This is a genomic window from Aequorivita xiaoshiensis (genome assembly GCF_022008395.1).
Classification (GTDB): Bacteria; Bacteroidota; Bacteroidia; order Flavobacteriales; family Flavobacteriaceae; genus Aequorivita; species Aequorivita xiaoshiensis.
In genome coordinates, this window is sequence record NZ_JAIRBB010000006.1 from 57,672 (window position 1) to 153,479 (window position 95,808).

At 35.6% G+C, this 95,808-nt stretch carries 94 protein-coding genes and 1 tRNA gene (1 of these 95 cut by a window edge); 32 read left to right on the forward strand and 63 right to left on the reverse strand.

Annotated features, from left to right (window positions below):
- On the reverse strand, positions 1-4,832 hold the 5' portion of the coding sequence (locus K8344_RS08530) for a T9SS type B sorting domain-containing protein (RefSeq protein WP_237608310.1). 985 nt of this gene lie to the left of the window's left edge; the window shows 4,832 of its 5,817 coding nt (coding positions 1-4,832); the start codon lies at positions 4,830-4,832; its stop codon lies off the left edge, out of view.
- 148 nt (positions 4,833-4,980) lie between these two features.
- Between K8344_RS08530 and folE the strand changes: the two genes are divergently transcribed.
- From folE to K8344_RS08555, 5 genes are all read left to right on the forward strand, one after another.
- Positions 4,981-5,658, forward strand: coding sequence for a GTP cyclohydrolase I FolE (gene folE, locus K8344_RS08535; RefSeq protein WP_139855308.1), 678 nt, complete (start codon positions 4,981-4,983; stop codon positions 5,656-5,658).
- Between the two features lie 284 nt (positions 5,659-5,942).
- Positions 5,943-7,415, forward strand: a complete 1,473-nt coding sequence (cysS, locus tag K8344_RS08540; RefSeq protein WP_237608311.1) for a cysteine--tRNA ligase — start codon at positions 5,943-5,945, stop codon at positions 7,413-7,415.
- A 25-nt stretch (positions 7,416-7,440) separates the two neighbouring features.
- Complete coding sequence (gene yidD, locus K8344_RS08545) at positions 7,441-7,674, forward strand: membrane protein insertion efficiency factor YidD (protein WP_237608312.1); 234 nt, start codon at positions 7,441-7,443, stop codon at positions 7,672-7,674.
- Positions 7,675-7,735: 61 nt separating this feature from the next.
- On the forward strand, positions 7,736-8,665 hold the full coding sequence (lgt, locus tag K8344_RS08550; protein ID WP_237608313.1) for a prolipoprotein diacylglyceryl transferase: 930 nt from the start codon (positions 7,736-7,738) through the stop codon (positions 8,663-8,665).
- Between the two features lie 114 nt (positions 8,666-8,779).
- Entirely contained in the window at positions 8,780-9,274 is a 495-nt protein-coding gene (locus tag K8344_RS08555; protein ID WP_237608314.1) for a DUF192 domain-containing protein, read from the forward strand.
- Between the two features lie 147 nt (positions 9,275-9,421).
- On the opposite strand, the gene secDF is transcribed toward K8344_RS08555, so the two are convergent.
- The 5 genes from secDF to K8344_RS08580 all read right to left on the reverse strand — a co-directional run bounded on the left by secDF (position 9,422) and on the right by K8344_RS08580 (position 16,754).
- The gene (secDF, locus tag K8344_RS08560; protein WP_237608315.1) at positions 9,422-12,460 is read right to left on the reverse strand and encodes a protein translocase subunit SecDF; all 3,039 of its coding nucleotides are present in this window, start codon (positions 12,458-12,460) and stop codon (positions 9,422-9,424) included.
- A 195-nt stretch (positions 12,461-12,655) separates the two neighbouring features.
- Positions 12,656-13,270, reverse strand: a complete 615-nt coding sequence (locus tag K8344_RS08565; RefSeq protein ID WP_237608316.1) for a hypothetical protein — start codon at positions 13,268-13,270, stop codon at positions 12,656-12,658.
- A gap of 95 nt (positions 13,271-13,365) precedes the next feature.
- Positions 13,366-14,220: a hypothetical protein gene (locus tag K8344_RS08570; RefSeq protein ID WP_237608317.1), complete on the reverse strand. Its 855-nt coding sequence runs from the start codon at positions 14,218-14,220 to the stop codon at positions 13,366-13,368.
- A gap of 21 nt (positions 14,221-14,241) precedes the next feature.
- A complete protein-coding gene (locus K8344_RS08575; protein ID WP_237608318.1) occupies positions 14,242-16,278 on the reverse strand; it encodes a TonB-dependent receptor in 2,037 nt (678 codons plus the stop codon).
- Positions 16,279-16,358: 80 nt separating this feature from the next.
- Positions 16,359-16,754: a hypothetical protein gene (locus K8344_RS08580; RefSeq protein WP_237608319.1), complete on the reverse strand. Its 396-nt coding sequence runs from the start codon at positions 16,752-16,754 to the stop codon at positions 16,359-16,361.
- A 269-nt stretch (positions 16,755-17,023) separates the two neighbouring features.
- Between K8344_RS08580 and K8344_RS08585 the strand changes: the two genes are divergently transcribed.
- Positions 17,024-19,579 (forward strand): adenosylcobalamin-dependent ribonucleoside-diphosphate reductase, encoded by a 2,556-nt coding sequence (locus K8344_RS08585; protein ID WP_237608320.1) that lies wholly within the window; start codon positions 17,024-17,026, stop codon positions 19,577-19,579.
- 167 nt (positions 19,580-19,746) lie between these two features.
- Here the strand turns inward: K8344_RS08585 and mdh are convergent, their stop codons facing one another.
- Together mdh and gyrB are read right to left on the reverse strand one after the other, a co-directional pair.
- Positions 19,747-20,673 (reverse strand): malate dehydrogenase, encoded by a 927-nt coding sequence (mdh, locus tag K8344_RS08590; protein WP_237608321.1) that lies wholly within the window; start codon positions 20,671-20,673, stop codon positions 19,747-19,749.
- Positions 20,674-20,894: 221 nt separating this feature from the next.
- Positions 20,895-22,835, reverse strand: coding sequence for a DNA topoisomerase (ATP-hydrolyzing) subunit B (gene gyrB, locus K8344_RS08595; RefSeq protein ID WP_237608322.1), 1,941 nt, complete (start codon positions 22,833-22,835; stop codon positions 20,895-20,897).
- A gap of 310 nt (positions 22,836-23,145) precedes the next feature.
- Here gyrB and K8344_RS08600 point away from each other — a divergent pair, with 310 nt between their 5' ends.
- Positions 23,146-23,688, forward strand: coding sequence for a DUF2911 domain-containing protein (locus K8344_RS08600; protein WP_237608323.1), 543 nt, complete (start codon positions 23,146-23,148; stop codon positions 23,686-23,688).
- 82 nt (positions 23,689-23,770) lie between these two features.
- On the opposite strand, the gene K8344_RS08605 is transcribed toward K8344_RS08600, so the two are convergent.
- Positions 23,771-24,400: a 7-carboxy-7-deazaguanine synthase QueE gene (locus K8344_RS08605; protein WP_237608324.1), complete on the reverse strand. Its 630-nt coding sequence runs from the start codon at positions 24,398-24,400 to the stop codon at positions 23,771-23,773.
- A gap of 172 nt (positions 24,401-24,572) precedes the next feature.
- On the opposite strand from K8344_RS08605, the gene K8344_RS08610 reads away from it, so the two are divergent.
- The 4 genes from K8344_RS08610 (at position 24,573) to K8344_RS08625 (ending at position 28,580) form a co-directional block, all read left to right on the forward strand.
- Positions 24,573-26,102: a helicase HerA-like domain-containing protein gene (locus K8344_RS08610; RefSeq protein ID WP_237608325.1), complete on the forward strand. Its 1,530-nt coding sequence runs from the start codon at positions 24,573-24,575 to the stop codon at positions 26,100-26,102.
- Between the two features lie 58 nt (positions 26,103-26,160).
- Entirely contained in the window at positions 26,161-26,727 is a 567-nt protein-coding gene (locus K8344_RS08615) for a hypothetical protein (RefSeq protein WP_165146770.1), read from the forward strand.
- Between the two features lie 271 nt (positions 26,728-26,998).
- Entirely contained in the window at positions 26,999-28,048 is a 1,050-nt protein-coding gene (locus K8344_RS08620; protein WP_237608326.1) for an AI-2E family transporter, read from the forward strand.
- Positions 28,049-28,139: 91 nt separating this feature from the next.
- Complete coding sequence (locus tag K8344_RS08625; RefSeq protein ID WP_237608327.1) at positions 28,140-28,580, forward strand: YkvA family protein; 441 nt, start codon at positions 28,140-28,142, stop codon at positions 28,578-28,580.
- Between the two features lie 3 nt (positions 28,581-28,583).
- Here K8344_RS08625 and K8344_RS08630 read toward each other — a convergent pair whose 3' ends face one another.
- Positions 28,584-29,465, reverse strand: a complete 882-nt coding sequence (locus K8344_RS08630) for a bifunctional 5,10-methylenetetrahydrofolate dehydrogenase/5,10-methenyltetrahydrofolate cyclohydrolase (RefSeq protein WP_237608328.1) — start codon at positions 29,463-29,465, stop codon at positions 28,584-28,586.
- A 259-nt stretch (positions 29,466-29,724) separates the two neighbouring features.
- Entirely contained in the window at positions 29,725-31,053 is a 1,329-nt protein-coding gene (gene ffh / locus K8344_RS08635; protein WP_237608329.1) for a signal recognition particle protein, read from the reverse strand.
- Positions 31,054-31,320: 267 nt separating this feature from the next.
- On the opposite strand from ffh, the gene nhaA reads away from it, so the two are divergent.
- The 6 genes from nhaA (at position 31,321) to K8344_RS08660 (ending at position 37,252) form a co-directional block, all read left to right on the forward strand.
- Positions 31,321-32,655, forward strand: coding sequence for a Na+/H+ antiporter NhaA (gene nhaA, locus K8344_RS08640; protein ID WP_237608330.1), 1,335 nt, complete (start codon positions 31,321-31,323; stop codon positions 32,653-32,655).
- Positions 32,656-32,668: 13 nt separating this feature from the next.
- The gene (locus tag K8344_RS14300) at positions 32,669-32,821 is read left to right on the forward strand and encodes a T9SS type A sorting domain-containing protein (RefSeq protein ID WP_420908352.1); all 153 of its coding nucleotides are present in this window, start codon (positions 32,669-32,671) and stop codon (positions 32,819-32,821) included.
- Positions 32,822-33,000: 179 nt separating this feature from the next.
- The gene (locus tag K8344_RS08645; RefSeq protein WP_237608331.1) at positions 33,001-33,330 is read left to right on the forward strand and encodes an ArsR/SmtB family transcription factor; all 330 of its coding nucleotides are present in this window, start codon (positions 33,001-33,003) and stop codon (positions 33,328-33,330) included.
- 34 nt (positions 33,331-33,364) lie between these two features.
- Positions 33,365-34,255 (forward strand): arsenite methyltransferase, encoded by an 891-nt coding sequence (locus tag K8344_RS08650; RefSeq protein WP_237608332.1) that lies wholly within the window; start codon positions 33,365-33,367, stop codon positions 34,253-34,255.
- Positions 34,256-34,441: 186 nt separating this feature from the next.
- Entirely contained in the window at positions 34,442-35,230 is a 789-nt protein-coding gene (locus K8344_RS08655; RefSeq protein ID WP_237608333.1) for a carboxypeptidase-like regulatory domain-containing protein, read from the forward strand.
- Between the two features lie 180 nt (positions 35,231-35,410).
- Positions 35,411-37,252 (forward strand): PLP-dependent aminotransferase family protein, encoded by a 1,842-nt coding sequence (locus tag K8344_RS08660; protein ID WP_237608334.1) that lies wholly within the window; start codon positions 35,411-35,413, stop codon positions 37,250-37,252.
- 73 nt (positions 37,253-37,325) lie between these two features.
- Here the strand turns inward: K8344_RS08660 and K8344_RS08665 are convergent, their stop codons facing one another.
- The 3 genes from K8344_RS08665 to K8344_RS08675 form a co-directional block, all read right to left on the reverse strand.
- Positions 37,326-37,796: a GtrA family protein gene (locus K8344_RS08665; protein ID WP_237608335.1), complete on the reverse strand. Its 471-nt coding sequence runs from the start codon at positions 37,794-37,796 to the stop codon at positions 37,326-37,328.
- 97 nt (positions 37,797-37,893) lie between these two features.
- Positions 37,894-39,162, reverse strand: a complete 1,269-nt coding sequence (locus tag K8344_RS08670; protein ID WP_237608336.1) for a DEAD/DEAH box helicase — start codon at positions 39,160-39,162, stop codon at positions 37,894-37,896.
- A gap of 244 nt (positions 39,163-39,406) precedes the next feature.
- Positions 39,407-40,084 carry an RNA polymerase sigma factor gene (locus K8344_RS08675; RefSeq protein WP_237608337.1) on the reverse strand — a complete coding sequence of 226 codons (678 nt, stop codon included), beginning with the start codon at positions 40,082-40,084 and terminating at the stop codon, positions 39,407-39,409.
- Positions 40,085-40,187: 103 nt separating this feature from the next.
- Here K8344_RS08675 and K8344_RS08680 point away from each other — a divergent pair, with 103 nt between their 5' ends.
- From K8344_RS08680 to K8344_RS08695, 4 genes are all read left to right on the forward strand, one after another.
- Positions 40,188-40,571, forward strand: a complete 384-nt coding sequence (locus K8344_RS08680; RefSeq protein WP_237608338.1) for a hypothetical protein — start codon at positions 40,188-40,190, stop codon at positions 40,569-40,571.
- Positions 40,572-40,783: 212 nt separating this feature from the next.
- Complete coding sequence (locus tag K8344_RS08685) at positions 40,784-40,990, forward strand: tetratricopeptide repeat protein (protein ID WP_338144598.1); 207 nt, start codon at positions 40,784-40,786, stop codon at positions 40,988-40,990.
- A gap of 51 nt (positions 40,991-41,041) precedes the next feature.
- The gene (locus K8344_RS08690; protein ID WP_237608340.1) at positions 41,042-41,179 is read left to right on the forward strand and encodes a hypothetical protein; all 138 of its coding nucleotides are present in this window, start codon (positions 41,042-41,044) and stop codon (positions 41,177-41,179) included.
- A gap of 254 nt (positions 41,180-41,433) precedes the next feature.
- Positions 41,434-43,458, forward strand: a complete 2,025-nt coding sequence (locus K8344_RS08695) for a ComEC/Rec2 family competence protein (protein ID WP_237608341.1) — start codon at positions 41,434-41,436, stop codon at positions 43,456-43,458.
- 26 nt (positions 43,459-43,484) lie between these two features.
- On the opposite strand, the gene K8344_RS08700 is transcribed toward K8344_RS08695, so the two are convergent.
- From K8344_RS08700 to K8344_RS08720, 5 genes are all read right to left on the reverse strand, one after another.
- Complete coding sequence (locus K8344_RS08700) at positions 43,485-44,018, reverse strand: thioredoxin family protein (RefSeq protein WP_237608342.1); 534 nt, start codon at positions 44,016-44,018, stop codon at positions 43,485-43,487.
- An 85-nt stretch (positions 44,019-44,103) separates the two neighbouring features.
- Positions 44,104-45,888: a peptide MFS transporter gene (locus K8344_RS08705; protein WP_237608343.1), complete on the reverse strand. Its 1,785-nt coding sequence runs from the start codon at positions 45,886-45,888 to the stop codon at positions 44,104-44,106.
- 35 nt (positions 45,889-45,923) lie between these two features.
- The gene (locus K8344_RS08710) at positions 45,924-47,495 is read right to left on the reverse strand and encodes a peptide MFS transporter (RefSeq protein WP_237608344.1); all 1,572 of its coding nucleotides are present in this window, start codon (positions 47,493-47,495) and stop codon (positions 45,924-45,926) included.
- A gap of 88 nt (positions 47,496-47,583) precedes the next feature.
- Complete coding sequence (locus tag K8344_RS08715; RefSeq protein ID WP_237608345.1) at positions 47,584-49,173, reverse strand: peptide MFS transporter; 1,590 nt, start codon at positions 49,171-49,173, stop codon at positions 47,584-47,586.
- Between the two features lie 21 nt (positions 49,174-49,194).
- The gene (locus tag K8344_RS08720; RefSeq protein WP_237608374.1) at positions 49,195-51,345 is read right to left on the reverse strand and encodes a S9 family peptidase; all 2,151 of its coding nucleotides are present in this window, start codon (positions 51,343-51,345) and stop codon (positions 49,195-49,197) included.
- Positions 51,346-51,729: 384 nt separating this feature from the next.
- Here K8344_RS08720 and mgtE point away from each other — a divergent pair, with 384 nt between their 5' ends.
- Positions 51,730-53,046 carry a magnesium transporter gene (gene mgtE, locus K8344_RS08725; protein WP_237608346.1) on the forward strand — a complete coding sequence of 439 codons (1,317 nt, stop codon included), beginning with the start codon at positions 51,730-51,732 and terminating at the stop codon, positions 53,044-53,046.
- Between the two features lie 85 nt (positions 53,047-53,131).
- Here the strand turns inward: mgtE and K8344_RS08730 are convergent, their stop codons facing one another.
- The 36 genes from K8344_RS08730 to rpsL all read right to left on the reverse strand — a co-directional run bounded on the left by K8344_RS08730 (position 53,132) and on the right by rpsL (position 75,619).
- On the reverse strand, positions 53,132-54,046 hold the full coding sequence (locus K8344_RS08730; protein ID WP_237608347.1) for a dimethylarginine dimethylaminohydrolase family protein: 915 nt from the start codon (positions 54,044-54,046) through the stop codon (positions 53,132-53,134).
- 63 nt (positions 54,047-54,109) lie between these two features.
- Entirely contained in the window at positions 54,110-55,396 is a 1,287-nt protein-coding gene (locus tag K8344_RS08735) for a citrate synthase (protein WP_237608348.1), read from the reverse strand.
- Between the two features lie 180 nt (positions 55,397-55,576).
- Complete coding sequence (gene eno, locus K8344_RS08740) at positions 55,577-56,863, reverse strand: phosphopyruvate hydratase (RefSeq protein WP_237608349.1); 1,287 nt, start codon at positions 56,861-56,863, stop codon at positions 55,577-55,579.
- Positions 56,864-56,906: 43 nt separating this feature from the next.
- Positions 56,907-58,016: a glutamine-hydrolyzing carbamoyl-phosphate synthase small subunit gene (gene carA, locus K8344_RS08745; RefSeq protein WP_237608350.1), complete on the reverse strand. Its 1,110-nt coding sequence runs from the start codon at positions 58,014-58,016 to the stop codon at positions 56,907-56,909.
- Positions 58,017-58,154: 138 nt separating this feature from the next.
- Complete coding sequence (gene rplQ / locus K8344_RS08750; RefSeq protein ID WP_237608351.1) at positions 58,155-58,631, reverse strand: 50S ribosomal protein L17; 477 nt, start codon at positions 58,629-58,631, stop codon at positions 58,155-58,157.
- 143 nt (positions 58,632-58,774) lie between these two features.
- A complete protein-coding gene (locus K8344_RS08755; RefSeq protein WP_139855386.1) occupies positions 58,775-59,767 on the reverse strand; it encodes a DNA-directed RNA polymerase subunit alpha in 993 nt (330 codons plus the stop codon).
- A 22-nt stretch (positions 59,768-59,789) separates the two neighbouring features.
- The gene (gene rpsD / locus K8344_RS08760) at positions 59,790-60,395 is read right to left on the reverse strand and encodes a 30S ribosomal protein S4 (protein ID WP_237608352.1); all 606 of its coding nucleotides are present in this window, start codon (positions 60,393-60,395) and stop codon (positions 59,790-59,792) included.
- A gap of 133 nt (positions 60,396-60,528) precedes the next feature.
- On the reverse strand, positions 60,529-60,930 hold the full coding sequence (gene rpsK / locus K8344_RS08765) for a 30S ribosomal protein S11 (protein ID WP_139855388.1): 402 nt from the start codon (positions 60,928-60,930) through the stop codon (positions 60,529-60,531).
- An 11-nt stretch (positions 60,931-60,941) separates the two neighbouring features.
- On the reverse strand, positions 60,942-61,316 hold the full coding sequence (gene rpsM, locus K8344_RS08770; RefSeq protein WP_139855389.1) for a 30S ribosomal protein S13: 375 nt from the start codon (positions 61,314-61,316) through the stop codon (positions 60,942-60,944).
- A 3-nt stretch (positions 61,317-61,319) separates the two neighbouring features.
- Positions 61,320-61,436 (reverse strand): type B 50S ribosomal protein L36, encoded by a 117-nt coding sequence (ykgO, locus tag K8344_RS08775; protein WP_009779203.1) that lies wholly within the window; start codon positions 61,434-61,436, stop codon positions 61,320-61,322.
- Positions 61,437-61,484: 48 nt separating this feature from the next.
- Entirely contained in the window at positions 61,485-61,700 is a 216-nt protein-coding gene (gene infA / locus K8344_RS08780) for a translation initiation factor IF-1 (protein ID WP_139855390.1), read from the reverse strand.
- Positions 61,701-61,804: 104 nt separating this feature from the next.
- Complete coding sequence (gene secY / locus K8344_RS08785) at positions 61,805-63,148, reverse strand: preprotein translocase subunit SecY (protein WP_237608353.1); 1,344 nt, start codon at positions 63,146-63,148, stop codon at positions 61,805-61,807.
- Between the two features lie 12 nt (positions 63,149-63,160).
- On the reverse strand, positions 63,161-63,613 hold the full coding sequence (gene rplO, locus K8344_RS08790) for a 50S ribosomal protein L15 (protein ID WP_139855392.1): 453 nt from the start codon (positions 63,611-63,613) through the stop codon (positions 63,161-63,163).
- 14 nt (positions 63,614-63,627) lie between these two features.
- A complete protein-coding gene (gene rpmD / locus K8344_RS08795; RefSeq protein WP_139855393.1) occupies positions 63,628-63,807 on the reverse strand; it encodes a 50S ribosomal protein L30 in 180 nt (59 codons plus the stop codon).
- A gap of 11 nt (positions 63,808-63,818) precedes the next feature.
- Positions 63,819-64,343: a 30S ribosomal protein S5 gene (gene rpsE, locus K8344_RS08800; protein WP_139855394.1), complete on the reverse strand. Its 525-nt coding sequence runs from the start codon at positions 64,341-64,343 to the stop codon at positions 63,819-63,821.
- Positions 64,344-64,351: 8 nt separating this feature from the next.
- On the reverse strand, positions 64,352-64,708 hold the full coding sequence (gene rplR / locus K8344_RS08805; RefSeq protein ID WP_237608354.1) for a 50S ribosomal protein L18: 357 nt from the start codon (positions 64,706-64,708) through the stop codon (positions 64,352-64,354).
- Between the two features lie 11 nt (positions 64,709-64,719).
- Entirely contained in the window at positions 64,720-65,262 is a 543-nt protein-coding gene (gene rplF / locus K8344_RS08810) for a 50S ribosomal protein L6 (protein ID WP_237608355.1), read from the reverse strand.
- A 15-nt stretch (positions 65,263-65,277) separates the two neighbouring features.
- A complete protein-coding gene (gene rpsH / locus K8344_RS08815) occupies positions 65,278-65,679 on the reverse strand; it encodes a 30S ribosomal protein S8 (RefSeq protein ID WP_139855397.1) in 402 nt (133 codons plus the stop codon).
- An 89-nt stretch (positions 65,680-65,768) separates the two neighbouring features.
- On the reverse strand, positions 65,769-66,038 hold the full coding sequence (gene rpsN / locus K8344_RS08820; protein WP_237608356.1) for a 30S ribosomal protein S14: 270 nt from the start codon (positions 66,036-66,038) through the stop codon (positions 65,769-65,771).
- Positions 66,039-66,041: 3 nt separating this feature from the next.
- The gene (gene rplE, locus K8344_RS08825; RefSeq protein WP_139855399.1) at positions 66,042-66,593 is read right to left on the reverse strand and encodes a 50S ribosomal protein L5; all 552 of its coding nucleotides are present in this window, start codon (positions 66,591-66,593) and stop codon (positions 66,042-66,044) included.
- A 2-nt stretch (positions 66,594-66,595) separates the two neighbouring features.
- Positions 66,596-66,910, reverse strand: a complete 315-nt coding sequence (gene rplX, locus K8344_RS08830; RefSeq protein WP_237608357.1) for a 50S ribosomal protein L24 — start codon at positions 66,908-66,910, stop codon at positions 66,596-66,598.
- A gap of 13 nt (positions 66,911-66,923) precedes the next feature.
- On the reverse strand, positions 66,924-67,292 hold the full coding sequence (rplN, locus tag K8344_RS08835; protein WP_045079247.1) for a 50S ribosomal protein L14: 369 nt from the start codon (positions 67,290-67,292) through the stop codon (positions 66,924-66,926).
- A gap of 2 nt (positions 67,293-67,294) precedes the next feature.
- On the reverse strand, positions 67,295-67,558 hold the full coding sequence (gene rpsQ / locus K8344_RS08840; protein WP_139855401.1) for a 30S ribosomal protein S17: 264 nt from the start codon (positions 67,556-67,558) through the stop codon (positions 67,295-67,297).
- A gap of 15 nt (positions 67,559-67,573) precedes the next feature.
- The gene (rpmC, locus tag K8344_RS08845) at positions 67,574-67,765 is read right to left on the reverse strand and encodes a 50S ribosomal protein L29 (protein ID WP_237608358.1); all 192 of its coding nucleotides are present in this window, start codon (positions 67,763-67,765) and stop codon (positions 67,574-67,576) included.
- 11 nt (positions 67,766-67,776) lie between these two features.
- The gene (gene rplP, locus K8344_RS08850) at positions 67,777-68,196 is read right to left on the reverse strand and encodes a 50S ribosomal protein L16 (RefSeq protein WP_237608359.1); all 420 of its coding nucleotides are present in this window, start codon (positions 68,194-68,196) and stop codon (positions 67,777-67,779) included.
- 18 nt (positions 68,197-68,214) lie between these two features.
- Positions 68,215-68,937 carry a 30S ribosomal protein S3 gene (gene rpsC, locus K8344_RS08855; RefSeq protein ID WP_139855403.1) on the reverse strand — a complete coding sequence of 241 codons (723 nt, stop codon included), beginning with the start codon at positions 68,935-68,937 and terminating at the stop codon, positions 68,215-68,217.
- Between the two features lie 4 nt (positions 68,938-68,941).
- A complete protein-coding gene (gene rplV, locus K8344_RS08860; RefSeq protein ID WP_139855404.1) occupies positions 68,942-69,352 on the reverse strand; it encodes a 50S ribosomal protein L22 in 411 nt (136 codons plus the stop codon).
- 6 nt (positions 69,353-69,358) lie between these two features.
- Positions 69,359-69,637, reverse strand: a complete 279-nt coding sequence (gene rpsS, locus K8344_RS08865; RefSeq protein WP_139855405.1) for a 30S ribosomal protein S19 — start codon at positions 69,635-69,637, stop codon at positions 69,359-69,361.
- Between the two features lie 3 nt (positions 69,638-69,640).
- Complete coding sequence (gene rplB, locus K8344_RS08870; protein WP_139855406.1) at positions 69,641-70,465, reverse strand: 50S ribosomal protein L2; 825 nt, start codon at positions 70,463-70,465, stop codon at positions 69,641-69,643.
- Positions 70,466-70,491: 26 nt separating this feature from the next.
- Positions 70,492-70,782, reverse strand: coding sequence for a 50S ribosomal protein L23 (rplW, locus tag K8344_RS08875; RefSeq protein ID WP_139855407.1), 291 nt, complete (start codon positions 70,780-70,782; stop codon positions 70,492-70,494).
- 7 nt (positions 70,783-70,789) lie between these two features.
- Entirely contained in the window at positions 70,790-71,419 is a 630-nt protein-coding gene (gene rplD, locus K8344_RS08880) for a 50S ribosomal protein L4 (protein WP_139855408.1), read from the reverse strand.
- A complete protein-coding gene (gene rplC / locus K8344_RS08885; RefSeq protein ID WP_139855409.1) occupies positions 71,419-72,030 on the reverse strand; it encodes a 50S ribosomal protein L3 in 612 nt (203 codons plus the stop codon). Before rplC ends, rplD begins: the two co-directional genes overlap by 1 nt.
- Before the next feature lie 206 nt (positions 72,031-72,236).
- Positions 72,237-72,542 (reverse strand): 30S ribosomal protein S10, encoded by a 306-nt coding sequence (gene rpsJ, locus K8344_RS08890; protein WP_010181931.1) that lies wholly within the window; start codon positions 72,540-72,542, stop codon positions 72,237-72,239.
- 11 nt (positions 72,543-72,553) lie between these two features.
- Positions 72,554-74,683, reverse strand: a complete 2,130-nt coding sequence (gene fusA / locus K8344_RS08895; protein ID WP_237608360.1) for an elongation factor G — start codon at positions 74,681-74,683, stop codon at positions 72,554-72,556.
- A 3-nt stretch (positions 74,684-74,686) separates the two neighbouring features.
- On the reverse strand, positions 74,687-75,163 hold the full coding sequence (gene rpsG / locus K8344_RS08900; RefSeq protein ID WP_139855411.1) for a 30S ribosomal protein S7: 477 nt from the start codon (positions 75,161-75,163) through the stop codon (positions 74,687-74,689).
- 81 nt (positions 75,164-75,244) lie between these two features.
- Complete coding sequence (gene rpsL / locus K8344_RS08905) at positions 75,245-75,619, reverse strand: 30S ribosomal protein S12 (RefSeq protein WP_073215344.1); 375 nt, start codon at positions 75,617-75,619, stop codon at positions 75,245-75,247.
- Positions 75,620-76,042: 423 nt separating this feature from the next.
- On the opposite strand from rpsL, the gene K8344_RS08910 reads away from it, so the two are divergent.
- From K8344_RS08910 to rlmB, 5 genes are all read left to right on the forward strand, one after another.
- Positions 76,043-77,740, forward strand: a complete 1,698-nt coding sequence (locus tag K8344_RS08910; protein ID WP_237608361.1) for a POTRA domain-containing protein — start codon at positions 76,043-76,045, stop codon at positions 77,738-77,740.
- 121 nt (positions 77,741-77,861) lie between these two features.
- Positions 77,862-80,930: a SusC/RagA family TonB-linked outer membrane protein gene (locus K8344_RS08915; RefSeq protein WP_237608362.1), complete on the forward strand. Its 3,069-nt coding sequence runs from the start codon at positions 77,862-77,864 to the stop codon at positions 80,928-80,930.
- A gap of 22 nt (positions 80,931-80,952) precedes the next feature.
- Positions 80,953-82,383, forward strand: coding sequence for a RagB/SusD family nutrient uptake outer membrane protein (locus K8344_RS08920; RefSeq protein WP_237608363.1), 1,431 nt, complete (start codon positions 80,953-80,955; stop codon positions 82,381-82,383).
- A 19-nt stretch (positions 82,384-82,402) separates the two neighbouring features.
- Entirely contained in the window at positions 82,403-82,831 is a 429-nt protein-coding gene (locus tag K8344_RS08925) for a hypothetical protein (protein ID WP_185098334.1), read from the forward strand.
- Positions 82,832-83,033: 202 nt separating this feature from the next.
- The gene (rlmB, locus tag K8344_RS08930; protein ID WP_139855416.1) at positions 83,034-83,771 is read left to right on the forward strand and encodes a 23S rRNA (guanosine(2251)-2'-O)-methyltransferase RlmB; all 738 of its coding nucleotides are present in this window, start codon (positions 83,034-83,036) and stop codon (positions 83,769-83,771) included.
- 138 nt (positions 83,772-83,909) lie between these two features.
- On the opposite strand, the gene K8344_RS08935 is transcribed toward rlmB, so the two are convergent.
- A complete protein-coding gene (locus K8344_RS08935) occupies positions 83,910-84,689 on the reverse strand; it encodes a rhomboid family intramembrane serine protease (RefSeq protein ID WP_237608364.1) in 780 nt (259 codons plus the stop codon).
- A 93-nt stretch (positions 84,690-84,782) separates the two neighbouring features.
- Between K8344_RS08935 and K8344_RS08940 the strand changes: the two genes are divergently transcribed.
- On the forward strand, positions 84,783-86,060 hold the full coding sequence (locus tag K8344_RS08940; RefSeq protein WP_237608365.1) for a replication-associated recombination protein A: 1,278 nt from the start codon (positions 84,783-84,785) through the stop codon (positions 86,058-86,060).
- Here the strand turns inward: K8344_RS08940 and K8344_RS08945 are convergent.
- From K8344_RS08945 to radC, 6 genes are read right to left on the reverse strand one after another with little or no spacing between them, the layout of a single operon-like run.
- Positions 86,057-86,863 (reverse strand): hypothetical protein, encoded by an 807-nt coding sequence (locus tag K8344_RS08945; protein ID WP_237608366.1) that lies wholly within the window; start codon positions 86,861-86,863, stop codon positions 86,057-86,059. The genes K8344_RS08940 and K8344_RS08945 overlap by 4 nt on opposite strands.
- Positions 86,863-88,275: a DUF5723 family protein gene (locus K8344_RS08950; protein WP_237608367.1), complete on the reverse strand. Its 1,413-nt coding sequence runs from the start codon at positions 88,273-88,275 to the stop codon at positions 86,863-86,865. The genes K8344_RS08945 and K8344_RS08950 overlap by 1 nt, the downstream gene beginning before the upstream one ends.
- Positions 88,276-88,279: 4 nt before the next feature.
- Positions 88,280-88,825 carry a hypothetical protein gene (locus tag K8344_RS08955; RefSeq protein ID WP_139855421.1) on the reverse strand — a complete coding sequence of 182 codons (546 nt, stop codon included), beginning with the start codon at positions 88,823-88,825 and terminating at the stop codon, positions 88,280-88,282.
- Positions 88,826-88,874: 49 nt separating this feature from the next.
- Positions 88,875-89,564, reverse strand: coding sequence for a YjjG family noncanonical pyrimidine nucleotidase (locus K8344_RS08960; protein WP_237608368.1), 690 nt, complete (start codon positions 89,562-89,564; stop codon positions 88,875-88,877).
- Entirely contained in the window at positions 89,554-90,849 is a 1,296-nt protein-coding gene (locus tag K8344_RS08965) for a DUF7033 domain-containing protein (protein ID WP_237608369.1), read from the reverse strand. Before K8344_RS08965 ends, K8344_RS08960 begins: the two co-directional genes overlap by 11 nt.
- Before the next feature lie 6 nt (positions 90,850-90,855).
- The gene (gene radC, locus K8344_RS08970; RefSeq protein ID WP_237608370.1) at positions 90,856-91,551 is read right to left on the reverse strand and encodes a RadC family protein; all 696 of its coding nucleotides are present in this window, start codon (positions 91,549-91,551) and stop codon (positions 90,856-90,858) included.
- Positions 91,552-91,904: 353 nt separating this feature from the next.
- Here radC and K8344_RS08975 point away from each other — a divergent pair, with 353 nt between their 5' ends.
- The 4 genes from K8344_RS08975 to K8344_RS08990 all read left to right on the forward strand — a co-directional run bounded on the left by K8344_RS08975 (position 91,905) and on the right by K8344_RS08990 (position 95,489).
- The gene (locus K8344_RS08975) at positions 91,905-92,417 is read left to right on the forward strand and encodes a YceI family protein (RefSeq protein ID WP_237608375.1); all 513 of its coding nucleotides are present in this window, start codon (positions 91,905-91,907) and stop codon (positions 92,415-92,417) included.
- Positions 92,418-92,530: 113 nt separating this feature from the next.
- Positions 92,531-93,409, forward strand: coding sequence for a pirin family protein (locus K8344_RS08980; RefSeq protein ID WP_237608371.1), 879 nt, complete (start codon positions 92,531-92,533; stop codon positions 93,407-93,409).
- 55 nt (positions 93,410-93,464) lie between these two features.
- The gene (locus K8344_RS08985; protein WP_237608372.1) at positions 93,465-94,439 is read left to right on the forward strand and encodes a quinone oxidoreductase family protein; all 975 of its coding nucleotides are present in this window, start codon (positions 93,465-93,467) and stop codon (positions 94,437-94,439) included.
- Positions 94,440-94,595: 156 nt separating this feature from the next.
- Positions 94,596-95,489, forward strand: a complete 894-nt coding sequence (locus tag K8344_RS08990) for a pirin family protein (RefSeq protein WP_237608373.1) — start codon at positions 94,596-94,598, stop codon at positions 95,487-95,489.
- A 94-nt stretch (positions 95,490-95,583) separates the two neighbouring features.
- Here K8344_RS08990 and K8344_RS08995 read toward each other — a convergent pair.
- A tRNA-Arg gene (locus K8344_RS08995) sits at positions 95,584-95,657 on the reverse strand.
- Positions 95,658-95,808 lie beyond the last annotated feature (151 nt).

The following is a 95,808-nucleotide window of genomic DNA, read 5'->3' on the forward strand; positions in this document are numbered from 1 at the left end:
ACATCAGGATTCGTTAAGTCTTCTAAATCAAATTCGGCGATGCCATCGTTTGCCTCAAAGTTGTCGCAAACCATAAGTGGATTTGGGGTATTTGCAATAGCGCCTTCTTGAACAATTAGTTCAAAACTTTGATTTCCACCTATAAAACAACCCGTTAGTGAATTTTCAATTCGCGTATAAATAGTTTGTGGAGATTCTGGGTTTCCTGCTAAATCTCTGTTTTGATGTGCAGTCGTATTTACAATTTGATTAATTCCGTTGGCAGCATCAGTAGCATCCAAATAAAAACTTACCATTAAATTAAAAGTTGATTGCTCTCCTAATATTTCTGGAATCTTAGTGGTTAGATCGAATTCTGCTACACCATCTGTATTAATTTCACAAATCATATAAGGTGATACTATAGCACTATCATCCGGTACAGGATCCACAATTAATTCAAGTTTCACAATTTCAAAACAAGAACTATCTGGATTACTCCCTTTAACATATACAGTCTGTGGGTTGCTAATATTTTGATAGCTTTCTGGGTTTGGAATTTGGTCTACTCCGTTAAATGCATTGTCGTAACTTTCGTAATACGTTAAATCCCATGCACCACCGTTAAGAATCACCTCTTCTCTAATTGTTAAATCAAATATTTCAACTTCATCGTCAGGTCCAGGACCAACCACAATATTCTCATCACACAATCTTATAGGTTGTGGCTCTACTAAGTCTGGATTAGGTAACACTCGTAACAATAATGTTGTGAACGCAACACAGTCTGTTGAGCCGTCTTCCACTCTTACATAAAGAGTTTGTGGATTTACAGTGTTAACGAACGCAGTATCCGGATCAATCTTATTAATATTATTTTGAGCATCATTTTCATTTAAAAAGTAACTAACTCCCATTCCTGGAGCACCATTGGTTATTTCGGCATTCTTAAGTGTTAAATCAAATGTTGTAAATCCATCGTTTATAGGACCTAAATCCTCACAAAGCTCAAAAGGAGTAGGATCAACTATAGATACAGCTCTAGAGACTATTAGGGTAAACTTTCCTACAGCAATACAATCAGATCCATCGATATAAGCTAACCGAACAAAAATATCTTGTGGGTTTGTAACGTTAGTATAAGTTTCGGGCGCACCAATTGGATTCAGTCCTGATTGAGCATCTTCAAGAGTTGTGTGGTACGACAATTCTAGTTCCGTAGGATCTTGTGAGCCATAAATTAAAGGCTCTTGCACCGTTAAATCAAATTCCGCAAAACCATTACCATCAGGATCACAAGCTACCAAGTCTGGTAAATCTAATGGTACCATCGGACTTGGTTTTACAATTAAATCTAATGGCACTACTTTAAAACATCCACTTGTATTTGGAGGTAAATCAAAAGAAGCTCTAGCGTAAATTGTCTGGTTAAAAGCAACAATATTTTGAAATGGAGACGCCAATGGGAAAGTTCCATTATTCGCATCGTTCAAAGTTTCGTGATAAGTCACCACTATAGAAGGATCCCCTCCTGCAATTTCATCGCTTTTTAGGGTCAAATCAAATTCGGCAAAACCATCGTGGTCTTCGTCACATACTTCTAATGGAGTAGGCTCTACAACTGTAGGAACAGGAAGCACCCTTAGCAGTAACTCTGTAGTTGCCACACATCCGGTTTGACCTTCTACAGCCACATAGATTGTATAAGGTGTAATTCCTAATCCACCACCATCAACTGGGTTGGTATATGTTGTTGGATTTGGAATTGGGTTGTCATTCTGTAAATCAATTAAAGTTTCAAAATACCTAACAGTTAAGGTAGCATCGCCATTTGTGATAGATGCGTTATTGGTTGTAAGGTCGAAAGTTGAAATTCTATCTGTATCACTTCCACTTTCCAAATCATCACAAAGCTCCATGGCATCGGGATCTTGAATTATTGGAAATTCACCTAGAATCAAATCAAACTCACTAATTCTTGCACAAAGAGTAATATTATTTTCTAAGCGAACCCATATTGTTTGACCAGCACTTGTAAAAGCATTTGGAGTTAAAATAGGGTTTTGACCATCTATTGCTTCTTGTAAAAGGGTGTGATATGAAATAGTAAAGTCGGTTGTTGGTTGACTTCCATAAACAAAAGGAGTGTTTATAGTAAGGTCAAAAACTGCTTCACCACTTCCATCTTCATCACAAGCAAAAAGGTCTCCAAATTCCGAAGTAGGTTGATCTGGCAATGGGTTTACAATAAGTGTAAGTTCAACAACAGCGAAACATCCTGATGAAGTATTTTCTACTCTAGCCCAAACGGTATCAGTATAAGGGACATTGTTTAAATATGGACCAGTAATTTCACCAGCTCCACCTGCTTGAGCAAGTGCTTCCAGTGGATAATACTTAACGATTACATCAGGTTCACCACCTATAATTTCGTCGTCTTTTAAGGTAAGGTCAAATTCAGCAAAACCATCATTATTATCATCACATACCTCTAAAGGTGTTGGCTCAACTGGTGTAGGTAATTGATCGACCACAAGAGTTAACGTAACAAGTTTTTTACAACCAAAACCGTTAGAAACACGAGCAATTACAGTTTGTGGATTACTAGGTGCTGGTGGAATTGCTCTGTTTTGATAAGCTTGTGGATTTGCAATTGGATTGTCTGCCAATTCATCAGCTGCAGTTTCGTACCAGGTAACAGTTACGTTAGTATTTCCACCCGTAATTTCAAAATTTCTTGACGTTAAATCGAATGTACTAAGTTGATCGGTAGGGGTACTCCCATTTACCGTATCATCACATAAGTGATAATCTTGAGGCTCTATAGCTATAGGCTCTGGATCTACAAATAATTGAAGTTCTACAATATCATAACATCCAAAACTTCCATTATTAGGTGTTGTATTAGTGGCGTTTCCTACGCCAAGAACATAAATTGTCTGAGTGTTGATTGTTTGATTAGTAAAAGCTCCTGGTGTAGCAATTGCTTGTGAGTAGTCAGGAGCCGTGAGTGCCACTTCCCCAGCATCAATTGCCTGCTGTTCATTTACATAATAATACAAATCGTATTGGGTTGGATCTAATGCTCCTAAAATTTCTGCTGCTTTTGAGGGTAAATCAAAAACTGCGTATCCATCTTGGTCATCATCACAAATACGATAAGGTGTTGGCTCGGTTAAAATTGGACTGTCACGAACCTCTAATGGCAACTCAACAATGTTATAGCAACTTGTATTTCCACTTATTACTCGTGCATATACACGATCGTTATAAGGGTTTCGGTTTTCATAAGGATCCATTAATTCACCCTCATTAGTTTGCGCATCCAAATAAGTATAGTGATAAGTAACTGTAAGTGCTGGATCGCCACCTGTAATGTCATCATCTGCATCATGAAGTGTAAACAAAGTAAACCCATCGTTACCTGGGTCACAAGCTATCAAAGCATCAGGAGTAGCATTTACAATTGGAGGGCCATCCAAAATAATATCGAATTGAGTAGTTTCAAAACAAGTATTGTCGTTGTTATTTTGAACTCGAGCATATATTGTTGTAGGACTAGCTGCCACTGTATAAGGCTGCGGTAAAGAATTTGTCCCAGCATCAGCCTCCCCTTGTGTGCTGTGATAAGTAACTGTATAATTTAAAGGATCCTGGCTATCGAGAATTGTTGCTGAGAATACAGCTTCTAAATTAATCACTTCTTGACCGTCTCCATCTTGATCACACAAGTAATGTGGTGAAGTTGGAGCAGTAGCTGTGGCACCTTCGTATATCAATTCAAATGTATCAATGGCATAACAATTTCCTTCTTCGTTTTCAATGCGAACCCAAATTGTTTGACTTGTTCCCACAATAGGATAAGCATTAGCTGGGTTTATTGGATTAACACCAGATTCTGCTTGCAATAAATTTAAGTGATATGTAATTAAAAAGTTAGGGTTTTGAGCTCCCAAAACAACGTTGTTATTCTGAGTTAAATCGAAAATACCAGGTGTGGAACCATTATCACAAATTGAAAGATCTAGAGGAGGGTTGGCAATGATAGGTTGCGGATTAGTAATAATTTCAAATTCTTTAATTTGATCACCTCCAAGAGGGAAACTAATTGTAACTCTATAATCACCCCCATCAGTAACTGTGATAGTTGGAAAATCTCCATTAAAAATGGTCACAAAACCAGTTCCATCATCATATTCCCATAAATAGTTATTAGCTCCTTGTATCTCAGCATCTATAACAAATTCGTCACCCACACATCCTGTTTGCGTAGTTACAATAGAACAGTCTGTTGAACCACTATTCGGATTCCCCGCATTGGTTTGCTCTAATTTTATAAAACCGGGACTTTGATTGTAATTGGTTATAACCAAAACATAAATTTCACCCGGTAGCGCATTTAAAATTGTAAAGTTCTCAATAGGTTGAGCAGAATAACTACAAGCAACTTCGTTAAATGATTGCAGTTGTGTATAATCACAAAGATCATCTCCTTCCTGAAAAGGCCCCCACGCAATAAAATCAACATCTAATCCCTGACCTATAGGGTCACCATTTGCATCAAAAGCCGTATTTTGAACTATCTCAAAATCTAACCTTCCTGCCTGATCTACTTGTAAATAAAACCAAGCTGGATATGGCTGGGTAAACAAACAACCATAATCTGGACCAGCTTCTGCCGTTGCATTACAATTTGGGTCTTGATTATTACAATTAGGAAATATTAAGGCTTGATCTCCAGCACAAAATGGCTCGATAGTTGCACAAGTACTACCCTGTGCAAAAGCAGACATTCCTGATAATAAAAAGGAAATAATTATTACTAATAAATACGGGGAATTTTTCTTTGTCATCTTACTATAGTATAATGGGTGGGAAATTAAGAAAATTTTATGAAACCACCTTGTGAGTTTTATTAAAAATATAAAGACACGCTTTTCATATACAATAACCTATTGTGTATCTTTGCAACCCCAATAAAAACTTATTTTTAAAATACAAATGGGTATAGAAAAAGAACTTAGAGAAATAGAAGAAATGGGTAACGATCATATTGGTAGCTCCACAGAGACGCCTTTACGCCCAGATGCCTTCGAGCTTAGCGATATAGAAAAGATTGCAAGCATTAAGAAAGATGTACACAACATCATGCAAACCTTAGGATTAGACCTAACTGACGACAGCCTAAAAGGTACTCCAAACCGAGTAGCTAAAATGTTTGTACAAGAGATTTTTGGCGGACTACATCCAGATAGAAAGCCAAAAGCATCAACTTTTGACAATAAATACAAATACCAGGAGATGCTGGTAGAGAAAAATATCACGCTTTATTCTACTTGTGAGCACCACCTACTTCCTATTGTTGGGAAAGCACATATTGCCTATATTAGCAATGGTACAGTTGTAGGCTTATCAAAAATGAATAGAATTGTAGATTACTACGCAAAACGGCCACAAGTTCAAGAGCGTCTTACAATTCAAATAGTTAAGGAACTTCAAAATGTTCTAAAAACTGAAGACGTAGCTTGCGTTATAGATGCAAAACATTTATGCGTAAACTCTAGAGGTATTCGCGATATCGATAGCAGCACTGTAACAAGTGAATTTGGCGGTGCGTTTAAAAACCCTGAGACTCGTAGAGAATTTTTAGACTATATTAAATTTGATACTGAATTCTAATTATTGAAAACACACCTCTTAACCGATGTTTTATTTACTAATATTAAGCCATTCAGTTTGTAAGAGGTAGAATTTTCAAGGATTTAAATAAATAAGAAATACTCAGACATAGCAATTTAAAATTTACACATTGTTGCAGACCTAATGGAATAGGTTAAAACTAAAAAGTAAATTATACTGAAACATATCACCCTATTAATAAGGTGATTGAACAAAGAAATAAAATCGATTAAATTTTTGGCAACCAAATCGGTCGCCTGTTATCCGTCATCTACCCTATAATTATGAATGACTTACACATATACAATTCAATTTCGAAAAAGAAGGAAAAATTCACTCCCATACACAAAGGTGCAGTAGGTATGTACGTTTGTGGTCCAACAGTTTACAGCAATGTACACTTAGGGAATTGTCGCACCTTCCTTTCTTTCGATTTAGTTTTTAGATATTTAAAGCACTTAGGCTATAAAGTACGATATGTGCGTAACATTACAGATGCAGGACATTTAGAAAATGACGGGGAAAGCGGCGATGATCCGATTTTAAAGAAAGCACGTCTCGAACAATTAGAACCTATGGAAGTGGTTCAAAAATATACGGTTGATTTTCATACAACAATGGCGAAATTTAACGCCTTGCCACCAAGTATCGAACCTACTGCTACAGGACATATTTATGAGCAAATTCATATTGTTGAAAAAATTATTGAAGAAGGATTTGCTTACGAAAGAAATGGCTCTGTTTATTTCGATGTATTAAAATTTAACGAAACAAACGATTACGGAAAACTAAGCGGTAGAAAGCTAGAAGACATGATAGCAAACACCCGCGAACTTGCCGCTCAAAGCGATAAAAAAAACCCACAAGATTTTGCCCTTTGGAAAAAAGCTGAGCCGCAACATATAATGCGATGGCCATCTCCATGGAGTGATGGATTTCCAGGTTGGCACTTAGAGTGTACCGCTATGAGCACAAAATACCTAGGAAACAATTTCGATATTCACGGAGGTGGGATGGACTTGAAGTTTCCCCACCACGAATGTGAGATTGCACAAGCTGAGGCTTGCAACAACACCTCTCCTGTGAATTATTGGATGCACGCCAACATGCTAACCCTTAATGGGAAAAAAATGTCCAAATCTACCGGGAATTTTATTTTGCCAGACCAAATGTTTACTGGTAATAACGATATATTAAGTAAGCCATTCTCTCCTACTGTCACAAAATTTTTCATGTATCAAGCCCACTATCGTAGCATATTAGACTTTAGTAGTGATGCTCTTGAAGCTTCAGAAAAAGGATTTAACAGATTAATGGAGGCACACAGAATTCTTTTAAATTTAGATTCTTCCGATGATAAAAGCACTATTGACATTGAAGCGTGGAGAAAATCTTGCTATGATGCAATGAATGACGACTTTAACAGTCCTATTTTAATCGCTCATCTCTTTGAAAGCATCAAGTTTGTAAACGCTCTAAAAGAAGGAAAAGAGACTATTTCGAAGGTAGATTTAGAACTATTTAAAAAGACAATGCACGACTTCCTTTTTGAAGTTTTAGGTTTAGAAGACAATACATCAGATAACTCTCAAGATAGCGAAAAACTTTCTGCAGCCGTAGAACTTCTTATTGAATTACGAAATGAAGCACGGGCCGATAAAGATTTCGCATTGAGTGATAAAATTCGCGATGAACTCGCTGCTAAGGGAATTCAACTTAATGACGGGAAGAAAGGAACAACATTTTCATTGAATTAAGAGCTAAACCTACAAATAAAGTTTTATGAAAAAAGTCCTTATATACCCTTTTGTATTACTCATAAAAGGGTATCAAGGCTTTATTTCACCTTTGTTACCTTCAAGTTGTAGATACACTCCTACTTGTTCACATTACGCGATTGAAGCATTGCAAACTCATGGTTTGTTTAAAGGCAGTTGGCTTGCAATAAAACGAATAGGCAGTTGTAATCCTTGGGGAGGTTCAGGCTACGATCCGGTACCACCAAAAAAGAAATAAATTAGTTCGGCGTTACTTTTTCGCTTTTGTTATCTTTACGCGACGCAATAAAATTACCTATATGCATTATTTAAGTTTTACCTGGAATCCTTCTGAAGGAATTGACCTTGGTTTTTTCATGATACGTTATTACAGCTTGATGTTTGTTGTAGCCTTTACGCTTGGTTGGATTTTAACCAAAAAAATATACGAACGCGAAGGTATAGCTCAGGAAAAATTAGATAGCCTATTTATCTATATGGTTGCAGCTACACTAATTGGCGCACGATTAGGTCACGTTATTTTTTACCAACCAGAACTTTTTGTTCAAGATCCACTTTCAGTATTCCTGCCTATAAGTACAGTGCCAGAATTTGAATTTACAGGGTTTCAAGGTTTAGCAAGTCACGGAGCTGCAATCGCAATTCTAATTGCGATGTATTATTACACTAAAAATGTTGTAAAAAAACCTTTTTTATGGGTAATGGATCGAATAGTAATTGCTGTAGCAGCAGGAGGCGTTTTTGTAAGAATTGGAAATTTTATCAATTCAGAAATAATTGGAAAACCTTCAGGCGATTTCCCTTTAGGTGTTCAATTTTTACATGAAAGCATTAGCCCACAAGAAGCTGTAAACGTTACCGGCATACAACCTGTGAGCAAGGCTTATGATGCCATCGCCAATAACCCTCAATTCGCAGAAATACTTCAAGCCGTACCATTTCGCCATCCAGCACAACTATATGAAGCTGCAGGCTATGTTATTGTATTTGTAGTATGTTGGTATTTGTATTGGAAAACTGAACGCAGAAAACAAACCGGTTACATCTTTGGCGTATTCTTAATTCTTCTATTTATGGTTCGATTTTTAGCCGAATATGTGAAAGCTAGCCAAGGCGGCTTTGAATCTGTTTTAGGACTTCTTTCAACTGGTCAATGGCTTAGTGTTCCATTTATTCTTGCAGGTATATTCATTATGTGGAAGGCTTCAAAAAAACCAATTACAGAATAACTAACATTCACAGAAACTCAACTATCTAGCGAAATAAAAATCCTCCTAACATAAGTCTTATATAGCTTTGTTAAAAACTATGATTAGAAAAATCTGTGTAAGTATAATAATAAAATGAAAAAACTATTTATCTCTGCTGCAATTGTAGGTTCTATGTTGACCTTATACAATTGCAAAGACGCTCCGAAAACTGAAACTAAAATTCTAACCAAAGAAGTTACTTTTAAAAAAGAAGGTGAACTCGAGTTATTTAAGGCAGAAAACGATTCAGTAATCGCAAAGCTAGACATCGAAATAGCTGATGATGATTATAAAACTCAAACAGGTTTAATGTATCGTCGCTCTATGGATGAAGATCAAGGAATGTTATTTATATTCGATAATATGCAAATGCGATCATTTTATATGAAGAACACCGAATTTGCTCTTGATATCATATACTTTAATTCTGATATGGAGATTGTTAGCATTCAAAAAAACGCCCAACCTTTTAATGAAACTTCTCTACCTTCGGAATCACCAGCGCAATACGTATTAGAAGTAAATGCAGGTCTTTCTGATAAATGGAATTTAGAGAAGGGTGATAAAATTCGATACACTAGAAATTAACTTAAAATCTTCTTCCTTACATTATTTTGAAAACTTATCGTTACCCTATAACTAAAAAGACTTTCAAATAATATTTGCAAAACTGCTAAAATAAAAATAGCCCTTTTCTATCCGAAAAGGGCTATTTTACTTTTATTGAGATTTGAATTAAGCCTCTACAGCAGGAGCTTCTTCTTCCTCTTTTCTATCTAGTAAATCCTCAATGTTTTTACGTTTTACAGTATCATACATAATTGGAGTTGCTATAAACAATGAAGAGTATGTACCTACAAAGATACCCACTATAATTGCAAACAGTAGACCTCTAATAGACTCAGCACCAAAGAAGAACATACACAACAATACGATAAGTGTTGTAAATGAAGTATTTAAGGTTCTTCCTAAAGTACTATTTAAAGCCACATCAATTACTCTATTCATTTTCCAGTTTGGATGCTCACCGAAGAACTCACGAATACGGTCAAACACAATTACGGTATCGTTTAGAGAGTAACCTACAACCGTAAGGATTGCCGCAATAAATGCCTGGTCAATTTCCATACTGAATGGCATAAACTTATAGGTAAGCGAGAAAACACCTAGTACAATTACCACATCGTGGAAAATTGCAGCTACCGCACCAAGTCCAAATTGCCATTTTCTAAAGCGTAATAAGATATAAAGGAAAACTACAATTAACGAACCAAATACAGCCCAGAAAGAGTCTCTCTTAATGTCGTCTGCAATGGTTGGACTTACCTTATAGTATTCCATTCTACCAATCGATTTTCCTTCTTGATCACCAACAAATTTTTCGAAAGTCATATCTGCAGGCATATCCTTTTTCACAGTTTCATAAAGCATTCGCTCTATTTCATCATCTACTTCCGTACCAGTCTCTTCTACTTTATATTTAGTAGTAATCTTTAATTGATTATCTCCACCATAGGTTTTTGCCTCTGCACTACCAAAAGTTGCAATAAGGTTGTCTTGAATTTCAGCAGAATTTACATCCTTAGCAAAACGAACAGTATAAGTACGTCCACCAACAAAATCAACACCTTGGTTAAGTCCATTAGTAAATAGAGAGATTGCACTTATTGTAAGCATTATAGCTGAAAAGATATAAGCCATTTTACGCTTCTTCAAGAATGCGATATTAACATTCGTAAATAGATTCTTTGTAATTGAAGTTGAACAAGGTAAATCCTTTCCATTCTTTGTATAGTTATCAATAAATAATCTTGTGATAAATATTGATGTAAACAATGCTGTTGCAATACCAATTAGTAAGGTAGTAGCAAACCCTTGAATAGGACCTGTACCGAATACTAATAGAATTAAACCGGTAAGACCAGTAGTAATGTTAGCATCTAGAATTGAGGAAAGTGCGTTGTTGAAACCATCTCTAATAGCATCTTTTTGTGCCTTTCCTTTTGCTAGCTCCTCTTTAATACGTTCAAATATAAGTACGTTAGCATCCACAGACATACCGATAGTTAAAACGATACCCGCAATACCAGGAAGCGTTAGTACGGCACCAAGACCCGCTAAAATACCGAATATAAATAGAATGTTTACCATTAAAGCGATATCAGCAAAGATTCCAGCTTTTCCATAGTAGAATATCATCCAAACAAGTACTATCCCTAACGCTAACAAGAATGATAATACACCACTATTAATTGCCTCTTGTCCTAATGTTGGTCCAACAACCTCACCTTGTACAATTTCTGCAGAAGCAGGAAGTTTACCCGCACGTAGTACGTTTGCTAAATCCTGACCTTGAGGCACAGTAAAGTTTCCAGAAATTTGGCTACGACCACCGGCAATTGGTCCTGAAGTAACACCTGGAGCAGAATATACGATATCATCAAGTACAATCGCAATCTGACTTTGGTTTTGGTATGCATTACCAGTCATTTGCTCCCATACTTTAGCACCTTGACCATTCATTTGCATAGATACAACAACGCGGCTCATTTGGTCAAACTCCTGTCTTGCATCTACCACTACACTTCCTCCAAGAGGTGGTGTATTGTTTCTGTTTCCTTTTAATGCGTATAGTGAAGAAGTTTCTTCACCATCTAATTGTGGATTAGCCTCTGGTAATCCCCATACGAATTTCGCAAAACGCAATTCATTTGGCAGCAATGATTTTATTTGAGGATTGCGTAAATATCCGTTTACAACAGAGGTATCCTTTAATCTAAAAGTCGCAATTACTGGACTACCTTGACTTCCTAAAGAAACCATCTTAGAAAGAATTGGGTTTGACTTACCGTCATCTACAAGAGAATCCTTAACGTCTTGCCCACCTAATAATTTACTTACATCGTCTTCTTCTGAAGCAGTAGAATCTGTTTCTTCTTGTGTAGTTTCAACTGTAGTTGCAGTTTTTGATTTAGCTGATTCTATTTCACCAGCTTTTAAATCTGCAGCTTGTAAGAAACCTGCTACTTCCTCAAATTTGTAAACATCCCAAAACTCAAGTTGAGCTGTACTTTGTAGTAATTTTTTTACACGATCTACATCTTTAGCACCTGGAAGTTCAACAAGAATTCTTGCAGACTTACCAATACGCTGTATGTTTGGTTGAGTAACACCAAATTTATCGATACGTTTTCTTAAAACCTCAAATGCTGAAGTAATCGATTCGTCAATTTTCTTTTCGATAATAGGCTTTACTTGAGCGTTAGTCATTCCAACCTCAATTACATCTTCTAGGTTTTTGTTGAAGAAAATATCTGGCGATGCAAGATTATTTTCACCTGGAAGTGCTTCAAACGCCTTAAAGAAAGACTCTAGGTAAGTGTCCTGGCTTGTTTTCTGAAGTTCTTTTGCATTTTCTAATGCTTGGTTGAAAGCCGCATCTTTAGTATTATTTGCAAGTCCTTTTAAGATATCTTTTACAGACACTTCAAGCATTACGTTAATACCTCCTTTAAGGTCAAGACCTTTATTCAATTCTTTTTCTTTAGCAGTTTTATAATCAACTCCTAAAAATACTGGGTTGTTTGCCACAGAATCCAGGTAACGTGCCTCAGCAACGTTTCTTTCGTGTGGTTGATCCTCAGTGAACTTGCTGTTTGCAAATTCTTTTGCACTATCTTCTACTTTATTCGTAATAAACGTAAAAGAAAGCTGATAAATACTTACCAATCCAAAGAGGATGGCAAATACCGATACTAATCCTTTGTTTTGCATAATTTGTTATTTGGGTCAGATTTTACACTCCTATTCCGAAGTCTCGAAACAGGGCCGCAAATATATGGTTTGCGAATATAACTGACAATATGATTGTGTTTAAATAAGTTGTAGTAAACTTTAAAGGTAATTAACCCATAAAATTTTCAGAAAAATGAAATCTATTGGTAGACCTCAACTCTATTAATGTAGAAATTAAGCAAAAGGACCTGCTCTTACCTCTGGTATTTTATAAGAGGTATTATCTATTAAAAGTGAAAGTTTGCGATAATTCTTAAAAGCAACAGCATCATATCCCGTTTTATAAGCCACCTCAATTTCTGAAGCTCTTAAAGATACAATGGGGTTTAAGTACTGATCTTTTAAATGTTTAGTTGCAACTGGTAACCCCTGAAGACCTGAATCTGTATTAAAATCTTTTTGAATTACAACTACCTCCAGCTTGTAAATCTTGGAGTTAGACGAATAAGGAAACTCAGTACTATTATCATTTTTCGTGAAATCTGTCTCGTCAATTTGAAGTTTATTTTGACTGTTAAACAGATTCTTTACTACCGCAACATCAATAGCGCTATAATACGCTACCGTTAATTTGCCATCTTGAAATTTAGATATTTGCACATCGTCAATTCCAATACTCTTTAGCTGAGATGTAATTTCTGAAATGGCGTGATTAGCTTCATCAGAGCTTACAGTATTAGCATCAAACTGTACTACAATTTCCTGATTAGGAAGCGTAGCTTTGTCTATGCTTATTCCTAAAAAAGCAAGAGCAATTGTTATTCCAGTAAGATACCATCTCCAGTTCACGTGCCAAATATAAAAAAATAAAGACTGTATCGCTACAGTCTTTAAGTTTTATAATTCTCTAATTGATTTATAGTTAAATCGTCCTTTAATTAAATTCAAAATTCTAATTCAAAGTAAAGACTACTTTCCGGATTATCTTCAGTAACATCTTCACCTTTTAAAATTTCATCAGCTTGGTTTAACAACTTTAAATTAATTTTCCAGTAACCAGTCATCGTTAGCGACAGTTTCCCGTCATACCTATTATTAACCGAATTGTAAGTTAAGTCGATGTTATTTGGCGAACTGTGATTCCCCATTCCAGGCATACGTGGATCAATTGCTACTTTATAATTTTCAACAACAGGAAAATTCATCATGTCTTCCATTTTGTAGAGAACAGCCTGCATATCATTTAAAGCTACTTCAGGATTTTGAGGGCCAACGTATGCCAAAACATATTTAACACCGTCTACCCCCATAAATACTTGAGTTTTAACCATTCCATCATTTGGTTGTAAGACTGAAACCCTTGTTACCCCTTCAATAGATTCACCATTTATATCATAATTAAGTTTTAGCTCCCAATATTCAGTTTCATTACTTGCCATTTGAAAAACAATATGACCTTTGTAAACTGTACTTTCTTCAGCGTTACTCAACATACTATGTGGCGCAGAATGAGCTCTATCTGTCATATTCATCATTGGCATCCAATTCAATTCAGCATCATTTAAGTATTTATTTGTTGATAAATCTTTAATTCTAATAGAGATTTCATTATAACCAATTTCAAGATTTTGTTTTTCTGAATAGATTTCAACAACGTGATTTGCTCCTGAAATTTCATAAATCTTATTTAACCCTTCAACTGGGTTATCCTCTATGACAGTATTATCATCGTCGTCAGAACAACTTACAACTGATATGGATATTAAAAGAAATGCGAATATATATTTAAGTGTTTTCATTTTTATTAAGGTTTTTTAAAATTAATTTATTGCGTAAGAAATTGTTGCATAAACATTTCTCCCCATCCTCGGGATATTATTCCAATCGGTGTAAGAAGAATAGTTTGTGTCTAAAATGTTTTGAATTCCTGCTTTTACAAAAAGGTCATTATCATTGATAAAAAAACGTTTTCCGAAGCTAGCTGATAGCGTTGCATAAGCTGCAGTTTTCGTTTCTCCGTAAGCAGGATTGTAATTACTTTGCTCACCCGCTCCTTCCATTGAAAGCGATGCCGAATATTGATTTTTATAAAAATCTAGAGCTCCACCATAAGACAGCGGACTTATTAATGGCAAGTTCGCGCCATCGTCATCCACGCCTCTATGGTATGAAATACTTCCGGATAATTTAAAAGCATTCGAGATACTGTATCTTCCAGAAAGAGACGCATTAAACAGTTGTGCAAAATCAAGGTTTGAGTAGATTTTAACCCCTGAAGCCCCAATAGTCATTGTGCTTAATGAATTATCGAGCTGTCCAATGATATAATCGAAAACATGAAAATAATTAGTAGTAGCAGTAATTTCAAAAATCGGCTTTTTAAAAGTTAATGAAAGATTTACATCTGTCGATCTTTCAGTTTTTAAATTTGGATCTCCAATATAATCGTGGTTATCAAAACTGTTGAACAAGTAAAATCCATACCCTTCTGAAACAGAAGGTGCACGTTCACCATAAGAAATCCCACCATTTAGATGAAAATCACCCAACGCCTTATGATATTGAGAAGAGAAACTTTTCAGGAAACGACTATTAGTTCTATCCATATCGGGATAAAAAATCTTTAAGCTATTCAATCCAAAATCATCCTCCACAGTATTGGAATGATAAGACAACCTAGTTGAAAGTTTTAATGATGATTCGTGAAAGTCTATATGATCTTCAGCATAAAACCCAACATTTTTAGTGCGAACATCCGGCCAAGTAAGCATAAACATTGGCTGTTCATTCGGGTTAACAGGATACATCGTCATTTCGGCATAGGACTTATTGTAATAGCCGTCTAACTTAAACATGAAATGATTTTTTCCTTTATTTAAATTAGCCTGGGTATAAAATCCAGCAGTTTCACTCCAGCCTGGCATATCCATATGTATTACTACATCTGGACGGGTGGTGTCGTCCATCACATGCTTTATTGTGTTATAATAAACTTTGGATTCCCAGTTATTAAACTCACCCAACAAAGTGTCTTGATTATAACCAATAGACCCAATAACCGCACGAGCTAAGGAAACATCCATAGTTAATGCTGGGTAACCAACATCTCTAGCTTCATCATATATTAAGGAAGCAGTTATTGATTTATCATCTGCCAATTTATAACCCGAATTAACCGAAAAGTTATATTTCTCAAATTGCGAATACTTCACCTCTTGCCTCCTTCCAGCTTTATAATTATCGGCTTTACGGTATATTACATCAGTATTGAAATAGAATTTTTCATCGGAATAATTCAACTCTCCTCCAAAAACTCGCATCTTATTATTGGTTTCATAACCCGTTTCCAAAGAACCCGTCCAGCCAGTAGGCTTAAAATTACTTTTGTCTAACTTTAAATTTATCCCACCTCCAATTGTGTTTCCAAACGCTGAACCTTGCTGTCCCGAGCCAATTTGCGCTTCAGACAAATTAGACACATCTACATAGGATGTTATCGGATCCATTTTATCGGTACATGCTCCAAAAATCTGCATACCATCAATTGTAATTGCAAGACGCTCAGAAGCCATATCGTTCATGGTTGGCTCCCATGCATACGCACCACGTTTTACCATTTTAATACTTCGAGCAGTTTCTAAAAACTCATCGAGTGTCGACAATGGTTTATGTTGCTTTTGATGATCTAATTGTTTCCCTGCCGAAATAATAACAACCTCACTCAGATTTATTAGCTTCAGGCTGTCTATAGGATATTCTTGCGCGTGCAATGGCGATAAATTTCCGCATAACAATGCACCCACTAGACTACCCACTAGCATTCCCCTTAAAGGAAATACATCTATAGATAATTTCATTTTCTAATGTTTTGATAATTTATAAATGATTAATCGCTAGAGAATATTCCGTTAGAAATAATAGCGATAGCCAGTAAAAATTATCCCAACTGCGGAGGGTGGTAAATACTTGAAGTTAATAATAAGGAATGCAAATTAGGCAAATACCCAATTTCCTGTATAGAAATATGGTCAGTTTGAGATACAAACTCATATTCTTTTAAATTTTCAGAAATAATAACCTGAGGAATTTCAGTCTTAGAAGTTTTGCTGTTCAGCGGATTTGCATCATCGGCCCCGGCTTCTTTTGCAAGTTCTTTACTCAAATAACACTTTCCATCACATTCAAGTTCTGGTTTATCTATATTTTCACAAAGCACATTAACGATGTAATCATAATTTGCAATATAATCCACAACAGGCCATAATGGCTTTGTAAACATTAACACAGAAATTAATATGAGGATTACATTTTTCACCTTACAAAGATAAGACATATGAACTCTTTCAAAACATGACTTTTATCATTATCCTTTAACCATTTCAGATAAAAACATCATTAAAAAACATCAAACAACAACCTCTAAATTAATTTTCAAAATTTGTCAACTTTTTAATGTTAATAAATTTTTATATCACTCTTTTTCAGCTATTTAAGCTTGTTTTTTTGACAACTTTATTTTTTGGGCTTAAAATAAAGTAACTAATTTGTTATATTTACCTACTTTAAAACTCAAATCCTACAACCTTCTAATTACCTAAATATATGTCAATTAAAACAGCCATCCCTACCCCTAAAATTTACAGCCAAGATGAGGCTTTTAAAGCTTCTGTAGAGTACTTTAAGGGTGATGATCTTGCAGCCCGCGTTTGGGTAAATAAATATGCTCTTAAAGATTCTGATGGAAATATTTACGAAAAAACACCTAATGATATGCACCGTCGTATCGCTAGTGAAATTGCCAGAGTCGAGCAACGTTATCCAAACCCTTTAACTGAAGAAGAGATTTTTGAAGCTATAAAAGACTTTAAATATATTGTCCCTCAAGGCAGCCCGATGGCTGGAATTGGCAATCCATACCAAATTGCCTCACTTTCTAATTGTTTCGTGATTGGCAATGAAGGAGACTCAGATTCCTATGGTGGAATTATGAAAATAGACCAAGAGCAAGTACAGCTAATGAAGCGTCGCGGCGGGGTTGGTCACGACCTTTCACATATACGCCCTAAGGGTTCGCCAGTTAAAAATTCTGCCCTAACCTCAACAGGTATCGTTCCTTTTATGGAGCGCTATTCAAATTCTACTCGTGAAGTTGCACAGGATGGACGTCGTGGTGCGTTAATGCTATCAGTATCTATAAACCACCCAGATTCTGAGGAGTTTATCGACGCCAAAATGGAACAAGGCAAGGTAACTGGTGCCAACGTTTCTGTGCGAATTGACGATTCGTTTATGCAAGCTGTAAAAGATGGAAAAAAATATACACAGAAATACCCTATTTTTAGCAACAATCCAAAATACTCTAAAGAAATAGAGGCTGAAAAACTTTGGAAGAAAATTGTACACAACGCATGGAAATCTGCTGAGCCTGGTATTCTTTTTTGGGATACTATTATTAACGAATCGGTACCAGACTGTTATGCAGATCTTGGCTATAAAACTGTTTCTACAAACCCTTGTGGTGAAATCCCGCTTTGCCCTTACGATTCTTGCCGTTTATTAGCTATCAACTTGTTTTCATACGTTGAAAATCCGTTTACAGATAAAGCTGAATTTAATTTCGAGCTTTTCAAGAAACACATTGTTATCGCTCAGAAAATAATGGATGACATCATCGATTTAGAGCTTGAAAAAGTTGATGCTATTCTTGCAAAAATTGATGCTGATCCTCAAACTGACGAAGTAAAATCGGTGGAAAGAAATCTTTGGTTGAATATTAAAAGAAAAGCTGAGGAAGGTAGAAGAACCGGAATTGGAATTACTGCCGAAGGCGATATGCTTGCTGCTTTAGGCATCAAATATGGCAGTAATGAAGGCAATGACTTTTCAGTTAAAATACACAAAACCCTTGCTTTAGAAGCGTATCGAGCTTCAGTTTATACAGCAAAAGACAGAGGTGCTTTTAAAATATTTGATAGCGAAAGAGAAAAAGAAAACCCTTTTATTCTTCGTTTAAAAGACGCTGATGAGAAACTTTATTACGACATGTTGGAATTCGGGCGAAGGAATATTGCCTTACTCACCATCGCGCCTACCGGTACAACAAGTTTAATGACACAAACTAGCTCTGGAATTGAACCAGTTTTTATGCCTGTTTACAAACGAAGAAGAAAAGTAAATCCGAACGATAAAAATGTACGTGTAGATTTTGTTGATGAAGTTGGTGATAGCTGGGAAGAGTATGTTGTATTCCACCACCGATTTAAAGAATGGATGGAAGTAAATGGAATTGCAACGGATAAAAATTATTCTCAAGAAGAACTAAACAATATTGTTAAGAAATCTCCATATTACAAAGCAACATCAAACGATGTGGATTGGCTGAGTAAGGTAAAAATGCAGGGCGCGGTTCAAAAATGGGTAGATCATTCTATTTCTGTAACTATTAACCTCCCTAATGATGCCACTGAGGAATTAGTTGGAAAACTATATTTAGAAGCTTGGCAAGCTGGATGCAAAGGTGTTACGGTTTATCGCGATGGCTCTCGCTCTGGGGTATTAATTTCTAGTGACGAAAAGAAAGAGGAAGAAGAAAATGAAACTCTTACTGCTTTTCCTACTAAACGCCCCGAAGTTTTAGAAGCTGATGTAGTACGCTTCCAAAATAACAAAGACAAATGGATTGCTTTTATCGGCCTTATAGACGGCAAACCTTATGAAATATTCACTGGTTTCGCAGATGATGAAGATGGAATTTTAATTCCACGTTGGGTAAACAATGGTGTTATCATTAAAAATCGTAACGAAGATGGAAGTTCTCGATACGACTTTCAATACAAAAATAAAAGAGGCTATAAAACTACCATCGAAGGATTGTCTCATAAGTTCAATCCGGAATACTGGAATTACGCAAAATTGATTTCTAGTACTCTTAGACACGGTATGCCAATTGAAAAAGCTGTGGAATTAATCAACAGTTTACAATTAGACACCGAAAGCATAAATACTTGGAAAAACGGAGTTGCTCGTGCATTAAAGCGCTACATTGTTGATGGCACAGAAGCTAGAAAGCAGAAATGTGAAAACTGTAATAGCACATCACTTATTTACCAAGAAGGATGTTTGACCTGCAAAGATTGTGGCTCATCTAAATGTGGGTAAATAGATTTGAGAGGTGAGACGTGAGAACGTTTCGCTTTGAGACTTAAGAATTTTTATTTTAAAATTCCCACGGATTTTAAAAATCTTTGGTGGTTTATCAAAATAAAAAAGACCTGTCAAGAATTGAATTCCTGACAGGTCTTACATTTTTATAATAAAACTCGGGATTACAATTCCAACAAATCGTTAGTTTTACGTACACCCGCAGCACTTTCCTGTATGTGTGCTTTTTCTGCATCGTTTAATTCAATTTCAACGATTTCTTCAACTCCATTACGCCCTAAAATAACTGGAGCACCAATGCAAATATCTTTCAATCCGTATTGACCATCTAGCATAACTGAGCAAGGGAACATTTTCTTTTGGTCGCAAGCAATTGCTTGAACTAAAGCAGAAACCGCAGCTCCTGGAGCATACCATGCTGAAGTACCCAATAATTTTGTAAGTGTAGCACCACCTACTTTAGTATCTTCTTTAACCTGGTTTAATCTTTCTTCAGAAATGAATTTAGACACAGGAACACTGTTTCTTGTAGCCAATCTTGTTAATGGCACCATACCCGTATCGCTATGACCTCCAATTACCATTCCATCAACATCACTAATAGGCGCACCTAAAGCTTCAGCCAAACGGTACTTAAAACGAGCACTATCTAATGCACCTCCCATTCCGATAATTCGGTTTTTAGATAATCCTGAAGTTTTATGAACTAAATAAGCCATAGTATCCATTGGATTACTAACTACTATAATAATAGTATCAGGAGAATGCTTTACAAGGCTAGAAGAAACTTCCTTTACAATTCCAGCATTAATGCCAATTAATTCCTCACGCGTCATTCCTGGCTTACGTGGGATACCACTTGTAATTACGCAAATATCACTACCAGCAGTTTTAGAGTAATCGCTAGTCACACCAGTGATTTTAGTGTCAAATCCATTTAAAGAAGCTGTTTGCATAAGGTCCATCGCTTTTCCTTCAGCAAAACCTTCTTTAATGTCTAATAAAACTACTTCACTTGCAAAATCTTTAATAGCAATGTACTCTGCACAACTTGCGCCAACAGCACCTGCTCCTACAACTGTTACTTTCATATCTTTTTAATTAATCATTATGTGGTTATTGTTAATAGTGGTCAAATCGTTAAAAAAAATTATATTTTGACACCTATTTCAAAGCTCATTCTGAACTTGTCACAAAAGTACTATTATCTGCTTAAAATTATGATAACAAACGGTTAAAAACTAGAAAACCCATTCCTAAAAAATTAGGAATGGGTTTTAATTATACTTACAAATTTTTATAAGCTGACAGATTATGCGTCAATATTCGCATAAATTGCATTTTTCTCGATAAACTCACGCCTTGGCGGAACCTCATCTCCCATTAGCATAGAGAAAACTCTATCTGCTTCTATTCCGTTTTCAATAGTAACTTGACGAAGCGTTCTAAATTCAGGATTCATAGTAGTATCCCAAAGTTGCTCAGCATTCATCTCCCCTAAACCTTTGTATCGTTGGATTGAAGCGCTACCACCAAACTTCTCGTTTAGTTCGTCGCGTTCTTTATCACTCCAAGCGTAATCTTTCTTAGCCCCTTTCTTCACCAAGTAAAGTGGTGGCGTGGCAATATAAACACAACCAGCTTCTACTAGTTCTCTCATATATCGGAAAAAGAATGTAAGAATTAACGTTGCAATATGGCTACCATCCACATCCGCATCACACATAATCACCACTTTATGATAGCGTAATTTTGAAAGGTTCAGGGCTTTACTATCATCCTCAGTTCCGATAGTTACACCTAGAGCCGTATAAATATTTCTAATTTCTTCGTTTTCAAAAACCTTGTGATGCATCGCTTTTTCAACGTTTAGAATTTTACCTCGAAGCGGAAGAATAGCTTGGAAATCACGATCACGACCTTGTTTAGCCGTACCACCTGCCGAATCCCCCTCGACCAGGAAAACCTCACATTTCTCTGGATCTTGTTCAGCACAATCTGATAACTTCCCTGGTAATCCTCCACCGCTCATAACTGTTTTACGCTGTACCATTTCACGAGCTTTCTTTGCTGCGTGACGCGCTTGAGCTGCTAAGATTACTTTTTGAACAATTGTTTTTGCATCGTTTGGATTCTCTTCCAAATAAATTTCAAGCATTTCAGCAACTGCCTGACTCACTGCTGAAGTAACCTCACGGTTCCCTAATTTTGTTTTGGTCTGCCCCTCAAACTGAGGTTCCTGTACTTTTACAGAAATAATTGCAGTTAATCCTTCACGGAAATCATCACCTGCAATTTCAAACTTAAGCTTGTCCAACATTCCTGAAGCATCCGCGTACTTTTTCAAAGTTCGTGTTAACCCTGAACGGAAACCAGAAAGGTGTGTCCCCCCTTCGTGCGTATTAATATTGTTTACATAAGAATGTAAATTCTCACTGTAAGAAGTGTTATATATCATAGCAACTTCAACAGGAATATCATTCTTTTCGCCTTCCATAGCAATCACACCACCAATAATTGGCTCACGATTTCCATCTAAGAAGCGAATAAATTCTTTTAAACCTTCTTCACTGTGGAATTTTTCAGTTTCAAATTCGCCTTTATCATTTTTATTACGCTTATCTGTAACATAAATAGTTAAACCTTTATTTAGGAAAGCAAGCTCGCGCATTCTACTTGCAAGCGTATCATAGCTATATTCAAGTGTTTGTTTAAATATATCTCCATCAGGTTTAAATGTAACTATTGTACCACGTTGATCTGTTTCACCAACAACCTTAACAGGATGGATTGCTTTACCACGCTCATAAGACTGCTCGTAAATTTTACCATCGCGATAAACAGTAGCAGTTAACTTTTCAGCCAGTGCGTTTACAACAGAAACCCCAACCCCGTGAAGTCCTCCTGAAACTTTGTAAGAATCTTTATCGAATTTACCTCCAGCTCCAATTTTAGTCATTACAACCTCAAGAGCTGAAACTCCTTCTTTTTTATGGATATCTACTGGAATTCCACGTCCATTATCCTCAACAGATATCGAGTTATCTTCATTAATAACAACTTTTATCGTATCACAATAGCCTCCCATTGCTTCATCAATAGAGTTATCAACCACCTCGTAAACCAAGTGATGCAACCCTCGAACACCTACGTCCCCTATATACATCGATGGACGCATGCGCACGTGCTCCATTCCTTCTAACGCTTGAATCTGGTCGGCGCCGTAGCCACCTTTTTTCTGTTCTTCGCTCATATAATTATTTGAATGATTTTCAGTTTTTTTCGTAATGAACAAATATAACGAAATCCCCAATAAAATCAGGGGTTTACGTTAAATATATACGCTAAGTTATTAACAAATATGTGTGAAAAAACATTGTTTATTACAACTCAATATTAAGTTTTGAATTTACCCCTAAAATTTAAACACTATTTCGGCATTATTTTACGTTTAAAGCTATAATCATCTTGAAAATCTGCATTTTAAACATACTTTTTATATATTACATGAAACAAGTTTTTATTTCAATCGTCTAAACAGTAAGTATTCTGAATATCAATACATGAAAAAATCACACTTCATATTTTTTATCTTACTAACGGCATTTGGTTTTCAAAATTTAAATGCTCAAAGTTTTCCTAACCGGGATGCCTCACCCATGGACTTAGCAATTGCTAGACCATCCAAAAACGCGCCTCCGTTAGCAAGAGTTATATACAGTAGACCAGAGAAAAACGGTAGAGATATTTTTGGAGGGCTAGTGCCCTATAATGAAGTTTGGCGCACAGGAGCAAATGAAGCAACAGAACTCACTACATACGAACCCCTGATGTTCGGCAAAACTTTACTTCAACCTGGCTCATATACTCTTTATACAATTCCTAATAGCGATAGTTGGACTATTATCATTAACAGCCAAACAAATACTTGGGGTGCATTTAACTACCAAAAAGAAAAAGATGTTGCACGAATTGAAGTTCCCTGTGTACAAGCTGTTGCTCCTATAGAAACACTTTCAATGATTTTTAAAACCGACGACAAAGGCACTACGCTACTTATAGGCTGGGATGATCATTATGTTGAAATTCCATTTAAGAGGATTTAAACAAGATTTTATACAAAATTAAAAAGCGCCAAATTCCAGAATTGATATTGAAATTTGGCGCTTTACATTTATAAAATAAACCTTACGGAATATTTAAATATTTATGCGTTTGAAGCGAAACTTTCCACTGTGGATTCTGCATAACATAATCCACAATTAAAGGACTCATTTTTTCACGTTTACTCCACTCTGGTTGTAAGTAAAGAATGCAGTCTTTATTTACCTTGGCTGCTTGTTCTTCAGCAAATCTAAAATCATCTTTATTAAAGATAATAACTTTCAATTCGTTTGCTTTCTTATAAACCTCTTCAGTAGGCAGCTTCAATTTTTTCGGTGAAAGACAAATCCAATCCCAAGTTCCTGTAAGCTTATACGCCCCAGAAGTTTCAATGTGAATTTGCATCCCTCTCTGCTTTAACATTTTAGTTAATGGCCCCATATCCCAAGTAAGCGGCTCCCCACCGGTTATCACAATAGTTTTTGAATATTTATCTGCATTTTCAACAACGGTTTCAATTGCCGTAGGCGGGTGTAAATCTGCATTCCAGCTTTCCTTAACATCACACCAATGGCAACCAACATCGCAACCACCAACTCTTATAAAATAAGCTGCTGTTCCCTTATGAAATCCTTCACCTTGAATCGTGTAGAATTCCTCCATTAAAGGAAGCATAACTCCCTTGTTAACCAAATTTTGTATTTCCTTTTTCATCGCTGCAAAAATACCTTATTTGTTAGCAAAAACCCTAAAAACCAAAAATTAAAAACTTGAATTTACTAATATGAATAAATTTTAAAAGATTTTTTGAAATTTTGCACTTGGAACTAGGTGCTTTAAATGATTTGGCGCTTATATTTCTTACATTTGAACAAAATTTAGGAAGATGGATAGAAAGCAAGCTTTTATAGATAGCATTAACTCTGGATACCAGACTAAAGGTGACTTTATAAACTTAGGTTCAGCGATGCTGGACGGAGCAACTATTAAAGATACTTTTATTAAAATCCCATTAAAAACACTTAATCGTCACGGGCTTATAGCTGGAGCGACGGGAACAGGGAAAACAAAAACACTTCAAATTCTCGCAGAAAATCTTTCTGAAAAAGGAATTCCTGTTTTGCTAATGGATGTAAAAGGTGATTTAAGTGGGATTGCGCAACCAGGAGAAAATAATGCTAAAATTGAAGAACGCCACAATGCAATTGGCTTTCCTTACGAAGCAAAACAATTTCCTGCTGAAATTCTTTCCCTCTCAGACCAAGAAGGAGTTCGCCTACGAGCAACCGTAAGCGAATTTGGTCCTGTTTTACTATCGAGAATTTTAAACCTAACCGATACTCAGTCGGGGATTGTTTCAGTTATATTTAAGTACTGCGACGATCATAAAATGCCTCTTCTTGATTTAGAAGATTTCAAAAAAATATTGCAATACACTACAGAAGAAGGTAAAGACGAATTTAGTCAAATGTACGGAAGAATTTCAACCGCCTCCACTGGAGCTATTCTTCGTAAAGTAATTGAACTTGAACAGCAAGGAGCCGATTTGTTTTTTGGTGAAAAATCATTCGACCCACAAGATTTACTTCGTATAGATGAAAATGGCATGGGATATATCAACATTATTAGGTTGACTGATATTCAAGATCGCCCAAAGCTATTTTCAACCTTTATGCTTAGTCTTCTGGCTGAAATATATGCTACATTTCCAGAACAAGGAGATAGCGGAAGACCAGAGTTAGTTATTTTTATAGATGAAGCACACTTAATTTTTAAAGAAGCAAGTAGCGCTTTACTTAATCAAATTGAAAGTATTGTTAAGTTAATTCGATCAAAAGGTGTTGGACTTTACTTCGTTACTCAAAATCCTACCGATGTACCAGACGCAGTTTTGGGTCAATTAGGATTAAAAATTCAACACGCACTTCGAGCATTCACTGCAAAAGATAGGAAAGCTATAAAATTAACTGCTGAAAACTATCCACTTTCAGATTATTATAAAACTGATGAAGTTTTAACAGCCTTAGGAATTGGAGAAGCTTTAGTGAGTGCATTAAATGAAAAAGGAATCCCTACTCCACTTGCGCGTACAATGCTTCGAGCTCCAATGAGTAGAATGGATATCCTTTCTGATGCTGAATTAAAGAGTTTGTTGAAAAAGTCAAAACTTATCCCTAAATACAACGAAGTAGTTAACAGGGAGAGTGCATACGAAATGTTGACCGAAAAAATAGAAATCGCCAACAGGGAAGAGGCAAAAGCAAAAGCAGAAAAAGAAAAGGAAGCTGCAAATAGATCTAGCAGCAGACGTTCTTCATCAAGAAAAAGTAGCACTACAAACCCTTGGATTAAAACAATATCTAGCCCAACTGTAATAAGAAGTGTACTTGGAATTTTAAGCAAAATGATGAAATAACATCCTTATAGGATTAAATATTAAAAACAACTTATAAACCAGAATAACAAAAAAATAAATGAAAAAGACGTTAATTTTAGGTGCTGTAGCGGCATTATTGTTTGTACAATGTAAAGAAGAGAAGGATCCTTATACCATTAATAAAGGAGCTATTGGAAGTTTGACGAGTGAAATTAAAATCAAGCAGATTGATTCAATTTTCGCAAATGATTCTATTGTAAAAATAAGCTCTTCTCCTAATGCTTTAGAAACTCAAGGTGAAGTAGAAATATATGAAAAGGGAGGTAAGAAATTAATGCTACTTTCACCTAAAAATGAATCTGACCCTAATTCACCAATAACTAATATTCAGGTTTTCGATTCACGTTTTAAAACAGACAAAGGATTAAATTCTGCAAGTAAGTTTAAAGATGTAAAAGCAAACTACACTGTTGAAAACATCCAAACAACCATTAATTCAATCGTTGTTTTCCTAAAAGACACCGACGTGTATCTTACAATCGACAAAAAACATCTTCCTGAAGAATTAAGATACGATCCAGAAGTTAAAGTAGAAGCAACTCAAATACCAGACGATGCACCCTTCAAATACTTTATGATTGGATGGGAACCTACTGCCGAATAAATTGTTTTCGGAATACTCAGTTAAATTCATTTATTTGATGTTTCGTAGAACTGAAATTCATTGAATTTTTAGGCATCAAAAATAAAATATATAACAACCCCTTGACCTCAAGGGGTTTTATTTTACCTAATATTAAAATAATGATTTACAAAAACAGATTCTTCACGATTAAATCTTATATTAGTTTTAAATAAAGTGATCAGTTTCACTTAAAACCAAAAATTGAAATATTTAAAGCTTAAGTTAAGGCTGACTATACCCTTCGAAATAAATGAAAGAAATACCACCACAAATTATCAGACAAATTTTCGTGATTTTACTCATACTTTTAATGGGTACACTAATTTTTCGTGAACTTTTACCTTATCTCACAGGTGTTCTGGGGGCAATCACTATTTATGTTCTTATGCGTAAATGGATGGTTAAATTGGTTAAAAAGAAAAAATGGAATCCATCATTAGCAGCCACTTTTTTAATGTTAATATCGTTTGTTGGAATCTTGATTCCTATTACAGGAATAATCTGGATGCTAACTAACAAAATAGGTAAAGCAGCAGAAAACTCGGCAGATGTAATAAATGCACTTAAAACCCAATTAAAAGATGTGGAAGAGAGGTTTGGTTACGATTTTGTTTCAAATATAGATACTTCCGCAATTACTAGTTGGCTTACCGAAAACCTTCAAGGGTTTGCAGGGGGTACTTTCAATGCCTTTATAGCAATTGGACTAATGTACTTTATACTCTTTTATATGTTCACAAACCGAAGAGATTTAAAAGAATCTCTGAAGGAATATATACCCATGGATCGTGAAAACATAAAAGAAATTGGAAAAGAGATACAGGCTATGGTGCGTTCTAATGCTTTGGGAATTCCCTTGGTTGCTGTCGCCCAAGGGATAGTGGCTTTAATAGGTTTCCTAATATTTGGAATTGAAGATCCTTTTTTCTGGTTTGTTATTGTAACTATTGGGAGCATGATTCCATTCGTTGGTACTTTGGTCGGTATTTTACCCGTGTTTGTCCTCACTCTTTCCACGGGAGACAACTTTCAAGCTTGGGGTATTTTAATTTATGGCTTTGTAGTAGTAGGTTCTACAGACAACATTATTAGACTTTATGTTCTTAAACAACTAGATGATGTACATCCCTTAGTTACCTTAATAGGAGTTATAGTTGGTGTACCACTCTTTGGATTTATCGGACTAATTTTTGGCCCTCTCTTAATTAGCCTATTTATGGTGATTGTTAAGATTTACAGAAAAGAATACGGGAAAATAGAAATGGCTTCTAAGCAAACTGAAGAGCCACGAGAACTGTAGGGTTTAATTAATTTTCTCAATATCTTATTTTTATAACATAATTTTAAAACTTTCAACCTCAGCAATATTGTATCTTTAAAAGAAAAAATTTATGTCATTTAAAGGAATATTTTCAAAAGAGAACTTCAATCCAGGAAATCGAGATTCAGGTGTTACTGAAGATTATTTAGAAAAGGAGGTGGCTAAAGTTAACGATGACGATGTTGAGATCGTCCTTCAAAACGAAGAAGAAATAAACAAGAAGTTTAGCGGTGCGAATTCCTTATCAAAATATGCCGAACTCGGAAAGATTATGATAGGAATGCTCAAAGATATCAAGAACAGAGTCTACCCTGAAATCCCGTGGTTTACTATCGCAACAATCGTATTGGCATTACTATATGTTCTTAATCCTTTTGACATTATTCCAGATTTTATACCAGGAATAGGGTATATAGATGATGTTTCAGTACTAGCTATAGGGACAGGTTGGGTTGAAAGTGACTTACACAAATATCTCGATTGGAAAATAAAAGAAGGCAAAGGCCTTTAAGCCTTAATTATGCCTTCTTCGTTCTCTTGCTAACAATGTGTTTTTAAGCAGCATTGCAATAGTCATTGGCCCAACTCCTCCAGGAACAGGTGTAATAAATGATGCTTTTTTGCTTACATTTTCAAAATCTACATCACCAGTGATTACATAACCTTTGGGTTTGCTTGGGTCTTCTACTCTTGTAATACCCACATCTATAATAACAGCGTCATCTTTTACCATTTCAGCTTTTAGGAAGTTAGGAACTCCTAGTGCTGAGATAATAATATCTGCTTGGGTAGTAATTTGAGAAATGTTTTTTGTATTACTGTGTGTTACGGTAACAGTACTATTTCCTGGCCAACCTTTACGACTCATTAAAATACTCATAGGACGCCCTACAATATGGCTTCTTCCTATAACCACAGTGTGTTTACCTTTGGTATCAACTTTATAACGTTGAAGTAATTCAAGTATTCCAAATGGCGTAGCTGGAATAAATGTACTCATATCCAAAGCCATTTTTCCAAAGTTTTCAGGATGGAAACCATCTACATCTTTTGAAGGATCTACTGTAAGTAATACTTTTTGTGTGTCGATTTGTGGAGGTAATGGAAGCTGAACAATAAATCCGTCGATATTATCGTCTTCATTCAATTCCTTAATTTTTTTCAACAACTCTAGCTCACTTGTTGTATCAGGCATTTTTACTAGTGTAGATTCAAAACCAACACGTTCACACGCTTTTACCTTACTACCAACGTAAGTAAGACTCGCACCATCATTTCCTACAATAATTGCAGCTAAATGTGGAACTTTTTCGTTTTTTGCCTTCATCTTTTCAACTTCGGCAGCAATCTCATTTTTAATATCGTTACTTACTTTTTTTCCGTCTAGAATAGTCATGGTTGAATTTAATGTATTCAGCGGCTGTTGCTGTTAGTTGTATACCACACTCCAACTTTGCCTGGTTATCAAAAAAATATAATTATATACTTACTTAATGTTTCACTGTTAGCTTTTTAGCAGTTTTTAATCTTAAAAATTTTAAACATCTACATTATTTTCAATGGCTATAAAAACAGTAAAAATAAATTAGCCAAGCATTAAATAAATAATGCGAAAGCTTTTAAACAAGTAATTCTTTCTAAATACTCTTGAAGATTTAACGCATTTTATTCATAGCTTGCATCATCTTTCTTCCACCGCCACCTTGCATCATTTTCATCATTTTGCTCATCTGATCAAACTGCTTTAGTAATTGATTTACTTGCTGAACGCTAGTTCCACTACCTTTAGCAATACGCTTTTTTCTACTTCCGTTAATCACAGACGGCTGAGACCTTTCAGTTGGTGTCATTGAATGAATAATAGCTTCAATTCCTTTAAAAGCATCGTCATCAATATCAACATCTTTTAGGGCTTTCCCAGCTCCAGGTATCATCCCCACAAGATCCTTCATACTACCCATTTTCTTAACCTGTTGAATTTGGTTTAGGAAATCGTCAAAGCCAAATTGGTTTTTAGCAATTTTCTTCTGAAGTTTTCTTGCCTCTTCTTCGTCAAATTGTTCTTGTGCTCTTTCAACTAAGGAAACAACATCTCCCATCCCCAAGATACGATCTGCCATACGTTCTGGGTGGAAAACATCAATGGCATCCATCTTTTCCCCAGTACCAATAAATTTAATTGGTTTATTTACAACACTCTTAATCGAGATTGCAGCACCTCCACGAGTATCACCATCTAATTTAGTAAGTACAACCCCGTCAAAATTCAGCCTTTCATTAAAAGCTTTAGCTGTATTTACAGCATCTTGACCTGTCATGGCATCAACAACGAAAAGGGTTTCTTGAGGATGTATTGCCTGATGAACATTTGCGATTTCTGTCATCATCGCTTCATCTATTGCCAAACGTCCAGCAGTATCGACAATAACAACATTAAATCCGTTTGTCTTAGCATGTTCAATTGCGTTTTGCGCTATTTGAACAGGGTTTTTATTTTCAGGTTCACTATAAACCTCAACACCTATTTGATCTCCAACTACGTGCAACTGATTAATTGCAGCAGGACGATAAACATCACAGGCAACCAATAGTGGTTTCTTAGTTTTTTTAGTTTTTAAGAAATTAGCAAGTTTTCCAGAGAATGTGGTTTTACCACTACCCTGAAGACCAGACATTAAGATAACAGTAGGCGCACCAGATAAATTAATACCAGCAGTTTCACCACCCATCAGTTGAGTAAGTTCGTCTTTTACCAACTTAACCATCAATTGACCAGGTTGAAGTGTAGTAAGTACGTCTTGACCTAATGCTTTTTCTTTTACTGTATTAGTAAATTCCTTAGCAGTTTTAAAGTTAACGTCGGCATCCAAAAGAGCGCGACGCACTTCTTTTAAAGTTTCTGCTACGTTTACTTCGGTAATACTACCGTGACCTTTTAAAACGTGTAACGCTTTGTCCAGCTTATCGCTTAAATTATCGAACATATTCTTGCTTTCTTTATATTATTAACTCTTTAGCTAAAGCTACTGAATTGGAGTGCAAAGATAACACTATGGAAGGGAGTATCAAAAAAGTACACAGTATTATATCTGCCTTAAACTATGTTTTTTCTAATTTTAAATATATTCGTGTTATAAGGTTGTACTTAAAAAAAATCATAATTTTTTCATAAATCGATTTAATGCACCCTTCTACACATAACAAAAACACCTCGAATTTGGTATATTGCCCCTTTACATAAGAAATAGAATATGAAAGAAGCTATACTCTCCCCTTTTCAAAAGTTTGTTAAACTCCAAAGTGCTACTGGTATCCTATTACTAGTTACTACTATAATTGCTTTGGTCTGGGCAAATAGTCCGTTTGCAGATAGTTACGTATCACTTTGGGAATATGAATTGGGTATAGTTACCGATAATTTTGAACTGAAGAAACCCTTGCTTCTCTGGGTTAATGATGGGCTTATGGCCATTTTCTTTTTCTTGATTGGTCTTGAAATTAAAAGGGAGTTTTTAATTGGCGAACTTAATTCTACTAAAAAAGTTATGTTCCCCTTATTTGGAGCCCTGGGAGGAATCGTATTGCCTGTATTACTATTTATATTGATAAACCAAAATCCCGAAACCCTTAAAGGTTGGGGGATTCCTATGGCTACCGATATTGCCTTTTCGCTGGCAATCTTAAAAGTTCTTGGTGACCGTGTGCCCTTAAGTTTAAAGATTTTTTTAACCGCATTTGCTATTGTAGACGATTTAGGAGCTGTACTGGTAATTGCAATTTTCTATAGTGGTAGTTTAGATTATGTATTATTAGGATCTGCACTTGCGTTTTTAGCCTTCGTTTATTTCATTAGCTATAAAGGTTTTTACTCTAAGTATTTAACTATGCTTTTTGGATTTATAGTTTGGTTGCTATTCCTAAAGGCTGGATTACATCCAACTTTAGCGGGTATTTTAATGGCTTTTGCTGTACCAGTTCGACAAAAAATTAGCACTCACGAATTCTCTCATCAACTTGAGGGAATTGTAAATTCTATAAAGCAAAGCAACACGCTTCAGAAACCAGTACTTTCAGCTGAACAACTAGTACTTGTTGACGACTTAGAAGATTGGGCAGATAAATACCGATCACCTTTACAAGCTTTGGAGCACGAACTTCACAATGTGGTGGCGTTTATTGTAATCCCAATTTTTGCTCTTGCAAATGCCGGAGTAGCACTCTCTAGTGAATCTGGACTTGAAAACACCTTGGTTATAAATATTATAATATGTTTAATTCTTGGGAAGAGTATAGGAATATCAACGACAATCTTTTTAGCTAGAAAGTTTAAAATTATTACTGTACCTAGCGATATTACAAACAAGCAAATAATTGGAGTATCGTTCTTAGCAGGTATCGGATTTACAATGGCTATTTTTATCGCTAGCTTGGCATTCAATACACATCCTGAGTATATTGATTCTGCTAAAATAGGAATCCTTATAGGCTCATTCCTTTCAGCTATTATTGGGTATGGATTACTTTATTATAAATCTCATAAAGGGCAGTTTAATCACAATCCAAACGTTGTAAGTAAAGAGAAGTAAGTTTTAAGTCTCAATTTTTGATATAAACGGTAGAAAAGTAAAAAGTGAAATCAATAATAATCAGACTTCTACAGCTATCGAAGTAAGTGATTTAAGTGCAGGCGAATACGTTCTAAAAATATCAAATGAAGATAAAATTACATCGCAAAAAATAATCATTAAATAGAAATTTACATTCTTTTATTATTCTAAGCGTAAAAACGTGTAAGAATTCCTTTGCGAAATTCTATACGTTTTTCCGTTTATTAGAAATTCACCTTGCCAAATTTATTATAAAAATTAAATGTATTTATAATATTTTCATACTTTAATCGTAATATTGCAATGTATTAATTAACTCAAAAAATGGGAATTACTAAATCTGAAAAATTCACAGAACAGCAAAATCAAATTGCAAACTTTGCAAAGGCCTTTGGTCATCCAGCTCGCGTAGCTATTCTTCAGCATTTATTTAAAATCAACACCTGTATTTGTGGTGATTTGGTTGAAGAAATCGGACTAGCCCAACCTACTATTAGCCAACATTTAAAAGAGTTGAAAAACTTAGGATTAATTAAAGGGAATATAGAAGGCACTAAAGTTTGCTATTGTATTCACAATGAAAATTGGACAAAAATGAAGTTAGTTATGCACGAATTTTTAGACCAAGACATTCTTACAACTGAATGCTGCTAAACAAATACACATCATCACACCTAAAACAAATACTATGAAAAACGAACAAGAATTAAAAGATATCGTCAAAGAACGTTACACAAAAATCGCAGAACAAGGCAAATCTGAAAATGCAGCTTCTTGCTGTGGCGCAACCACTCCATCAAATAAGGTTTACAACATTATGATGGACGACTACTCCGAAACTAAAGGGTATTCTGAAGATGCTGATCTAGGTTTAGGCTGTGGTCTTCCTACAGAGTTTGCACACATTAAAAAAGGTGATACTGTAATCGATTTAGGCTCTGGTGCAGGTAATGACTGTTTTGTTGCTAGACATGAAACAGGTGCAGAAGGAAAAGTTATCGGTATCGACTTCACTCCTATTATGATTCAAAAAGCACGTATAAACGCTGATAAATTAGGCTATAACAACGTTGAGTTTAGAGAAGGCGATATAGACGCAATGCCAGTTGGTGACGACACGGCAGATGTAATTGTAAGTAATTGTGTATTAAACCTTGTTCCTAACAAGCAAAAAGTTATTGGTGAAATCTACAGAGTTTTAAAGCCAGGAGGACATTTCAGTATTTCTGATGTTGTATTAGTTGGCAATCTCCCTGATGCCTTAAAAGAAGACGCCGAAATGTATGCAGGATGCGTGGCTGGAGCAATTCAGAAACAAGAATACCTACAATTTATTCAAGATGCAGGATTTGTAAATATTCAAATTCAAAAGGAAAAACCAATTGTTATTCCTGATGATATTCTTGAAAAATATCTTTCAACTGAAGAGGTAAATGCTTTTAATAATTCGGATACAGGAATATTTAGTATTACTGTTTATGCGGAAAAAGAAGGTGAAAAATCAAATAAACCTAAATTAAATCTAGCTGACATTCAAGACAACACTTCTTGCTGCGGTCCAGCTTCAAGCTGCTGCTAGTAACTAGTGATAATTCATTAAAAAAATGCCCCTTTTCAAACTTCGGAAAGGGGCGTTTTAATTTTATCTTTAACCGAAATTAACTTAGCCCGTTTTAAGCAAATACTAATTCTTAGTTAAAAGAATTAAAGTCTAGAAAGCCTTTCTAACTTTAGCATTAAATTCGATACCTAATCGTATCTATTAATGTCAGGGATTTTCAAAATTCATCACGCTACAAAAACTAAAACCATTTTTAGATGTTTAACGTTATTATTAGGGATCCTTTTTAGCAGTAGTTTATATTCTCAAAGGCAACAATTAGAAGGAAGTATTAATGCAGTTGATGATATTGATGTTGAAGGTGTCAATATTTTTAATATTTCTACAAATAAAGGAACCGTTACCGATGCAAATGGGAAGTTTCTAATTTCAGTAAGAGAAAAAGATACACTTTCTGTTTCGGCTATTCATATTCAAACAACTACCTTGATTATTGGTGCGGAACAAATGACTAATAAGAAAATCATAATTCATCTTAATGAAAAGATGAACGAATTAGGCACCGTAACTTTAAGGAAACCCCTTACTGGATACATAGGTTCTGACGCTAAAATAATTCCAATACACGAAATAATAACCGCAACTAGCATGGGACTTCCAAATGCCGATAGACCTAAACTTACTAAAACACAAAGGCAATTGTACGCAGCAAACTCTGGTCCTGTAGATGCGCTTGTAAATATGATTTCCGGAAGGACTAAAATGCTAAAAAAACATTTAGAGTTCGATAAAACCTCAGCATTAACCCTAACACTCCTTGATAAATTTCCAGAAACCTATTTTACAGACGAATTAAAGATTGAAAAACTGAAAATCTATTCTTTTATTTTCTTCTGCGAGGCTGATCCAGACTATCAAACAACATTGAAAAAAAGCACTATCGAGATTACTGACTTTTTGAAACGAAAGAGCAGCGAGTTTAAAAACCAATAACCCCAAAAGCTAAATTTGTATTAAAAGGAATTTCAAAAATGTTTTACGGGTTTTCCTTTTTAACTTTGTTTCAGAATTAGAATATTGCTAAACAAATAATAATTTGTAGCTAAAAAGTGCTAAAACAGTTTCAACCTAAACTTGATGGCCTTATACTACAGCTTATCTAAAATAAAATATATGAATAACGATAAACTTTTGAACTATATAGACACCATAATAAAAAATATGCCAGCCGACTGGTTAAATCTTACAACACATCGGCTAGATATTTATAATGAAGATTTAGCAAAAACACAGTTTTTAGAGCAATTTGAAAACTTATATGCCGCTAATAATGCTGATACCAAGGCACTTTCCGAATTACCTACGGCTTACGATTATATTAGATTAGGGCATCCATTATCTTGTGTTTTAGAGTGGACAATTGCTAAACTCGATAACTTAAAACCTGAAAACGTTATAAGTTTTCAATCCAATACAATTCCTGTATTAGCTATCCTACGAAAAAACCATTTCCAAAATAAGAACACTCAGATTATTTACACAGATGAGCTACCTGGAATTTTTAATACTGAAATTTTAAAAGAAGTTTATGGGTATAATTTCCAGGTAAAGAAAATAGAAAACGCAGATGATATTCCTGAATTTGATGGAAGTACTGTTTTGATTTCACACCAAACTAAAATTTCAAAAACCGAGCTTAATTCAAATGTTGACTTCTATATCAATCTATACGGACATCTAGGAAGTATATTAATAGTGAATGGGGAAAAGAATGAAAATTATATTTCGGAAATACAGCACGTTAGAAGAAGAGAGACTGTAGCTATGACGCCAAATAATTGCTTGATAGCTTTGAAAGCAATTATTGAAAATTCTAAAATTGAAACTATAGATATCAGTCAAACTGATAAGGAAAAAGTATTAGATTCGATTAAAGAAATTACCGGTACAACATCAAAACCCTTAGTTGCAACTAGTGGCTTATCTATTCAATATGCCATAATGATGGGGCTTGTTCACGATGCTCTTGAAAACCACAAAGGGAAAGACATCAGGTTTATTGTCCCACCAAACTGTTATGGAGGAACAAACGACCAAGCAAGACGAGTTGCTGCTTGTATCGAAAATGTTGAGATTGAAGATCTATTAGTTGATGGAGATAATGATATGGTTCAGAGTATCGACACGGTTTTGGCTAAAATTGCTAAAGAAGATGCTGTTCCGTATATCATTGCTGAAATCCCTACTAACCCTAGAGTTGAAGTCCCAAACCTTCAAAAACTAAAAGAGGTTTTAAGTAAGGAAAGAAAAACCTCATCGGGAGAAACTGCTATCGATCCTGTTTTTATATTAGACCAAACTTTTTGCCCGAACGTTCACTTTTTAGGAGAAGGTGAAATGCTTTCAACAGTAAGAACAATTTCCTTTGCTAGTGGTTCAAAATTTCCAAGTGGTGGACTATGTACAGCAGGATATTGCGCAGGAAATGACAAAACCGCAGCCCTGATGAAGAAGATTGAAGAACATTTAAGCTTATGTGATAACGAAGCCACGCAACTTCAATATGAAATACTCGCAAAACAATTGCCATCTATGAATCAACGAATTCACGATGCGTACGAAAACACACGCGAATTTGTAAACTTTATTCAAGAAGCACTACCTGATGCAAAAATTAATTTTGTTTCAGAAGAATTAGCTGAGCAAGGTTTTACTCCTTCTGTTTTCTCATTGGATTTACCTACAAAAGGAAATTCTGCTGAAGAAAAAGAAGCTTATAAACGAGCTTTAAATCATAAACTCATCAATTTAATGATTACTGAAATTCCAAACGAGAGTAAATATTGCGTGAGTTATGGGCAATTAAAAGGGTGTTACTGGACTATTCCTGCAACATCCACTCAAGGAACAACTAAAGAAGGTGATAAGGACTATATCGCTCGTGTTGCCCTTTCTCCAGATTTAAACTTGGATTTGCATAAAAAGGTGTTTTTAAAATTTGTAGATAGCATGTAAGTTTAAAAATATCGAATTGATAAAAGGCACGTTTACTTTGGTATGCGTGCTTTTTTATTTTGGAAAAGACAGATTAAACTACTTTAAAGCTAAATCTATTTTGAAGGATGTAACTGTATGCAACGGCGATAAACACAGTGAGTATTTTTGATGGCGTAGGATAAAAACCTAGCAAATCAACAAATAACTTCATACAGATATAACTAAGCACCAGCGCTCCCATGGCAACTAAGAAATACCTAAAAAACTGAATTTTCCAAGGTAAATTAGACTTCTCGAAAGTGATGAATTTCTGAAGTAAAAACCCAGTCACGAATGTTATAGGAAACACAAAAAATAAAGATGCAATATGCGGACTCAGCACAACAAAAAACAAATCGACATTTTGTTTTGCTACTATGAAATTGTAAAAAATAAAATATAGCACTGTATCAAACACCAAATTCCCTCCTCCACAAACCGCATATCGATATGTTTTTAAAGGAAGAAAACGCCGAAACAAAAAGTAAAAGGCGTCGATAAATTTGATAATGCTTTCTTTCATTGCAATTAGGGCGCAAAGTTAAGATAAGAAAGCGGAAGTAACGAATTAGATTATAACGAAAAAGGAAGCTAAAGTTAGCTTCCTTTTTCAGCTTATTTTAACGTCTTTTACTCGACCTGGTGCTCTTTCCTTTTGAAGAACCCTTACCTCTACTAGCATTTCGTCCGCGACTATGATGAGCCGCTTTTTGTCTTTTCTTTTCCGCTTGGGCTTTTTTAACATCGGCCATAGTCTCGGTAGGTTCAAAATCTGGAAGCGTTTTTGCTTGTAAGCGCTCTCCTATCAATTTTTCAATATCTTTTAAATACCCAACCTCATCAAGACTAACCAATGATAGCGCTTCTCCACTTGCCCCTGCTCTCCCTGTTCTTCCAATACGGTGAACATAATCTTCAGAAACATTTGGTAATTCATAGTTGATTACATGTGGAAGCAATGGAATATCTAGGCCACGAGCTGCAATATCGGTAGCAACCAACACCCGAACCCTTCCTTCCTTAAATCCTGCAAGGGCTCTAGTTCTAGCTCCCTGGCTTTTATTTCCGTGAATAGCAGCTGAAGTAATTTTTGCTTTTGCAAGTTTTTCACTTAAACGATTAGCACCGTGCTTAGTTCTTGTAAAAACTAAAACCTGTTGCCAATTTCCTTCCGAAATAAGTTTTATAATTAAATCAGTCTTAAGATTTTTATCAACTCTGTAAACTGTTTGATCTATTTTCTCTACGGTAGTATTCTCTGGAGTTGCTTCCACCAAAACAGGCTGATGAAGAAATTCATTTGCCAATTTTTTTATTTCCTTTGAAAAAGTTGCAGAGAATAAAAGATTCTGCCTTTTAGAAGGAAGTAGTGCAAGGATTTTTTTGATATCACGAGCAAAGCCCATGTCTAACATTCTATCCGCTTCGTCCAAACCTAAGATTTCAACCTTAGAAAGTGAAACCGCACGTTGACTATGAAGATCTAATAGTCGTCCCGGTGTTGCCACCAAAACATCTACACCATTACGAAGTGCATTAATTTGTGGATTAGCTCCTACTCCACCAAAAATAACAGTTGATCGTAGGGCTGTAAATTCGCTGTAATCCTTAAATTCTTGCTGTACCTGAGCAGCTAACTCACGAGTTGGAGTAAGTATAAGCGCACGAACTGGTCGTTTGTGCAAAATTGGTTGATTTTGTAAAATTTGTAATAATGGCAATGCAAAACCAGCAGTTTTACCGCTACCTGTTTGTGCTGAAGCCAATACATCTTTTCGTTCCAAAATTAAAGGAATTGCTTTTTGTTGAATAGCCGAAGGCGTTTCATATCCTTTTTTGCTGATTGCTTTTAGCAGGGCATCGGATAGCCCCAGTGATTTAAATGTCATAAATTTATTTAAATTGTAAGACCGCTGCGCTTGGAGATAATATATCGCGGCGCTTTTAGAATGTGGTCTTTTTAAGAACCATTAAAACTAAGAAGACGGTTTTAATATGTGGCGAAGATACGTCTTATTTTCTCTGCGGGAGTTTTTCAAAGCTGTTATCTCGCTTCTTAGGGTCTTATTGTGATACTATTTACAATTAGGCCTTATAAATCCTAACCTCATAAAAGTTCAAGACGAGAACTAATTATGGTAAATATTGAATGCGCTCCATGACTTGTTCTACCATTAAATCGCATTTCTTATTTCCAAATTCGTAAATAGAAGAATCGAGTGTTGATTTATAAAGCTCATCTCTCAACATATTCTTAGCCCGATGCAATCGTACCTTTACATTACTTTCAGACAATTTTAAACAGTCGGCAATTTCAGCATTAGACAATCCTTCCATCTGATGAAGAACAAAAACAATTCTATATTTTTCTGACAGTAAATCGACAGCTTGTTCAACTAAAACACGTGTTTCGGTTTTTATGGCTTGTTTTTCTGGATTCATTGTATTAGTATCTGGCAAGTAAATTATATTTTCAAGACTTTCTGTTGAACCATAATTGGTAGATTGGCGTTTTTGTTTTCGAATAAACTGTAATGCCTCATTTATTCCTATTCGAGTTAACCAAGTTGAAAAGGAAGATTCACTTCTAAATTGATTCAATTTAAGATAAGCTTTTACGTAAGCTTCTTGCATTATATCGCGAGTGTCAGCTTCGGAATTAACATAACTTCTTATTACTCTAAAAAAACGTTGATTGTAACGTCTCAATAGAATTTCATATAATTCCTTTTCACCTGCTAACACCCGATTTACAATCTGAGTATCGGAAAGTTTAGTTAATGCGAATCTGTCTGTTTGAGTTGAGTTCATTGTTTCCTTTTCTTTTTAGATGCCGCAATTAATATAAAGTTACAAAATATGTAACCGCTAATGGTTTATTGCATCAAAACAATAGAACATAAATTTTAAAACCATGGCAACAATAACAAACAACATTGAAATCAATAAGCTACAAACCTTACTAAAATATACCTTTACGATAGTTCCAATTGTAGCCGGATTGGATAAATTTTCTAATATTCTAGTACAGTGGGATACCTATCTTGCGCCTTCTACTTTAGATATAATCCCATTTAGCGGGGCAACATTTATGATGATTGTAGGTGTAATTGAGATATTTGCAGGAATTCTCGTATTTACTAAAACTCAGCTAGGAGCATATATCGTTTCTTTATGGCTTATACTTATAGGGTTAAGCTTACTGCTAACCTGGCATCATCCTGATGTGGCGGTTCGAGATATAGTAATGGCTATTTCTGCATTTATTTTGGCTAGATTGAGCACTTTTAAAAGCTAAAAAATAAATTCTCTAATTCAGAAGAAAACCCTTCTCTTTGTATTATTAAATATAGGAAGGGTTTTTTGTATTTATTTAAAAAATCTATTCGTATACTTTTCATTTTCAAATATAGGTAACGTTATGAAGATGCTATGGCCGATTACAATCGTTGCTATGAGGGTGTAATAAAATAGGGCTGCTGCGCTATACCATGCCCCCCAATTGCAAATATTGGCCACATGTACATTTTGCAAGGAAAATATTCCGAGGCGTTGCCCTATAATTTAAGAGCGATAGAAATAATGATGCGAATAGACAGCACCATAAACCTTTGGGAAAACCATATGCATCTTTCAAACATTTATGGTGAATTGGGTGATTATAAAAACGCGCTTGAAAATCACGAGCTTTACGAACAAAACCGTACGGAGGATTAAAACACCATACTTGCTCGCAAGGATAACAAACTTCAGGTAAAATATGAAACTGTGCAGAAAGACATCGAAATTCTGAGCCAGCAGGAAAAAATTACACAACAACGAATAACACAATGGCTTTACATTGGCATTGCTGGGTTACTGCCTATAATTCTCTTCGGAATGGATTTTACACCAAAGACTATATAGAACAAAAATCTATATTAAGCAATTGCCAACCGGTTCTTGGCTTGGTGTAAAAGTATTGGCTATTTCATAATTTATGATCGAGATTGAGTTGGAAGTATATAAACATCAATAAAACTGAACATAATCTAAACCCAAAACAAGATACTCAAAACCCTAAATAACTGTTTTACTGATTATTAGCCTTGTAAAAAATTGAAAATTGGGAAACATCTTATATCTTTATAAGAATTCATTTTTACTCAAAAGCCAAGCTTATGAAATTCATAAACTTCGCAATAGTTCGGTTTTCAATTTTTCTTACAATAGGGGTTCTTTCTGCACACTTCTACCCTGTTACAACATTTTTATTGCCTTATCTTTTGACTTTATTAGTTGTTTTTGTGCTATTCTGGTTGTGGGCACGTAAACGAATTTTTCAATCTGTAGAATTAGGAATTGTAACATATCTATGTTTTTTTTTCATCGGATATGTGAGTTATCAGATGCGGTTGCCAATGTTCCAATCCAATCACTATACACATATTACAACTTCGGATATTCCTGAAATGCTTCAGTTAAAAATTATTGAAACTCTAAAAGACAATGATTTCAACCATAAGTATTTAGCCGAAATTTGCGAAGTAAATGGAAAGAATTCAAAAGGAAAGGTTTTAGTAAATGTTTCAAAAGACTCTACAGAAAACAGTTTTTTAGTTGATGACCTTATATTAGTTTATTCAACTATTTCTGATATCCCTAAACCTTTAAATCCGCATCAATTTGACTATTCAAAATATATGAAGGTACTTGGGGTTTATGGGCAATTGCATTTATCTAGGAAGGAAATTATAAAACGTCAAATTGGAGCCCAAACATTAAGAGGTTTCGCTCAAAATCGTCGTGCTAGAGTTATAAAAAAACTTCAGAAAACAAATTTAGAAACAGATGAACGAGCAATCATTCAGGCACTTGTTTTAGGAGAAAAAAAAGATATAGATAAAAACCTATACGAAAAATATGCAGCGGCTGGAGCAGTACACATACTTGCTGTTTCGGGCTTACATGTAAGTATCATCTATTTTATACTAAGCTCTTTATTAAGACCTCTTTCAAGATTTAAGTACGGTTCATTAGTACAAGCAATATCTATAGTTTTATCCCTTTGGGGTTTTGCTTTATTTTCAGGGTTGTCCGCATCTGTTACAAGAGCTGTAACAATGTTCAGCTTCTTTGCTTTAGCTCAAGTATTAAACCGCGACACACACGCTGTAAACACTTTGTTCCTTTCTTATTTAACTTTAATAGTCATTAATCCGTTTTTACTATTTCAAGTTGGATTTCAATTAAGTTATTTAGCCGTTTTCTTTATAATTTGGTTACTTCCTACATTTAAAAATATTGGTTATTCAAAATATAAAGGTGTTCGTAAGGTTTGGACATTAATTTCAGTAACTATTTGTGCCCAAATCGGCGTATTGCCCTTAAGCTTATTCTACTTTAATCAGTTTCCTTGTTTATTTCTTATTACCAACATAGTTATCCTTCCTTTTTTATCAATAATAATGTGTGGTGGCATCTTGATAGTGATTTTAGCAAGTAATGATATCTTACCAAATTGGTTAGCAGAGACCTACAATTACCTAATTGAAAAATTGAATTGGTTTATTAACTGGATTGCTACTCAAGAGCATTTTTTACTTGGCGATATACACTTTTCCAAATTAAAAACCATAAGTGCTTATTTAACAATTATAACTTTTGCCCTATATCTAAAAAAATTGAACTACTCTAGGTTAATTGCTTTGTTAGTGACTATTGCCTTATTAATTTCAGTATATATTTATGATGAAAACAGATATTCGAGAAGTCAATTAGTAGTATTCCAAAAAAACAGGCAAACGCTTCTAGCGTATCAAAATGGTAAAGACCTTAGTATTTTTAAAAGTGACTCAACTGCAAGCTTATCTAATGATTATCCAATAAAAGCATTTAAAACCCAACAGAATATTACATCATATTCTGAAAAGACACTTCCTTCTATTTTTAAATATAAAGACAAAAAAATATTGATAATCGATAGCTTAGGTGTTTATCCAAAGCACGAAAACATTCATACTATTATTTTATCCAATAGCCCGAAAATAAACCTCAATAGGCTTATCGACAGTATTAATCCAAGACAAATTATTGCCGATGGAAGCAATTACCACAGTTATGTTAATAGATGGGAGGAAACTTGTAAATTAAAAAAGCTCCCATTTAGCCATACAGCTAAAGAAGGAGCTTTCCTATTAGAATAACTCGAATATGAAACTTAAGGGTTATTCTAAAATGTATATTTAAAATTCTTTTGATATTCTTCCCAAGCCGAAGCAGTTGTAATTTTTAAATAATCATCACTTTGAATCATTTTAAGAAATATCTCCAATTGTTTTGGTGTTCTGTATCCTGGCACCGCTTGAATTAACTCACCATCTTCCTTAAAGAAAACTACTGTTGGATAAGCATTAACTTTAAGTGCGTGAGCAAATAAATGCTGTGAGTTTCTACCTTTTCTATTTGGGTTATAGTTAGGGTTAGTATATGTAAAATCTTTATACTTTATCTCTTCTGTACCTTCGGCATTAAATTTTACTGCATAATAGTTTTTGTTAATATACTCTATTACACTTTTATCGCTAAATGTATTTTTGTCCAGCATTTTACAAGGACCACACCAAGTGGTATAAACATCCATAAAAATCTTTTTCGGATTTTCTTGTTGGGCGGCTAAAGCTTCATTCATTGTCATCCAATTTATCTTTTGAGCATTAACACTACCTAGGGTAAACAGGAAAACAATTATTAAAATATTTCTCATCAAAATTTTTTTAGTAATTCAAAAGTAAAGAAACAAAAAACGTTCCACAAAATGGAACGTTTTTTTATAAATTAACAGATATGAATTAACGAATTCCGTGCATTAATTTTTTCAATACGGGGTTTAAGAGCATTGCTATAAATCCAACAATAATTGGAACAACTGCAAAAATCAAGAAGAAGGTCCCTAAAGAATACTCCTCAGAAATTTTGTCAATCATACCTCCCATAGTGTTTGCAGCTTTTTGCCCTACAGCAATTGCTAAGTACCAAACTCCGAACATAAAACCTATCATACGTGCAGGCACTAATTTACTCAGGTATGAAAGTCCTAATGGGGAAAGACATAGTTCTCCCATAGTGTGGAACAGATATGCTAAAATTAAGAAAATCATACTTACAGAAGCTGTTCTCGCTCCAGGAGGAATATCGGATGCTCCGTACGATAGAATAGCAAACCCAAGACCTAGTAAAACTAATCCAATTCCATACTTCATTGCAGCACTCGGATTGTATTTACTTTCCCACCATTTTGAGAATACAGGTGCCAAAGTAATGATGAAAAATGAGTTTAAAATTCCGAACCAAGTAGCATCTACTTTTAATTCTTCTGAAAAAGCTTTATCGTAAATACGGTATAATACCAATGCCCAAACTAGGATAAAAGCTATTGCTAAAACTATATTAGAGGCACCAATTTTGGTAAACGTCTTTTTAAATATTAATACAATCACATAGGTTATAATAATTAAAGGAATTGTAGTTAATAGCCCATCGACTATTTTAAAAATTATAGCTGCATTTCCTTCTAAGTTTCTATCGGTATAATCGCTCGCAAACAAGGTCATCGATCCTAATGATTGCTCAAAGAAAGCAAAGAAAAACACTGTGAAAAGCGCGAAAATTGTAACTGCAATTAATCTATCTCTAACTATAGGTAGGTAACGTGCGATACGTGTAATTAATAAAACTAAGAACATTGCCAGTGCTGCTAAAACAACCACATTTGTACCACTCATACCTCCTACTTCGAATGGAACTAAGGAACTAGAATATATCGTATCTAATGGATCATTAAACAGATACAATAAACCACCAATAGATGATAGCACTATTAAAACATAATCGAAAGTAGTAAAGGGGTTAAGTTTTATAGCTGCTTCTACTTCCTCTTCAACTTCTTCTTTATCTGCATCTTCATCTACATTTAAAACTATATCTTTTTTCTTTGAAGGTCTAGCTCCAACTTTTCCGAAGATTTTATGAGCTAATATAAATTGAAGCATTCCAAGAAACATAAATATTCCTGCTAAACCAAAACCGTAAGCCCATCCGTAATTTTCAGCTAGGTAACCACATAACATCATCCCGAAAAATGCACCTGCGTTTACTCCCATATAGAAAATAGTGTAAGCACCATCTTTTTTGGATTCACGGGTTTTATACATTTCAGAAATAATAGAAGTAATATTCGGCTTAAAGAAACCAGTTCCAATTACTAATAGTGCCAAGCCTAAATAAAATGAAGCTGTTGTTTCTAATGCCATTGCGGCGTGACCAAGTGTCATTACAATACACCCAATTACAACAGCGATTCTATACCCTGTAAATTTATCGGCTATCCAACCACCAATAATTGGCGTTAGATATAACAGGGAAGCATAGGTACCTATTAAAGACAAGGCGTGTTCACGAGGCCAATCCCAACCAGGGTTATCACTCATTAAAGGAGCTGTTAAAAACAATATCAATAGAATACGCATTCCATAAAAGGAAAAACGCTCCCACATCTCAGTAAAGAATAAAATAAACAATCCAACTGGATGCCCTAAAACAGTGTCTTTAAATAAATTTTCAATATCCGTTTTCATTTGTATGTAGTTTGGTTTAAATAACTCGCTAAAAATTAATTACTTGATTTGATATCTTCATTTGCAAGTTCGTACTGTTCTTGTTCCAATATTTCGCGTTCATTATCTTCTGCTCCGTGGGTTAATCGCTTTAACGGTTTTAAAAGTGCTATAACCAGAACTCCTATTAGTACAGTAAATATTGTTATTCCAGCAAAGACTGAATATTCTCCAAATTCCGATGCTTTTTCACCAACAATTCCAGCAACTTTATTTCCTAAACCAGTGGCAGCAAAATAAACACCCATCATTAATGAAGCGTATTTTACAGGTGCTAACTTAGTAATGAACGACAATGCAACAGGAGAAGAGCATAACTCACCAATAGTATGAAACAAGTATGCTAAAACTAACCAGTACATTGCAGAGCTACCTTCAATATTGTATTGTCTAGCAGCAAAAATCATAAATACGAAACCTAGTCCCATTATCATAGTCCCGATTGCCATTTTAAAAATAGAAGAGGCCTCTTTTCCTTTTAGTTTTCGTTTTGCCCAATATCCAGCCACTACTGTAGCAAATAAAATTATGAAACCTGCATTTAAGCTTTGAAACCAAGTTGCTGGTATCTCCATACCAAATAGCATTCTATCAGTTTTTGTCTTGGTGTATATACTCATTAAACCACCAGCTTGTTCAAAAGCGCCCCAAAACACTATTACTAATAAAAAAGATAGAAGTAACACTAAAAACCTATCCTTTAATATTTTAGTATCAAGTGTTTTATAAATCATCATTAATACACCTGCAACTAGTGCTATAAATATATATAATGCAGTATAACCCCAGTTATCAATTCCTTCATAAGTAAATCCTGCATAAATTGCATAAAAAACTATTAAAATAACAATACCCAATTGTAAAGGAGAGCTTCTTAACTTTCCTAATAAACTTGCATAAGATATATCTCCCTCTTTTTCTGCCTGAGTTGGTTTATTACCTACGTGTTCCAAATATCTTTGACCATATAAATAAACCAATAAGCCCAAGACCATTGCAATTCCAGCTAATCCAAATCCATAATGCCAATTAATTTCCTCACCAACATAACCAACAATAAATGTAGCCAATAATGAACCTAAATTTATACCGATATAAAAAATACTAAATCCCTTATCCCTTCTAATATCTCCTTGCTTGTACAGACCCCCAACCATAGTTGAAATATTTGGCTTTAACAAGCCTACACCAAGTACTATTAAACTAAGCCCTGTAAAAAAGGCCCAATAAGCATCAAAAGCAAGAACACCATGACCAAGACATAAAATTATTGCGCCATACAAAACGGCTCTCTTCTGTCCTAAATATCTATCGGCAATAATCCCTCCAGGTATGGACATTACATAAACCAACATTGTGTACCACCCATAAAGCATAATAGATTCTGAATCTAACCAACCTAAGCCAGGGTTATCACCAGTTGTTTTTTGTACTAAATACAACGTTAATAATGCACGCATCCCATAATAAGAAAAACGTTCCCACATTTCGGTAAAAAACAAGATGTAAAGTCCTACTGGGTGACCAAATAGTTCTTTCTGCTTTTGGTATTGAAGTGCGTCTGACATAGTAATAGTTTATATTTAAAAAATTATTTCTTACTTTCTGTTTTATGTTCAGGTTTACTTAATTCAATTCATCGATATTCGAAAAGAGTTAGTTTATACCATGCATCATTTTCTTTAATTTCGGGTTGAATAGCAATAATAATACTGCTGCCGCAATTGGGATAGCAGCAATTATTAAAAAGAAAGTAGACATAGAATATGTTTCTGAAATTTTATCGATATAAGAGCCTGTCATACCAGCAATAAAGTTGGCAATTGCAGAAGCTGTAAACCACAGACCAAATAATAAACCTGCTAGTCGTTTAGGCGATAATTTAGAAACATACGACAAGCCTACTGGACTTAAACAAAGCTCACCTGTTGTGTGGAAGAAATAAGCTAAGATTAGCCAAATCATACTAACTGATGCTGTTTCAGCTCCTTGAGGAATACTGTTAGCACCCACAGATAACACCACGAAACCAACTCCTACTAATGCTAACCCCATTGCGAACTTAACTGGACCTGAAGGATTCCATATTTTTTCCCACAGCTTACTGAAAGATGAAGCTAATGTGATAATAAAAAAGGAGTTTAAGATTTGAAACCAAGATACCGTAACTTCAGTATGCTCTAAACTGAATTCTCTATAAACTTTCCAAACCCCTAAAATCCATATAATAATGAATGATATTGCTGTAAAAGTAATAGTTAAAGGGTACGCTTTGAAGATCTTCTTACCTAAGCCATATAGTACCCAAGACACAATCATGATTGGGAAAATTGTTAAGATGGCATCCACCCATTTAAAGATGGTTCCTGTACTTCCCTCTAATACTCTTTGTGTATAGTCTTTAGCAAAAACGGTCATAGACCCTCCGGCTTGCTCAAATGCAAAGAAGAAGAACATACTTGCAACCATTAATACACCCACAACTATTAATCTATCTCTTACAATATGTGGAGCTGTTTCTTCTTCCTCATCTGCTCCACCAGCCATTGCATCTAATTCAGCTTGAGTATGTGTTCCTGGTTCTTCACCTATTATTCCGAATATTTTACGTCCAAAATAAAATTGCAGCATACCGAATAGCATAAATACACCCGCTAGACCAAATCCATAATGCCAACCTACTTTTTCACCTATATATCCGCATAATAGCATTCCTAAAAATGCTCCTGCATTAATACCCATATAAAAAATGGTATATCCCGCATCTTTTTTAGTACTTGAATCTGGATATAAGTTTCCAACCATTGAAGAGATATTCGGCTTAAACATACCATTACCTACTATCATAAGCACTAGACCTATATAGAAGAATGTTGGGTCTATCATTTCGAAGGCCATAGAAAGGTGACCTAAGGTCATAATTAATGCACCTAATAAAATAGCTTTTCTAAATCCAGTAAATTTATCGGCAATTATACCACCAATAAGTGGTGTTAAGTAAACTAAACCTGTGTACCAAGCATAAAGCTGCATAGCATCAGCATTCGTCCATTCCCAACCTCCTTTGGCTATTTCTGTAATTAAGAATACCGTCAATAACGCACGCATTCCGTAATAGCTAAAGCGTTCCCACATCTCTGTGAAAAACAAGATGAACAATCCTGCTGGATGGCCCATCACCATTTTATTATCAACACCTTTTTTAGCTAAATGCGCTATTAACTGAGGGTCATTTTCTTGGCTCATAAGATAAAACTGTTAAGTTTTTTAAAGATTATTTTTAATATATTCAGTCATTAAAGTATACAGGTGCAAACGAGTGTTTCCTCCATATATACCGTGGTTTTTATCTGGGTAAATACGCCAGTCAAATTGTTTATTGGCTTGCACCAGTTCTTCAATTAAGCGCATTGCATTTTGTACGTGCACATTATCATCTGCACTTCCGTGAATTAATAAATATTTTCCTTGTAGTCCGTCTACGTGAGAAAGCGGTGAGTTATCATCGTAACCAGATGCATTCTCCTGTGGAGTTTGCATATAACGCTCTGTATAGATAGAATCGTAGAATCTCCAGCTTGTAACCGGGGCAACAGCAATAGCCATTTCAAATGTTTCTGGTGCTTGAAACAATGCGTTAGACGACATAAATCCACCATAGCTCCATCCCCAAATTCCAGTTCTAGAAGAATCGATGTATGGTAAACTACCTAGCTTTTTTGCTGCATCGATCTGATCTTCAACTTCATACTTACCCAATTCTTTTTGAGTCATTTTTTTGAAATCACGTCCTTTGAATCCCGTTCCACGCCCATCAACACAAACAACAATAATATCTAATTGATTTGCTAGCATTTCGTGCCAAAAGTCATTAGTGCCCATCCAACTGTTTGAAACACTTTGCGAACCTGGTCCAGAATACTGAAACATAAACAATGGATATTGCTTAGACTCGTCGAAGTCTAAAGGTTTTATCATATACATATTTAAGTCTTCACCATTCACATTGATAGTAGAATACTCTTTTGGCGAAATATTATAAGAAGCTAATCGATTCTTTAAACCGTCATTGTTTTTAATTTCACGTAATAGCTTACCAGTTTTGGCCTCGTGAAGCGTATAAACAAAAGGAGTCTTAGAATCTGAAAATGTATTAATAAAGTAAGTAAAATCTGAGCTAAAGGAAGCATGGTTTGTTCCAGTCCTTTGCGTTAATCGAACTTTATTTTTTCCCGAAGGCAAAATAGAATATACATCGCGATTAATACTTCCGTTTTCAGTACTTTGAAAATATAAACGACCCGTATTTTGATCGAAACCGTAATATTTAGTTACCTCCCAAGGACCACTAGTAACTTGATGAAGAAGCTTTCCATCTTTATCATATTGATAAATATGGTTCCATCCATCTTTTTCGCTTGTCCAGAAAAAACTATTGTTATTTAAAAATGTAAGGTTGTCGGTTACATCAACATATGCGTCGTCCTTTTCAGCTAAAATAAGTTTTGACGTATAATTTGAGGCATTTACAAAAACCAAATCAATAACATTTTGATGACGATTGCTTAGCTGAACACTTAAAATATTATTGTCTTTCGTCCACAACAATCGTGGAATGTAGTAACTATTATAGTTTGAAAGATCTACTTCAGAAGTTTTTTGACTTTTAAGGTCGTACAGTTGTAAGGAAACTTTAGAGTTTTTCTCACCTGCCTTTGGATACTTAAAAGTATCGGCAGAAGGATAAAGTTCCTTTCCGTATACATCCATGTTGAATTGTGGCACTTCTGTTTCATCAAACTTTATATAAGCCAATTTATCACCATTCACACTCCATTCAAAAGCACGAACAAATGCAAACTCTTCTTCATAAACCCAATCAGTAATACCGTTAATGATACTATTCTTTTTACCATCAGTTGTAATTTGGGTTGTTTCATTAGATTTCAAATCTTTTATAAAAAGATTATTTTCAAATCCGTAAGCTATTTTATTTCCATCATTACTGAAAGTCGGCTCCTGTATTTTATTAGCAGAAACAAGCGAAAATTCTTTAGTTTTTACATCGTAAACATAATAAGTTCCCAATGTTGAACGACGATAAACCTGCTGTAGCTTTGTTGAAAAAAGAATTTTAGATTCGTCTTTACTCAATTCATAAGAAAGCACCACATCGATTCCTTTTAAATCTTTAGTATTTAAAAGTGTACTTACTTGTTTACCACTTTTATAATCGTAAACATCGATAGATGATTCTCTAGATTGTCGGTTATAATTAAGCACAGCATATTCCTTACCGTTCTTCAGGGAACGTAGAACATCAAGGCCTTGAGTTCGAAATGCACCACCCCAAATTTCTTCAAGAGTTATGTCTTTTTGTTGGGCAGTAATAGCAGAAAATGCTGTGAAAAACAGCATTATAAATGAAAGGGAAATTAATTTCTTCAAAGTGTTAAAATTTGATAGGCCAAGTTTACTAATTTTTTGTGAAATTGAGGGTCGTTTTTTTGTTAAATAAGCCATTGCAGGACTATTTATTTGTAATTGCAATTTGATGTAACCCCACACAATCCAATCTATATAGAAGAAAGTATATTTTAATCTATAGAAATTAACTTTACGAGATTGCTTATGCCTAATTAACAAGTTAATTTTATTATGTTAAAATAAATTACTGATAAACACCAAAGCCTAAAAACTATTTTACATTAAAGCCCTTCTTACCTTTAATGATTATATTTACGCAAGTTCACCTTTCCTATTACTAAAAATAACACTTCACATCATTTCAATTATTTAGTTATGGTAAATTTTCAAAATCAACATCCAGCAGACGTGGCTGAGCAATTACGAGATATGGACAACGACGAAAGAAACTTGTCTTTTTTAATGCTTACACCTGAAAAAAAAACTGAGGTTTTTCGCTTTTTAGAACCATCATTTCAAATAAAAATCATTAAAGCTTTAGGAAACCAAGAGCTATCTGATGTTTTAAACAATCTACCTCCTGACAACAGAACTAAGCTATTTGAAAACTTTCCAGACTATCTTATTAAGACTTCCATAAACCTTCTAAACCCGAAAGAAAGAGAGATAGCCCTTAGTTTAATTGGCTATAAAAAAAATAGTATAGCCCGTTTGATGACGCCTCATTATATACAAACAAAAGCAGAAAAAACTGTTAGTGAAGTATTATCATTTATAAAAAAAGAAGGAAAAAAGGCAGAGACTTTAAACTTTGTTTATGTCGTAGATAATGAAAACAAACTCATTGACGACTTAAGAATTGGACAATTATTACTAGCTGAGTCGGATACAAAGATATCAGAACTAATGGATCATCACGTATTAGCCATTACCACTACAACTGCAGTAGAAGACGCTGTAGAGATTTTTGACAAATACGATCGCTCAGCCTTACCAATTATTACAGAAAGTGGTGTATTAGTGGGCATAGTAACTTTCGACGATATTTTAGACAGAGTTCAAGAACAAACCACTGAAGAAATTCAAAAATTTGGAGGTACTAAAGGGCTCGAAATGTCATACACAGAATCTACCCTTTTTGACCTTGTAAAGAAAAGAGCGAGTTGGTTAGTTATCTTATTTTTTGGAGAAATGCTCACCGCTTCAGCTATGGGGATTTTTGAAGGTGAAATTGAAAAAGCAGTTGTACTTGCGCTTTTTGTTCCTTTGATCATTTCAAGCGGTGGAAACTCTGGATCACAGGCAGCCTCATTGATTATTAGAGCTATGGCCTTAAAAGAATTAAAGCTAAAAGACTGGTGGTATGTAATGAAAAAAGAACTACTCTCTGGAGTGCTGCTTGGCGCAATTTTGGGATCTATAGGGTTTTTACGAATATTATTATGGCAAAAAATAGGATTTTACAATTACGGTGAGTTTTGGCTTGAAGTTGCATTAAGCGTTTCGGTTTCCTTAGTCTTTATTGTGCTTTGGGGAACTCTTTCAGGCTCTTTAATTCCATTTATATTGAAATCACTAAAGATGGATCCCGCGACAGCTTCGGCTCCATTTGTGGCAACATTAGTTGATGTTACTGGAATAATAATCTTCTTTTCGATTGCAGCATTTTTCCTAGCAGAAAAATTATTGTAGTCGATATTATTTTAAAAATAAAAAGCCATCCGCATCTGGATGGCTTTCATATATTTTTCAAACTTTTATAAAATTCACTGATGTATTAATCACGAATTAAAGGTAAAGTAGAGCAGCGAAGCAAACCTTCTTGCTTTGCAATCTCAGCATAAGGAACTTCTTCTACAGTAAATCCTTGCTCGCGCAGCCAAGTGTTTAATCTTGTAAAATTCTTTTCTGAAATAACTACATCTGGAGAAATCGAAAAAATATTACTATTCATGTCGTACATTTCTCTCTTGCTAATATGGAAGCAATTTTCTTTACCGAAGAAATTAACGAGCCACTCATACTCTTCTTCTACTAAAAATCCTTCTTTATGGATAATTACTTTCCCTCTACCTAATGGTTGGAAGCAGCAATCTAAATGAAGTGCATTATCTTCAGCCACAGTGTTGCTTTTTCTAAGGCTAAAAGATTTAACTGTTTTATGCGGGAACAATTTTCGAAGGTGTTCTACTCCCTTCATATTTGTTCTAGCCGTGATATAATCAGAATAATCATCACCGTAATATGTTCCAACAAAGATATAATCTCCCCAAGGCATTACGTCTCCACCTTCAATATGCGCAGCTTCTGGAAATTCAATTATTTTTGAAGGGTCTATTTCATCAATTACCGAATGAATAGCATCTATTTCTTTACTTCTATCTTCAAGAATATTGGCTTTAAAAAACTTATCTTCAATTACGAAGGCTATATCTCTAGTAAAAATTTGATTGTAGTCTTCTATCGAATCTGGACGGTAAACTTCTACGTTGTATTTTTCAAATACCGCAGCTACTGCTTCCATTTCCTTAACCATATCTTCATCTTTGGGATATGTACCTGCTTTTATATGTTCTGCAGATTTTGGATCGTAAGCGTCTTCCAATTTAGGAACAGGACCATTACTATCTGCGCGCCCGAGTACCACGGCACGTAGTCGTGAAATTTCGTCGTTAATATTCAGCTTTATCATAATAGCAAATATAGAAAAAGCACCTCTATACCGAAGTGCTTTTAATTTTATTAGAAATAATATTTATCTTTTTTCAACCGTTTTGAATTCGCGTAATTTTTCGCCAATATAAATTTGGCGTGGACGTCCAATTGGCTCCTTGTTTAAACGCATCTCTCTCCATTGCGCAATCCATCCTGGTAAACGACCTAATGCAAACATAGGCGTGAACATTTCAACTGGAATTCCTAAGGCACGGTATATAATACCTGAGTAAAAGTCAACGTTAGGATATAATTTTCTTTCTACGAAATATGGATCTTCTAAAGCCTCTTTTTCTAATGCTTTAGCGATATCTAAAATATCATCTTGAATACCAAGATTTTCTAAAACATCATCCGCAGCTTTCTTTATGATTTTAGCACGTGGGTCGAAATTTTTATAAACTCTATGACCAAAGCCCATTAATCTAAACGGATCGTTTTTATCTTTTGCTTTTGCCATGAATTTTTTAGTATCTCCACCGTCTGCCTTTATTTCTTCAAGCATTTCAATAACGGCTTGATTCGCACCACCGTGAAGTGGGCCCCATAAAGCTGCAATACCAGCTGAGATGGAAACAAATAATCCAGCGTGTGAAGACCCAACAATTCTCACTGTAGATGTAGAGCAGTTTTGCTCGTGGTCTGCGTGTAGAATCAACAATTTATCTAACGCTTTTAAAACAATTTCGTTAGTAGTGTAGTCTCCACTTGGCTTTTTGAACATCATCTTCAAAAAGTTGTCTACATAACCAAGTGTATCTCCACCATAGTCTAATGGAAGGCCCATACGTTTTCTGTATGTCCAAGCCGTTAGCACAGGGAACTTACCAAGAATCTTAACTATAGCTTTATACATGTCCTCCTCACTATCAACATTGACAGACGATGGATTAAAAGCTACTAAAGCTGAAGTTAAAGAAGACAACACGCCCATTGGGTGTGCAGCTTTTGGAAATCCATCCAAGATTCTTTTTACATCTTCGTCAACGTGTGACTGCGCTTTAATATCTTCATGAAATTTATTAAGCTGAACTTCAGTTGGCAATTCACCAAAAATTAGTAAATAGCATACCTCTAAAAAGTGTGCTTTTTCAGCAAGTTCTTCAATGGCATAACCTCGGTAACGCAACACTCCTTTTTCACCATCTAAAAATGTAATAGCACTTTCACAAGCACCCGTATTTTTATATCCAGGATCTAAAGTTACAACACCACCGGTACTGCTCCTTAGAGTTTTTACATCTATACCAATTTCATTTTCAGTTCCTTCCACTACTGGGAATTCATATTTTTTACCTTCTATTTCGAGGGTCGCCATCTTTGCCATAAAGTATCGTGTATATTTAATTTTTTCAGAATCGCTAAATTACAAAATTTCAAGCAATTTTTTTGAATTTTACCCATTAAGTTAGGTTAAAAAAACCTTAATATGCAGGGTATAGACATCATTTTTGTAGACATAAAAAAACCTCGTCTTAAACGAGGTTTTAATTTACTTTATAAATATCTAAATTTTAAAGGCATTTTGCTGTGGAAAGTATGCAACTTCACCTAATTGCTCCTCTATTCTGAGCAATTGATTGTATTTTGCCATTCTATCACTACGCGAGGCCGAACCAGTTTTTATTTGTCCACAGTTTAGTGCTACCGCAAGATCCGCAATAGTATTATCTTCTGTTTCACCGCTTCTATGACTCATCACCGAAGTATAACCTGCATTATGGGCCATATTTACAGCCGCTATAGTTTCGGTTAAAGTTCCAATCTGATTAACCTTAATAAGAATTGAATTAGCAATACTTTCTGAAATACCTCTAGAAAGTCTTTCGACGTTAGTTACAAATAAATCGTCACCTACTAACTGAACTTTATCACCAACCTTTTCGGTAAGATATTTCCAACCTTCCCAATCGTTCTCATCCATCCCATCTTCAATAGAAATAATTGGATATTTTGAACATAATTCGGCTAAATAATCTGCTTGCTCTGTAGAAGAACGTACTTTTCCTTTTTCGCCTTCAAATTTGGTGTAATCGTATTTACCATCAACATAAAATTCTGCCGCAGCACAATCCAATGCTATCATTATATCATCCCCTAATTTGTAACCAGCTTTTTCAGTAGCTTTGGCAATAGTATCTAATGCATCTTCTGTTCCGTCCAGCGTTGGCGCAAAACCACCTTCATCACCAACAGCAGTACTCAAACCGCGATCGTGTAAAACTTTTTTAAGGTTATGGAAAATTTCTGACCCCATTTGCATGGCATGAGCGAAATTTTTAGCCTTAACCGGCATAATCATAAATTCCTGAAATGCAATTGGTGCATCACTATGAGAACCACCATTAATAATATTCATCATTGGCACAGGAAGTGTTTTAGCACTTACTCCACCAACATATCTATATAAAGGCTGGCCCAATTCGTTAGCCGCTGCTTTAGCACAAGCCAAAGAAACTCCTAAAATAGCATTGGCTCCAAGGTTTCCTTTGTTTGGAGTACCATCTAGCTCCATCATTGTTTTGTCTATAAGACCTTGTTCAAATACAGAAACACCTAATAGTGTACCTGCAATTTTTCCATTTACATTTTCAACGGCATTTAAAACGCCTTTGCCCATGTAGTCTTTTCCACCGTCACGAAGTTCTACAGCTTCGTGTTCCCCGGTTGAAGCTCCTGATGGCACAGCAGCACGGCCCATATATCCATTTTCAGTAATTACGTCAACCTCTATAGTAGGGTTTCCTCTAGAATCGAAAATCTGTCTAGCATTGATGTCGATAATGATACTCATTGCAATGTTATTAATTGTTAGTTGTTAATTGTTAAGTACTATACTACTTGTGTTTTTCTATTATATCAATAAATTGATCAAAAAGGTATGACGCATCGTGTGGTCCAGGACTTGCTTCTGGATGATATTGCACAGAAAAAGCAGGCTTGTTTTTCAGACGAATCCCAGCTGCGGTATGATCGTTTAAGTGTTCGTGTGTTATTTCTATATTCGGATTAGCCTCGGCTTCTTCCCTGTTGATTGCGAAACCGTGGTTTTGAGAAGTAATTTCACCTTTACCTGTAATAAGATTCATTACTGGGTGGTTAATACCACGATGACCGTTGTGCATTTTATAAGTAGAAACTCCATTTGCTAGAGCTAACATTTGATGTCCTAAACAAATTCCAAACATTGGAAGCTCCTTATCTAGGATAGTTTTTACAACTTCGATTGCACTGTTTAACGGCTCTGGATCACCAGGACCATTTGAAATAAAGTATCCATCTGGCTTAAAAGCTTCTAAATCTTCAAAACTTGAATTGTATGGGAATACTTTAATATAACAATCACGCTCGGCAAGCATTCTTAAAATATTCTTTTTAATCCCAAGATCTAAAGCTGAAACTTTATACTTAGCATTCTCATCTCCGTAGAAATAAGGTTCTTTAGTCGAAACTTTCGAAGCTAACTCTAAGCCATCCATATTTGGAACATCGGCTAATTGCTTTTTTAAGCCTTCAATATTATCTACTTCCGTAGAAATTACGGCATTCATCGCTCCGTTATCTCGTATGTAATTTACTAAAGCTCTAGTATCTACATCACTAATAGCAAGTAAATTATTTCTATTTATAAATTCTTCTAGCGAGTCGTCAGCTGCCGGACGTGAATAGTGGTAACTAAAATTACGCACCACCAAGCCAGCAATTTTAACACCTTCCGATTCTACTTCTTCTTTATTAGTACCATAATTCCCGATGTGAGCATTAGTGGCTACCATAATTTGACCAAAATACGAGGGGTCTGTAAAAATCTCTTGATACCCCGTCATACCAGTATTAAAACATACTTCGCCAAAGGCCGAGCCTTCTTTGTTTCCAACTGCTTTTCCGTAGAACACAGTTCCATCTGCTAATAAAATAAGTGCTTTTTTTCGTGTTTGATATTTCATCTTTTGAAGGCTTTCAACCCATCGAAAATCTCTGGGTGACAATTATTAGGTTTCTCAAAAATCTTTGCAAAAATAGTATAAAAAAAAGGGATAAACGAAAACGCTTATCCCTTTGTTATTTTATGAATAAAAAATCATTTATTCTTCTTCTTTTTTAGCTTGTGTAGCTTTTGCTGGAGCAGCTTTTGCGGCACCGCTTCCGCGACGACTTCTACGAGTAGATTTCTTCTTGGTTGCTTTACCAACATTGTAGATCTCGTTGAAATCAACTAGCTCTATCATTGCCATATCAGCATTATCACCTAGACGATTACCCAACTTAATAATACGAGTGTAACCTCCTGGACGATCACCTACTTTTGGCGCAATAGTTCTAAAAAGCTCTACAACTGCATCTTTTTGACGCAATTTAGCCATAACCAAACGACGATTATGAGTAGTATCTTCTTTAGACTTAGTTACTAATGGCTCAACAAATTGCTTAAGCGCTTTTGCTTTAGCAACCGTAGTGTTAATTCTCTTGTGTTCGATAAGAGAACTTGCCATGTTAGCCAACATTGAGTGCCTGTGGGCGGTTTTTCTTCCTAAGTGATTGTGTTTTTTTCCGTGTCTCATGACATTTTAGTTTTCATCATCTTGCTACAAAATCCGTTCATCGGAGAGCAAACTATGATGGGTTAATTTTATAGATTTGAGATAATAGACGTGAGATATGAGACTAAAATCTAACATTTCACGTCTAAGGCCTCAAGTCTGTTCTAATCTTTATCTAATTTATATTTTGCAAGGTCCATCCCGAAGTTTAGGCCTTTAACACTCACTAACTCTTCAAGCTCTGTAAGTGATTTTTTACCGAAGTTACGGAACTTCATCAAGTCATTCTTGTTGTAAGATACAAGGTCTCCCAAGGTATCAACTTCAGCAGCCTTTAAACAGTTTAGTGCACGAACCGAAAGATCCATATCAACTAATTTAGTTTTTAGCAACTGACGCATATGAAGAGATTCCTCATCATAAGTTTCAGTTTGTGCAATCTCATCAGCCTCTAATGTTATGCGCTCATCGCTGAACAACATAAAGTGGTGGATTAATGTTTTTGCAGCCTCAGTTAATGCATCTTTTGGATGAATTGATCCGTCTGTTTGGATTTCGAAAACCAATTTTTCGTAATCTGTTTTCTGCTCTACACGGAAGTTTTCAATGCTGTACTTCACATTTTTAATTGGAGTGTAGATAGAATCTGTAAAGATAGTTCCTAAAGGAGCATTGGCTTTTTTGTTCTCTTCTGCAGGAACATAACCGCGGCCTTTTTCGATAGTAATTTCGAAATTAAGGTTTACCTTCTTATCCATATTGCAAAGAACCATATCTGGGTTCAATACTTGGAAACCTGAAATAAATTTTTGGAAATCGCCAGCCTTTAACTGATCTTTTCCAGAAACTGAAATAGTAACTGTTTCGTTATCTATTTCTTCAATTTGTCTTTTGAAACGAACTTGTTTCAGGTTCAAAATAATTTCGGTAACATCTTCCACTACTCCGGCAATGGTAGAAAATTCGTGATCCACGCCTTCGATACGTACCGAAGTGATGGCGAATCCTTCCAAAGAGGATAGTAATACGCGTCTTAATGCGTTACCAATGGTAAGACCATAACCTGGTTCCAAAGGACGAAATTCAAATTTCCCTTCGAAATCGGTAGAGTTTACCATTATAACTTTATCAGGCTTCTGAAAACTAAATACTGCCATAATTGACTTTCTGTGTTTTTTATTATTTAGAATATAATTCTACAATCAACTGTTCGTTGATGTTTTCTGGAATTTGGATACGCTCAGGAATAGAAACGAAAGTCCCTTCCTTTTTCTCTCCGTTCCAAGTGATCCACTCATAAACGTGACTTGCGTTAGCCAATGAATCGTTGATTGCTGAAAGAGATTTTGATTTCTCTCTAACTGCCACTACATCTCCAGGCTTAAGTTGGTAAGATGGAATGTTTACTTTTTCACCATTTACAGTGATGTGTCTGTGAGAAACAAGTTGTCTAGCACCTGAACGTGTAGGAGAAATTCCCATTCTGTACACTACATTGTCTAAACGAGACTCACACATTTGAAGCAATACCTGACCTGTAATTCCAGGAGCAGCGTTTGCTTTCTTAAACATATTTCTGAACTGACGCTCTAAAATACCGTAAGTGTATTTTGTTTTTTGCTTTTCAGCAAGTTGAATTGCGTATTCAGATTTTTTTCCACGACGACGTGTGTTACCATGTTGTCCTGGAGGGTAATTTCTTTTTTCGAAAGATTTGTCGTCTCCGAAGATTGCTTCCCCGAATTTACGGGCGATTTTAGTTTTTGGACCAGTATATCTTGCCATTTTTAATTTAAGGTTTTGAAGAAAAACTAAATTAAGGTCTTTTTATAGAGAACACTTGGAGGCGCAATAAATTGCACCTCAAGCTCTCGATCCTTTAGTTTTTAAATTCCTTCAGATTGATATTTACTATATATTAAACTCTTCTTCTCTTAGGAGGACGGCATCCGTTGTGCGGCATTGGAGTAACATCGATAATTTCAGTTACTTCAATTCCTGCATTGTGGATAGATCTTATTGCAGATTCTCTTCCGTTTCCTGGACCTTTTACGTAAACTTTTACTTTACGTAAACCAGCGTCATGTGCAACTTTTGCACAATCTTCTGATGCCAACTGAGCAGCGTAAGGAGTATTTTTCTTAGATCCACGGAAACCCATTTTACCGGCTGAGGACCAAGAGATAACATCTCCATTCTTATTTGTTAACGATACGATAATGTTGTTAAAAGAAGCTGTAATATGTGCCTCACCAACAGATTCAACATTAACTTTACGTTTTTTAACTTGTTTTGTAGTCTTAGACGTTGTCTTTGCCATAACTCTAGGTTTTATTTAGTTGCTTTTTTCTTGTTAGCAACAGTTTTACGTTTTCCTTTTCTAGTACGAGAGTTATTCTTAGTACGTTGTCCTCTTAATGGAAGACCTGTTCTGTGACGAATACCTCTGTAACAACCAATATCCATTAAGCGCTTAATGCTTAATTGAACTTCACTACGTAATTCACCTTCGATTTTGAACGATCCAACAGCGTCACGAATAGCACCGATTTCATCATCGTTCCATTCACTTACTTTTTTATCTTCGTCAACTCCGGCTTTGTTCAGAATATCTTGGGCACGGCTTCTACCGATTCCAAAGATATACGTTAACGCGATTACACCCCTTTTGTGCTTCGGGATATCTACACCTGCGATTCTTGCCATAACTTATCCTTGTCTTTGTTTGAACTTTGGGTTCTTTTTGTTAATTACATATAATCTACCTTTTCTGCGTACAATTTTGCAGTCGGCACTTCTCTTTTTTACGGATGCTCTTACTTTCATCTCTCTTTGATTTAATTTATTGTTCAATGAACCTGTGAGGTCCGTTGTTTAGTATCTGTATGTTATTCTCGCCTTAGTTAAATCGTAAGGGCTCATTTCAAGCTTTACTTTATCACCAGGCAACAATTTAATATAATGCATACGCATTTTTCCAGAAATGTGAGCGGTTACAATATGACCATTTTCCAATTCAACACGAAACATAGCATTTGAAAGCGCTTCAACTATACTCCCATCTTGCTCAATTGCGTTTTGTTTTGCCATTTTTTATTATAATTTAAATTAAAGGTGATTTTTAAAGAGTGCAAAAGTACAATAAACTTTTTAAAATCTCATACTTACACTTTAAATAGTTCACCCTATTACATTTAAGCTACCGCTTTTCTGTTTTTTCCTGTTTTCATTAAGCCATCGTAATGACGATTTAATAAGTAGGAGTTTACTTGTTGCATGGTGTCGATAGCCACACCTACCATAATTAGTAGTGATGTACCACCATAGAATAATGCCCAACCTTGTTGGATCCCCATCAACTTAACTACGAATGCAGGGAAAATTGCAATAAGTGCTAGGAAGATAGAACCCGGAAAGGTAATTTGAGACATAATTCGATCTAGATATTCTGCAGTTTGACTTCCTGGCTTAATACCTGGAATAAATCCACCACTTCTTTTTAAGTCATCAGCCATTTTGTTCGTAGGAACAGTAATAGCAGTGTAGAAGTATGTGAAAATAATAATCAAGATTGCGAATACTACGTTATACCAAAGGCCAAATATATCACTAAATGTAGCTTGAACACCTTGAGCGAACTCGCTATCAGATAAACTAGCAACTGCAGATGGCACAAACATAATTGCTTGCGCAAAGATGATTGGCATTACTCCAGATGCATTTAGCTTTAATGGAATAAATTGACGAGCACCAAAAATATTCTTTTCATATCCGCCACTCGCTGTTCTTCTTGCATATTGTACTGGTATTTTACGAACAGCCATTACCAACATAATTGATAATAGAATAATCACAAACCAAATAACCAATTCAATAAGAATCATAATCAAACCTCCGTTTGATTCCATTACTCTTGAAACAAATTCTTGAGCAAACGATTGTGGCATATTTGCGATGATACCCACCATAATAAGTATGGAAATACCATTACCAACACCTTTGTCGGTAATTTTCTCACCTAACCACATAGCGAATATTGTTCCTGTTACAAGTATAATTACAGAGGAAACATAGAACATAAGGCTTTGCCCCATTACAAATGCTTCAGGTGGCACTCCCATTGCTGGAAGACCTGCAAGGTAACTTGGCGCCTGAACCAAACATATACCGATAGTTAACCATCTAGTAATTTGATTGATTTTTTTACGGCCACTTTCTCCTTCTTTCTGTAATTTTTGTAGGTATGGAACAGCAATTTGCATTAACTGTACTACAATAGAAGCTGAAATATAAGGCATAATACCTAAAGCAAAAACAGAAGCGTTGGCAAAAGCCCCTCCTGTAAATGCGTTTAGTAAACCACCAATACCGCCAGTGTCAAATTGACCTGCGAACTGTGCCAACATATCTGCATCTATTCCAGGTAATACTACTTGCGCACCAAAACGGTACACTAATAGCATTCCTAACGTAAGCAAGATGCGGTTACGTAGCTCTTCTATTTTCCAAACATTTTTTAAGGTATCGATAAATTTCATCCCTATCTTTTGTTACAATATTACTACTTCACCTCCGGCAGCTTCAATAGCTTCTTTTGCCGAGGCAGTAAACTTGTGCGCAGATACTTTCAGTTTTGCTTTTATCTCTCCTCTACCTAAAATCTTAACCATTTCATTTTTTCCAGCAAGACCTAAACCAAATAAGGTTTCAAAGTCAACGGCATCTTTTATTTTCTTGTCGTCAACCAATTGTTGTAAAGTATCGATATTGATACCTTTATACTCCTTACGGTTGATGTTTGTAAATCCAAACTTAGGAACACGACGTTGTAATGGCATCTGACCACCTTCAAATCCAAGTTTCTTTGAATATCCTGAACGTGATTTTGCACCTTTATGTCCGCGGGTAGCAGTGCCACCTTTTCCGGAACCTTGTCCGCGACCTACTCGCTTGCCTTTGTTTTTCGCCGATCCTGCGGCGGGTTGTAAGTTACTTAAATCCATTTTTTCGTGTTTCCTTATTTAGTTTCAACTGAAACTAAGTGATTAACTTTATTGATCATACCAAGTATGCTTGGCGTATCTTCGTGTTCTATGGTTTGTCCTATTTTACGTAGGCCAAGTGCTTCCATAGTTTGTTTTTGGTCTTTTGGGCGATTAATTACGCTTCTAACCTTTGTTACTTTTATTTTTGCCATCGCTTTGATATTTATCCTTTGAATACTTTTTCAAGTGAAATCCCACGTTGGTCAGCGATTGTTTGAGCACTACGCATTTGCAACAGCGCGTCAAAAGTTGCTTTAACAACGTTATGTGGGTTTGATGATCCTTGAGATTTTGACAATACATCGTGTACTCCAACAGCTTCAAGTACCGCACGCACAGGTCCACCAGCGATAACTCCTGTACCAGGCGCAGCTGGGATAAGGTTTACGCGAGCTCCACCGTACTTACCTTTTTGCTCGTGTGGAAGCGTTACTTTGTTAAGTGGAATACGAACTAAGTTTTTCTTAGCATCTTCAATAGCTTTTGCTATTGCGCTAGCAACGTCTTTGGATTTCCCAAGACCTTGTCCAACCACTCCTTTCTCATCTCCAACAACTACAATAGCTGAAAATCCGAAGGCACGACCACCTTTGGTCACCTTGGTTACACGTTGTACACCTACCAAACGGTCTTTTAAGTCAAGACCTCCTGGTTTTACTAATTCTACGTTTTTATAATCTTGATACATAATTTTACTTAGAATTTAAGGCCACCTTCTCGTGCACCTTCAGCTAATGATTTTACTCTTCCGTGGTATAGGTAACCGCCTCTGTCGAAAGCGATGGTTTCAACACCAGCTTTAACAGCTTTTTCTGCGATTAATTTCCCAACCATTTTTGCAGCTTCAACTTTATTTACTTTTGAAGCGTCTATCTCTTTATCTCTTGAAGATGCAGCGGTAATGGTTTTTCCATTTACATCGTCAATTATTTGAGCGTATATTTCTTTGTTGCTTCTGTAAACAGCCAAACGTGGACGACTTTCAGTCCCCTCAACCGTTTTTCTGATTCGCATGCGCAAACGCTCTCTTCTTTCGTATTTTGATAATGCCATAACTCTATTTGTTATGCAGATTTACCTGCTTTTCTTCTTAATTGTTCACCTACAAACTTGATACCTTTTCCTTTGTAAGGTTCTGGCTTACGGAAACTACGAATTTTTGCAGCTACCTGTCCAACTAATTGCTTGTCGTGCGAAGTTAGTTTTACAATCGGGTTCTTACCTTTATCAGATACTGTTTCCACTTTTACCTCTGGAGCGATATCCATAACGATGTTATGTGAAAAACCTAAAGCTAAATCTAATTTTTGTCCTTGGTTGCTCGCGCGGTATCCCACACCAACCAATTCTAATTCTTTAGTCCAACCTTTACTAACACCCTCAATCATATTATTAACTAAAGCTCTGTATAGACCGTGTCTTGCAGTGTGATCTTTAGAGTCTGAAGGGCGTTCCACTATTACGTGGTCATCTTCTACTTTCATGGTTATATCAGCGTATTCCTGAGATAACTCACCTAATTTTCCTTTTACGGTAATTACGTTGTCTTTAATATCAACTGTAACTCCTTGTGGGATTGCTACCGGGTTTTTACCTATTCTTGACATTTCTTTGTCTATTTTTTAGTAAACGTAACACAATACTTCACCTCCTACATTCTGAGCTTTAGCTTGCTGTCCTGTCATAACTCCTGAAGAAGTTGACACAATAGCAATACCTAATCCGTTCAGAATACGTGGAAGTTCTGTTGAACCTGCGTATTTACGTAAACCTGGTTTACTAATTCTTTGAATTTTCTTGATCACTGGCTCTTTGGTAAGCTTATCATATTTAAGAGCGATTTTGATGATACCCTGTGGAGTACTTTCGTCATCAAATTTGTAGCTCAATATGTAACCCTGATCAAAAAGGATTTTTGTAATCTCCTTTTTAAGATTTGACGCTGGAATCTCTACTACGCGATGTCCGGCTTTTGCAGCATTTCTAACCCTAGTTAGATAATCTGAAATTGGATCTATATTCATTTATTGATATTTGCGGTTGTGGTTTTTGCCCGTTAATCGAAACAAACCTTCAACCAATTTATATTAAGTTTTGGAACAAATTAATGTTCTTACCAAGATGCTTTACGAACACCAGGAATAAGGCCTTGGTTAGCCAATTCACGGAAAGTAACACGTGAAATTCCAAAAGTTCTCATATACCCTCTTGGTCTTCCTGTAAGTTTACAACGGTTATGTAAACGTACTGGAGAGGCATTTTTAGGCAGTTTTTGCAAACCTTCCCAGTCACCAGCTTCTTTTAAAGCTTTGCGCTTGGCTGCATATTTTGCTACCATTTTCTGTCTCTTAACCTCACGGGCTTTCATTGATTCTTTAGCCATCTCTTAGTTCTTTTTAAAGGGTAACCCTAATTCTTGTAATAATGATTTCGCTTCCTTATCGGTCTTAGCTGAAGTAACAAATGTAATATTCATTCCTTCAATCTTCTTCACTTTATCGATATCGATTTCAGGGAAGATAATTTGCTCGGTAATTCCTAAAGAGTAATTCCCTCTTCCGTCAAAACCTGTTGCTTTAATTCCGTTAAAGTCACGTACCCTAGGCAATGCTGAAGTAACCAATCTATCAAAAAATTCGTACATGCGCTCTCCACGTAAGGTAACTTTTACACCAATTGGCATACCTTTACGTAATTTGAAGTTTGCAACGTCTTTCTTAGAGATAGTTGGAACCGCTTTTTGCCCGGTTATCTTAGTAAACTCATCAACCGAATAGTCAATAAGTTTCTTATCAGCTACTGCTGCACCCACTCCGCGGGAAACAACAATACGCTCTAATTTTGGTACTTGCATGACGTTTGTGTAACCAAATTCGTCAGTAAGAGCATTGATCACTCTGCTTTTGTACTCGTCTTTAAGTCTTGGTGAATATGCCATAACTATATTGCTTGATTCGATTGTTTTGAAAACCGTACTTTTTTACCATCTTCCATTTTATATCCTACTCTTGTAGCTTTTCCAGATTTTGGATCTACTAGAGATAGGTTTGAAATATGGATAGGAGCTTCTTTCTTAACGATACCACCTTGTGGGTTAGCAGCGCTAGGTTTCTCATGTTTAGAAACCATATTTACTCCTTCTACGATTGCTTTGTTTTTGTCAAGGAATGTTTTCATTACCTTACCTTCTGAACCTTTATGGTCTCCGGCAGTAACTACTACTGTATCTCCCGATTTTATTTTAAGCTTTGTCATCTTAGTTTTCATATTAAAGCACCTCTGGTGCCAATGATACTATTTTCATAAATTGCTTGTCGCGAAGTTCTCTTGCTACCGGTCCAAATACACGTGTTCCTCTCATTTCACCTTGTGGGTTTAATAAAACACATGCATTATCATCGAAACGGATGTAAGAACCATCAGGTCTTCTAATTTCCTTAACAGTACGTACTACTACTGCTGTAGAAACTGCACCTTTCTTAATGTTTCCATTAGGAGTAGCTTCTTTTACTGAAACTACTATTTTATCACCTATAGAAGCATACCTTCTTTTTGTACCGCCTAATACACGGATGCAAAGTACTTCTTTAGCACCGGTATTATCTGCGACTTTGAGTCTTGATTCTTGTTGTAACATAATTACTTCGCTCTTTCAATTATTTCTACTAATCTCCAACATTTGGTTTTACTTAAAGGTCTTGTTTCCATGATCCTTACTGTATCACCTTCATTGCAGTTGTTTGTCTCGTCGTGTGCAACGTATTTTTTCGTCTTTGTCACGAACTTTCCGTACATAGGGTGCTTTAATTTCTTAACCTCTGCAACTACAATAGACTTATCCATTTTGTTACTGGTTACTACACCGATACGTTCTTTTCTTAAATTTCTTTTAATTTCTTCCATCTTTCAGCTGTACAATTATTGCACTTCTCTATTAGTTAGTTCAGTCGCTATTCTTGCTATCACTCTTCTTTGAGATCTTAGTTGAATTGGATTTTCCAACGGTGAAATGGTGTGAGCCATTTTTAGGTCTACATAGGCTTTTTTAGTTTCAGCAAATGTTTCCTGAAGTTCTGCCGTTGTTGCTTTCTTAATTTCTGATTGTTTCATCTTTCAAAAAATTATGCTTGGAAATCCCGAGACATTACAAATTTAGTTTTTACTGGAAGCTTTTGTGCTGCAAGGCGCAATGCTTCTTTAGCTGTTTCAATTGGTACACCAGATACTTCGAAAAGTATTCTACCTGGTTTTACTACAGCAGCGTAATATTCAACAGCACCCTTACCTTTACCCATACGTACTTCAAGAGGTTTTTTGGTAATTGGCTTATCTGGGAAAATCATAATCCAGATAGACCCCTCTCTTTTCATAAAACGAGTAGCAGCAATACGAGCAGCTTCAATTTGTCTAGCTGTAAGAAATTCTGATTCCAACGATTTTATACCGAAGGTACCATATGCTAATTGATTACCTCGTCCGGCATCACCTTTCATACGGCCTTTTTGATGTTTACGGTATTTTGTTCTTTTAGGTTGTAACATTTTCTTCTGTTTAAAAAATTACTTTCTACGGCGTGCTTTGTTGCCACCGCGTCCTTGAGCACCTTTACCACCTTTTTTGCCAGTCGAAAGACCAACTAGTGGAGAAAGTTCTCGCTTTCCATATACTTCGCCTTTCATAATCCATACTTTAACACCCAATCTACCATAAGTAGTGTGTGCCTCAACTAAAGCGTAGTCAATATCGGCTCTAAAAGTTGACAATGGGATACGACCTTCTTTATAAGATTCTGAACGAGCCATTTCCGCTCCATTCAAACGTCCTGAAATCTGAACCTTAATACCTTCTGCATTCATACGCATTGTTGCTGCAATAGCCATTTTAATTGCACGACGGTATGAAATACGGCTTTCAATTTGGCGTGCAATACTAGCAGCTACCAAATACGCGTCTAATTCAGGTCTTTTGATCTCATGAATGTTGATCTGTACCTCTTTGTCTGTAATTTTTTTAAGCTCTTCTTTTAGCTTGTCTACTTCCTGTCCACCTTTCCCAATAATAATACCAGGACGGGCAGTGGTTATAGTAACGGTTACAAGCTTAAGCGTACGCTCAATAATTACTCTACTCACACTAGCTTTACTTAAACGAGCGTGGATATATTTCCTGATCTTGTCGTCTTCGGCTAATTTATCGCCGTAGTCGTTGCCTCCGTACCAGTTGGATTCCCAACCTCTAATGATACCTAAGCGATTTCCGATTGGATTTGTCTTCTGTCCCATTTAATTAATTGCTTTGTGTGTTATCGTTAGCTGCCAATACCAGTGTTACGTGGTTGGAGCGTTTTCTAATTCTGTGTGCACGGCCTTGTGGTGCAGGACGAAGTCTTTTTAACATCGTACCACCATCCACACGGATTTCTTTAACAAAAAGATCTGCGTCTTCAATTGAAGCATCTTCGTTCTTTTGCTGCCAGTTTGCAATAGCAGATAAAAGTAACTTCTCTAATTTACGAGAAGATTCTTTTGAACTAAATCTCAATATGTTAAGTGCTTTATCTATTTTCTCACCACGTACCAAGTCTGCCATTAAACGCATCTTTCTTGGTGAAGTGGGGCAATTGTTCAATTTAGCAAAGTATAATGTTTTCTTCGCCTCCTTGATTGCTTCTGCTCTTTCTCTTTTACGAACTCCCATGGCCTATTATTTTTTACCTTTGTTTTTAGCACCTGCATGACCACGGAATGATCTTGTAGGTGAAAATTCTCCTAGTTTGTGCCCTACCATGTTTTCTGTTACATATACAGGAACAAATTGACGTCCGTTATGAACAGCAATGGTTTGACCAACAAAATCTGGAGTAATCATAGAAGCACGTGACCAAGTTTTGATAACGGTCTTCTTATTACCTTCAACATTTTGCTGAACTTTCTTGTCTAGTTTATAATGAACGTACGGTCCTTTTTTTAACGATCTTGCCATAACTTATTTCTTTCTACGTTCTAAGATATATTTATTACTTGCTTTCGTTCTAGTACGTGTTCTGTAACCTTTTGCAGGTATACCATTTCTAGAACGTGGGTGTCCTCCTGAAGCTTTACCTTCACCACCACCCATTGGGTGATCAACAGGGTTCATAACAACTGGTCTTGTACGAGGTCTTCTTCCTAACCATCTGCTTCTACCAGCTTTACCTGATACTAACAATTGATGATCATGATTAGAAACCGCTCCAATAGTAGCTAAACAATTAGCCAATACCAATCTAGTTTCACCAGATGGTAATTTAATAGTTGCATACTTACCTTCACGAGCCATAAGCTGTGCGAAAGTACCTGCACTTCTAGCCATTACCGCGCCTTGTCCTGGACGAAGCTCGATGCAAGAAATAACTGTACCTAAAGGGATTGCCGAAAGTGGCATTGCGTTTCCAATTTCTGGAGCAACTGAGTCACCAGAAACAATATTTTGTCCAACTTGTAGTCCGCTTTGCGCAATTACATATCGCTTTTCACCATCTTGGTAGTTTAAAAGCGCGATAAACGCTGTACGGTTTGGATCGTATTCAATACTAGCAACTGTAGCAGGAATTCCCGCTTTATTGCGTTTGAAGTCGATAATTCGATATCTTCTTTTGTGACCACCACCTTTGTAGCGCATGGTCATTTTTCCTTGACTGTTTCTACCACCAGATTTTTTAATCGGAGCAAGTAAAGACTTCTCCGGCTTATCGGTTGTAATGGCGTCAAAACCATTAACAACCCTAAAACGCTGACCTGGGGTGATTGGTTTTAATTTTCTTACTGACATTTTCGTCTAATTAGATCTAAGTTATCTTAGATGTTACTGTAAAAATCTATTGTATCACCTTCCGCCACCTGTACGATTGCTTTTTTATAAGCATTCGTTTTACCAGTTTGGACACCTGTTTTTGTATAACGGGTCTTCCTATCAGGGCGGACATTTATTGTGCGAACTTTTTCAACAGAAACTCCGTAAGTGGCCTCAACCGCTTTCTTGATTTCTATCTTATTCGCCTTTGGGTTCACTACGAAACCAAAAACATTATTGTCTTCAGCATCTTTAGTAGCTTTTTCCGTAATTATAGGTTTAATTAAGATGTTCATCCTGCTTCTATTTACTTAAGTTTGTTTCAATTCCTTCCAAAGAACCTTCAAACAGCACTAAACTGTTTGCATTCATAATTTTATATGTACTTAATTGTGAGCTAGTTACAACTTCAGTACCCTTCAAATTGCGAGAGGACAAATATACATTATTATTTAAGTCTCCCAACACAAATAAAGATTTTTTATCGTCTAGTCCTAAGTTCTTTAAAACCGACACAAAATTCTTTGTCTTAGGTGCATCAAAATTCAACTCTTCCATAACGTAAATCGCTTTGTTATTTGCCTTCATAGATAGGGCAGATTTACGAGCTAAACGCTTAAGGTTTTTGTTTAATTTGAATGAGTAGTTACGTGGACGAGGTCCAAACATTCTACCACCACCTTTAAAAACACCAGACTTGATGCTACCCGCACGAGCAGTACCAGTTCCTTTTTGTTTCTTTATCTTTCTAGTAGAACCAGCGATCTCAGCGCGTTCTTTTGATTTATGCGTTCCTTGTCTTTGATTTGCAAGGTATTGCTTTACATCAAGATAAACTGCGTGATTGTTAGGCTCTATTCCGAACACATCTGCAGAAAGTTCAACTTTTCTACCTGTGTCTTTTCCATTAATGTCTAATACAGCTACCTTCATTATTTCTCAATCATTACATAAGAGTTTTTGTGCCCTGGGATTGCTCCTTTAACAACAAGTAAGTTCTTTTCAGCAACTACTTTTAAAACTCTTAAATTTTCTACTTTTACTCTTTCGTTGCCCATTTGTCCAGCCATACGCATTCCTTTGAATACTCTCGCAGGATATGATGCAGCTCCAATAGAACCTGGCGCACGTAAACGATTGTGCTGACCGTGTGTAGCTTGTCCTACACCGCCAAAACCGTGACGCTTAACAACTCCTTGAAAACCTTTACCTTTAGATGTACCTACTACATCAACGTACTCTCCTTCGGTAAAAAGTTCCACAGTAAGTGTGTCACCTAATTTGTAATCTTCTTCAAAATACTTGAATTCGGCGACTTTGCGTTTTGCAACGGTTCCTGCTTTTTTGGCGTGCCCTTCAGCAGCTTTAGTAGCAGTCTTCTTGTCATCGAAACCAAGTTGAAGAGCTTCGTACCCGTCAACCTCTTTGGTTCTGACTTGGGTAACAACACAGGGCCCTGCTTCAATAACGGTACACGGAATATTCTTTCCGTTCTCGTCAAAGATGCTGGTCATCCCTATCTTTCTTCCAATTAACCCAGACATATTTATTAAATTAAAAATTATGAATTCCACATGCAGAAGTCGATTCCTACATCCTTCCTTCGATTGTTTACTATATTTATTTGAAAAACAAAAGGGATCAAAATAAATTCGATCCCGAATGTTACTTTGTTTTCCGTTTTTCCGTCGCTAACAAGCTCGGGACATTTTAGTGTTTCTAAATTCAGCGATCTGAATTCGAAATTTAATTACACTTTAATCTCTACTTCTACACCACTTGGCAACTCTAACTTCATTAGAGCGTCAATCGTTTTTGAAGAAGAACTGTAGATATCCAACAGCCTTTTGTAAGAACTTAATTGGAATTGCTCTCTACTCTTCTTGTTTACGTGTGGAGAACGTAATACAGTAAAGATTTTTTTATGTGTTGGTAAAGGGATTGGCCCTGTTACTACAGCTCCAGTACTCTTTACGGTCTTTACGATTTTTTCAGCAGATTTGTCCACCAAATTGTGATCGTAAGATTTTAGTTTAATTCTAATTTTTTGACTCATTGCTGAAATTATTATTCGTTAGCGGTTCCTCTTGCTGCTGCAATAACACTTTCTGATATATTAGAAGGTGTTTCAGCATAATGTGAAAATTCCATTGTTGAAGTAGCACGACCTGATGATAACGTTCTTAATGTAGTTACATAACCAAACATTTCAGAAAGTGGCACTTCAGCCTTGACAACTTTAGCACCGGCACGGTCACTCATACTAGAGATTGTTCCACGACGACGGTTAAGGTCACCAACTATATCACCCATGTTTTCTTCAGGTGTAAGCACCTCAAGCTTCATAATAGGCTCAAGAATTACAGCTCCAGCTTTTTTAGCAACTTCTTTGAAACCAATTTTTGCTGCCAATTCAAAAGAAAGTGCATCGGAATCCACAGGGTGGAAAGAACCATCTTTTAAAGTAACTTTCATAGCATCAACCTCGAAGCCCGCAAGTGGACCATTAAGCATTGCTTGAGTGAAACCTTTTTCTACAGCTGGGATAAATTCTTTCGGTACATTTCCTCCTTTTATAGAGTTAATGAATTCCAAACCAACCTTTCCTTCTTCAGCCGGCTCAAGGGTAAACACAATATCTGCGAATTTACCACGACCACCAGATTGCTTCTTGTAAACTTCTCTATGGTCTGCAACTTTAGTTACAGCTTCTTTATACTCAACTTGTGGTTGACCTTGACTTACTTCTACTTTAAATTCGCGACGTAAACGATCAACGATTACATCTAAGTGAAGCTCACCCATTCCAGAGATAATTGTTTGTCCAGAAGCTTCGTCTGTACGAACTTGGAATGTTGGATCTTCTTCAGCAAGCTTAGATAAAGCCATACCTAATTTATCAACATCCGCTTTTGTTTTTGGCTCTACCGCAACCCCGATTACTGGGTCTGGGAAGTCCATACTCTCCAAAATAATTGGATGCTTTTCGGCTGTAAGTGTATCACCAGTTTTAATATCTTTAAAACCAACACCTGCACCAATATCTCCAGCTTCAATAAAATCGATAGCATTTTGCTTATTAGCGTGCATTTGGTAAATACGAGATATACGTTCTTTATTACCTGTACGGTTATTTAAAACATATGACCCTGCATCTAAATGCCCAGAGTAAGCGCGGAAGAAAGCTAAACGACCTACGAATGGGTCAGTAGCAATCTTAAATGCAAGTGCTGCGAAAGGATCCTCAACACTTGGCTTACGTAATTCTTCTTCTTCTGTATCAGGATTAATCCCTACAATACCTTCTTTATCCATTGGAGAAGGCAAGTAACGACAAACAGCGTCAATTAAGAACTGTACTCCTTTATTTTTAAATGAAGAACCACAAATCATTGGAATAATGCTCATATCCATTACAGCAGCACGAAGAGCAGCATGCACTTCATCCTCAGTAATAGAATCTTCATCTTCCATATATTTTTCTAGAAGGTTTTCGTCGTAAGCAGCAACTTCTTCAATAAGTTTACCGCGGTACATACGAACTTCCTCTTTCATATCTTCAGGAATTTCAACAACGTCGAAAGTTGATCCGAATGTTTCATCATGCCAAACAATAGCACGGTTTTTCACTAAATCAACAATTCCTTTAAAATCAATCTCTTCACCTAATGGCAATACGATAGGCACTGCATTAGAACCTAACATATCTTTAACCTGCTGGCACACGCCTAAGAAGTTAGACCCATTACGGTCCATCTTATTAACGAACCCAATACGAGGCACCTTATAGTTATCAGCAAGTCTCCAGTTTGTTTCAGATTGTGGCTCTACACCATCAACAGCACTAAACAAGAAAACCAACCCATCTAGCACACGCAATGAACGGTTTACCTCTACGGTAAAATCTACGTGACCAGGAGTATCGATTATATTAAAGTGGTATTCTTTAGTTTCTGGTAATGGTTGTGCATTTTCCATTGGAAATTTCCACTTACAAGTAGTAGCAGCAGAAGTAATTGTAATACCACGCTCTTGCTCTTGCTCCATCCAGTCCATAGTAGCAGACCCTTCGTGAGTTTCTCCTAACTTATGGTTTACCCCAGTATAAAAAAGGATACGTTCTGTAGTTGTTGTTTTACCGGCATCAATATGCGCGGCGATTCCGATATTTCTTGTGTATTTTAAATCTCTTCCCATTGTTTAGAATCTGAAATGTGAGAATGCCTTATTAGCTTCTGCCATTTTATGAGTATCCATGCGTTTTTTAACCGCAGCTCCTTCCTCCTTTGCAGCAGCAAGAATCTCAGCAGCTAATTTAGCAGCCATAGATTTCTCGTTTCTTTTTCTTGAATATGTAATTAACCATTTCATTGCTGTTGCAATTTTACGGTCTGGACGAATTTGCATAGGAATTTGGAAGGTCGCCCCACCAACTCTACGACTACGCACCTCTACGTGAGGCATAACATTAGAAAGAGCGTCTTTCCAAAGTTCTAACGCAGTTTTTTCGTCGTCTTGCTTTTTTTCTTCTACAATATCAATTGCATCGTAGAAAACTTTAAAAGCCACACTCTTTTTTCCATCCCACATCATGTTGTTTACAAAACGCGTAACCAACTGGTCGTTAAACCGTGGATCTGGTAAAAGGGGTCTTTTTTTGGCCTGTTTTTTTCTCATCTGTTGTTTTGTTAATTGTTAATCGTCAATGCTAATTATACAACCTAAGCTATAAAGCATCAGCTATTAACCGTTTTCATTTTACTTCTTTGGGCGTTTTGCTCCATACTTAGATCTACGTTGCGTGCGGCCTGCAACACCTGCGGTGTCTAAAGCTCCACGAACAATGTGGTATCTAACTCCTGGCAAATCTTTTACCCTTCCACCTCTAACCAATACTATCGAGTGCTCTTGGAGATTATGACCTTCGCCTGGGATGTATGCGTTAACTTCTTTACCATTTGTAAGCCTTACCCTTGCAACTTTACGCATTGCAGAGTTAGGTTTTTTAGGCGTAGTAGTATATACACGCGTACAAACACCACGACGTTGTGGGCATGAATCCAAAGCAACCGATTTACTCTTCTTGGTTATTCTGGTTCTTCCTTTACGTACTAATTGTGAAATTGTTGGCATATAAAATATGTATTATTACTGTTTAAAAATAAAACACCCCTATTTTTAGGGGATGCAAATGTAGAATAAATTTTTTACTAATCAAACCATACTGAATTAATTTTCAGCATACTTCCAATTTTTTTTCATAAAAGAGACGAAATAGGAAGTTGAAGCTTTAATTTTGAAGAATGCAAACTTAAACTTATTAAAATCACTCAACAACAATTAAATACCATATCACGTTTAAGGTTATTCAATAAAAAAAAGAAACTCAATATAAGTAAACACACTTTGCTTACCTAATTGTAAAGCCTACAAATACCCACTTAGCAGTATTCTTATTTATATGTAGTACAACAAAGCAACATACAGATATAAAAGAAATAACAATTTCTAAAGAAAACTAAAGTTATTCAAACACAAAGAAACTAGATTAAAAATTTGAAACAAGCTACCACACTATTTCTACTCCTTAATATATATACCTGTTGGTTCTTAGGAATAAACGCCCAGGAGCTTACACTTTCTGTAAAAACTGAAAAACCTATATCACAAAACCTTATTGACTCGTTACAAATTCCAAAAACGTTCCAAAACTTTTCAGAAATTGAAAGAGAGACAGATACTATTTCACTGAAACTTCAGCGAATGGGGTTTATTGAAAGTGAATTTCTTCAAATAAACAAGAAAAACGACAGCAGCTATGTGGCTGCTTTTTATCTGGGACGAAAATACAATGAAATAAAAATTTATTATTCCAAGAAAAATTTTACCCGAACAGAATTACAAAGAATTTCAAACAATATTACAAACTCCTATTTTACGGTAAATTTTGAAGCAATAACAAGTTCTCTAAACAAACTAACCGCCATACGGAATCAAAAAGGAAATGCTTTTGCGCGCTTACGACTTACGGGATTCCAAATTGAAGATAACAATTTACTCTCAGCATCTCTTTTTGTAGACAACAAGGAAATAAGAACTGTGGACTCTATTATTGTAAAAGGTTATGAACAATTCCCTGTTTCATATTTAAAACACTATGCAGGGATTAAAAAGGGCAAAGTTTTTGACAAAGCAAAACTTCTTAAGCAAAACGACAATTTAAACAACCTTGGTTTTGTATCATCCACAAAATCACCCGAGGCACTTTTTAGAAAAGACTCGACAACTGTATATTTCTATCTAGAAAAGCAAAACAACAACTTATTTGATGGCATACTTGGTTTTGCTACAGATGAAAAAACACAGAAACTTAACTTCAATGGATTTTTAAACCTTGAATTAAACAACAATTTGAATTACGGCGAACAAATACTCATCAATTATAAAGCTGATGGAGAAGAACAAGTGAGCTTCAGAACAAAGCTCACCCTCCCGTATTTGTTCCAATCGCCTTTTGGCCTAAGCGGCGAGCTCAAAATTTTTAAAAGAGACAGCACTTTTATCACGTCGGAGCAACAAGTACGCACCACTTATCAAATTAACCCTAAGTCGGCTACATATATTGGATACAAAAGCTACGACTCCAGCAATCTATTAGACGAGGCAATTGCTGGCAATCCTGTTGAAGATTTTAAATCTAAATTCTTTACAGCTGGCGCTTCCTACATAACTACTCAAAACAAAAAGCTTTTCCCTATAAAAAGCAGATTCAGTTTTGAAGGAGGAATTGGAAATCGAAAAAAGAACAACATCAATGAAGATCAAATAGGTATTGAAGCAATTATCAGCAACATTTTTAATCTAAACTTTAAAAACTCAATATTCATACAAAACGCTACTAACATCTTAATTAGTGATAGCTATTTAACAAATGAACTTTTCCGTTTTGGAGGCATAAATAGCATACGGGGATTTAATGAAAACAGCATAGACGCATCATTCTTTTCAATTATTAACACCGAATATAGATATCAATTCAATGAAGAAGTATTTGTACATAGCATAATAGACTTAGGGTATTTTGAAAACCAAACTCTTACTTTAAAACAAAATCTATACAGCTTTGGATTTGGGCTTGGCATCAACACCAACACCGGTTTATTCAAATTAAATATCGCAAACGGCAACACCGAAAACCAAGAATTTAATTTTTCAAATACCAAGATTCACATCAGTGTTTCGTCAAAATTTTAATAAATCCTTATAACACAAGGATTCACTTTAAAAAGGAAACTTAAAAATTGGGAGTAAATACTTGTGTAATTAACTTTTTATTGTGATTTTTGCCGTTGGCTAATTCAAATAATTTATAAAAATGAGAACAAAGTTTAGTGGAATCTTAACGCTACTACTAGCGTTAGTTGTGCAGCTTACCTTCGCACAACAGAAAACTATTACAGGTACGGTGACGGACGACACAGGTCTGCCATTGCCTGGTGCAAACGTTATAATAAAGGGTACAAGCTCTGGAACACAATCAGACTTTGATGGGTTATATTCCATCTCAGTTAATGTGGGCCAAACGCTTACCTTTAGTTATGTAGGTTTTGACACCAAGGAAGTTAAAGTAGGAGCGCAGAACAGTATTAATGTTACTTTAAATCCAGGTGCAAGCCTAGAAGAAGTTGTTGTTACTGGATATTCTACTCGTAACCAAACTGTGCAAACTTCAGCTGTTGTATCTATTTCAGCAACTGAACTTTCTCAAATGGCACCTACTACTAGCGTAGATAATATGCTACAAGGTAAAGCCGCTGGGGTGCAGGTAACTGCAGCTAACGGTAAGCCAGGACAAGGAGCTTTCGTTCGTATTCGTGGAACAGGATCTCTTGTTGCTGGTGCATCTTCTCCATTATATATAGTGGATGGCGCGCCAATTAGAGAGCAAGATCTTGCAGGTATCCCACCAGAGGATATCGAAAATATTTCGATTCTTAAAGATGCTCCAACTACAGCTAGATATGGTTCTAGAGGGGCTAACGGAGTAGTTGTAATTACTACAAAGAGCGGTAACAGAAATAGAGAAGCAAAAGTTCGCTTTAGCTCTAGATATGGTACTACTTCTAGAATTACACCAAACTTCGACATGATGAACGCTACTGAAAAGATGGCATTCGAAGCTCAAATGTATGCTATGGGTGTTGGTAACTCAACACTACCTGGTGTTGCAACAAACCCTGGGTCTCCAGAAAGAAATTTCTTATTACAAAATGAGACAGATTGGGAAGACTTAATCCTTAAGGATGGTATTATCCAAAATAATAGTGTTTCTATTTCTGGTGGTGCTGAAAAAGTAGATTACTACTTCTCTGTAACAAACGACAGAAACTCTGGTATTATTGATCAAATTGATGGTTTCGAAAGATTAGGTTCACGTTTAAACGTAAACTTTGAAGCAAAAGAATGGTTAAACGTTGGTGTAAACGTAGGTTACTCTCGCTCTATGAGTGATGAGCCACGTGACCGTAACAACGCTCAGAACCCATTCCGTGCAATGTTAGACTACAACCCATACGAAACTGAATTCTTATTAGACGAAAATGGAGATGTTATTTTAGATGACAACGGTAACCCAACTTACAACCCAACGCGTGGTGGTTTCCCAGTAAGAGGAGCTTTATTAACTGAGCCTTCTGAGGATATTACTAACACATTACTTGGTAGTGTAGATGCAACAGTTACTTTTAACAAGAACTGGAGCTACACTTTTGCAGTTGCAGCTAACTGGAACGCAAAAAGAAGAGAGAGCTACTCAATGCCAGGAGGTATTCTTGACGTTATCTTAGAAGGTGCTGATAACCCTACAGGTAACAAGTTTGACGATCAACAACACCGTCTTGACCTTACTGTAAGTAATAGATTGAACTATCACTTCAATAAAAACAACCACGATTTTAACATCATGGGATTATACGAATACAACATGTACGAGTTTAACCGTCAGTTTGTAAGAAGTAAAGGTTTCCCTTCTCCATTATTGACTACTCAAGCTAACGCATCTACTTTGGATGACGGTTACACTAGTAGACAAAGACGAACACTGGTATCTTACGGAGCTTTTGCCGAGTATGATTACGATGAGCGTTATTTAGTGGGTGCTACAGTACGTAGAGACGGATCTTCAAACTTTGGTGACGATGTAAAGTACGGTACTTTCTATAGTGGAAGTCTTGGGTGGAACATAGCAAAAGAGAACTTCTTCTCTGTAGATGCTATTAACGACCTTAAAATAAGAGCAGCTTACGGAACAGTTGGTAACAGATTAGGAATTCCTAATTATGCTTCTCAAGGTACAGTAGTATTCGGTTCTTATCCTGGAGGTTCCTCAACACTACCTAATCAAGTACCGAATCCAGACCTACAATGGGAAACTACAGAAACGATTAACTTTGGTTTAGAGTTAAACATGTTCAACAAGCGTTTACGTTTTGTATCTGACTACTTTATCCGTAACACTACTGAACTACTTTTCATAATTCCTACTCCTGTTGAGGCCGGAATCATAAATGTGAATGGTGAAACGGGAATTGCAGGTAACTTAGGGGAGATCCAAAACAAAGGTCTTGAAGTTTCATTACAAGGAGACATTGTACGTAATGATGATTTCAAATGGACTTTAGGAGGTAACATTATCTTCTTAGACAACGAAATTGTTTCTTTACCTGAAGGGAAAGATATTACTCCAAATGCTTTTAATATTTTATTTAGAGAAGGTGCTAAAATTAACGAGCACTATTTAGTAAGATACGCAGGAGTTGATCCACAAACTGGACAAGCGCTTTACTACGGTGCAGACAATCAAAAATACACTGCTAACAACCTTCCAGAAAGTGATAACCGTGTGTTACAAGGAAAGTCAACATTAGCTGACAAAGAAGGTGGTTTCTTTACAGACTTAAACTACAAAGGTTTCGGACTTCGTGCTGATTTCATCTTCAAATACGGAAACTGGATTAACAACATTGTAAGAGCACAACGTGAAGATCCAACCGATATTGACTCTAACAGATCTACAAGTGCGTTTAACTATTGGAAACAACCAGGTGATACAGATGTACTACCTAGCCCACGTTATGCTAACACTGATGCAGCTGTTGACTCTGACCAATACTTAGAAAAAGGTGATTACATAAGAATGAGAAACATTACTCTATCTTATACATTCCCTAATAGATTCTTAGACAAAACTCCTATTAGCAGCTTAAGAATTTATGCTCAAGGACAAAACTTATTGACATTTTCTAAATTCTGGGGAGATCCTGAAGTAGGTATTTCATCTGGTGAAACCATCTCATACGCGCAGACTGTTGCTCCAGGAGAGGTTACATTATACAGTTACCCAAACACTAAGTCATACCAGTTAGGGATAGACGTAAGTTTCTAATTTTAAAAAACAATAGCAAAAAATGAAAAAATTAATTTATAAAATAGCAGTTTTTGTTTTAGTTGTGGGAAGTTTAACTTCTTGCGATGACAAACTTGACCAAGTTCCTTTTGACGAATTTGGAACTGAGAATGCCTATACAAGTGCAAGAGATTTTGAAAATGCCGTAAGAGGTATATACTCAACTCTTACCGCTGGATCTTTTTACGGAGGAAGTGATGCAGGGGGTATGCTAGACATGCCAGATGTACTTTCAGATAACGTTACTCTAGCGCAGATTGGACGTCAATCTAGAGCAAATAACCACAACTTTAGATATGAAGCGTCACAACCAGCAATGTCTGGAATGTATGAGAGAGCTTACATTCTTATTTTTAGAGCGAATACTCTGTTAGAAAAGGCTGCTGGCTTTGAAGGTGAAACTAAAGCAAATTTTATTGCAGAAGCTAAAGCGCTAAGAGCTCTAGCTTATTTTGACTTGGTAAGATTCTTCGGAAAAATACCAACACAATCAGGTGATGCTAATGGAAGTTTAGGTGTAGCTTATCTTACTGAGCCTGATCCAAAAGCAACCCCAGCACGTGAAACTGTAGGATTCATATACGATCAGATTGTAGCTGACTTAGAAGAAGCTGCTGCAAACATCAATGACACTAACGGGGAAGGCCGTATGGGTAAAGATGCAGTTAACACTCTTCTTTCTAGAGTTTATTTATACATGGGTAAATGGCAAGAGTCTGTTAACGCAGCAAACAGAGTTACTGCTTCAGTAGCACCTAGAGCAGATGTTCCTGGGATATGGACAGACGAAAACGAAAGTGGATTATTATTCCACATTCCAATCGAGCCACCAGTACTTTCTAATACTATTGGTGTAATGTGGAGCCAAGGAGGATTAAATTCTATTACTCCAGAATACGTAGTTTCTTACGAATTATTCCAATTATATAGTAATGACGATATTCGTAAAGAGGCTTATATTGCAGAGGGATCTAAAGATGGAAGTGACTTTAACGTAATCTACAAATACTTTGGAAGACCAGGTGGAACTCAAGGACAAGTAGACATCAAAATCTTAAGAGCTGAAGAAGCTATATTAAACAAAGCAGAAGCTTTATTTAACTTAGGACAAGAAGGACCAGCAAGAACTGCTTTAGATTTAATAAGAACTAATCGCTACACAACGCCTCCAAGTGGAGAAACAGGTACTGCTCTTAGAGATGCTATCCGTTTAGAGCGTAGATTAGAATTTGCATTCGAATCTCATAGATTCTTCGACATTAAACGTTGGGGTCTTGGTGTAGACCGTGAAAGTTTTGGTGATTTAGCTGATGGATCAGGAGCTCCTTCTGATGTATTGAACTTAGCTGCTGGAAGTAATAAATTCCAAATGCCAATATCTCAAACTGCCATGGACTTAAATCCAAATTTAATTCAGAATCCTGGTTACTAATTTTTAAATACCAATACAAATGAAAAATATTAAAACAATAATCGCATTTTTATTTACAGCGGTACTATTAGTATCTTGTGAAACTTATGAAGATTACGACTCTGAGGCAACTGTTGTAGGTTTTACTAAAAATTCTAGTAACATTAACAGAGTACCAGAAGGTGGAACTAAAGAAGGTACAGTAACATTGTACGTATCTGATGTTTCTAACGCAGACAGAACTTTTACATTAGTGGATCTTCCTGCTGATGAATTCCCAACGGCAACAGATAACTACGAATACCCAAGTTCAGTTACTATTCCAGCTGGAGTTAGAGAAATTGAAGTTACTGTTACTGCTATTGACAACTCAATTTCACCAGACGACAGAACTTTCTTTATTCTTGCAGTACAAGAAGGTGAAGGTTATATAACTGGAGGTCAAGTAAAAATTGGTCTTAAAAACTAAGAACAAATAGGTTAGTACAAACCTTGAATTATATTAAACACCCTTTGGAGTTTCCAAAGGGTGTTTTTTTTATACAGCTATAACTATATCAATATATTAATTATGCCACACAAGTGTTTTTGAATTTAAAATCACAAGCATCAGTTTGTCAGTTAATTTATCTAATTTTACCATAAGCTAAAAAAATAATACTAAGAACTCAATGAGCGATAAGAACAATACTATTTTCGGTATATATCCAGTTAAAGAAGCTTTATCATCTAATGTTAATTTTGATAAAGTATTTATTCAAAAAGGAATTGATAGCGATAAAATTGAAGGGCTAATAAAAGATCTTGAAAAGGCGAATGTTACAATAAATATAGTTCCTTTTGAAAAGTTGAATAGATTAACTCGTGGTAATCATCAAGGGATTGTGGCAGTAACATCTCCTGTTGGATTTCACAGTTTAGAAAGTGTTGTGGAGAAAACATTGGAAAGCAATAAAACTCCCCTATTTCTAATCTTAGATCAAATAACAGATGTTAGAAATTTTGGAGCAATTTTACGTACTGCAGAATGTACAGGTGTAGATGCCGTTATAATTCAAAAATCAGGAGGTGCACCAGTTTCTGGGGATACCGTAAAAACTTCTGCTGGAGCAATATTTAAAATACCTATTTGTAAAGTAGATCATATTAAAGATGCAATCTTTTACCTACAAGGCTCAGGAATTTCCACCATTGCCGCAACTGAAAAAACTGATTCTGAAGTTTATAGCTTGGATTTAAAAAAGCCCTTAGCTATTGTAATGGGTTCTGAAGGAAAAGGAGTTTCTAAATCTGTATTAACACTAGTAGACGAACGCGCTTCCCTCCCACTACTTGGAGAGATTAATTCCTTAAATGTTTCGGTAGCTTGTGGAGCATTTTTATATGAAGTGGTGCGCCAAAGACTATAAGTAATTCTAGCTCCCTTTTAAAACTTGTTAGCATCCCAAATATAATCTATTACCACACAAATTTACATTGTTGAATTGTAAAAAAATTGATGAACTATAAAATAGATTTAACCGAATATAGTTTTAATGTTCACTTGATCAGTTTTCGTCACTAATGCTATCCGAATTCTTTTTAAACGTATAAACAATTTTAACCCGTTTGGTAATTTGCTCAACGGGTTTTTCATTTTCTATAGTCTCTTCAATAACCTCTTTAGGCAATTCAATAAAATTTCCGTTTTCATCAAATTGTTTTAAAAATGGATCGTCATCGGGATTATAATCCTCTTTTTCCCATTCGTATTTTTTATTCTGAATGGGATTTGTTTTAAAAATAAAGGAAAAAACAAGACCTACTAAAAAACCTGATAGATGTCCTTCCCACGAGATTTCAGGATTTACCGGAAATACATACCACAACAATCCACCATATAGAAAGACCACGGCTAGGGCTAAAGCGGTTAGCTGAAATTGTTTAGAGAAGATTCCTTTGAAGAAAAGAAAAGCAGCCAACATATAAACAACCCCACTGGCTCCAATATGAAGCGATTCTCTACCTATTACCCAAGTAGCAATACCTGTCAATAAAAGTCCAAATATTAAAACCTTCCACCGGATATTTCTATAGAAATAAAACAAAGCTGAAGATAGAACAAACAATGGAATGGAATTGTTAAACAGGTGCTTTAAACTTCCGTGAATAAACGGACTAAATATGATGCCTCTTAGGCCCTCAATATTTCTTGGATATACACCAAATTTATTAAAGTTTACTCCAAAGCGAGATTCGAACCAAAATACAATCCATATCGACATTACAAACAGTAATGGATAACCAAAAACTTCGGGCGTAAATTTTAACTGATTAGCGTTTTCCATATTTAAGAAGTAAGTTACAAAAAACAATCCCAAAATAAATTTATGATATAATGTCAGTGAATCCGATAGTATAAAATTGTAATTTTGAAGTCTATGAACGCACCACTTGCAGAACGAATACGCCCCACAACTCTCGAAGGATATTTAAGCCAACAACACTTAGTTGGTCCAAAGGGATCATTAACTTCGCAATTAAGCACAGGAATGATTCCATCGATGCTTTTTTGGGGTCCTCCAGGAACTGGAAAAACTACCTTAGCCAATATTATTGCCAATTATACAGATAGGCCTTTCTATACATTAAGCGCTATAGACAGTGGTGTAGCTGCAGTTCGTGAAGTAATTGAAAAAGCAAAAAAAAGCGATAATTTATTTTCTACAAAAAATCCAATTCTTTTTATCGATGAGATTCATCGCTTTAGCAAGTCGCAGCAAGATTCACTGTTAGGCGCCGTAGAAAAAGGATGGATAACACTTATTGGTGCTACAACAGAAAATCCAAGTTTTGAGGTAATTCCTGCATTATTGTCTAGATGTCAGGTTTACATTTTAGAATCTTTTAGCCGTGATGACATGGAAGCGCTTCTAAAAAGAGCTTTAGAAGAAGATAAAATTCTTTCAAAGAAAGACATAAAACTACAAGAAACTGAAGCTTTAATAAGACTTTCTGGCGGAGATGCACGAAAACTTTTAAACATTTTAGAGCTTGTTGTTCTATCAGAAAACACCGATAAGATTACAATTACCAACGATTTAGTTATGCAAAAGGCACAAAAAAACACCGTGCTTTACGACAAAACTGGCGAGCAGCATTACGATATTATTTCGGCATTTATAAAATCAATTAGAGGAAGCGACCCTAATGCAGCAGTTTATTGGCTGGCGAGAATGATTGAAGGTGGAGAAGACATAAAATTTATAGCTAGAAGGATGGTAATTTTAGCATCCGAAGATATTGGTTTGGCAAACCCAAACGCATTACTCCTTGCAAACAGTACTTTTCAAGCGGTTAATTTAATTGGCTATCCTGAAGCTCGAATTATTTTAAGTCAATGTGCCATCTATCTAGCTACCTCAGCAAAGAGCAACGCATCATATAAAGCTATAGGTGAAGCGCAGAGTTTGGTTAGACAAACTGGCGACTTATCTGTCCCTTTATCCATTAGAAACGCTCCAACAAAGCTTATGAAGCAATTAGGCTATGGAAAGGAATATGAATATGCACACAATTATGAAGGCAATTTTGTGCCTCACGAGTTTTTACCTGAAGAAATAAAAGGCACTACGTTTTATAAACCTGGAAATAATGCAAAAGAAAACTCACTTAGAACGTATTTAAAACATCTTTGGAAGGACAAATACGACTTTTAATTTTGAAGTTTATAAACTTTTAAATAAGCTCCATCGTTAATTTTAAGATCACCAGAAGCATCAAAGGCCGCCTTTCCGGTTACACCTGAAGTATCAGTATATTCTAAATGATTGTTGTTTATAACTAAAGTACCTCTTAAAAGCAGTCCATCGCTAGATTTATTAGATTCTTCATAAAGTGAAAAACCTTTATCAGTTTTACGTAGCAAGAAGGTTTTCCCTAAATAAGAATAATTTGAAAACTTAGCTTCTGGGATGTAAATCTCTTTTGTAGTATTTGTATTCTCCTTTACTGTAGATGATACTACCTCCTCTGATTGTGTTTTATTAATAGTAACAACTTCTCTATTAACTGCAGATTTTTCACTCAAAAGAACTACATCTTTTTGCTTAACGCGAAGCGAATTAAAACTATTAAACGCTTTTCTTAATGCATCTTGATATGCTTTGTCGTATTGTTTAAACTTAGTTCTCCCTTCATGAGTTCTAAAAACCTCTTCCCCATTACAATCTCTCAACACTACTTGAAGTTTAATGCCAATTATACTTTTTAATTTTTCAACATCAGCAAAAAGACCATCGCAACGATTTGCATTTGGAGCAAGATTTGCCATATATGCATTAAATCCATTTTTTTCTAAATAGAATTCTGTCATAGAATTCAATTTATACAAATCCTTTCCGTTCAAAAAATCGAATTGCTCTGGCACTATTACATAACTGTAATCGCTCAGTGTTTTGTTCTGAGAATTCACTGAAACACTTAAAAATAATGCTGCTAAAAAAAATAATATTCTTGTCATTAATCGTCAATAATAATGTTGAAACCTAGCTGTAAAGATACACTTTTTGCCTTTGCCAAATTACCGTATTTAAGAAGGTTGTCGGCAGCCACATAAAAATTTACCGACCCAACATCAGCAGAAACTCCTAAACCTACGTTTGAAAAAGAATAAGAATCTACGGTATAAGTAGCTTTTGCTGAAATAAACTCGTTTAGTCTTCTTTTGTAATAGAGCGTTCCTGCCAACTGTTGCCCTTTTGGTCGAAAAATAGAATAAAATTGAACTCCTACATTCTGTTTGTGCAAAACACCTGTATCCATATTCATGCAATCACAATTGTCTGAAGCAAAAAATCTTCCAAAACCAAAACTCAGGCCTGCATTAATTTTTACAGGTCTAAACTGAGTGTATTTATTGTGAATTGTATCGATTGGAATTTCACGTTCAAATTCATCCTCAATATCGTCATAATAAGGATAAGTAGATTCACCGTCACTTAATGCTGGAAAGATTAAATTAATTCCGTCGAGGGTATAATTTCCGTGAGCACGATAATTCTCTACATCTTTTCTATGAAAAATCGCCCCTACATCCAAGGCGCTAGCCGTAAGTACAAAAGCATCATTAATCTCATATGTAAAGCCCAAATCTACTCCTACCCCAATATTTCCACCAAATAAGGTTCTACCTAAAACTTCTTTAATTACTTCATTAGGACCATCAAGCTCCCGTAAGGAAGCATAACCAGAAGTTTCAACGCTTACATCGGCGTTTTCTACGGTATGCTCATAAATATTTTCCGAATTTTCATCACCAAGTCGGGTAACAAAGGTTCCAGTATTATTTACACTCCGATAACTAAACATACTCGAATAGAGCTTTAATCTAGCACCAACAGTAAGCTTTTCATTAATCTTTTTATTCATTCCAAAATGATAAACCGTCATAAAATCGCCAGTAGTACTAACTTCACCTAAATCAAATTTATAGTCTAAATAATCACTGTTGCCTTCCCAAGCCAATATTGCTAAATCTTTAGGAAAGTAACTTATAAAATCGAATTCTTGATAGATTCCTCCAGAAAAAAATATTTCATTCTTTGCCCTCCATCCAAAGTTTATCAACTCTAATTGTTGAGTAGCAGTAAAGAAATCGGTATTCTTCATTTCGAATATCTTTTTTGTGATTCTATCATTAATATTATCATTGCCATTATTGAAAATATCATAAACCGAAACTCCTGAAGAACCACCGTTAATGTGAATTTGGGACAACAACGGAATACCATAATGTTTTTTGTGAATTACCTTACTTCCAGGGTTTAACATTAGAGATTGTGGGGTATCATCAAAACCATAGAGTATTTGCTTATTTTGAGAAATAGCCAATACTCCTACTAGGAATAACATTACAGTCAAAAAATTTCGCATAGTATTAATATTCCAAAAAATATGTGGTTTTGGATTTCATATTAAGCGTTCCTTGTAGGTTTTCGTTAGAAGATGGAATAGTTACTGAAACAACAACCTTATTAGCTAATGTAAGTTGCGATATAGCCTCCCCCTCAACAATATGTGTGAATTCAGTAATTACAGGCGTTGAAACTTCTCCTTGCTCTACGGCAGTCCCTGTTTCATAGGTAATATTGTTTTCTTCACTTAAAAACTCAAAGTCAACTTGAAAACTTCGCGGAATAGAATTTGTAAATTTGAAATAAAAATCAGCGCGTTTTAAACTCTCTTGTAAAGTGCTATCGTCCAAAAATTTAATTTCGGTTGTATCCCGCAATGTTAGAATGGGTGTACCATTAATTGTATCATAAAAGTCGCTTGCCTGCAGATTGAAATAGATTAAATCCAATTCCATTATTGGAGATAATGAAATATCTTCAGCTTGATCGAAATCGGTATCTCTAACGCACGCTGTAAAAAAAAGGCATAAAAAAAGACTGGAAATCGATATTACTAGCGTTCTTATCATAAGTTTCTTTAGGTTACTTATGCATAACGCCTTAAAAATTAAATTATTACTAGAGATAGTCCTTAATTTCAGATAGTTCCTTAACGGCAATAAAAGGTTTTTTCACTGCTTCATTTCGATAGTTATAAAACAATGTGTGCATCCCAGCATTTTGAGCTCCTAGGATATCGGCTTCAAAACTATCTCCAATCATTATACTTTTGTCGGGAGTAACAGAAGCTTTTTCCATGGCGGTATAAAAAACAGTTGGATGAGGCTTTTTTAATCCAACCTCCTCCGATGTAGTTATAGTTAGGAAGTATTTTTTTAAACCGCTATTATCTATTTTTTTACGTTGAACCTCTTCAAAACCATTGGTTATAATATGAAGTCTATATTTTCCTGATAGATAATCTAAGGTTTCAAAGGTATTGCTAAACAAATAATTATCTCCAGGCAACTCATCTATATAACTATTCGCGAGTAAATCAATTAAATCTATGGTATACTTGAATGCTAATACATCAAATGTTTTTGACAATCTACCTCTTCTGAGTTCTTGTTTTGTCACCCGTTCTTCACGAAACATTCTCCAATACTCAAGATTAATTGGTTCGTAAACTTTTAAAAAATCGGGAAGTGGAATATCTATTTCATGCTTCCTAAAAACACGTTGGAATGCCAATCCAGAGTTTTTATCGAAGTCCCAAAGTGTGTGGTCGAGGTCAAAAAATACATCCGTTATTTTCTTATTGTGCATATTCCTGTAGTTTTTCTGAAAATATTTTTCTCCATACCTTTTGATTATCTAAGGCAGAAAAGTCTTTGTTAGAGAAAATCATTGTAAAAGTTCCATTAACGTTATCAACCGCTTTGAGCATTGTAGATACTGTTTTATCAATATCTGAAGCGTATTTCTTGTTAAATGCCAATGTAGTCATTGCTGATGGATGAATAATTAATGGAGTCTTAATTTCATAATCCAAATCATAAAAAAGAAAAGGGGTACAAGTCCCTGCTCTAAACCCAACAGTGTCACGAAAAACCATAGTGAAATCTCGTTTTACTTCAAGTTCTACTAAGTATCTATATAAATCAGGAAGATTTACAAGATACTCCGAATTCATTGAACTAGTAAGTGAGCGATTTGTAATTTCTTGCATCCTTCTTTTTTCATCTTTCAACATTTCATAATTACCCAACGCATTGAAGGAGAACATTAATCCTACCTCCTTATAGTCTGAAACATATTTTATAAGCATCTTAAACTTTTGCCGATGCGTGTTCATACTTTCGTTAAAAGACAAAGCGTCTCCTAGCATAAAAAAAACTGTAAGTTTAAAATTACTTCTCGTAGATTTATTAACCATCCACTTAAAAGTATCTAAAGGATCTCGTTTAAACCCTAAAATAACTTGGGTTCGTAAAATGATATCTCTAAATTTTGCCCGAAAAAAACTACCTAAATACCCCACAACTGTTCGGAATAAACCTTTTTGTTTATAGGCAAATGTTTGTGACGCTTCAATTACTGGGTGAATAACAATTTTCTTTTCGGGGAACTCCATTTTTGGAAAAGCCTCCAAAAGTTGTTCTTTAAATTTATATGCCCAGATATCGACAATTGGTTGTTGCAAAAAACCTTCTTTATACGCCAAACTTTCCGAGGCCATGAAACGTCCTAATTCATCTTTTACATGGGGGAGGTATTCTTCATAGCGAGTAATCATATAAAAACTAGCCGAAAAAATATCAAAGGGTAAAGAACTAATGTTCGAGACTGCAAAAAACCCAAAAGTATCATCCCACTTCTTAACCGTAATATCGGTAGCTTCAATCCCTTGTTGTTCTAATAGTCCGTGACTTTGGAAAAAAAGCTCATTCCCCATTGGTTTTTTCCCATATGAAATTTTAGGACCTTGATGTGCAATAAATTCTTCAATACCTGAAGTAAACGCAATATCGATACCTAATATCCGCAAACATATATGCTTGAATATATAGGAAATTCTAGGAGTAACTTTTTGAGTGTAGATTAACAACATAGCGCGTTAAAGCATATTTTCATCGGCAAAGCTAAAATACGCTTTTTCAGTAATTATAAGGTGATCTAGGACCTTAATGTCTAAGCTTTCTCCAGCAACTTTTAGTTTTTTTGTTAATTGTATATCTGCTTGACTTGGTTTTAAAGTGCCCGAAGGATGATTATGAGCCATAATTATTCCTACAGCTCCTATTTGCAGTGCTTCCTTAAAAGCTAAACGAATATCAACCACAGTACCTGTAATTCCACCCTTACTCAATTGAACGCTTTTTATTATTTTGTTTGAATTATTTAAGTAAAGAATCCAAAACTCCTCGTGCGGAAGATCCCCAATTATTGGTTGAACATACTCAAAAACTGATTTACTTGAAGTAATCTTTTTTCTTTCCAATGCTTCACCAGTTCTTCTACGTCTACCCAATTCCATTGCAGCAGAAATTGAAACCGCTTTAGCCTCACCTATACCTTTAAACTCCGTTAAATCGGATATCGAAAGTCTTCCTAGTTCACTTAAATTATTATTTACCGAAGCAAGTATCCGCTGACTTAAAGACACAGCACTTTCGTTTCGGCTACCCGATCCAATTAATATTGCAATAAGCTCTGCATCGCTTAGTGCAATTCTACCTTTCAACAACAACTTCTCACGGGGGCGATCGTCTTCGTTCCAGTTTTTTATAGAAAATGAATGATTTTCCTCCATAATACTGTATTTAACACCTTAAAGATAGCGATGAAAAATGAGAAAGCGAAATCAAAAAACAATCATAACAAATTGACAATCAACACGCAAAGAGCTTAGTCTTAAAAACTAAGTGCTGAAATAAATTTTGATAAGAATTTTCTTAATGACGATTTTAAATATATTTCTCACATTATGATAATTTCGGTCTCACCCAGTAGTTTTTCAGTGGTATTCGCGCTATAATCTACTAAGCTTTAATTATTTAAAACAAGAACGATATATCACTTCTTAACATACATCAATGCACAGTAGAATTATGAACCGTAATTTTGTCTCAAATAATTACGTTTAACATAAAAAAATATATAATGATGAAAACAAACTGGAAATTAGACCCGACTCACTCTGAAATCGAATTCAAAGTAAAACACATGATGATTTCAACTGTAACTGGAAGTTTTAGCGAATTTGATGCTACTGCAGAAACAGAAGATGATTCTTTTAAAAATGCAGAATTCGCTTTTAATGCAAAAGTTGATTCAATTAGCACTAAAAATGAAGATAGAGATACACATTTAAAGTCGGATGATTTTTTTAATGAGGAGCAATTCCCACAACTTACATTTAAATCTAAGTCATTTGACGGTGAAAAAATGATTGGCGACCTAACCATTAGAGATGTAACAAAAGAAATCACTCTTGACGTAGACTTCAATGGTATAGCTGAAGACCCGTACGGACAAACTAAAGCTGGATTAGAAGCTACAGGAACAATAAACCGTAAGGACTTCAACTTAAACTGGAGTGCAGTTACTGAAGCCGGTAATATTGTAGTGAGTGATAAAGTAAAATTGATCGCTAACCTTCAGTTTATCAAACAATAATAAAAACACTTTAGTTTTTATCCTAAAGGTCGGTAGATTAATGCTTCAAAATCGATTATTCGATCTGAAACTTTGTACCGACCTTTATTTATTTAATTTAAAACCTGGAAATAATGAAAACAAAAACAGTAGAACTTATAGCTAGCCCAAGAGAGCCGCATTTTGTTGGCGATGGTTTTCGCGTACATAATTTTATTCCTAGCGGTTTTCGTTTAGACATGCATCGGATGAATCCATTTATAATGTTGGATTATAATTCACCTTATAATTTCCCTCCATCCGACAAACCAAAAGGTGTTGGTGTGCATCCACATAAAGGCTTTGAAACTGTAACTATAGCTTATAAAGGTAAAGTTGCGCATCACGATAGCAGTGGCGGCGGCGGTGTAATTGGGGAAGGAGATGTACAGTGGATGACCGCAGCCAATGGAGTATTACACAAGGAATATCACGAAGAAGAATGGAGTAAAAAAGGCGGTGAATTTCAGATGGTACAACTATGGGTGAATTTACCTGCAAAGGACAAAAAATCTAACCCAAAATACCAAGCGATAAAAAATCAAGATATTGCCCGTTATAATTTACCAAATAACGTAGGAGTAATTGAAGTAATTGCAGGTGAATACAAAGACACAAAAGGTTCTGCTTCTACTTTTACTCCAGTTCATTTATTCAATGCAAAACTGAAAAAAGGAGGAAAAGCAGATTTTAGTTTTCCATCACATTACAACACTGCTTTGCTAGTATTAAAAGGTAATATAGTAGTAAATGGAGAAGAAAAAACACCAACAAATCATTTTGCATTAATGGGAAATGACGGAGAAAACTTCGAAATTGAAGCTACAGATGATGCATTAGTATTAGTTTTAAGTGGAAAACCAATAAACGAACCTATTGCAGCGCAAGGTCCGTTTGTAATGAATACTAGAGAAGAATTGATTCAAGCTTTCAACGATTTTAACCTTGGTAAGTTTGGATATTTAGAAGACTAATTTAATCTTCATTTTCTAAAAGTAAATATTTTAAAAACCTCCAGACCAAAAAAAAATGAAAGCAGCTATAATAGAAAAATTAGGAGAAACCCCTAATTATAAGGATTTTCCAAATCCCAAAATAGAAAATGACGAGCAGTTATTATTGGAAGTAAAAGCGGCAGCTGTAAAAAACCTGGACAAAATTCGAGCTAGCGGAGAACACTACGCTAGTCATAAAGAGATGCCTGCTATAGTTGGAATGGATGGCGTTGGTTTTTTACAAGATGGCACTCGAGTTTATGCACAAGGTATAACTGGGATGATTGCTGAAAAAGCCTTAATCAATAAAAATAGCTATACATTAATTCCCGAAAACCTCGACTTTAATACAGCAGCGGCATTACCAAATGCTGTGTTGGGAGGTGCTGTGGCGCTAAAAGTTAGAGGAGAAATAAAGCCTGGATATACTGTGCTTATAAATGGCGCTACAGGGGTAACGGGACAATTAGCAGTTCAACTTGCTAAGTACTACGGAGCCAAAACCATCATTTCTACAGGACGAAATCCTGAGAATTTAGAAAAAACAAAGCGCTTAGGAGCACATAAAATTGTTACCTTACAGCAAGATGATTCAGCCTTTATTGCCGAAATTCAAAATATCCATAAAGAAACTCCTATCGATTTGGTTATTGATTATCTATGGGGAAAACCAATAGAATTAACAATTACTGCTTTAAAAGGTGGTGGACTTAACAATTTCACACACAAAACGCGAATTGTAACTGTAGGTTCGATGGCGGGAGAAAATATAAATTTAGCTTCAGGTATTTTAAGAAGTTCAGCTATTGAAATTTTAGGGTCAGGATTTGGAAGCCTTTCAAAAACAGATTTAGAAGGTTTTCATAAAGAAGTTCTTCCAGAAATGTTCCAGTTAGCTGCAGATGGCAAGCTAAAAATTGAATTGGTTCAAGGTGATATTAAAGACATAGAGCGTTTATGGGAACAGAAAATAGATTCAGGAAAACGCCTAGTAATTTCAATTAACTAATAGTTCTAAAGTATTAATTATTTGTTATAATTCGCTAATAATCTTGTAAGTGATAAAAACAGAAGCAATAAAATAGCACCTTGATAAATATGAGAGCTTAAGAGACGTCTTGGCTTAAACTTAAATTATAAATTCATTTAAACAAATAAATAAATTATGTCTAATACAGAATTAATTATAGAAGAACGCGCCGCCGATATTGGAAACTTTATGGTAGGACGATTATTACCTTTCAGAAAAAAACGCTCTGTAGGGCCATTTACATTTATAGACCATATGGGACCAGCAACTATGACTAAGGACCAAAACCTTGATGTTGGACCACACCCACACATTGGTTTATCTACATTAACATACCTGTTTGAAGGATCTATTCAACATAAAGACAGTCTAGGTTCAGATATCGAAATTAAGCCTGGAGCTGTTAATTGGATGACTGCAGGTAAAGGTGTGGTTCATTCTGAAAGAACACCTGATTATTTAAGAAATACCGAAAAAACGTTACACGGACTTCAAATTTGGGTAGCCTTACCTAAGCATTTAGAACAATCAGAGCCTACTTTTTTTCATATAAAAGAAAAAGATATTCCTCAATGGAAAGAACAAGGCGCAGAATTTAAATTAATTGCTGGTAAAGCTTTTGACAAAACCTCACCAGTTCCTGTACACAGTGAGTTGTATTTTATTGAAATAAAAAGCACGGATAAGCAGCAGATAACTATTGGAGAGGATCTTTATGGCGAGAGTGCTATATATATCTTGGAAGGCAGTATCAATGCCGACGGCTATAATTACGAGCCTAAACAAATTCTAGTTTCCAAGGATAGTACATTGTGTTCCTTTGAAATGGAACCGAATACTACAGTTTATATTTTTGGTGGAATTCCTTTTGAGGAAGAACGATATATCCACTGGAACTTTGTGAACTCAGACAAAGATGTTATTGAAAAAGCTAAGAAAGATTGGAAAGAGCAAAATCTAGAAGCCTTTCCAAAAGTGGTGGGAGATGAAGACGATTATGTTCCACTTCCAGAACCACGCAGGTTATGAAAAATAAGAATTTAAAGGGATTAGTAAAAAAGCGAAAAAGCTACACAAAAATTCAATTTTACTTGAATTGATGTATAGCTTTTTATTTTATTAGTGACCGCGGAGGGATTCAAACCCCCAACCCTCAGAGCCGAAATCTGATGCGCTATTCAGTTGCGCCACGCGGCCATTAACAATATTTAAACACGAAATAATTTTTTCTTATAAATTCATATCAATCACAGCCGAAATCTGATGCGCCCCGCCCGAACGTGCCTAACGACAGTTCGGCTCGGGCGGGTATTCAGTTGCGCCACGCGGCCATTAACAATATTTAAAC

Excerpts from the sequence above, each read along its gene's own strand:
- folE (WP_139855308.1), top strand. The coding sequence starts at position 4,981 with ATGGGTATAGAAAAAGAACTTAGAGAAATAGAAGAAATGGGTAACGAT.
- cysS (WP_237608311.1), top strand. The coding sequence starts at position 5,943 with ATGAATGACTTACACATATACAATTCAATTTCGAAAAAGAAGGAAAAA.
- yidD (WP_237608312.1), top strand. The coding sequence starts at position 7,441 with ATGAAAAAAGTCCTTATATACCCTTTTGTATTACTCATAAAAGGGTAT.
- lgt (WP_237608313.1), top strand. The coding sequence starts at position 7,736 with ATGCATTATTTAAGTTTTACCTGGAATCCTTCTGAAGGAATTGACCTT.
- K8344_RS08555 (WP_237608314.1), top strand. The coding sequence starts at position 8,780 with ATGAAAAAACTATTTATCTCTGCTGCAATTGTAGGTTCTATGTTGACC.
- secDF (WP_237608315.1), bottom strand. The coding sequence starts at position 12,460 with ATGCAAAACAAAGGATTAGTATCGGTATTTGCCATCCTCTTTGGATTG.
- K8344_RS08570 (WP_237608317.1), bottom strand. The coding sequence starts at position 14,220 with ATGAAAACACTTAAATATATATTCGCATTTCTTTTAATATCCATATCA.
- K8344_RS08575 (WP_237608318.1), bottom strand. The coding sequence starts at position 16,278 with ATGAAATTATCTATAGATGTATTTCCTTTAAGGGGAATGCTAGTGGGT.
- K8344_RS08580 (WP_237608319.1), bottom strand. The coding sequence starts at position 16,754 with ATGTCTTATCTTTGTAAGGTGAAAAATGTAATCCTCATATTAATTTCT.
- K8344_RS08585 (WP_237608320.1), top strand. The coding sequence starts at position 17,024 with ATGTCAATTAAAACAGCCATCCCTACCCCTAAAATTTACAGCCAAGAT.
- mdh (WP_237608321.1), bottom strand. The coding sequence starts at position 20,673 with ATGAAAGTAACAGTTGTAGGAGCAGGTGCTGTTGGCGCAAGTTGTGCA.
- gyrB (WP_237608322.1), bottom strand. The coding sequence starts at position 22,835 with ATGAGCGAAGAACAGAAAAAAGGTGGCTACGGCGCCGACCAGATTCAA.
- K8344_RS08600 (WP_237608323.1), top strand. The coding sequence starts at position 23,146 with ATGAAAAAATCACACTTCATATTTTTTATCTTACTAACGGCATTTGGT.
- K8344_RS08605 (WP_237608324.1), bottom strand. The coding sequence starts at position 24,400 with ATGAAAAAGGAAATACAAAATTTGGTTAACAAGGGAGTTATGCTTCCT.
- K8344_RS08610 (WP_237608325.1), top strand. The coding sequence starts at position 24,573 with ATGGATAGAAAGCAAGCTTTTATAGATAGCATTAACTCTGGATACCAG.
- K8344_RS08615 (WP_165146770.1), top strand. The coding sequence starts at position 26,161 with ATGAAAAAGACGTTAATTTTAGGTGCTGTAGCGGCATTATTGTTTGTA.
- K8344_RS08620 (WP_237608326.1), top strand. The coding sequence starts at position 26,999 with ATGAAAGAAATACCACCACAAATTATCAGACAAATTTTCGTGATTTTA.
- K8344_RS08625 (WP_237608327.1), top strand. The coding sequence starts at position 28,140 with ATGTCATTTAAAGGAATATTTTCAAAAGAGAACTTCAATCCAGGAAAT.
- K8344_RS08630 (WP_237608328.1), bottom strand. The coding sequence starts at position 29,465 with ATGACTATTCTAGACGGAAAAAAAGTAAGTAACGATATTAAAAATGAG.
- ffh (WP_237608329.1), bottom strand. The coding sequence starts at position 31,053 with ATGTTCGATAATTTAAGCGATAAGCTGGACAAAGCGTTACACGTTTTA.
- nhaA (WP_237608330.1), top strand. The coding sequence starts at position 31,321 with ATGAAAGAAGCTATACTCTCCCCTTTTCAAAAGTTTGTTAAACTCCAA.
- K8344_RS08645 (WP_237608331.1), top strand. The coding sequence starts at position 33,001 with ATGGGAATTACTAAATCTGAAAAATTCACAGAACAGCAAAATCAAATT.
- K8344_RS08650 (WP_237608332.1), top strand. The coding sequence starts at position 33,365 with ATGAAAAACGAACAAGAATTAAAAGATATCGTCAAAGAACGTTACACA.
- K8344_RS08655 (WP_237608333.1), top strand. The coding sequence starts at position 34,442 with ATGTCAGGGATTTTCAAAATTCATCACGCTACAAAAACTAAAACCATT.
- K8344_RS08660 (WP_237608334.1), top strand. The coding sequence starts at position 35,411 with ATGAATAACGATAAACTTTTGAACTATATAGACACCATAATAAAAAAT.
- K8344_RS08665 (WP_237608335.1), bottom strand. The coding sequence starts at position 37,796 with ATGAAAGAAAGCATTATCAAATTTATCGACGCCTTTTACTTTTTGTTT.
- K8344_RS08670 (WP_237608336.1), bottom strand. The coding sequence starts at position 39,162 with ATGACATTTAAATCACTGGGGCTATCCGATGCCCTGCTAAAAGCAATC.
- K8344_RS08675 (WP_237608337.1), bottom strand. The coding sequence starts at position 40,084 with ATGAACTCAACTCAAACAGACAGATTCGCATTAACTAAACTTTCCGAT.
- K8344_RS08680 (WP_237608338.1), top strand. The coding sequence starts at position 40,188 with ATGGCAACAATAACAAACAACATTGAAATCAATAAGCTACAAACCTTA.
- K8344_RS08695 (WP_237608341.1), top strand. The coding sequence starts at position 41,434 with ATGAAATTCATAAACTTCGCAATAGTTCGGTTTTCAATTTTTCTTACA.
- K8344_RS08700 (WP_237608342.1), bottom strand. The coding sequence starts at position 44,018 with ATGAGAAATATTTTAATAATTGTTTTCCTGTTTACCCTAGGTAGTGTT.
- K8344_RS08705 (WP_237608343.1), bottom strand. The coding sequence starts at position 45,888 with ATGAAAACGGATATTGAAAATTTATTTAAAGACACTGTTTTAGGGCAT.
- K8344_RS08710 (WP_237608344.1), bottom strand. The coding sequence starts at position 47,495 with ATGTCAGACGCACTTCAATACCAAAAGCAGAAAGAACTATTTGGTCAC.
- K8344_RS08715 (WP_237608345.1), bottom strand. The coding sequence starts at position 49,173 with ATGAGCCAAGAAAATGACCCTCAGTTAATAGCGCATTTAGCTAAAAAA.
- K8344_RS08720 (WP_237608374.1), bottom strand. The coding sequence starts at position 51,345 with ATGCTGTTTTTCACAGCATTTTCTGCTATTACTGCCCAACAAAAAGAC.
- mgtE (WP_237608346.1), top strand. The coding sequence starts at position 51,730 with ATGGTAAATTTTCAAAATCAACATCCAGCAGACGTGGCTGAGCAATTA.
- K8344_RS08730 (WP_237608347.1), bottom strand. The coding sequence starts at position 54,046 with ATGATAAAGCTGAATATTAACGACGAAATTTCACGACTACGTGCCGTG.
- K8344_RS08735 (WP_237608348.1), bottom strand. The coding sequence starts at position 55,396 with ATGGCAAAGATGGCGACCCTCGAAATAGAAGGTAAAAAATATGAATTC.
- eno (WP_237608349.1), bottom strand. The coding sequence starts at position 56,863 with ATGAGTATCATTATCGACATCAATGCTAGACAGATTTTCGATTCTAGA.
- carA (WP_237608350.1), bottom strand. The coding sequence starts at position 58,016 with ATGAAATATCAAACACGAAAAAAAGCACTTATTTTATTAGCAGATGGA.
- rplQ (WP_237608351.1), bottom strand. The coding sequence starts at position 58,631 with ATGAGACACGGAAAAAAACACAATCACTTAGGAAGAAAAACCGCCCAC.
- K8344_RS08755 (WP_139855386.1), bottom strand. The coding sequence starts at position 59,767 with ATGGCAGTATTTAGTTTTCAGAAGCCTGATAAAGTTATAATGGTAAAC.
- rpsD (WP_237608352.1), bottom strand. The coding sequence starts at position 60,395 with ATGGCAAGATATACTGGTCCAAAAACTAAAATCGCCCGTAAATTCGGG.
- rpsK (WP_139855388.1), bottom strand. The coding sequence starts at position 60,930 with ATGGCAAAGACAACGTCTAAGACTACAAAACAAGTTAAAAAACGTAAA.
- rpsM (WP_139855389.1), bottom strand. The coding sequence starts at position 61,316 with ATGGCAAGAATCGCAGGTGTAGATATCCCGAAGCACAAAAGGGGTGTA.
- ykgO (WP_009779203.1), bottom strand. The coding sequence starts at position 61,436 with ATGAAAGTAAGAGCATCCGTAAAAAAGAGAAGTGCCGACTGCAAAATT.
- infA (WP_139855390.1), bottom strand. The coding sequence starts at position 61,700 with ATGGCAAAACAAAACGCAATTGAGCAAGATGGGAGTATAGTTGAAGCG.
- secY (WP_237608353.1), bottom strand. The coding sequence starts at position 63,148 with ATGAAATTTATCGATACCTTAAAAAATGTTTGGAAAATAGAAGAGCTA.
- rplO (WP_139855392.1), bottom strand. The coding sequence starts at position 63,613 with ATGGATTTAAGTAACTTACAACCCGCCGCAGGATCGGCGAAAAACAAA.
- rpmD (WP_139855393.1), bottom strand. The coding sequence starts at position 63,807 with ATGGCAAAAATAAAAGTAACAAAGGTTAGAAGCGTAATTAATCGCCCA.
- rpsE (WP_139855394.1), bottom strand. The coding sequence starts at position 64,343 with ATGTATCAAGATTATAAAAACGTAGAATTAGTAAAACCAGGAGGTCTT.
- rplR (WP_237608354.1), bottom strand. The coding sequence starts at position 64,708 with ATGGCATTATCAAAATACGAAAGAAGAGAGCGTTTGCGCATGCGAATC.
- rplF (WP_237608355.1), bottom strand. The coding sequence starts at position 65,262 with ATGTCAAGAATAGGTAAAAACCCGGTAGCAATCCCACAAGGAGTTACA.
- rpsH (WP_139855397.1), bottom strand. The coding sequence starts at position 65,679 with ATGAATATAGATCCAATTTCAGATTATCTAACTAGGGTTAGAAATGCT.
- rpsN (WP_237608356.1), bottom strand. The coding sequence starts at position 66,038 with ATGGCTAAAGAATCAATGAAAGCCCGTGAGGTTAAGAGACAGAAAATG.
- rplE (WP_139855399.1), bottom strand. The coding sequence starts at position 66,593 with ATGGCATATTCACCAAGACTTAAAGACGAGTACAAAAGCAGAGTGATC.
- rplX (WP_237608357.1), bottom strand. The coding sequence starts at position 66,910 with ATGACAAAGCTTAAAATAAAATCGGGAGATACAGTAGTAGTTACTGCC.
- rplN (WP_045079247.1), bottom strand. The coding sequence starts at position 67,292 with ATGTTACAACAAGAATCAAGACTCAAAGTCGCAGATAATACCGGTGCT.
- rpsQ (WP_139855401.1), bottom strand. The coding sequence starts at position 67,558 with ATGGAAGAAATTAAAAGAAATTTAAGAAAAGAACGTATCGGTGTAGTA.
- rpmC (WP_237608358.1), bottom strand. The coding sequence starts at position 67,765 with ATGAAACAATCAGAAATTAAGAAAGCAACAACGGCAGAACTTCAGGAA.
- rplP (WP_237608359.1), bottom strand. The coding sequence starts at position 68,196 with ATGTTACAACCTAAAAGAACAAAATACCGTAAACATCAAAAAGGCCGT.
- rpsC (WP_139855403.1), bottom strand. The coding sequence starts at position 68,937 with ATGGGACAGAAGACAAATCCAATCGGAAATCGCTTAGGTATCATTAGA.
- rplV (WP_139855404.1), bottom strand. The coding sequence starts at position 69,352 with ATGGGAGTTCGTAAAAGAGAAAGAGCAGAAGCAATCAAGGAGGCGAAG.
- rpsS (WP_139855405.1), bottom strand. The coding sequence starts at position 69,637 with ATGGCAAGATCGTTAAAAAAAGGACCGTACGTTCATTATAAACTAGAC.
- rplB (WP_139855406.1), bottom strand. The coding sequence starts at position 70,465 with ATGTCAGTAAGAAAATTAAAACCAATCACCCCAGGTCAGCGTTTTAGG.
- rplW (WP_139855407.1), bottom strand. The coding sequence starts at position 70,782 with ATGAACATCTTAATTAAACCTATAATTACGGAAAAAGCTACTAAAGAT.
- rplD (WP_139855408.1), bottom strand. The coding sequence starts at position 71,419 with ATGAAGGTAGCTGTATTAGACATTAATGGAAAAGACACAGGTAGAAAA.
- rplC (WP_139855409.1), bottom strand. The coding sequence starts at position 72,030 with ATGTCTGGGTTAATTGGAAGAAAGATAGGGATGACCAGCATCTTTGAC.
- rpsJ (WP_010181931.1), bottom strand. The coding sequence starts at position 72,542 with ATGAGTCAAAAAATTAGAATTAAACTAAAATCTTACGATCACAATTTG.
- fusA (WP_237608360.1), bottom strand. The coding sequence starts at position 74,683 with ATGGGAAGAGATTTAAAATACACAAGAAATATCGGAATCGCCGCGCAT.
- rpsG (WP_139855411.1), bottom strand. The coding sequence starts at position 75,163 with ATGAGAAAAAAACAGGCCAAAAAAAGACCCCTTTTACCAGATCCACGG.
- rpsL (WP_073215344.1), bottom strand. The coding sequence starts at position 75,619 with ATGCCAACAATTTCACAATTAGTACGTAAAGGAAGAACCAGAATAACC.
- K8344_RS08915 (WP_237608362.1), top strand. The coding sequence starts at position 77,862 with ATGAGAACAAAGTTTAGTGGAATCTTAACGCTACTACTAGCGTTAGTT.
- K8344_RS08920 (WP_237608363.1), top strand. The coding sequence starts at position 80,953 with ATGAAAAAATTAATTTATAAAATAGCAGTTTTTGTTTTAGTTGTGGGA.
- K8344_RS08925 (WP_185098334.1), top strand. The coding sequence starts at position 82,403 with ATGAAAAATATTAAAACAATAATCGCATTTTTATTTACAGCGGTACTA.
- rlmB (WP_139855416.1), top strand. The coding sequence starts at position 83,034 with ATGAGCGATAAGAACAATACTATTTTCGGTATATATCCAGTTAAAGAA.
- K8344_RS08935 (WP_237608364.1), bottom strand. The coding sequence starts at position 84,689 with ATGGAAAACGCTAATCAGTTAAAATTTACGCCCGAAGTTTTTGGTTAT.
- K8344_RS08940 (WP_237608365.1), top strand. The coding sequence starts at position 84,783 with ATGAACGCACCACTTGCAGAACGAATACGCCCCACAACTCTCGAAGGA.
- K8344_RS08945 (WP_237608366.1), bottom strand. The coding sequence starts at position 86,863 with ATGACAAGAATATTATTTTTTTTAGCAGCATTATTTTTAAGTGTTTCA.
- K8344_RS08950 (WP_237608367.1), bottom strand. The coding sequence starts at position 88,275 with ATGCGAAATTTTTTGACTGTAATGTTATTCCTAGTAGGAGTATTGGCT.
- K8344_RS08955 (WP_139855421.1), bottom strand. The coding sequence starts at position 88,825 with ATGATAAGAACGCTAGTAATATCGATTTCCAGTCTTTTTTTATGCCTT.
- K8344_RS08960 (WP_237608368.1), bottom strand. The coding sequence starts at position 89,564 with ATGCACAATAAGAAAATAACGGATGTATTTTTTGACCTCGACCACACA.
- K8344_RS08965 (WP_237608369.1), bottom strand. The coding sequence starts at position 90,849 with ATGTTGTTAATCTACACTCAAAAAGTTACTCCTAGAATTTCCTATATA.
- radC (WP_237608370.1), bottom strand. The coding sequence starts at position 91,551 with ATGGAGGAAAATCATTCATTTTCTATAAAAAACTGGAACGAAGACGAT.
- K8344_RS08975 (WP_237608375.1), top strand. The coding sequence starts at position 91,905 with ATGAAAACAAACTGGAAATTAGACCCGACTCACTCTGAAATCGAATTC.
- K8344_RS08980 (WP_237608371.1), top strand. The coding sequence starts at position 92,531 with ATGAAAACAAAAACAGTAGAACTTATAGCTAGCCCAAGAGAGCCGCAT.
- K8344_RS08985 (WP_237608372.1), top strand. The coding sequence starts at position 93,465 with ATGAAAGCAGCTATAATAGAAAAATTAGGAGAAACCCCTAATTATAAG.
- K8344_RS08990 (WP_237608373.1), top strand. The coding sequence starts at position 94,596 with ATGTCTAATACAGAATTAATTATAGAAGAACGCGCCGCCGATATTGGA.